This window comes from Mesorhizobium sp. CNPSo 4688, from assembly GCF_057784295.1.
This window is the reverse complement of the sequence record NZ_JBWLUY010000015.1, coordinates 56,106-161,972: the sequence shown is the minus strand read 5'-3', so window position 1 is coordinate 161,972 and position 105,867 is coordinate 56,106. Positions and strand designations below refer to the sequence as shown.

Annotated in this window: 76 protein-coding genes and 9 pseudogenes (1 of these 85 cut by a window edge); 53 read left to right on the top strand and 32 right to left on the bottom strand. The window is 59.4% G+C overall.

What is annotated here, in order from left to right; translation table 11 throughout:
* Nucleotides 1–134 (top strand): transposase domain-containing protein (locus AC04SH_RS26450; protein ID WP_488480748.1); only part of this gene is annotated, 134 nt, incomplete at its 5' end.
* On the opposite strand, the gene AC04SH_RS26445 is transcribed toward AC04SH_RS26450, so the two are convergent.
* The 8 genes from AC04SH_RS26445 to AC04SH_RS26410 form a co-directional block, all read right to left on the bottom strand.
* Nucleotides 101–430, bottom strand: coding sequence for a transposase family protein (locus tag AC04SH_RS26445; protein WP_488480747.1), 330 nt, complete (start codon nt 428–430; stop codon nt 101–103). The two genes, AC04SH_RS26450 and AC04SH_RS26445, sit on opposite strands and share 34 nt — an antisense overlap.
* Nucleotides 431–673: 243 nt before the next feature.
* Nucleotides 674–1,741, bottom strand: a complete 1,068-nt coding sequence (locus AC04SH_RS26440; protein WP_488480732.1) for an ABC transporter ATP-binding protein — start codon at nt 1,739–1,741, stop codon at nt 674–676.
* Nucleotides 1,738–2,754, bottom strand: a complete 1,017-nt coding sequence (locus AC04SH_RS26435) for an ABC transporter ATP-binding protein (protein WP_488480731.1) — start codon at nt 2,752–2,754, stop codon at nt 1,738–1,740. Before AC04SH_RS26435 ends, AC04SH_RS26440 begins: the two co-directional genes overlap by 4 nt.
* Nucleotides 2,751–3,644, bottom strand: a complete 894-nt coding sequence (locus tag AC04SH_RS26430) for an ABC transporter permease (protein WP_488480730.1) — start codon at nt 3,642–3,644, stop codon at nt 2,751–2,753. Before AC04SH_RS26430 ends, AC04SH_RS26435 begins: the two co-directional genes overlap by 4 nt.
* Nucleotides 3,645–3,646: 2 nt before the next feature.
* Nucleotides 3,647–4,585, bottom strand: coding sequence for an ABC transporter permease (locus tag AC04SH_RS26425; protein ID WP_488480729.1), 939 nt, complete (start codon nt 4,583–4,585; stop codon nt 3,647–3,649).
* 21 nt (nt 4,586–4,606) lie between these two features.
* Nucleotides 4,607–6,187 carry an ABC transporter substrate-binding protein gene (locus AC04SH_RS26420; protein ID WP_488480728.1) on the bottom strand — a complete coding sequence of 527 codons (1,581 nt, stop codon included), beginning with the start codon at nt 6,185–6,187 and terminating at the stop codon, nt 4,607–4,609.
* 245 nt (nt 6,188–6,432) lie between these two features.
* Nucleotides 6,433–7,809: a CapA family protein gene (locus AC04SH_RS26415; RefSeq protein ID WP_488480727.1), complete on the bottom strand. Its 1,377-nt coding sequence runs from the start codon at nt 7,807–7,809 to the stop codon at nt 6,433–6,435.
* A gap of 64 nt (nt 7,810–7,873) precedes the next feature.
* Nucleotides 7,874–9,082 carry a dipeptidase gene (locus tag AC04SH_RS26410; RefSeq protein ID WP_488480726.1) on the bottom strand — a complete coding sequence of 403 codons (1,209 nt, stop codon included), beginning with the start codon at nt 9,080–9,082 and terminating at the stop codon, nt 7,874–7,876.
* A 503-nt stretch (nt 9,083–9,585) separates the two neighbouring features.
* Here AC04SH_RS26410 and AC04SH_RS26405 point away from each other — a divergent pair.
* Nucleotides 9,586–9,802 (top strand): annotated as a pseudogene (locus AC04SH_RS26405) (IS110 family transposase); the annotation flags it as partial.
* A 179-nt stretch (nt 9,803–9,981) separates the two neighbouring features.
* Here AC04SH_RS26405 and lpdA read toward each other — a convergent pair.
* The 3 genes from lpdA to mdeB are packed head-to-tail and all read right to left on the bottom strand — an operon-like array spanning nt 9,982 to nt 15,747.
* Nucleotides 9,982–11,730, bottom strand: coding sequence for a dihydrolipoyl dehydrogenase (gene lpdA, locus AC04SH_RS26400; RefSeq protein ID WP_488480725.1), 1,749 nt, complete (start codon nt 11,728–11,730; stop codon nt 9,982–9,984).
* 7 nt (nt 11,731–11,737) lie between these two features.
* Nucleotides 11,738–13,036, bottom strand: coding sequence for a 2-oxo acid dehydrogenase subunit E2 (locus AC04SH_RS26395; protein WP_488480724.1), 1,299 nt, complete (start codon nt 13,034–13,036; stop codon nt 11,738–11,740).
* Between the two features lie 32 nt (nt 13,037–13,068).
* Entirely contained in the window at nt 13,069–15,747 is a 2,679-nt protein-coding gene (mdeB, locus tag AC04SH_RS26390; protein ID WP_488480723.1) for an alpha-ketoglutarate dehydrogenase, read from the bottom strand.
* Nucleotides 15,748–16,272: 525 nt separating this feature from the next.
* Here mdeB and AC04SH_RS26385 point away from each other — a divergent pair.
* A pseudogene (locus tag AC04SH_RS26385) lies at nt 16,273–16,652 on the top strand (IS110 family transposase); the annotation flags it as partial.
* A gap of 442 nt (nt 16,653–17,094) precedes the next feature.
* Here the strand turns inward: AC04SH_RS26385 and AC04SH_RS26380 are convergent.
* Nucleotides 17,095–17,583, bottom strand: coding sequence for an Lrp/AsnC family transcriptional regulator (locus AC04SH_RS26380; protein WP_488480722.1), 489 nt, complete (start codon nt 17,581–17,583; stop codon nt 17,095–17,097).
* A 969-nt stretch (nt 17,584–18,552) separates the two neighbouring features.
* Here AC04SH_RS26380 and AC04SH_RS26375 point away from each other — a divergent pair.
* From AC04SH_RS26375 to AC04SH_RS26335, 9 genes and pseudogenes are all read left to right on the top strand, one after another.
* Nucleotides 18,553–19,376, top strand: a protein-coding gene (locus AC04SH_RS26375; protein WP_488480721.1) for an IS5 family transposase whose coding sequence is annotated in 2 segments (ribosomal slippage) — nt 18,553–19,327 and nt 19,327–19,376 — 825 coding nt in all. Because the reading frame shifts where the segments join, the coding sequence is not laid out codon by codon here.
* A gap of 484 nt (nt 19,377–19,860) precedes the next feature.
* Nucleotides 19,861–20,643 (top strand): methyltransferase domain-containing protein, encoded by a 783-nt coding sequence (locus tag AC04SH_RS26370; RefSeq protein WP_488480720.1) that lies wholly within the window; start codon nt 19,861–19,863, stop codon nt 20,641–20,643.
* 266 nt (nt 20,644–20,909) lie between these two features.
* Nucleotides 20,910–21,016, top strand: a pseudogene (locus AC04SH_RS26365) (IS630 family transposase); the annotation flags it as partial.
* Nucleotides 21,017–21,811: 795 nt separating this feature from the next.
* Nucleotides 21,812–22,177 carry a hypothetical protein gene (locus AC04SH_RS26360; RefSeq protein ID WP_488480719.1) on the top strand — a complete coding sequence of 122 codons (366 nt, stop codon included), beginning with the start codon at nt 21,812–21,814 and terminating at the stop codon, nt 22,175–22,177.
* A gap of 222 nt (nt 22,178–22,399) precedes the next feature.
* The gene (locus AC04SH_RS26355; RefSeq protein ID WP_488480718.1) at nt 22,400–23,008 is read left to right on the top strand and encodes a hypothetical protein; all 609 of its coding nucleotides are present in this window, start codon (nt 22,400–22,402) and stop codon (nt 23,006–23,008) included.
* A gap of 18 nt (nt 23,009–23,026) precedes the next feature.
* On the top strand, nt 23,027–24,445 hold the full coding sequence (locus AC04SH_RS26350; RefSeq protein ID WP_488480717.1) for a CapA family protein: 1,419 nt from the start codon (nt 23,027–23,029) through the stop codon (nt 24,443–24,445).
* A 236-nt stretch (nt 24,446–24,681) separates the two neighbouring features.
* Nucleotides 24,682–25,187: pseudogene (locus AC04SH_RS26345) on the top strand (transposase); the annotation flags it as partial.
* Nucleotides 25,188–25,859: 672 nt separating this feature from the next.
* Nucleotides 25,860–26,112 (top strand): annotated as a pseudogene (locus AC04SH_RS26340) (IS21 family transposase); the annotation flags it as partial.
* A 15-nt stretch (nt 26,113–26,127) separates the two neighbouring features.
* A pseudogene (locus AC04SH_RS26335) lies at nt 26,128–26,719 on the top strand (ATP-binding protein).
* Nucleotides 26,720–26,778: 59 nt separating this feature from the next.
* Here AC04SH_RS26335 and AC04SH_RS26330 read toward each other — a convergent pair.
* The 3 genes and pseudogenes from AC04SH_RS26330 to AC04SH_RS26320 all read right to left on the bottom strand — a co-directional run bounded on the left by AC04SH_RS26330 (nt 26,779) and on the right by AC04SH_RS26320 (nt 31,006).
* Nucleotides 26,779–28,869, bottom strand: a complete 2,091-nt coding sequence (locus AC04SH_RS26330) for a prolyl oligopeptidase family serine peptidase (RefSeq protein WP_488480716.1) — start codon at nt 28,867–28,869, stop codon at nt 26,779–26,781.
* A gap of 608 nt (nt 28,870–29,477) precedes the next feature.
* A pseudogene (locus tag AC04SH_RS26325) lies at nt 29,478–29,739 on the bottom strand (transposase); the annotation flags it as partial.
* A 241-nt stretch (nt 29,740–29,980) separates the two neighbouring features.
* Nucleotides 29,981–31,006, bottom strand: coding sequence for an IS110 family RNA-guided transposase (locus AC04SH_RS26320; protein WP_488480715.1), 1,026 nt, complete (start codon nt 31,004–31,006; stop codon nt 29,981–29,983).
* Between the two features lie 114 nt (nt 31,007–31,120).
* Here AC04SH_RS26320 and AC04SH_RS26315 point away from each other — a divergent pair, with 114 nt between their 5' ends.
* Complete coding sequence (locus AC04SH_RS26315) at nt 31,121–32,137, top strand: IS110 family RNA-guided transposase (protein ID WP_488480746.1); 1,017 nt, start codon at nt 31,121–31,123, stop codon at nt 32,135–32,137.
* Nucleotides 32,138–32,388: 251 nt separating this feature from the next.
* Here the strand turns inward: AC04SH_RS26315 and AC04SH_RS26310 are convergent.
* Nucleotides 32,389–33,085, bottom strand: a pseudogene (locus AC04SH_RS26310) (IS630 family transposase); the annotation flags it as partial.
* A 288-nt stretch (nt 33,086–33,373) separates the two neighbouring features.
* Here AC04SH_RS26310 and AC04SH_RS26305 point away from each other — a divergent pair.
* Both AC04SH_RS26305 and AC04SH_RS26300 read left to right on the top strand, forming a co-directional pair.
* A complete protein-coding gene (locus tag AC04SH_RS26305; protein ID WP_488480714.1) occupies nt 33,374–34,066 on the top strand; it encodes an NAD(P)-binding domain-containing protein in 693 nt (230 codons plus the stop codon).
* Entirely contained in the window at nt 34,063–34,770 is a 708-nt protein-coding gene (locus AC04SH_RS26300) for a class I SAM-dependent DNA methyltransferase (protein WP_488480713.1), read from the top strand. Before AC04SH_RS26305 ends, AC04SH_RS26300 begins: the two co-directional genes overlap by 4 nt.
* A gap of 261 nt (nt 34,771–35,031) precedes the next feature.
* On the opposite strand, the gene AC04SH_RS26295 is transcribed toward AC04SH_RS26300, so the two are convergent.
* Nucleotides 35,032–36,444: a helix-turn-helix domain-containing protein gene (locus tag AC04SH_RS26295; protein ID WP_488480712.1), complete on the bottom strand. Its 1,413-nt coding sequence runs from the start codon at nt 36,442–36,444 to the stop codon at nt 35,032–35,034.
* Nucleotides 36,445–36,662: 218 nt separating this feature from the next.
* Here AC04SH_RS26295 and AC04SH_RS26290 point away from each other — a divergent pair, with 218 nt between their 5' ends.
* The 3 genes from AC04SH_RS26290 to scpA are packed head-to-tail and all read left to right on the top strand — an operon-like array spanning nt 36,663 to nt 42,348.
* Nucleotides 36,663–38,195 (top strand): acyl-CoA carboxylase subunit beta, encoded by a 1,533-nt coding sequence (locus AC04SH_RS26290; protein WP_488480711.1) that lies wholly within the window; start codon nt 36,663–36,665, stop codon nt 38,193–38,195.
* 11 nt (nt 38,196–38,206) lie between these two features.
* Entirely contained in the window at nt 38,207–40,210 is a 2,004-nt protein-coding gene (locus AC04SH_RS26285; protein WP_488480710.1) for an acetyl-CoA carboxylase biotin carboxylase subunit, read from the top strand.
* Nucleotides 40,210–42,348, top strand: a complete 2,139-nt coding sequence (gene scpA, locus AC04SH_RS26280; RefSeq protein WP_488480745.1) for a methylmalonyl-CoA mutase — start codon at nt 40,210–40,212, stop codon at nt 42,346–42,348. Before AC04SH_RS26285 ends, scpA begins: the two co-directional genes overlap by 1 nt.
* A 2,075-nt stretch (nt 42,349–44,423) precedes the next feature.
* Here the strand turns inward: scpA and AC04SH_RS26275 are convergent.
* Nucleotides 44,424–44,666 carry a hypothetical protein gene (locus AC04SH_RS26275; protein WP_488480709.1) on the bottom strand — a complete coding sequence of 81 codons (243 nt, stop codon included), beginning with the start codon at nt 44,664–44,666 and terminating at the stop codon, nt 44,424–44,426.
* Nucleotides 44,667–44,719: 53 nt separating this feature from the next.
* On the opposite strand from AC04SH_RS26275, the gene AC04SH_RS26270 reads away from it, so the two are divergent.
* The 4 genes from AC04SH_RS26270 (at nt 44,720) to AC04SH_RS26255 (ending at nt 50,130) form a co-directional block, all read left to right on the top strand.
* Complete coding sequence (locus AC04SH_RS26270) at nt 44,720–45,997, top strand: SIR2 family protein (protein ID WP_488480708.1); 1,278 nt, start codon at nt 44,720–44,722, stop codon at nt 45,995–45,997.
* A 2-nt stretch (nt 45,998–45,999) separates the two neighbouring features.
* Nucleotides 46,000–47,721 (top strand): ATP-binding protein, encoded by a 1,722-nt coding sequence (locus tag AC04SH_RS26265; protein WP_488480707.1) that lies wholly within the window; start codon nt 46,000–46,002, stop codon nt 47,719–47,721.
* Between the two features lie 65 nt (nt 47,722–47,786).
* Nucleotides 47,787–49,004 carry a DUF6035 family protein gene (locus tag AC04SH_RS26260; protein WP_488480706.1) on the top strand — a complete coding sequence of 406 codons (1,218 nt, stop codon included), beginning with the start codon at nt 47,787–47,789 and terminating at the stop codon, nt 49,002–49,004.
* 418 nt (nt 49,005–49,422) lie between these two features.
* Nucleotides 49,423–50,130 (top strand): hypothetical protein, encoded by a 708-nt coding sequence (locus tag AC04SH_RS26255; protein ID WP_488480705.1) that lies wholly within the window; start codon nt 49,423–49,425, stop codon nt 50,128–50,130.
* A 27-nt stretch (nt 50,131–50,157) separates the two neighbouring features.
* Here AC04SH_RS26255 and AC04SH_RS26250 read toward each other — a convergent pair whose 3' ends face one another.
* Nucleotides 50,158–50,823, bottom strand: a complete 666-nt coding sequence (locus AC04SH_RS26250; protein WP_488480704.1) for a hypothetical protein — start codon at nt 50,821–50,823, stop codon at nt 50,158–50,160.
* 487 nt (nt 50,824–51,310) lie between these two features.
* On the opposite strand from AC04SH_RS26250, the gene AC04SH_RS26245 reads away from it, so the two are divergent.
* From AC04SH_RS26245 to AC04SH_RS26220, 6 genes are all read left to right on the top strand, one after another.
* Nucleotides 51,311–52,420, top strand: a complete 1,110-nt coding sequence (locus AC04SH_RS26245; RefSeq protein WP_488480703.1) for a radical SAM protein — start codon at nt 51,311–51,313, stop codon at nt 52,418–52,420.
* Entirely contained in the window at nt 52,411–53,001 is a 591-nt protein-coding gene (locus AC04SH_RS26240; protein ID WP_488577188.1) for a 3'-5' exonuclease, read from the top strand. The genes AC04SH_RS26245 and AC04SH_RS26240 overlap by 10 nt, the downstream gene beginning before the upstream one ends.
* Nucleotides 52,998–53,591, top strand: coding sequence for an AAA family ATPase (locus AC04SH_RS26235; protein WP_488480701.1), 594 nt, complete (start codon nt 52,998–53,000; stop codon nt 53,589–53,591). The genes AC04SH_RS26240 and AC04SH_RS26235 overlap by 4 nt, the downstream gene beginning before the upstream one ends.
* A complete protein-coding gene (locus AC04SH_RS26230; RefSeq protein WP_488480700.1) occupies nt 53,591–54,085 on the top strand; it encodes a hypothetical protein in 495 nt (164 codons plus the stop codon). Before AC04SH_RS26235 ends, AC04SH_RS26230 begins: the two co-directional genes overlap by 1 nt.
* A gap of 283 nt (nt 54,086–54,368) precedes the next feature.
* On the top strand, nt 54,369–56,021 hold the full coding sequence (locus tag AC04SH_RS26225; protein ID WP_488480699.1) for an anti-phage dCTP deaminase: 1,653 nt from the start codon (nt 54,369–54,371) through the stop codon (nt 56,019–56,021).
* Nucleotide 56,022: 1 nt separating this feature from the next.
* On the top strand, nt 56,023–56,583 hold the full coding sequence (locus tag AC04SH_RS26220; RefSeq protein ID WP_488480698.1) for a hypothetical protein: 561 nt from the start codon (nt 56,023–56,025) through the stop codon (nt 56,581–56,583).
* Nucleotides 56,584–56,686: 103 nt separating this feature from the next.
* Here the strand turns inward: AC04SH_RS26220 and AC04SH_RS26215 are convergent, their stop codons facing one another.
* Both AC04SH_RS26215 and AC04SH_RS26210 read right to left on the bottom strand, forming a co-directional pair.
* Nucleotides 56,687–57,826: an ImmA/IrrE family metallo-endopeptidase gene (locus AC04SH_RS26215; RefSeq protein WP_488480744.1), complete on the bottom strand. Its 1,140-nt coding sequence runs from the start codon at nt 57,824–57,826 to the stop codon at nt 56,687–56,689.
* A gap of 8 nt (nt 57,827–57,834) precedes the next feature.
* Nucleotides 57,835–58,452, bottom strand: a complete 618-nt coding sequence (locus tag AC04SH_RS26210; protein WP_488480697.1) for a hypothetical protein — start codon at nt 58,450–58,452, stop codon at nt 57,835–57,837.
* A 240-nt stretch (nt 58,453–58,692) separates the two neighbouring features.
* On the opposite strand from AC04SH_RS26210, the gene AC04SH_RS26205 reads away from it, so the two are divergent.
* Together AC04SH_RS26205 and AC04SH_RS26200 are read left to right on the top strand one after the other, a co-directional pair.
* Complete coding sequence (locus AC04SH_RS26205; RefSeq protein ID WP_488480696.1) at nt 58,693–59,079, top strand: hypothetical protein; 387 nt, start codon at nt 58,693–58,695, stop codon at nt 59,077–59,079.
* Nucleotides 59,076–59,600 carry an RES family NAD+ phosphorylase gene (locus tag AC04SH_RS26200; RefSeq protein WP_488480695.1) on the top strand — a complete coding sequence of 175 codons (525 nt, stop codon included), beginning with the start codon at nt 59,076–59,078 and terminating at the stop codon, nt 59,598–59,600. The genes AC04SH_RS26205 and AC04SH_RS26200 overlap by 4 nt, the downstream gene beginning before the upstream one ends.
* Before the next feature lie 54 nt (nt 59,601–59,654).
* Here AC04SH_RS26200 and scpB (AC04SH_RS26195) read toward each other — a convergent pair whose 3' ends face one another.
* The 4 genes from scpB (AC04SH_RS26195) to AC04SH_RS26180 all read right to left on the bottom strand — a co-directional run bounded on the left by scpB (AC04SH_RS26195) (nt 59,655) and on the right by AC04SH_RS26180 (nt 62,066).
* Nucleotides 59,655–60,341 carry an SMC-Scp complex subunit ScpB gene (gene scpB, locus AC04SH_RS26195; RefSeq protein WP_488577187.1) on the bottom strand — a complete coding sequence of 229 codons (687 nt, stop codon included), beginning with the start codon at nt 60,339–60,341 and terminating at the stop codon, nt 59,655–59,657.
* 2 nt (nt 60,342–60,343) lie between these two features.
* Nucleotides 60,344–61,297 carry a DUF1403 family protein gene (locus AC04SH_RS26190; RefSeq protein ID WP_488577186.1) on the bottom strand — a complete coding sequence of 318 codons (954 nt, stop codon included), beginning with the start codon at nt 61,295–61,297 and terminating at the stop codon, nt 60,344–60,346.
* A 122-nt stretch (nt 61,298–61,419) separates the two neighbouring features.
* A complete protein-coding gene (locus AC04SH_RS26185) occupies nt 61,420–61,791 on the bottom strand; it encodes an N-acetyltransferase (protein WP_488480692.1) in 372 nt (123 codons plus the stop codon).
* Nucleotides 61,788–62,066: a type II toxin-antitoxin system TacA family antitoxin gene (locus tag AC04SH_RS26180; protein WP_488480691.1), complete on the bottom strand. Its 279-nt coding sequence runs from the start codon at nt 62,064–62,066 to the stop codon at nt 61,788–61,790. The genes AC04SH_RS26185 and AC04SH_RS26180 overlap by 4 nt, the downstream gene beginning before the upstream one ends.
* Nucleotides 62,067–62,227: 161 nt before the next feature.
* Between AC04SH_RS26180 and AC04SH_RS26175 the strand changes: the two genes are divergently transcribed.
* The 9 genes and pseudogenes from AC04SH_RS26175 (at nt 62,228) to scpB (AC04SH_RS26135) (ending at nt 70,835) form a co-directional block, all read left to right on the top strand.
* Nucleotides 62,228–63,316 carry a site-specific integrase gene (locus AC04SH_RS26175; RefSeq protein WP_488480743.1) on the top strand — a complete coding sequence of 363 codons (1,089 nt, stop codon included), beginning with the start codon at nt 62,228–62,230 and terminating at the stop codon, nt 63,314–63,316.
* A 188-nt stretch (nt 63,317–63,504) separates the two neighbouring features.
* A complete protein-coding gene (locus tag AC04SH_RS26170) occupies nt 63,505–63,717 on the top strand; it encodes an AAA family ATPase (RefSeq protein ID WP_488480690.1) in 213 nt (70 codons plus the stop codon).
* Nucleotides 63,671–64,209 (top strand): annotated as a pseudogene (locus AC04SH_RS26165) (ATP-binding protein); the annotation flags it as partial. The gene AC04SH_RS26170 and the pseudogene AC04SH_RS26165, both read left to right, overlap by 47 nt.
* A gap of 127 nt (nt 64,210–64,336) precedes the next feature.
* Nucleotides 64,337–64,621 (top strand): DUF4143 domain-containing protein, encoded by a 285-nt coding sequence (locus AC04SH_RS26160; RefSeq protein WP_488480689.1) that lies wholly within the window; start codon nt 64,337–64,339, stop codon nt 64,619–64,621.
* A 592-nt stretch (nt 64,622–65,213) separates the two neighbouring features.
* On the top strand, nt 65,214–66,422 hold the full coding sequence (gene repA / locus AC04SH_RS26155) for a plasmid partitioning protein RepA (protein WP_488480742.1): 1,209 nt from the start codon (nt 65,214–65,216) through the stop codon (nt 66,420–66,422).
* Nucleotides 66,423–66,495: 73 nt separating this feature from the next.
* Nucleotides 66,496–67,482 carry a plasmid partitioning protein RepB gene (repB, locus tag AC04SH_RS26150; protein WP_488480688.1) on the top strand — a complete coding sequence of 329 codons (987 nt, stop codon included), beginning with the start codon at nt 66,496–66,498 and terminating at the stop codon, nt 67,480–67,482.
* 155 nt (nt 67,483–67,637) lie between these two features.
* Nucleotides 67,638–68,843: a plasmid replication protein RepC gene (gene repC, locus AC04SH_RS26145; RefSeq protein ID WP_488480687.1), complete on the top strand. Its 1,206-nt coding sequence runs from the start codon at nt 67,638–67,640 to the stop codon at nt 68,841–68,843.
* A gap of 319 nt (nt 68,844–69,162) precedes the next feature.
* Nucleotides 69,163–70,116, top strand: coding sequence for a DUF1403 family protein (locus AC04SH_RS26140; RefSeq protein WP_488480741.1), 954 nt, complete (start codon nt 69,163–69,165; stop codon nt 70,114–70,116).
* 2 nt (nt 70,117–70,118) lie between these two features.
* Nucleotides 70,119–70,835, top strand: a complete 717-nt coding sequence (gene scpB, locus AC04SH_RS26135) for an SMC-Scp complex subunit ScpB (RefSeq protein ID WP_488480686.1) — start codon at nt 70,119–70,121, stop codon at nt 70,833–70,835.
* 340 nt (nt 70,836–71,175) lie between these two features.
* Here the strand turns inward: scpB (AC04SH_RS26135) and AC04SH_RS26130 are convergent, their stop codons facing one another.
* The 5 genes from AC04SH_RS26130 to proA all read right to left on the bottom strand — a co-directional run bounded on the left by AC04SH_RS26130 (nt 71,176) and on the right by proA (nt 82,287).
* On the bottom strand, nt 71,176–71,724 hold the full coding sequence (locus AC04SH_RS26130) for a hypothetical protein (RefSeq protein WP_488480685.1): 549 nt from the start codon (nt 71,722–71,724) through the stop codon (nt 71,176–71,178).
* A gap of 141 nt (nt 71,725–71,865) precedes the next feature.
* The gene (locus tag AC04SH_RS26125) at nt 71,866–72,567 is read right to left on the bottom strand and encodes a hypothetical protein (protein WP_488498534.1); all 702 of its coding nucleotides are present in this window, start codon (nt 72,565–72,567) and stop codon (nt 71,866–71,868) included.
* Nucleotides 72,564–73,133: a hypothetical protein gene (locus AC04SH_RS26120; RefSeq protein WP_488480683.1), complete on the bottom strand. Its 570-nt coding sequence runs from the start codon at nt 73,131–73,133 to the stop codon at nt 72,564–72,566. The genes AC04SH_RS26125 and AC04SH_RS26120 overlap by 4 nt, the downstream gene beginning before the upstream one ends.
* A 235-nt stretch (nt 73,134–73,368) precedes the next feature.
* Entirely contained in the window at nt 73,369–76,182 is a 2,814-nt protein-coding gene (locus AC04SH_RS26115; RefSeq protein WP_488480682.1) for a TrlF family AAA-like ATPase, read from the bottom strand.
* Nucleotides 76,183–76,299: 117 nt separating this feature from the next.
* Nucleotides 76,300–82,287, bottom strand: coding sequence for an anti-phage protein ProA (gene proA, locus AC04SH_RS26110; RefSeq protein ID WP_488480681.1), 5,988 nt, complete (start codon nt 82,285–82,287; stop codon nt 76,300–76,302).
* A gap of 317 nt (nt 82,288–82,604) precedes the next feature.
* Here proA and AC04SH_RS26105 point away from each other — a divergent pair, with 317 nt between their 5' ends.
* From AC04SH_RS26105 to AC04SH_RS26085, 5 genes are all read left to right on the top strand, one after another.
* Nucleotides 82,605–83,864: a metallophosphoesterase family protein gene (locus tag AC04SH_RS26105; protein ID WP_488480740.1), complete on the top strand. Its 1,260-nt coding sequence runs from the start codon at nt 82,605–82,607 to the stop codon at nt 83,862–83,864.
* Nucleotides 83,861–87,331, top strand: coding sequence for an ATP-binding protein (locus tag AC04SH_RS26100; RefSeq protein WP_488480680.1), 3,471 nt, complete (start codon nt 83,861–83,863; stop codon nt 87,329–87,331). Before AC04SH_RS26105 ends, AC04SH_RS26100 begins: the two co-directional genes overlap by 4 nt.
* A 313-nt stretch (nt 87,332–87,644) precedes the next feature.
* A complete protein-coding gene (locus AC04SH_RS26095; RefSeq protein ID WP_488480679.1) occupies nt 87,645–91,214 on the top strand; it encodes an AAA domain-containing protein in 3,570 nt (1,189 codons plus the stop codon).
* Complete coding sequence (locus AC04SH_RS26090) at nt 91,211–92,983, top strand: phospholipase D-like domain-containing protein (protein ID WP_488480678.1); 1,773 nt, start codon at nt 91,211–91,213, stop codon at nt 92,981–92,983. Before AC04SH_RS26095 ends, AC04SH_RS26090 begins: the two co-directional genes overlap by 4 nt.
* Nucleotides 92,984–93,653: 670 nt before the next feature.
* Nucleotides 93,654–93,974, top strand: coding sequence for a hypothetical protein (locus AC04SH_RS26085; RefSeq protein ID WP_488480677.1), 321 nt, complete (start codon nt 93,654–93,656; stop codon nt 93,972–93,974).
* A 369-nt stretch (nt 93,975–94,343) separates the two neighbouring features.
* Here AC04SH_RS26085 and AC04SH_RS26080 read toward each other — a convergent pair whose 3' ends face one another.
* On the bottom strand, nt 94,344–95,045 hold the full coding sequence (locus AC04SH_RS26080; protein ID WP_488480676.1) for a FadR/GntR family transcriptional regulator: 702 nt from the start codon (nt 95,043–95,045) through the stop codon (nt 94,344–94,346).
* A gap of 74 nt (nt 95,046–95,119) precedes the next feature.
* On the bottom strand, nt 95,120–95,938 hold the full coding sequence (locus AC04SH_RS26075) for an SDR family NAD(P)-dependent oxidoreductase (protein WP_488480675.1): 819 nt from the start codon (nt 95,936–95,938) through the stop codon (nt 95,120–95,122).
* A gap of 147 nt (nt 95,939–96,085) precedes the next feature.
* Between AC04SH_RS26075 and AC04SH_RS26070 the strand changes: the two genes are divergently transcribed.
* The 9 genes from AC04SH_RS26070 to AC04SH_RS26030 all read left to right on the top strand — a co-directional run.
* Nucleotides 96,086–97,432 carry a four-carbon acid sugar kinase family protein gene (locus tag AC04SH_RS26070; protein WP_488480674.1) on the top strand — a complete coding sequence of 449 codons (1,347 nt, stop codon included), beginning with the start codon at nt 96,086–96,088 and terminating at the stop codon, nt 97,430–97,432.
* 9 nt (nt 97,433–97,441) lie between these two features.
* Nucleotides 97,442–98,329, top strand: coding sequence for a beta-keto acid cleavage family enzyme (locus AC04SH_RS26065; RefSeq protein ID WP_488480673.1), 888 nt, complete (start codon nt 97,442–97,444; stop codon nt 98,327–98,329).
* 67 nt (nt 98,330–98,396) lie between these two features.
* The gene (locus AC04SH_RS26060) at nt 98,397–99,929 is read left to right on the top strand and encodes a sugar ABC transporter ATP-binding protein (protein ID WP_488480672.1); all 1,533 of its coding nucleotides are present in this window, start codon (nt 98,397–98,399) and stop codon (nt 99,927–99,929) included.
* Between the two features lie 38 nt (nt 99,930–99,967).
* Nucleotides 99,968–100,930 (top strand): ABC transporter permease, encoded by a 963-nt coding sequence (locus AC04SH_RS26055; protein WP_488480671.1) that lies wholly within the window; start codon nt 99,968–99,970, stop codon nt 100,928–100,930.
* Nucleotides 100,931–101,023: 93 nt separating this feature from the next.
* Entirely contained in the window at nt 101,024–102,022 is a 999-nt protein-coding gene (locus AC04SH_RS26050) for a substrate-binding domain-containing protein (RefSeq protein WP_488480670.1), read from the top strand.
* A 72-nt stretch (nt 102,023–102,094) separates the two neighbouring features.
* Nucleotides 102,095–103,129, top strand: a complete 1,035-nt coding sequence (locus AC04SH_RS26045) for an aldo/keto reductase (protein ID WP_488480669.1) — start codon at nt 102,095–102,097, stop codon at nt 103,127–103,129.
* A gap of 5 nt (nt 103,130–103,134) precedes the next feature.
* Nucleotides 103,135–104,427: a 3-oxo-isoapionate-4-phosphate decarboxylase OiaX gene (oiaX, locus tag AC04SH_RS26040; protein WP_488480668.1), complete on the top strand. Its 1,293-nt coding sequence runs from the start codon at nt 103,135–103,137 to the stop codon at nt 104,425–104,427.
* Between the two features lie 4 nt (nt 104,428–104,431).
* Nucleotides 104,432–105,412 (top strand): aldo/keto reductase, encoded by a 981-nt coding sequence (locus AC04SH_RS26035; protein WP_488480667.1) that lies wholly within the window; start codon nt 104,432–104,434, stop codon nt 105,410–105,412.
* A protein-coding gene (locus AC04SH_RS26030; protein WP_488480666.1) for an L-threonylcarbamoyladenylate synthase crosses the window boundary here: on the top strand, nt 105,412–105,867 show its 5' portion. It continues 501 nt past the right edge of the window; only the first 456 of its 957 coding nucleotides appear in the window; the start codon lies at nt 105,412–105,414; the stop codon falls past the right edge of the window. Before AC04SH_RS26035 ends, AC04SH_RS26030 begins: the two co-directional genes overlap by 1 nt.

Genomic DNA, 105,867 nt, shown 5'->3' with positions numbered 1-105,867 from the left:
AACTCAACGGCGTCGACCCGTACGCCTACCTCACCGACGTCATCACCCGCATCGTCGCCGGCCATCCGCAAAGCCAACTCGACGACCTGCTGCCCTGGGCCTACGCCCCCGCACCACTCAAGGCCGTGGCCTGAGAACAGCGGTTACGCGCGAAGCCTGCGGCAAAGGCGGCGAACGCACGCCCGAACGCCTCCGGGTCAAGCAATCGCAAGAGCCGTGAGAAGGTGTCGTGACTGGGTGCCTCTTCATATTCGATCAAGCGCGACAACGCTTGCTTGCGCTCTTGCGCGAACAACGAGAACTCCGTGGCGTTGGTCGCGCCACACAGGCTCGCCGCGATCATCATCACGATCAAATCACCAAGCCGATGCGTGGCGTTGCCAGCGCGCGGATCAGGTAGCGCGCCGAAATAGCTCTCTAGGCTGGAAATGGCAGTCTCTCCTCATTTCGACTGCCTCTCCAAAGAATCCCTTCTCACCACAAATTCAAGCCCCAAAAAGCCATATGCGATTCCCCTGCCCGGGGCGGGGAGCGACGACGCTAAAGTCGAACCCCGCATTAGCGGCAACTAAAGGCGGATTGGGCCGACTAAATTGACCTTTTCCATCATGGAACATATTCTGAAGTTCTTTAAGGTCCCTTCCTGAAATAATTGTCGCGTAAGCTATTTCACTTAGATCTTTTTGCTGGATACCCGGCTCAGGCCTGTGTTAATGAAATCTCCGAAAGCGGTCGCGTCTAACGCCACCTCGGTTTTGCGACTGAGCGGAAAGTGACATCTGTAGCTATGCCCGGCGTCATCGGGGTTTGCTGAAGGCTTGGGGAAGGCCCGGCAGCATATGTCTTGCGCGTACTGGCACCGGGTGTGGAACTCGCAACCGGTTGGCCGTCTCAGAATGCTCGGCACCTCGCCCTTGATTTCGATGCGGTTGAGAACGGCATCCGGGTCGGGCACGGGATTGGCCGAGAGCAAGGCCTGCGTATAAGGATGGCAGGGATGATCGAAGATGTCTTGAGTTGACCCAGTCTCGACAATGCGACCGAGATACATGATCGCCATACGATCGGCCATGTGGCGCACCACGTTGAGGTTGTGCGTGATGATCACGATGGCGATCCCGAGTTCATCCTGGAGGCGAGCAAGCAGATTAAGCACCTCACCCTGGACCGACACGTCGAGCCCAGCTGTGGGTTCGTCGGCGATGATCACGTCCGGGTTAAGTGCGAGCGCACGAGCGACGCCGACACGTCGGGCCTGTCCGCCAGAGAGCTGGTGGGGATAGCGGCGCCCAAAGTCAGCCGGTAAACCTACCGTGCGCAATAGTCGCTCAGTCTCGGCTCCGGGATCGCGATTGCCCACGCCGTGTATGCGGAATGGCTCGGTGAGGAGCGACTGCACGGTCATCCGCGGCGAGAGTGAGCCCACGGGATCCTGGAACATCATCGTCATGCGGCGAAGGTAGAACTTTCGTTCGGCCGCTTTGAGACCGATAAGTTCCTGCCCGTTGAAACGAATGCTGCCGCTAATAGGCGCCTGAAGGCCTATGATCGTGCGCGCGATGGTGGATTTGCCAGATCCGCTTTCGCCGACGAGGGCAAGCGTCTCGCCCTTTCGGATTTCAAATGAGACGCCGCATACAGCGTCAATGAAAGGGTCCGGCGTGCCCGTGGCGAGCGCCTTCAGTGACCCCATGCTGCGGAAGCGGACACGAAGGTCCTGGATGCTCAGCAGCGCACTCATGCCGCAACCATCCCAGCTTGATCGAGCAAATGGCATCGCGCGACTTGGTCGGTTCCGATACGGTATTCCCGAGGGGTGTCGTTCTCGCAGCGCTCAAACGCGTGAGGACAGCGCTGTCGGAAGATACAGCCGTTCTTAATTCCAAGTAGACTCGGTACGTCTCCGGGAATAGTCGGCAAAGTGCGGGTTGGTGTTTTGATCCGTCCTGGGTCGCATTCAAGCAGAGCCCTTGTGTAAGGGTGCCCGGGATTGTGGAAGATGTCGCGAACGGCACCCTGCTCCACCAACTCGCCCGCATACATGACGGCAACGCGGTCGCATAGTTCGGCCACCACACCGAGATGATGAGAGACAAACAGGATAGAGCAACCGATCTCCCTTTGCAGCTCCTTGAGCAAATGTATGATTTGAACCTCCAACGTTGCATCAAGCGCCGTCGTCGGCTCGTCGGCGATAAGCAGCGCCGGTCTCACCAGAAGTGCCATGGCAATGCAGATGCGCTGGCGCATGCCACCAGAGAATTGATGCGGATAATTCCCGATGCGGCTTTGCGGATCGGGAATCCCGACGCGCTTGAGCATATCGATCGCACGAGTGCGCTTTTCACCACGCGCTCGTTGTTCGTGGTGTTGGATATCGATCATCTGGCTTTCGATTGTCCGCACCGGATTGAGTGCAGTCATCGGATCCTGGAAGATCATGGAGAGGCGATCGCCCATCAGACTACGTCGCGCCTGGGCAGTCAGTGTGAGCAGGTCGCGTCGCTCAAAGACAATGCTGCCGGCAGTAACCTGAGCGTTTTCTGGAAGTAGACCCATCACAGTATAGGCAAGCGTGGACTTGCCGGATCCACTCTCCCCTACGATGCCGACAACCTGTCCGGCCGGCACGTCCAATGAAACGTTGCGCAGAGCGTGGACGCGTCCGCGTGGCGAGCCGAAGTCAAGGCTGAGGTTCCTAACCTCGAGAAGCGTCTCGTTGGATATTGGAGGTACCGAGTTCCAAAAAGTCATAAGTCTTTCCGCAGCTTAGGATCGAATATGTCACGCAATGCCTCGCCTAGAAATGTAAATCCCAGTGTCGCGATCACAATTGGAATACCGCCCGCAAAAACCAGCCAAGGGGTCTGATTAATATAGCTGTAGCCATCATTAAGGATAGCTCCCCAATCGGGCGTAGGAGGCGGCACGCCCATGCCAAGAAAGCTCAGACCCGCTTGTACGGCGATGACCGCAGGCACATCCATGCTCACAAGGATAAGAAGCGGGCCGATCACGTTTGGCAGCATGTGAACTGCCAGGATGCGCGTTGTACCGGCGCCCATGCTCCGCTCCGCGTCGATGTAATCGGAGTTGCGCAAGGCTTGCGTTTGGGTGCGCACGACTCGCGCGTAGATCGGCATCGAAGTTATTGCGATGACCAGGATCACACTGAACATGCTGGGGCCAAGAAGTGCGATGACCGCCAACGCAAAGATTATTCCAGGGAAGGAGCGGATCGTGTCGAAAAATAGTAGCAGAACGTTGTCGAGCCAGCGCGGCCCGAACCCTGCTATCAGACCGAGCACGAGGCCCACCATAATCGAGCTACCCAACGACGCAAAAGCGACGAGAAGCGGGATGCGGCCGCCCATGATGGTGCGCGAAAAGGTGTCGCGACCGAGTTGATCCGTGCCAAGAAGAAAATTTGCTGAAGGTCCTGACAAACGCGGCCCTATCAATATGCCTATGGGGTCATGGGTGATGATCAGCGGACCAAAAATCGCGGTCGCCACTACCAGCAATACAAGCACTGCCCCAAACATTCCCAGACGGTTGCTACGCATCTGCCGTAGAAAGGAACTCAAGGCACCCGGGTTGTATCTTATGGGGTTTTCTTCAGCAATCGTGTCAACGCTCGTCATAGTCAGAGCTTCTCCCGGGCTCGAGGGTCAAGTATTGCGTTGACCAAATCGGAGGCCGTTGTTGAAATGACGATAAGGAAGGTGGTGACCACGACCACACCCATAACAATTGGATAATTGCGTGTATTCACCGCTTGCACGATTAGCGCGCCAATCCCCGGTCTTGCGAACACGACCTCGACAAACACCGAAGCCGACAGCAGCCATGCGATCCCTACGCCCAAGATTGTTACCGTTGGCAAGATCGCAAGCGGCAGAGCGTAGCGGAAGACAATGCGCCATTCCGAAATCCCGAAAGAGCGAGCCATTCGGATATGGTTCTCGCCCAGCGTTTCGAGCATGGATGCCCTCACCAGTCGAGAGATGTAGCCCACCCAACCGATCCCCATTGCAAAGCTTGGAAGGACCAGATGGACAAGTCCATCTACCAAGCCTTGGCCTGGCCCGATCGCAGGCAGCCAGCGGAGGGCTACGGCGAATATTAGCAGTGCGTAGACTGCCATGACAAAGGAAGGGATAGCGATTGTTGCCACGGCGATTACCCCAACCGCTTGGTCGAGGAAGGAATTGCGCCGCATGGCAGAATAGCACCCTAGCGGCACGGCAATAGCGGCAGCCCAAAAGATGGAGACGAGGATTAGCTCAATCGTGTAGGGCAGTTGCTCAAACACGATATCGGCGACAGGTCTCTGGCTGAACACATCATACCCTAGATCGCCATGGAGCAGTCCGTTGAAGAACTTAACGATCTGCACGAGGAGCGGCTTGTCGAGCCCCATCTGTTGATGCAGGAGCGCTTTTGCCTCAGGTGTCGCCCGGGGGCCGAGCAGAGTTGCTGCGGGGTCCCCAGGTACGGCATGGATCATCAGAAAGAGAAGCGTCGCCGCGATCACGATAATCGTGACCGCGAGGACCAACCTCTTACAAAAGTAAAATAACATTCTTCAGTCCGCCGCCGCCACTCAAGCCGGGGTGAAGCCGAGATACAATGGGACACCATCCGGGCGAGTGGCAGCTTTCACTTTAGTCGTCCGGTAGATAATTGGAGTAGCTCCATGCGTTATGAAACGGTAAGCGCCCGAATCTTCCATCAGATCCTGCATCTCTTGGTAGAGCTTTGACCGTTCGGTCGGGTCTTCAACCGCTTCTGCCTTGCCATTAAGTTCGTCAAACCGATCACTGCGGAAGCGCTCCCAATTCCAGACCCCAACTTGCGCTTTAGTGAACCAGGCGGTGTAATAAAGCGGATCAGGTTGGCTGCTGAAGCTATTGATAATTAGTTGCACGTCCTTCCAGCGCTGGCCGTCTGATTCCATGCCGATCGTCCAGAACGAACCTGAGTCTTGAACATTGACCTGGACGGTAATCCCGATCTGCGCCAACTGCGCCTGAATAGTCTGGGCAATTGTTGTGTCCGGGTTTGAGTTTAGACAGACGAGAGTTAGATTCAGATCAGCACCACTGGCCTTGTCCAAGAATTCCTTGGCCTTTGCCAGATCGCCTTCTGGGGGGACGAGCGCTTTGTCGCGGTGCCCAACAATGCCTGGAGGAATGAGGCCTGTCGCGACCTCGCCCTGCCCCGCATAGGCAGTGCCCAAAATCTGCGGCACATTTATTGCCCATTGGATTGCTTTGCGGACATTGATATCTTGCAGTTTCGGATTGTCGACGTTCATGCCAACCCAAGTGTAACCGAGAGAAGGATGCTCCTCAACCTTCGTATCTGCCGGCGGATTGCTCTTAAACGTCGCCAGTGAATCAAGACTGATCGTAGTGAAATCGACATCACCGGCCTGATATGCTCGTTCCGCAGTCTTGATATCAGTGATCGGCACGATGCGGATCTCATCGAATCCGGGCTTTGGGCCAGTCCAATCGGGATTACGGGTCAACAGCGTGTATTGATTTTGCTTCCACTCTGCGAGCACGTACGGTCCGGAAAAGGCCGGAGGCTTCATGCCGAAGTTTCCACCGTCTTTGGTCGCTTTCATCACGGCTTCTTCAGAAACGATATGACCGCCCCAAGGGAACGTGATGTTCCATACCGGCACAAAGGGCGACTTGAACACGATAACGCCCGTATGATCGTCCTCGACCTCGATATGGTCGAATGAGCCCATGTTCGGTTTCACGGGTGAATCGTGCTTGATGATCCGCTCAAAGGAGAATTTCACATCCTTGGCAGTGAGTTCGCCGAAGCCGCCAGTAAACTTGATGCCTTTCTTGAGGATGAAGCGGATATGCGTCGGATCGATCTGCTCGATCTTATCCGCCGCTTCCAGTTCCCAGCCCCATTCGGAGCCTGGTTTGAAGTGCGTGAGTTTTGAATAAATGCAGCTGTTGACAGTACTCTCGGAATTATTGCCATAAAAACCGGGATCGAGGGTGGCAAGCTCGTAAGGAGCGGCAACCTTTAGTACCCGGCCTTCGGCCGCCCAGATGACCTGTGAGAGTGGCAGGCCAGAAGCCAAGACGCCACCGCCGAGCATGGCGCCGGTCTTAAGTAAGGTGCGACGGCTCACATTTGTTACGATACCAGTCATACTTTTCCCCTTTCGTTTTAGACGTCGCCCGCTAGCTGCGGGAACGATCGCCACTTTGGTTGTTCAGTTAGGGCAGGCGCGTACAACGCCGCTTTGCCGGACTAGTCCTGCTCGGTTCCTCTTCCTGAGGGCATTTGCAAGCCACTGCTAGTCATGCTTAATAAAGCGCCGCGCCAATACCTGTATTACCCGTATTCTCGATGGCAGAGCGCCGCTATTGTGACGGTTCCGAGTGCCTATCTGGCTCAAAATCGGATCCACCCGATGCCATCTTTAATGTCTATTACAGTCTGAAAAGGCGTCGAGAGCTCTTGTAAGCGTTTTAGAATGGAGTGCGCTTGCTGTGGAGCAGCTAGCCGAGGCACTCCTCGGTTGGCGAATCTTTCCGAGCGACGATGCTCGATCGGAACCAGCTGTATTTCGGCAAGCTCGTTCTGCTCAAAGCGGCTTACCGTGATGACGCTCTCGTAGTACACCGCATCGGAATACGAGCCTACGGGTCCTTCTGCCATCGGAAAGCCGTGTGACATCTCATAAGCAGTCACCTCAGCGTTTGTATCGATCCGCGGATCTTTGCCGTACACCTCATAAATGTCCGCCCCTACCGGCGCCCTGAGATCTTCACAAAGGAAATTACCCAAGCTGTAAAAAATGGGGCGCCGTTTGTAGATCTCGATGCCTCGCAGCAAATGCGGCCCGTGTACAAGGTATGCGTCCGCACCCGCATCAATCACGCTGTGAGCAAATGATTGTTCGTAATCAGGAGGCTCTTGACACCAGTTCCCCGGTTCATGACCGTGGTGGGTGGCAATGCAGAAGTCCGAGTACTGCTTGCCCTCACGAATATTCCGGAGAATATTGGCTACATCGTGCGAATTGGCTTCGAAGCTGTAGCTGGCCTTGTCGCCGGGTTTGTACAGCGTATCCCCAATTAATACGCGGCTTGAATCCCGGTCTGTTGGTTTGTCGCCTGGCAGTTCCTCACGTAACGCCGTAAGTAGTTCGAACTTCTCCCGAGGCACTATGATACTTTTAGTTAGGCGAAGGGCGTTTAGCCCTGGTCGTCCCGGAGCCCGGCCCGCGGGATCACACGCACGGGCCATTGGTGGGAATGTCGAGGCCGACGAAACCAGCGCCACGCGTCCACGACGCGTCTCTAAGAAGCGGGCAGCTCCCGCTTCTGCAAGGTTCTCGCCAGCGCCTGAGTGGACGATCCCAATGTTATCAAGTGCGCGGGTCGTCTCACGCATTCCTTCAACGCCCCAGTCGAGCGTTTGATTGTTCGCCCGGCTAACCATATTAAAGCCCATGGCTTTCAGGTCAGGGCCGACTTCGGGGTCACTGATGCAATAGGATCCGCCGTGCTCAGCCTGAGGACAACCTTTAGACGGTCTGTCTAAGATAATGGTCTCCAAATTTCCAAAAGTGACGTCGGCGCCCTCAAAGAGGCTCAGAACATCAGCCAACCCGGGGTGGTAGCCGTGAGCTACCGGACGCGCATACAGAATGTCGCCAACTGCTACCATCGTGAAGCCATCTTGAACATTCGTAGCAATCGAGCCGACTGCATCATAGTCATTTTCCCGAAGAGGATGATCACTCGGCGGCACATTTATTTCCATGCTCAGATTTCACCTATCACTCACAGGCATGCTCATTGATTAGAGTTTGCGCTTCAAAGCGAAGCTAACCTGCCCAAATTTCGGTGAATACACGCTGAAAATTCTGGCCCAGTACCTTTTCGATAACCCGGTCTGAATAACCCGCCTCCGACAGGTCCCAAGCGGCAACTTCCAACCGTCGGGGCGTATTCAGCCCCGGCACGGTGTATGGGCCAATACCGTCCAAGGGTGCGGAGACGCCGCGGTCATCGCGGCCAGCGATAAAGGCCTCTAGCGCTTTCCGATGCCCGTCATTGTACTGTATAGGCGTTATCGAATTATCGCTGCCGATACCAACGTGGTCCTCGCCGCAGACATTCAGAGCGTGCACCAGATGGCGATTGAAGAGCCTTCTAGACGCGTAAACCGGATCCTGCCCGAGATAGGGCATCATAAAAATGCCGAATACGCCACCTCCGTTGGCAACCGCCCGAAGAACTTCGTCAGGCTGGTTGCGAGGGTGGTCATATATCTCACGGCAGGCGCTGTGGGAAACGATGATGGGCGCGCTTGATGCACGCGCTGCTTCGAGGGCGGTCTGCGGATGCGAGTGGGAAAGATCGACTACTAGACGGCGGCGATTGATATGAGTGACCGCTTGACTTCCAACGGGCTTAAGGCCGGCGTCGGAGTTGGTGACTAGACAACCAGATCCTATCTTACTATCGCCATTGTAGGTCAGTTGCATGATCATGACTGACTCATCGGCAAAGAGATCAATCGACGGTAGATCGTCCTGCATGAATTCAAGTCCTTGGAAGCCAAAGATGATGCCGAGAAGCCCCTTCTCCTTCGCACGGTTGATGTCCTCGGGCCGCTGGATCAAAATGAGCGTATCGGGGTTGGCCGCAATGTCGTCCTTGACATCCTTGATCCAGCTCAGCATCTCCGCTACGCTTGTGCCGCCGGCTGCTCCACCAATGGTCAGGTTTAGTGCAGTAATACCCGAGCGCCGCACATTCTGGAGCTGTTCCACTGTGTATTGACGGCCGGCGGGAGGATAGTTGACGTTGAAAGTATTCGGCGAGGCAAGAGCATCGATGACGATGGCTTTGTCGTAAAGCTTCCTAAGCGCCACGGGCGGCCGCTCAGTTTCGGAGGTCCAGAGGTCTGCCGCTCCTAGAATGCCTTCAGCGGCGCATGTCGCGCATGATCCCGAACCGATATGCGCGGGATGATGCGCTGCAACCGCCTTGATGCCAATCGCGCTGCTATACCCATTGCTTTCAGACATAATCTACCTTTCAAAATTACTTGTGGGTTAGCAACTACATCCCAGCCCGCCGACAGGACCGCTATGAAAACTGCAGCGCGTTTTCGGCCACATCCGGGAAGGCATTGATCACTTCACGCTCCCGCCGCGATGATCGATATTGTTAGCAAGGATGATGGTCATTCGGCTAGGTCCCCACTTTCTGGCATGAACCGAAACTACCAGTTCTTGAAAGGTCAATCATGCCGAATTTGTAATTGAGGAGTCGCATTTGCGGCAGAAAGAACTTCGAAACGGAGCCCGAACAGAATAATATGTTGCCGAAATCGCTGGGCCAGCGTTAGCCTCTCCGACTGATCGTGGTCCCCAGCGTGGTGTAGCGGGCCGATCAGCGCGCAACGGCTGGGCAGGCTGAGCAGGGATCATCCTTCCAGATGGGTGGGGGTGGATGCCAGCCTTCTCCGACGGCATCGCAATGTGCCAAGTTTGTGGCGCTTAACGCCACAAAATGGAACGAGGCATCCATGGGAAAGGTTACCAAAATTGGGGTCGATCTGGCAAAGAACGTCTTTCAACTGCGTGGAGCAGACGGAACTGTCGTATCTCGCAAGACCCTGTCGCGCCTGCAGTTTTACAAGCCAGCCGGCATGTGTCGCCGCGATGGAGGCATGCGCCAGCTCCCATTATTGGGCTCGCGAGATGGTCCAGCTTGGCCATCTGCCGAAGCTGATTGCACACGCCGCCTGCGCCCACCGAGCTGCATACGACGCACTTTGAAGCTGAAGTCCGTCACCTCTCGCAGCAACACTGTTGGGGATAAGGTCCTTTCAGCCCCGCATGCGTGTTTGCGACAGATCCTCGCACCATACCCAGATAGTCGCCGTCTCAGCCGAAAATTGCGCAATGGAGCGGCCTCTCTCCTATCGACGCCTCCGAGTTGGCGGTAGGTCAGTGCATAGGCCCTCGGCCGCCTCCGCTGCCATGCCGACTGTCTCACCTAGTGTCGGGTGCGGATGGATGGTCTTGCCGATGTCGACCGCATCAGCCCCCATCTCGATCGCCAGGCAAATCTCGCCGATCATGTCGCCCGCAGCCGGGCCGACGATGGCGCCGCCGATGATGCGACGCGTTTCCTTGTCGAACACCAGCTTGGTCAAGCCGTAGTCGGCGCCGTTGGCGATGGCCCGTCCAGACGCTGCCCACGGGAACGTGCCGACCTCAACAGCACGGCCGGCCGCCTTGGCGGCATCCTCGCTGACGCCAACCCACGCAATTTCCGGATCGGTATAGGCAACCGATGGCACCACCTTGGCGTCCATGAAGCTCTTGAGCCCCGTTGCCGCTTCGGCCGCGACATGGCCCTGATGTACGGCCTTGTGCGCCAGCATCGGATTGCCAGTGACGTCGCCGACGGCGAAGATGTTCGCCGCACGCGTGCGCATCTGCGCGTCGACTTCGATGAAGCCGCGCGCATCAATTGTTACGGCAGCGGAAGACAATTGGAGCGCTTCGGCTGTGGGGCGCCGCCCGGCCGATTGCAGGATCAGGTCGTAGCGCCTGACGCCGGCGCCCTCGCCGCTGGTCGTCACGACAAGTGCATCTTCCTCGGCAACGACACTTTCGACGCGCGCGCCCAGAAGGATCGCGTCGAAGCGGTGGGCATTGCGCTTGCGCCAGACCTCGACCACGTCGCGGTCCACATCGGGCAGCAGCCTGTCGAGTTGCTCCACCACTTCGACTCGCGCGCCGAGCCCGCTGTAGACGGTGGCCATCTCAAGTCCGATGATGCCGCCGCCGATGACCAGCATACGCCGGGGAATAAAGGGCAGTTCGAGCGCGCCCGTGGAATCGACGATGCGCGGATCGTCAGGCAGGAACGGCAACTTGACCGGTACCGAGCCGGCGGCGACGATGGCCATGGCGAAAACGATGCCGCGCTTGCCGCCCTCAAATAGCTCGATGTCTACCGAGCCGCCATCAGCGAACTTTGCCGTGCCTCTGACAATCTCGACCTTCCGTAGGCGCGCCATGCCCTTTAGCCCGTCCGTGAGCTTGCTGACGACGCCGGCCTTGAAGCTCCGCAGCTTGTCGAGATCGACGGTCGCGGTGTCGAAGACAATACCGTGATCGCGAAGACGCTCGGCTTCTTCCTTGACGGCGGCGACATGCAGCAGCGCCTTGGACGGAATGCAGCCGACGTTAAGGCACACGCCGCCAAGGGTGGCGTCTCGCTCGACCAGGATCACGCGCTGGCCAAGATCGGCGGCACGAAAGGCCGCGGAATAGCCGCCAGGTCCGCCGCCGATCACCAGCACGTCGCAATCGGGCGCCGCACTCGACGCGGGAGATCGCGCTGTTGTCGCTGCCTGAGCCTCGGATGTCGCCACCGACGCTGCGGGCTTGATCGCTAGCTTGGCTTCTTTGGCGGCTGCTACCGCTTCCACGGTGGCGATCAGCGCCCCCTTTGAAACGCGCTGACCGATTGTGAGATCGACAGAAGCGATGCGCCCGGCAAATGGCGACGGCACGTCGATCGACGCCTTGTCGGATTCGAGCACGACAAGCGTCTGGTCGAGGACAACGTAGTCACCCGGCTTGATATGCAGCTCGATGACGGCGACTTCCTTGAAGTCGCCCATTTCGGACACCCTGATTTCGGTGGTGCTCATCTCGGCCTCAAACGATCGCGCGGCGGAAATCGCCCAGTAGAGCTGATATGTGGCCCAGGAACCTGGCTGCGGCGACGCCGTCGATGACGCGATGATCCCAGGACAATGAGACCGGCATGATCAGCCTCGGCTGGAAGGCCTTGCCGTCCCAGATGGCTTCCATCGCCGAGCGGCCTGCGCCGAGGATTGCCACCTCGGGCGCATTAATGATCGGCGTGAAGCCTGCTCCGCCAATGCCGCCGAGCGACGAAACCGAGAAGCAACCGCCTTGCATGTCGGCGGCCGACAGCCCACTCCCGCGCGCCTTGTCGGCGAGCGCGCGCATTTCGGTGGCGATTTCGATCACGCCCTTGCGGTCGCAATCTCGGATCACCGGCACCATCAGCCCCTTGGCCGTGTCGGCGGCAACACCGATATGGACGTAGTTCTTGAGCACCAGCTCTTCGCCGTCGAGCGAGGCGTTGAAGCGCGGATATGCCTTGAGAGCCAATGCCGACGCCTTGATCAGGAAGGCGACCATCGTCACCTTGGCGTCCTTGTTGGCCGCATTGAGCTCCTTGCGGAAATCCTCAAGGCTGGTGACGTCGGCGTTGTCGAAGTTGGTGACATGCGGAATGGTCAGCCAGTTGCGGGTGAGATTGCCTCCCGAGATCTTCTGGATGCGCGACAACGGCTGGCGTTCGACGGGTCCGAACTTCTCGTAGTCGACGGCAGGCCAGGCCGGCAGGCCGGCCCCGATGCCCGTACCCGACATCTGCACTGACGAGCCTCCTGCTAGACGCTCCTTGATATGCGCCAAAATGTCCTCGCGCAGTATCCTGCCCTTCGCGCCGGAAGGTTTCACAGTGGCGAGGGCGACGCCAAGCTCACGGGCAAAGGCACGTACCGATGGCGTGGCATGGGCGCCGGCTGACGTCTCTGACCTGACCGACGGCGTGTTGCTTGCCACCGGTGCTGCCGGTGCCACCTTCGCTGCCGGCGGTTCTGCCTCGACGGGCGCGGCCGCGGGAACGGCTTCGGCCTTTGCAGTTTCCGGCAAGGTTGCCGGCGCAGCTGCCTGGGCAGCAGTGGCATCGATCGTTAGCAACAGCGCGCCCTGGGACACACGCGTGCCGATCGACACCGCGAACTCCCTGACGGTTCCGGCGAAAGGTGCCGGGATCTCCATCGTCGCCTTGTCGGATTCCACCGTCATCAACGGGTCATCGACGGCAACGACGTCGCCTGGCTTCACCAGGAACTCGACGACCGGCACATCCTTGTAGTCGCCGATATCCGGCAACCTGACTTCCATTAGCTGGCTCATATCAACTCTTTCGGAACTGGAACTCAACCGGATCAACGCAACCAGGGCGCATCGATCGCATTGTCGAGGCCGTAGCGGGCGATGGCGTCCGCGACCGTCTGGCGCGGAACCGCTCCTTCGGCGGCGAGGGCCGCAAGGGCTGCCACCGTGACATGACGATTATCGACTTCGAAGAAATCGCGCAGCGCAGCGCGCGTATCGCTGCGGCCGAAGCCGTCGGTGCCGAGTGCCGTGAACGAAGCGTCGACATAAGACGCGACCAGTTGCGGATAGGCGCGCACATAGTCGGTGGCCGCAATGATCGGCGCCTTGCCGGGCAAGCAACTCTTGATATGGCTAACCATCGGCTCGGACAGCGGATTGAAGCGGTTGTGACGTTCCATTTCCCGCGCATCGCGCGACAGCTCGGAGAAGCTGGTCGCACTCCACACCTCCGAGGCAATACCCCAGTCGGCGGCAAGCATCTGTGCTGCCTCGATCACCTGCGGCAGGATAGTGCCGGAGCCGAGCAGGCGGACAAGGCCAGCACTCTTTTTGGGCTTATGGCTGGCGACACGGTAGAGCCCCTTGATGATATCGGCCTCGACACCCGCCGGCATCGACGGCTGGGCATAGTTCTCGTTCATCGCGGTGACGTAGTAGAACTCGTCCTTGCACTGTTCCATCATGGCGCGTGCGCCATGATCGAGAATGACCGCAAGCTCATAGGCGAATGCCGGGTCGTAGGCTCGGCAGTTCGGAACGGTCGAGGCAACGAGCAGGCTCGATCCATCCTGGTGCTGCAAGCCCTCGCCTGCTAGCGTCGTGCGCCCGGCGGTCGCCCCGATCAGGAACCCGCGCGAACGTTGGTCGGCAGCGGCCCAGATCAAGTCTCCCACACGCTGGAAGCCGAACATCGAGTAGTAGATGTAGAACGGCAGCATGGCGAGGTTGTGGACGCTGTAGGACGTCGCCGCCGCCACCCAGGACGAAATCGCACCGGCCTCGGTGATGCCCTCTTCGAGCAGCTGCCCGTTCTTGATTTCCTTGTAGTAGAGCATCGAGCCGGCATCCTCCGGCTCGTAGAGCTGGCCAATCGGAGAATAGATGCCGACCTGGCGGAACAGATTCGCCATGCCGAATGTGCGGGCTTCATCGGCCACGATTGGCACAATGCGCGGTCCCAGCTCCTTTTCCTTGATCAGGTTGCCGAGCAACCTGACCGCAGCCATGGTCGTCGACATCTCCTTGCCTTCGGCGTTAAGCGCGAAATCGGCATAGCTCTGAAGCGGTGGGATCGTAACTGGAGCGGCCGTGCGCCGGCGCGCCGGTAGATAGCCGCCCAGCGCCTCCCGGCGCGAACGGAGATAATTGAGCTCGGCGCTGTCTTGGGCGGGCCTATACAACTCGATCTTCTCGACCTGCTCGTTGCTTATTGGCAGCGAGAAACGGTCTCGGAAGGTCAGCAGGCCCTCGACATCGAGCTTCTTGGACTGGTGTGCCGTCATGCGGGATTCGCCGGCGCCGCCCATGCCAAAGCCCTTTTTGGTCTTAGCGAGGATTACCGTCGGTCGCCCTTTGGCGGCCTTGGCTGCCTCGAAAGCAGCGTATAGCTTGCGGAAGTCGTGGCCACCGCGCTTCAGCGCGTCAATATCGCGGTCCGACATGTGGGCGACCAACGCCTTGAGCTCAGGATCTTCCTCGAAGAAATGCGCCAGATTGTAAGCGCCGTCTTTAGCGCCAAGTGTTTGGTATTTGCCATCGACGGTGGCGGCGAAGCGGCGGAGCAAGGCGTGCTGGGTGTCACGGGCAAACAATGCATCCCATTCCGATCCCCACAGCACCTTGATGACGTTCCAGCCGGCACCGCGGAAGATGCTTTCCAGTTCCTGGATAATTTGGCCATTGCCGCGCACAGGACCGTCGAGGCGCTGTAGATTGCAATTGATGATGAAGGTAAGGTTGTCGAGGTTTTCGCGTGCCGCGATCGACAGGCCGGCGATCGATTCCGGCTCGTCCATCTCGCCGTCTCCGAACACGCCCCAGACGTGGCGGCCCTCGGTGTTGGTGAGCCCACGGTCGCTGAGATAGCGCATGAAGCGCGCCTGGTAGACGGCGGTGATGGGGCCTATGCCCATCGAACCCGTCGGCACCTGCCAGAAATCGGGCATCAGCCAGGGATGCGGATAAGAGCACAATCCGTTACCGCCAATCTCCTGGCGGTAATGCTTGAGATGCTCCTCCGAAAGTCGGCCCTCGAGATAGGCGCGGGCGTACACGCCCGGAGCCGAGTGCGGCTGGAAGAAGACCACGTCGCCGTCGCCCTCACCGGTGTCGGCGCGGAAGAAATGGTTGAACCCGATCTCGAAGATCTCCGCTGCCGAGGCGTAGCTCGCAATGTGGCCGCCAAGTTCGCCATAGGCCGTGTTGGCCCGAACCACCATGGCCAGCGCATTCCAGCGAATGATTGCAGTGATGCGCTCTTCCATGGCGAGATCGCCGGGAAAGGGCGCCTGCTTTTCGAGCGAAATGGTGTTGCGGTAGGGCGAGAACGGTAGCGCCTCGTGGACGATGCCGAGCTCCTTGGCCTTGCGGTCCAGCTCGCCAAGTATGAACTCAGCTCGCGTGCCCCCGGAGGCGAAGAACAGGGATTCCAGCGAGGCCAGCCAGTCGGCCGTTTCGTTTGGATCGGCGTCGTCACCGATAGGGGCGGAGGGGGTTTTAGTGAGCATGATGGCGCCTAGGCTCTAAGTTTCCACTTGCGCGATTTTATCGGCAACGCTCCGGCATTTCCTGCCGAAGATATCGCTAATTTTCCTTGTTACAGCAGATACCACCACGTTAACTTACTAATGAAGCAGGTGGTGCGGAAAATGAACCTTGATGCGATAGACAGAAATTCCTAACCAGCTCAAGGTGGCCTCGAGCCTAACCAATGTCGAATTGGCCTCCCCTTGCCTCGCCCCAGTGCGGGCGCTCGCCGAGGCCGGCGTGATCACTCGTTGCGTGACGTTTCCGAGCTCAGCGATGCTCGGCGCGTAGCTGAGTGTGTTCATCCAGGCCACGTTGGAAGCCAATCGAAACGTTCTTGAGGTATTCGAAACAGCTATGGCCCGTTTTCCCCAGGAGTGGTTTTCTGCGGGTCGTAGGACGCGACGGTTGCACTCCAGCACTTTATCGGACGACCTATCTAGGCCATGCCCACATCCCCAACATCTATTGGTACCTGACGGCAACGCCGGAGCTTTTGCAGCAAGGGTGAGATCGCTTCATTGCCGGATTGCTTTGCGCAGTTGCAGGAGAAGGTCAAATCCCGAACAGGGCAGAAGTTATCGTGGCAATCCAGGAAGCCGGGCTCGATGGCTTTTGGATTGACCGTGCGCTGAATACTGACGGGATAGAAAGCCGTCTTGTCGATCCCGCTTCGATTGCAACCTCACGTCGCCGGCGACGCGCAAACTTGAACAAACCGGATGGAAAGGCACTGGCCAGAGCGTTGCTTGCCTTAAAGCGTGGTAAACCACGTGTTTGTGCGATCGTCAACGTAACATCTCCCAACGGGCGGTGGCATCCCTTGCCATTGCACCTCAAGGCTCAGATCAACCGCGAGCTTGACCGGATTGAATTGCTGCTCGAGCTGCCTTAGCGTGCTCGGCGGCACCCTTATCGGCAAGTAATGCAGCGCATCGCCATCAGGAATTCATCCGCTTTCTCAACGCCATCGACGCCGAGGTACTGACCGGCCTCGCAACAACCCTCGAAGCGACGTCTCAAACGAGGCGTCTTTCACTCTATCATCGGCCTCTAGGCGGCAATAACCGGCCTCCTTCAAGAACACAACCAACGATCCAGACCCTTTTTGTGGGCCACCGACCCGACAAAATCATCGACGCTGTCGACACTGGCACCAAGTGTTACATCCCGTTCTATTAGGATCCGAAACGGGACTTACTGTTAATTACGAGGCTTGCGAAATCAGTTCTCGCCGACGATAGAATCGCAACTTAATTTAGCTTATGTATGCTAGCCTTGACCATTAAAAAATTTCAAGTTATAGTCGTTCTGACTAGTTATGTAATTCACAAACGGTTCCATTTTGCAATCTCGCGGATCGGATAAGCCGTCTTGTACTTAACTTGCTTCAGGGCGAAGCTTGAGCGAATGTTGGCAACTCCCTCAATCCGTGATAGACGCTCAACGATGAGTTCTTGCAGAACACCCAGATTCGGGACGATGACTCGTATCATGTAGTCCGCCTCGCCGGTCATGAGATAGCACTCCATGACCTCAGGTAAATTGGCCATTGCCGCCTCGAATAGTCCCAGTTCTCGCATCGCTTGGCGTTCCAAACGGACTTGGATAAATACGCTCATTAGTCCGCCGAGGGCGTCGGGGTCGAGAAGGGCAACGTAGTGCGATATCAATCTGCTTTCCTCAAGCGCACGAACGCGGGCGAGACACGGAGAGGGAGACAACCCGACGATCTTGGCAAGCTCGACGTTGGTAAGCTTGCCGTTGTTTTGCAGCGTGTCGAGAATTCGCAAATCAAGTGCATCAAGTTTCGGCACGTGTCGGATCCTCGGTGATAAAACGGGTGAATGTAATAGTGGCTTGGTCGACCAGCTTCTTTGGTGGTGCGTCCGTGACCATAAAGTCATGCTTGAGCGGCCATGCATAGCCCCTCAGCATAAGTTGTGGCACGGCGATTTGGGAGAGACGTGCGCGGTATATGTGGAACGTATACGGACCTCCCCCGATTGCAACGGGTCGGCTAGATCAAGATCGTCGGTCACAACTGCTGACGTATATCCGGGTTCTTGATGCGGCTCAACAACGTTGTCGGCACGCCGGGGTGAGACCTCCTTCTGTTGTTCCTTCGTTTGCCGCTTCGCCTGAAGCTGCTTTGTCCGACGGTACGCGCTCGTAGAATGTGCCGCCCGATAGCATGAGCCAATACCCTCGCATTCTGCAGGCGATCGCGACGGCCGTGACATTGGGATGCCGCCAGTGCCGCAGCTTACCTGGCCAGAGGCTTTGAGGATCCTGCTTACCGGCTGCTTTGCCGACCGCAGCGCGAGCGCCATGGACCATCAATGTGTGCAGATAGCGATCGCCGCGTTTGCTGATACCGAATAGCCGCCATGAATGGGCGCACCATCGAACCGATCGGGATCGGGAAACCAACTGTTGCCTCGCTGCTTTCAAGCACGCACATGAGATTTGATGCGCAGACCACCATAGCGGCCAGCGTCTTCGACAAGTGCCCCCTTCAAAAGACCTGACAGAAGACCGCACTCGATCAAATGTTCGGAAAGTCAGAAACTCCTTGCACAACGGACGTCAACCACAGAAGTCAACACGACAGTTGAACCTCAGGAACTTCCGCTCCTTCGGCCGCGCACGCTGCCCAGTCCCGTGAGGGCGAAGGCCGAATGGCTGAGCCACTCGACATGATCTCAGTGTCTGCTCCAAAAAGAAGTGAGTGATTTCAGCGGGTTGTGATTCTGTCGGATTGCTGAGATTCGACGGAGATCATGATGCCCTGGACCGAAACCACTCGCCCCCACTATGAACGGCGCTGCCCGCGCTACGCAAGCGACCTGACGGACGCGGAGTGGGCGCTGATCGAGCCTCTGATGCCATCGCCGAACCGCATTGGCCGGCCGCGCCAGACGAGCTTGCGCGAGGTTGTGAACGCGCTTTTGTATCTGGCTTCGGCCGGCTGCGCGTGGCGGCTTTTGCCGAAGGATTTCCCGCCGTTCTCGACGGTGCAGAAGTATTTCTGGCGCTGGCGCGACGAGGGTGTGCTGCGTGCGATCAGCAACGAACTCGTCATGGCCGCGCGCGAAGGGGAAGGCCGGGAGGCCAGCCCGACGGCCGGCGTCATCGACAGCCAGTCGGTCAAGACTACCGAGAGCGGCGGAATACGAGGCTTCGATGCTGGGAAGAAGATCATGGGCCGCAAGCGCCACATCGTCGTCGACACGTTGAGCCTGCTGGTCGGCGTGGTGGTCCACCCCGCCCACATCCAGGATCGCGACGGTGCGCCGGCCGTTCTGAAATCCATACTGAAGCGCTGGCCGTGGCTGCGCCATGTCTTCGCCGACGGCGGCTACGCAGGGCCGAAACTGCGAGGCGCCCTGCAAAGGATCGGCACGTTCACGATGGAGATCATCAAGCGGTCGGACAGCGCCAAAGGCTTCGACGTCCTGCCGCGCCGATGGGTCGTCGAGAGAACCTTCGCCTGGCTGGGCAGGTGCCGGAGGCTGGCAAAGGACTTCGAGCGATCCATCGAATCCGCACAGGCCTGGTGCTTATCGCAAACATCCGAATGCTCACCCGAAGGCTCGCAAGCGCATGAAAGCACGGCGGTCATTCCGATTCAGACACTCAGACGCAAAACTTTTCGCAGCCGTTGCCCAATCGTTGGAAGCCCGACAAAGTTGTGACAAAGCAAACAGGCAGAAACGGACGCGAAAGGCCGACGAATTGGATTGACACCGTTTTTTGAGCTGGCACACCTCTTGCGCTTTGAACTGCGACGTTCGCCCCCGGCAACGGAGCCGTTCGATGTCAGTATCGACGATTCCGCTGGAGAGTTATCCCTCGCCAGTTGCCTGCGACGGAACGGCACTATGCAGGGACACTATCGACGCGTTGCACGGTGAGGCGTAGCAGCACGTTCGCGAGCACATCTTTCGAGTTGCTATGATTGCACGGAACACGTTTCACGGTCGACGGGAGACTAAACGCGCTTGGTAGCAGCCACGCAAAATCATTTTCGAATATTACAGCGTCAAGATAAGTTGAGATAATCGCTGGACCACGTGGCAGGAGAATATAACATGTCTGATGAATTCAGTTATGGTGAGATCTACGCCCCCATCTACGAAGAATACACCACCGTGCAGGGTAAAATTGCTGAGGTAGACGAGACGGTCGCCTTTCTTGAGCGATATTGCAACGGAGGCAGTGCCCTCGAACTAGGTATAGGCGACGGGCGCGTGGCAGTGCCGTTGAGCGGGCGTGGCGTTAAGGTCGAAGGTATCGATAATTCTTGCAGTATGTTAAAACTTCTCGCCAAGCGTACTGATCTAGTTAAGGCGTGGCAGGGAGACATTGCCCATTTCAGCTCAGACCAACGCTACAATCTGGTGTATTGCATTTATTTCACGTTCCCACTGCTTTTCACGCGCGAAGCGCAAATAGCTTGTCTCCGATCTGCTGCGGAGGCGCTAGATGATGAGGGGGTTTTGGTGATAGAACTGTGGGTGCCAGGCTTGAATCCTCTCGTTGGCGGCCAGCAAACTACAAAGGCGCGGCTAGTGGATCATGAGAATACGATCGTCAACGTGTCTGTCCACGATCCGCTAAACCAGAGCCTGATTTCAACCCTCCTCTGGTTTTCTGGTACGTCGGTCAAACGTTTACCGCAACGCGTTCGTTACGTTTATCATCAGGAACTCGATACCATGGCCGAATGCGCGGGGCTTGAGTTGACGGAGCGGTGGGGAGATTGGTCGAGAGGCGCGTTCACCAAACGATCCGAACGTCATATCTCAGTCTACCGGCGGCGACGGTGTGGGTATCGTGGAGATGATGCAGCAAAGCGGCAAATCCAAACCTGAAGTATGGCGTTAGTAGGAGCGCTTCGCCACGGGAGGCTTCGAAGCCTGAAGTAGCCGACCGTGTGATGGCGCTGACGTTGCTGGACCCGCATCGCGAGACGATGCCCTGGAGCGCCGTCATGATGGCGGCTGCGGCCAGTATTTGCCCTAATGCGGTCCGTCGCATAAGGCGCGCGGGCTGTAGCCAACCGCTGGCGCCAGTTGAAACTCTCCGACGATCCGCAGTTGGTCGACAAGTAGGCTTCTATGTCGATCCGCCTGCTCACGCCATTGTCGACCGCTTCCTCCAAGAGCACAACCAGCAGCCCAAACCCTTCTAGTGGACCGGCGACCCCGCAAGATCATCGCCGCCGTTAAACGCGGACACCAAGTGCGTCCGCTCTCCGCTATTTTGTCAATATCCAAGCCAACAAATCGGTATCTTCCACGAGCCCCGTCTCCGATGCTTGAGGCCCTGTACCGGTCACCCCGCTTGCCCTTCTTCCGTTGCATAACGGATGACGGGCCGCCCTCAGGCCCACCAGTCATTGGGACTTCTATAGCTGGGCTTAATCCCTCGCCGAGTGCTAGCTTCTGTCCGCAGTCAGCACTTGAGCCCCTGCTTTGTGGGGTCTGCTGAGAATCGGCTGGCCGATCCAGCAACGCAGTTACCTGAGTGCTGCTTGCCCTATGGCGGCCTAACCCATCCATCGTCCCGGCGAAGGGACCTTGCTTCCAGGGGAGATGATGGGATTGCCCGTCCGAAACTTGTATTGTTGTCTTCTTCCGGATTAGGCGGCCATGGTTGGCATTGGCTTATGGGCAACGTCGGATGGCTTGCAATCAGCTCGCGGATCGGTGCCGCATCGGTGCGCCGCGTAGTCGGCCCTACCCTTTGAGGCCAAGCCGCGCACTAGCCCGCATGCTCATCTAGATGTCGTGAAGCGTTCCCTGTGAGCTTGCAGGCGGTCAGCAGCACGCGCACGTCCTGGGGCGAGAAGAGATTTGCAATGGACCGGCCCGAACCAGCCAAGCCGCATCAACTGCCGATGCCCCGCGCGTGTCTGTCTTCACCGGCATCGCCTTGAAGGCTGCGCGCACGTGGCGCGTGTCGATCAGTTCGACCGCCAGACCCGCCTTCGTCATCCACATGTAGCCATAGCGATAAGGGACCGGCCTCCAGACCAATGTGTTCCATGGCCACGCCAAGCTCGCCAAACCAGGCTATCAGCTGATCAGGGTCGCTGGGGACCTTTGCTTCCCGTACGATGCGGCCATCCGCATCTACCACGCGCACACTCGAGTATCCCAATATTACGTCAATCCCTGCATTTTGTTCATGGTCGTCTCCCTGATGCTATGGAGCACGCACTCCCGCGACACCATCATTGTGAGTGACGACCACCAGCCTTTCAACCTAGCTTGGCTGGGCTCCGCCCGTTACACTATCGAGCCGGCTTTCAACAAATTTGCTGACCTCTCGCTTGGAATGCAGCCCACCGAAATTTCTTCGCGGACCGCGGGCGTGCTGGCGGCAATTGTCTGGGGCACTTGACGCGCTTGGCCCGGTGCCGTCGGCGGCGAAGAACGGCACGAACCCGAGGAAGGCCTGGGTCTCTTCCTCAAATCCACCAGCCCTTCAAAGCTCTCCCATTCGCGATCGGGCCTTCATCTGTTGCTGAAGACTGCATTTCGCCATGGCTCTCGCCTGCTCGCCTGCTCGCCTGCTCGCCTACCAGCCACGACCGCGCTTGACGTCACCATGTAGGCACAGATCTTGCGGCTCATAGTCGATCTGAAAGAGCACGCTTGGAACGGCTGTCATGTTCATCACGCAAGATCTGAGTGTTGCGACCGAGACCTGCCAACGCGTGACTTTCTGTACGCAGACCGGGTCGTTGAGGAGGCGACCGCAATCGGTCTGTTCGCGCGCCCCAAGCATTCCTACACTCAGGACCTCACGCGATCGGTGCCGGATCCGCTGCGCGGCCTCCCAGCGCCGCCTTCCAGCAATTCGCGGCATCGTGCCAAACCTGCGCGAGTCGATCGTCGGGAGCAGCTTTGCGCCTCGCTGCCGTTCGCGATCGATATTTGCCGCGAGAAGACGCCCATACGTGAAGACACGGCGAGCCACGGCGTGCTGGCCCGCCGAAGAGGTTATGTGCGCGTGAACTGTCCTTTGCTTCAAGAAACAACCACTTCACGCTTGGCGCCCGATGCAGATGGTTTTTCGGATCCTTATTCATCGCTGAAACCGCGCCTCACTGTAGGGCGAATTATCAGTGAACCGGTCGAGAGCTTTGAACGTTTCAGTCCGAAGCGGCAGGTCCTTTTTCGACTGGTTTGGCATCAGAAGCACAGACGCTGTCACGGTAAACTATATTAACCGAAACGAGGAAATTATATGGAAAGACACTCGCACGAGAGCGATCGCGATCCAATCGAGCAGGATGGCTGCTTTGATACGGTTGGCTCGATTGCCACGAACGTTGCAAACGGCTTCACAATGGCGGCGGTTGGCGACCTTCTTTACGCGCGTCCCGTAACAAAAGGCTATCATCCAGGCCTCGCCGATGTTCTCAGGATCTTCAACGGGGCTGACGTGACGTTCGGCAACTTGGAAACCAACATCTTGGACTTTCAGTCAAAGGGATGCCCGCAGGCTGAGTACGGCGGTGCGTATTGCATAAGTGCCCCGGAGCTGGGAGCTGACTTGAAGACGATGGGCTTCAATATGGTGAGTCGCGCGAATAATCACACACTTGACTGGGGCGTCGAAGGTATGCGTGAGACCACCCGGGCCCTCGACGCGAACGGGATCGTACACGCGGGAGCTGGGGAAACTCTCGGCCAGGCCGGTGCAGCCCGCTTTCTCGAGACCCCCCGCGGCCGCGTGGGGATGATCTCGTTTGCGACGACGTTCAGCCCGATGGCTCGTGCGTGCGATCCTGCTGGAGAGGCGCCCGGAAGACCCGGACTCAACGCCCTGCGCTTGACGAAAAGCACTCTGCTTCCTGGAGAAATGCTTGAAGGATTGAAGCGTGTCCGCGAAGTGCTTCCGGGCTGCAATCTCCCCGACAAAGATCCCGACAAGGTCGTACTTGGCGGGACAATTTACAAGGCTAGCGAGAGGCCCGGCTATAGCTTCGAAGCTGACAGGCGCGACGTCGCAGATATTTTGCGGAACATTCGTCGGGGTAAGCAATTCTCCGACTTTTGCATTGTGACGAACCACGGGCATGAACCCGGGGAATGGAGTCAAGATCCACCTGATTACGAGCAGTCGTTTGCCCGGCAGGTCATCGATGCTGGTGCAGACGCATACATCGTACATGGACCTCATATCCTGCGAGGAATAGAAATCTATAAAGGACGCGCCATCTTTTATAGCCTGGGAAATTTTCTCTGCCAGGATATCCGAACGCCAGTCGGCGCGGATATGTTCGAAGCATACGGCAAGGACCCACGGTTCGATACAGACGCCGAAGTGACGGTCGATGAGATAGCAAAAGGATACCCGACGGTCGAAGGGTTAGTGGGCCCCCAGTCTGGCGTAGAATTCTATGAGAGCATTGTTGCCGTCAGCCGATTTGATGACAATCAGCTCACCCTTTTGTCGCTCTATCCAATCGAGCTGCGAAGGTCCGAGAGGTTTGCGAACCGGGGCGTGCCGCGTCTCGCCTCCGCCCCGCAAGCAACAGCCATTCTGGAACGGCTCCGGAAGCTCTCGGAGCCCTATGGCACCAAAATCGGGATCGAGAACGGCGTGGGATTGATCCAACTGCATACCCGGTATTTCCAGAGGCGGTTGGTGCGGGAATGAGTTGCGAACTGCCTGACGCGGCGGTGGCTAGATTGCCGTCGTTTTGTCTGATGCTGGTTGCCGATTTCCGCATCACCGCGACGTTTTCCCCCGCTCTCGCCGTCATGCGAACGCAGTTCGCCCCTGGTGCCAGCGAAGGAGATGGTAGGGCATCGTGCAGACAAACGGGCCCTCACCGCCAAGAATCCGCCCCAGCCGATCGTGTTCCAGGATCAGGTCGACGTCATCACCGATGACAGGCTCGGCTGGAGCGATTGGATGCCCAGCTAGCCGAGCTAGTGCCAAGCTGGTCGATGGCGCGGGTGGTGATGGCCTATCAGGCGCTGCATGGTGTGTCCTTCATCGTCGCCGTCACTTTTGTCAGCGAAGTCGGCGATGTCCGCCGCTTCTACAATCCGCGAGCTGATGGCCTTTCTCGGCCTGGTGCCCTCGGAGCGCTCGACCGGCGAGACGGTCAGCGCGGCGGCCGGACGTTGGCCGGCAATCGCCGTGTGCGCCGCGTGCTGATGAAGGCGCCTGGAGCTACCGCTATCCGGCCCGGGTGACGGAGCCCATTCGCGTCCTCGAGGTCTGCCGAAGGCGGTGCGCGAGATCGCCTGGAAGGCGCAGACCCGGCTTGCACCCGCTCCCGCAGCATGACGGCGGCCGGCAAGAACAAACCCATCGTCGTTGCGGCAATCGCGCACGGGATGGCGGCGTTCCTGTAGAGGCCATCGGCCTCCAGGTCGAACCGGTGCGTTGAGATGTAGTGCGCTTCTTCATCGAAGATCAGGATACCGAGAAGCGCGCCCCCTGGAAGAAAAACCGGGCAGCACGGTGACGGGATATAGCGGGTAGGGAACTCCCGTCGTAACTATGTGGCTGGGCATCAGCCCAACGCCCGATTAGATAGCCCAGGATGGATTACGGAAGTGCGGTAAGCAACCCGGGGATAAGAGCTGGATCAACCGTCGTCTCAAGGCCCTATCCCGTCGCCGTGCTGTCCTCATCAATTGCAAGCAAAACGTGACGTGTGGCAAAAGGCATAGGGCGAAGAAGGTCATCCATCATTTCTTGACCACGGAGTTATGTGGCCGAGCCGATGCGCCGACGCCCGCCTCGCGACCGAGGACAGCCCCCAAGCGAAGGATGAGTCTCTGATCAACCGTCGTCTCTGAGCTCCACCCAGTCCCTGTGCAGCTTCAGCCGATCCGACTGCTTGTCAAACCAGCCAAGCAGCCGAGCCTTCTTGCCTAATCTTCACAGGGAACATGGGAGACTAGCCTCCTACGGAACGTTGCCATTGCCGCCGGAGTGGTGCGCAGATCAATTTGCCGCCGCTGCGCGCAGGGTCGCGACATACTTCGGACGCCACCCCTCGCTCTTTATTTGAACGTGCTCTTATTGCGTATTTCAGACGATCGTGAGCAGCACCCAAGCTGTCATCGCTGACCGGCCGCACCCCGAACAGGGCTTTCGCACCTGTCTCGGCATTCTTTCTCTGACCAAGAGCTACGGCAGCGCGTGCGTCGACGCAGCCTGCCAACGCGGCATCCTCATCAAAGCACTCTCCGTCGCCTCGATCCGTTCGATCCTTGGGAACGGCCTTGATCGCTTTCCTCGACGAGACGCCTGACCATCAACCCTGCGCCACCGGCAGCATCCGCGGTCAGGGCTATTTCCACTGAACCATGGAGATCGCAATGCTCACCTATCCCAACCCTGAACGAGTGATCGCACTCGGCTTGACCGGAATGGCCAAAGCCTTCGAGGAGCAGCGATGATCACCGGATCTCGATGCCCGGTCGTTCGAGGGGCGCGTTGGGCTTCTTGTCGATCGCGAAGCCGCCGAGCGCGACACCAAACGGCTCACCACAGGCCTCAAATTCGCCGCGCGGCGCCGGAGCGTCTGTGTGGAAGATGTCGATTTGCGTACCCCGCGCGGGATCGACCGCGCCGTCTTCGCCAGGGCCGTCTGCGGTGACTGGATCGACCGCCAGGAGACGTGCTGGTCACCGTCGCAACCGACCTGGGGAAGAGTTGGATCGCCTGCGCCCTCGGCCACAACGCCGCGACATCCTGGAAATCCTCGATGATCGCCACGGCCGCGCGCCCACAATCGTCACCAGCCAAATCCCCGTGGAACACTGGCACCATGTTGTCGGCGATCCCACGCTGGGCGATGCGATTTTGGATCGCCTCGTTCACGACGCTCGCCGCCTTCAACTCATCGGAGAAAGCATGCGAAAACATAAAGCCCGCGCCCACGCTCTTGAAGCAGCCGCAAACACCTGAATCAATCAACAGGTCGGTCGAAGCGGCCGCTCATGATCGCGTGAAATGGCTGCTCACGATCAATCGCGATCGGCTTGCCAGCCGATCGCGATGCGAAGGAAATTGGTACCCAAGGCAATCAATGCGGCCCGCTGCCGATTGCCGGGCCCGTGAGCGCCTGCGGTGGGCTCGTAGAAATAAGCCGGGTAGCCAAGAGCTTGCAGCTTTGCAGCCATTTTGCGCGCGTGGCCTGGGTGAACGCCGTCGTTCCGCTGCGTCGTGGCAAGCAGGATCGGCGGATAGGGCTGTCCCGGCGTCGCGGCGCGATAGGCGGAGATTTCCTTCAGGAACGCCCAATCCTCCGGCTGGTCGGGGTCGCCATATTCGTCAATCCAGTTCGCGCCTGCCAAAGGTTTGGTGTAGCGGCGCATATCGATAAGCGGAATTGTGCAGAACAGAGCGCCGAAACGCTCAGGATAGCGCGTCAGCATATTGGCAACCAGGAGGCCGCCATTTGATCCGCTCTCGGCAGCAATCCGCCCCGGTCGCGTAATGCCCCTTCGCACGAGGTCGGTGGCAACTGCGGCGAAATCGTCATGAGCGAGACGCTTGCTCTCCATGCCCCAGCCTTCGTGCCAGCGGGTGTCGAATTCGACGCCTGAACCGCCCTCTCGCATGTTCGCCATCACACACGTGCCGCCGCGTTCGAGCCATAGCTTGCCGATAAGGGAGTTGTAGCATGGCAGGAGCGATATGCCGAACCCGCCATAGCCGGTAAGGTGAACCGGAGCATCCCCGTTGCTGCTCGCCGGGCCGACCTGCGTATAGGGGATCATCTTACCATCGGTCGAGACTGCCTCGTGGCGCGTGACCACCAGCCCGGATGCATCGAAATTCTCCGGGTTGCGCTTGAGGATCACTGGAGCGACGAGAGGCGGCGCGCCATTGAGTTCGAATAGGAGAAGCTGCGGCGGCGTGATCGGGTCCTGAGCCGACACGAGGACCTGTCCATTGGACTCGTGCCGTTCCGCATCGAGCGGCCAGAGATGAACAGTCCCTTCGGTAGGCATGGTCTCCAGGGCTTGGCGCGTCCATTCCTGACGGCCGGGTATCCACATCTCGAAAAGCGGAACGAGGTTGGCGAGATAGGAGATGATGAGCTTCCCGTCATTCCAGAAGAATGACTGTAGTGTGCGCCTGTCGACTGGTGCAAAGAGGGTGCTAAAATCGCGCTCGCCGGCGATAAAGGAGGAGAGTGAGATGCCGATCAGCGCGTCTGCGGCATAGGTCGTCCCGCCAGTCGTCCAGAGCTTGCGCGGCTTTACCGCCAGCCAATCGCTGAAAGCATCCCACCAGGCGTCCCGAGGAAGGCCGATCTGCGTTTTCGGCCCGCTCCTATTGCCGATACGGCAGATTTTTTCAAAGAAGGCCGGCCGCTCGATGAACCAAAGCCGCTCGCGCTCGGCGGTGCGATCCAGGTGGCCGGACACGCCGAGGGATTCGGAACCGGTTTCGAAGATTACCGGCGCGGTGAGCGGATCGGTGCCACGCTCCCATAGCCGCACGGTGCGCGCGGAGCCGCAGCGGGTAGCCATGCCCGCACCAAGTGCACTGGACAGCAGAAGCGTGTTAGGGTCGAGCCAATTAGTGCCGCCCTTGGCCTCCGGCAGATTGAAACCGTCGGCGACGAAGCTCAGAGTTGCCAGATCGAATTCGCGATGCAAGACAGCGTCACCGCCGCCGCGCGACAGGCGTACAACGGCTCTTTCCCCCTTCTCCGGCTCAAGCGATGCACCGCCCCAGATCCAGTCCTCTCCATCGCCGGCGGCGAGGACGTCCAGATCGAGCAATAGCTCCCAATGCGTGTCCACCTCCATGTAGGAGGCAAGGGTAGTCCGGCGCCACAGTCCGCGCGGATTTCCGGCATCTTGCCATAAATTATAGAGGTACTGGCCCCGGCGCGTGATCAGGGGGATTTTGTCGGGATGGTCGAAAATCGCTGTCACGGCGTCGTAGTCGCGCTCGAACTGGGTTCCATTGAAGTGCTCAAGGGTCCTGGCCGACTGACTGGCCGCCCAGGCAGGTGCCCGTTCGCCTTCTACATTTTCAAGCCAAAGATAGGGATCATCGTCGGGAGCATTCAGAGTTGGCAGCAAATCGAATGCGGTCATTTCCGGGCAACCTGAACACTGTTGGCTCGGGAACGCTCAGTGTCCGCGGCGCCGGCCGCAAGTTCGAAAAGCATTATCATGGGGTGAGTTCTTCTCAGTCGGCGCGGCGCGGCAGTGTGTTTGCGGGTGGCACTGCATGTGCCGTGCCAACCAGGAAAATCGTTTCAGAACAATGAAATCCTTTGATGGCGCTGTGTCGCATGTCCGACATAGTCGAAGATTCGACAATAACTAAAACCGTATCCTTGCGAGTGGCCAATTGGCATGAGCGGGGCGCTACTATTCATCCGCAGCCGGTGGGCGATTCCGCGCATCTTCCTGGTCGCGACCGGGCAGCCACAGGCCCGGCATGCAACGGTGCGACGCCTTCCGCAAGATCGTTCTAGTCACCTCCACGTTGCGCCAACGGCTTAGTGTTCAAGGGTGTTCCTCTCATGGTGTTTGGAACAGATTGCTCGGACTCCGTTTCCACACCACCACCTGAGGGACAGCGACACAACTTGGCTTTGCTCGCGAAAGCCGGTCAATTCCGGCATCTAGCCGGCCTGCGCGATTAGACGGCTGCGCGAATGGCTTTCGCCCAGCGCGTTTTCTCCATTTAGAGCCTTTCACGTTTTGACGGAAGCGTATCCGGCATTTACGAAGTAGTTCTTGCATTCGGCTGCCTCGATGGTTTCGACGAGGTGGCCGATGTGGCGCCAGGTGTCCTCGACGGTACGTTTCTGCGCTTGGCGCATCCAGTGTTTGATCTTGGCGAAGGCCTGCTCGATCGGATTGAGATCCGGGGGAGTAGGGCGGCAGGTACCAAAGCCTGGCGCCAGCAGCCTTGATCATCTGCCTGATGGCCGCCGACTTATGACTTCCTAGATTGATGGGGTTGTCTAATCGCAGCTTGGGCGTCAAGCATCTATCGCGTTGATACGGCGCTGCCGGGTGCATGGTTGTCTTCGCGGTCGACATCGGCCGCCGCATGATGGAGCTTCGCGGGACGAGCCTTCAATGTGGACGACGCACTTTGCTGAGACAGCGGTGCAACCCCATCAGCGGAATGGCTCGGCTCACGTCCCGGCAGGGACGCCTCAGGCGCTCAGATTCTGAACGCTATCTGGATTTACGCCGTGGCTCCTGCACTCGGATTGAAGAGCTCGCCGGTCTTGAGCATCGTGTGCATGATCACCGCCAATTTGCGCGCGACGGCCACGGCGGCTCGTTTGAAGCCGATCCTCTCCCGGAGCTTTAGACCCCATGCACGTAGGCTGCTTTCGGTCGAACAGCGTGTCAGGATGACCGCGGCGGCTTCGTAGAGAAGCCCTCGCAGATGTCGATCCCCGCGCCGGGATATATGGCCGTCATAATCGACTTCTCCCGATTGGTATCGGCGGGTTGTCAGGCCGATCCAAGCAGCGACAGAGCGGGACTTCTTGAAGTTGTTTGGATCCTCAATGGCGGTGACGAAAGAGGTCGCGGTGATCACGCCGATGCCGGGAATCGACATGAGGGTGCGGCAGGCTTGGCTTTGACGAGCATCCGTAACCAGTTGCCGCCCGAGCTCGGCGGCGCGAATGCGAATGCCGCGCCAGGCCTCCAACATTGGTATCACGATCGGAGCAAGCTCGCTCTGATCGATAAGGAGGCTCCGGACATTCTTTTCGAATGCAGTTCCCTTACCTGCTGGGACGAGCAGGCCGAACGTTTTCATGATCCCGCGGATCTGGTTGGAAAGCTCGACGGTGATCCGGACCAATCGGGTGCGTGCTGCCACGAGCGTGCGGGTCAACATACTGTCGAAGCCTTTTACTCGCACCTCGCGAAAGAACCCCGCTTCAGCAAGATGCGCCAAACCATCGGCGTCATTCGCATCCGTCTTGTTCGCCGCCATATCGAGAGCGGCTTTGGCATGGCGCGCATCGATGCAGATGGCTGGCAATCCCTCGGCGCGCAGCGCATGATAGAACCACACCGACAGCGGGCCGGTTTCGAACACGACACGCTTTGCGGCCGGCGCCCGCTTGCGGACAAGCTCGGCAATGATGTTGGGATCAGATGCGCACTTTCCGCGCCAGATCCGCTCGCCTCCACGGCGGATCGACACCGCCGTCTCTTTCATCGACACGTCGAGACCGATATATTCTGTCATGGCTGTTCTCCGTTGATGCTGGGCCCGGCATCCAGTCGTGAGCCCGTTTCCATCTTATCGGGGAACAGCCACCCTCCAACGCTATGATCGGCTCCAGGGCACGTCGCTCCCGCGATTACCCCATGTGGACGCCCCCTGGCGAAGAACCTGTTCCAGGCGCACGGCTCAGATGCGTTGGGAGCCGTCCTGTTTAGAAAGAAGCTTCGCCGCGATCACGTTCTTGAGTTCCTCGCTTCTCAGCCGGTCTGCACGGTTGCCATGGAAGCGTGCGCCGGCAGCCATTATTGGGCGCGGGAGATCGCGAAGCTGGGTCATGGCGTCCGGCTGATCGCTCCGGGCTACGTCAAGCCTTTCGTCAAGCGGCAAAAGAATGATGCAGCCGACGCGGAAGCGATCTGCGAAGCGGCCCAGAGGCCGACCATGCGTTTCGTGGCGGTGAAGAGCGAAGAGCAACAGGCCGCGGCCATTGTGTTCCGCGTCCGCGATCTTGTGGTTCGCCAGCGGACCCAGACGATCAATGCAATACGCGGTCATCTTGCGGAATTTGGACTTGTGGCTGCGCAAGGCCTCTTCCACGTCACTAAACTTGTTACGGCGATTGAGCAGATGGACCCCACTGTCCCCGAAGCCGCCCGCCCGATCCTGTCTTTACTCGTTGAGCAGTTGCGGTCGCTGGATGCGAGAGTGGCCGAGCTCGACCGAGAGATTGGCCGGCGCGCCAGAGAGGATGCGGAAGCCAAGCGCTTGATGACGATTCCCGGTATAGGACCGATCACCGCGACGGCGCTTGCCGCGTTGGCCCCGTCCGCTCAGACCTTCAAGAGAGGCCGGGACTTCGCGGCATGGCTCGGACTAACGCCGCTGCAACGTTCTTCGGGCGGCAAGCAAAAGCTCGGCGAGACATCCCGCATGGGCGAGCGAACCCTGCGACGGCTGCTGATCATTGGGGCCAGCGCCGCTGTGCGCTGGGCCATGCGGAAGGGGTCGACCGGGGATCCGTGGCTTTCGCGGATGCTTGAGCGCAAGCCACCCATGCTGGTCATCGTCGCCTTGGCCAACAAGACGGCGCGCATCGTGTGGGCATTAATGGCCAAAGGCGGAACCTATCGAACGCCGGCCATAGCAGGATAGTCCGCTCCTCGAGCGGGCTGCCATGGTGTGAGAAGGTCGAACGGAGAGTATGGCGCAACGGTCAACGAGACGGGATCGGGAAAACCAGATCATGGATACGCGCCTTGAGCGCGCCAGGTTGAATTGGACCCGATCCGCGAACTCCCATACGGGCCCGCGGCATGTGACAGCCGCAACAGAGGCCGGACACATGTCAGCACCCGGCCACGCTCCGCGCTCTTCGAAAAATTCTTCTTGCACCAACGGGGGCGTCCACACATATCCATGACGACGATGTCGCCGGGCTTCAGAACTGTGACGAGCTGCTGCTCGACATAGGCGCGGAAACATTGGCCGTTGATCGGGCCGTCGAAGACGCAAGGTGCCGCGAGCCGATCCCAGCGCAGCGCGCCGAGGAAGGTCAGCGTGCGCCAGTGGCCATGTGGAGCCAGGCCGCGCAGCCGCTTGCCTTTCGGCCCCCAGCCTCGCAGCGGAGCCATGTTGGTCTTGATCCAGGTCTCATCGATGAAGACCAGGCACCGCGGATCGAGACCGGTCTGCCAGGATCGCCATCGCTGGCGCCTGCGGGCAATATCAGCGCGCGCCTGCTCAAGGGCGAACAGCGTTTTTTTTGAAGCTCAGGCCCTCGCGGCGCAAGAACAGCCACACTGCGTTGTGCGAGACTTTAACCCCGCGCGCGGCCAACTCATCCTTCAGACCGTGCAGCGTCAAATGAGGTGTCTCACGCATACGCGCCTCGATGAAGGCACGGTGCGGCTCCAGTACTCTCTTGCGATGTCCACCCATCTTGCCCGGCGCCACCGCGCCGGTCGTCCCATGGCGCTGCAACAGCTTCACCGCGGCCGAAATCGAAATGCCAAACCGCTTGGCGGCCGATCGGCGGCTTTCACCACCCAAAACCGCCGCTACAACCCGCTCGCGAAGATCATTGGAAAGAGGTCGGGTCATCAGATGCTGGCCTCCATTCCCAGCCAGCATCTTGAATCACAAAACCGACAAATCGGGAATCCCCTTCGATTCCATCAAGCCGTGAACCGCTCTAGTCCGAGATTCAGATTGATAAAAAGAGTCTACCAGAAATGTTAGATGATATCATGATCAGTAATATAAACACAATATAATTGTAATATAAAATGACTTGATTTTAACAATAATTGGGTGTTGATTAAATTTAACTGTGACCGTGTCATTGCGCTTACGAAAAATCAATCGAGACAGAGCTATGCAGGAGGGTCAGTGTCTACTGTAGTGGCTGAAGGAAGCGTGGTGCGCGCCGCCCATTTTCGCGGCCGCCAACAAATCGCATTCATTGGTACTGGCAGCATGGGGCGACTGATGATTGCCAAGCTCCTGCAAGGCATCTATCAGGTGGACGTCTTCGGCTTCGATCCTGCGGCGAAATACGTGCCGGAAAAGGGAGCCCGGTGGCATCACGCACCGCGCCACACGGCTCGCAGTCTGCTCATGCCACGAGACGTGGTTGACGACATGGCTGGCGAGCAACGCGCTTTGGCTGGAATGCCAGCGGGCGGCGTTTTGATCCACACATCCACGACAAATTACCACAATACGATCAAGATCGCCCGTCCGGCGGCAGCAATTGGCGTATATTCGCTAGAACGAGGCGGTGTTGCAACCCAAGAGAGCCGTCTCCTTTCATGGAGTAGACATCGGTCGGGGCAAAGCAGTCAAATTACTGGCGGACCTGCCCTCTTATCCAGCCGTTGCGAGCGGCCACGCGCTCTGCCGAAGCGTGCGCGAGGGTATTGCAGCGCAGCAGGCTCCCTGATCTACGACCTGATCACTTGGACCTCGGCGCCTCCGCTTGGGCAGTACCATAACGAACAGTTTGTAGGTCTAGCCGCGGCTGCTGCGCCGCCGACGGCTATACCGCATCTCACCTGCCGCCGTACGGAGAAACTGTCATGAACACCACCGATCAGCAGACGAAACTGGAGCAAGCTTCGCGAAAGCGTCTCAAGGATTTGCACGCCCTTGACAGCGACGCCCATCGCTTGGCCCACTACTATCGCGGATGGGCCGGTTCATACGAGTTGGATGTCGGGCGCGGCGGGTATTGCGGGCCGATGATCGTGGCGGAACTCGCGGGTGCCGTGCAAACAGCCTATTTGGACAGGCAGCGAGCAACCATAGCAACCCTGGATGCTGGCTGCGGAACGGGCCTCGTCGGCGTGGAACTGGAACGGCTCGGGTTCCGATTGATCGACGGGATCGACCTCTCCGAGGAGATGGCCGAACAGGCCAGGCAAACCCGCGTCTACCGCCATGTGAGAGGCGCGGTCGATCTTAACGGTCCGCTCTCTGACTACTCCAGCGCGAGCTATGACCTCACGGTCTGCTGTGGCGTCTTTACGCTCGGGCATGTCCGACCGACCGCGCTGGGCGAACTGGCTCGCGTCACGCGGCCAAATGGGTTCATTGTTGCAAGCACCCGCAAAAGCTACGTGGAGACCACATGCTTCGAAGACGAGGCGCGGCGTCTCCAGGATGCGGGCTTACTTGTAACGGCGCAGTGTCTAAACGACGCCAAATACATCAAGGAAGACGTCGCACACTATTGGGTTTTCCAGGTCACCCACAAAGCCAACGCCCCAACGGAGACGCGACTATAACTACGCCACCGCAAATGTCGCTGGTGAAACTGTCAGCCGATGCCACGCGGGCTAACCGATTTTGCATTATTGACCAACAACACGACGTCCCATAGAGCGCCGTCCGGCCACCGTTGTGACTTCGTGTAAGTAGGTAAACCGTTAACGCACGGCGGAAAAAGCAATTGCACTTACGCGGCACGCATTCCCGCCCGAGACAAGATCGGGCGGCTCGAAAACGCCCGTCAGAACTGGCATCAGACAACTTGCGGTCACTCTCAATCAGCAGATCGTGTACGGTAGTTCGCTGCGTCGGTCGTGGTCGATCGCAATCGTCCTATTGAGCGGCGGAACGGCGCGTTGGATGCAATCCGTACGCTCGCAAATGCGGCATGAAACGCCGATGGGCTCGAAGGCTGAACTGTTCGCAAAATCCAGCCGGTCCGCGTAGACGAAATCGCCCGCATCGGAGATCTCGCATCCGAGCGCGATCGCATAGCGTCGATGAGGAGAACCGAATCCACCGTCTGCCTTGGTGATTTCCGTCGCGATACTGAGATAGCGCACGCCGTCCGGTGTCTCGGCCAACTGGCAATCCATGCGGCCTGGGGTTTCGAATGCCTGATGAGCGTTCCACAACGGGCAAGCTGCACCGTAGCGCGCGAACTGCAACTTCGCGGCGCTGTGGCGCTTGGTGATGTTGCCAGCCCGGTCGATGCGCGCGAAGAAGACCGGCACGCCCTTCATCCGAGGCCTTTGCAAGGTCGAAAGGCGATGCGCCACCTGCTCAAGGCTGGCGCCGAAGCGCATTGCGAGCAGCTGGAGGTCGTGACGGAGGTCTTTTGCGGCGGCCAGGAAGGGACGGTATGGCAACATAAGCGCCCCGGCAAAATAATTCTGCAGGCCGATCCTGCATATCTCTGCCGCTTCGGAGGTCCGGAAGCGCGCTCGCTCGATGATGGCATCGAGTTCCGCCCGGTGCTCCAGGGCCCCGATCTGGAGTGCCATTTGAAAACTGCGCGTCGGCGCAGGTGAGTATGAGTTCAAGTACAGCACGCGCGCCGAAGCGTCGAAGCGCCTGATCACCCGCTCGCCGTTGCCAGCACGTGCAAGGCGAATGTGATGCTGCTGCTCCAGGTGATCTGCCAACGCCGTACCGACATCTCGATCCGGCACGCCCAGGGCTGTCGCCACATGCTCGGCCGCCCGGTCGAGCTCATCGATGTAGTTGTCAACAAAATGAAAGAAGTCCCGCACTTCCTCATAAGGTGTCGGCTCGGCAAAAGCATTGGTTCGGATCAGCTGGTCGTCGAAGCTCGCAAGCTGCTCGCTATTTCTGCGATACGCCTGATGACAAGTGATCAATGCATGAGCGAAAGCCGGTGCGTTTTGGGCAACGAGCTTGAGTTCCTGAAATCCGGCTGAAACACCGCCGAATACGGGGTCGGCAAGTGCCTCGCTCAGTGCCGAGAGCAATCGGTCGGCCTCGCTGCCGCCGATCGAAGCGATATCAACATGGAATTTTTCGGCGAGCGCCAGAAGCACCGCTGCTGACACCGGGCGCTGGTTGTTTTCAATCTGGTTCAGATAGCTGGTCGAGATCCCCAGCCGCTCGGCGAAAACCGCCTGGGTGGCCTTGCTGGCTCCCCGCAGTTCGCGCACGCGGCGTCCAATGAAGAGCTTACCGTTAGCCATTTGCAAATTCGCATATTGCTGTTTGCGATTTCATACAGTTCGCAATCGCACACGGTCAAGCCTTTCCCGAGCATTGCCGGCGAACTAATGCGGAGCGTTATTCCAGTGGAGGCGCTCATGCGATTGTCCAGCCAAGCTAACCCAAGTTCGAGGCAAAGCCGGCTCCCCGCGACGCCGTTGCCGATGGCTTTGAACTTTGAAGCAAAGGCTGGCCGCTGATGCGAGCCGTTCTCGAACAACTCGAGATCCGTCGTGCGCAGGCTCGTATGGGCGGAGGGCAGAAGCGTGTCGACGCCCAGCATGCCAAAGGCAAGCTGACGGCCCGAGAGCGCCTCGTGGTGCTTCTCGATGAAGGCTCCTTCGAAGAATACGATATGTATGTCACGCATCGTGCGACGGACTTCGGCATGGCTGAACAGAAGGTCGCGGGGGACGGAGTGGTCACAGGCTGGGGTACGATCAACGGCAGGCTGGTCTACGTCTTCTCACAGGACTTCACCGTGCTCGGCGGATCGCTGTCAGAGACACACGCCCAGAAGATCTGCAAGATCATGGACATGGCGGTGCGCAACGGGGCGCCGGTCATTGGCCTCAACGATTCCGGCGGCGCACGCATCCAGGAGGGTGTCGCCTCGCTTGCCGGCTACGCCGACGTCTTCAAGCGCAATGTCGATGCTTCCGGCGTCATTCCGCAGATTTCTGTGATCATGGGCCCGTGCGCCGGTGGCGCGGTCTATTCTCCAGCCATGACCGACTTCATCTTCATGGTTCGAGATTCCTCGTACATGTTCGTGACCGGTCCCGACGTGGTCAAGACGGTCACAAACGAGATCGTGACCGCGGAGGAACTGGGCGGTGCGGCAACGCACACGCAAAAATCCTCTGTTGCGGACGGGGCTTTCGAAAACGATATCGAGGCTTTGGAAGAGGTCCGGCGCCTGTTTGATTTCCTGCCGCTGAACAATCGGGAAAAGCCGCCCGTGCGCCCATTTTATGACGATCCCGAGCGGATCGAGTTGCGCCTCGACACGCTGGCGCCGGAGAGCGCCAACAAGCCCTACGACATGAAGGAACTGATCCTCGCGATCGCCGATGAAGGCGACTTCTTCGAGCTTCAGGCCGCCTTCGCCCGCAACATCATCACCGGATTGGTTCGCATCGAGGGCAGGACCGTCGGCGTTGTGGCCAACCAGCCCATGGTGCTGGCTGGATGCCTCGACATCGATTCCGCCCGCAAGGCGGCGCGTTTCGTTCGCTTCTGCGACGCCTTCGACATCCCGATCCTGACGCTCGTCGACGTGCCCGGTTTCCTGCCGGGCACCGCCCAGGAATATGGCGGCGTCATCAAGCACGGCGCCAAGCTGTTGTTTGCCTATTCCCAGGCGACCGTGCCGATGGTCACGTTGATCACCCGCAAGGCTTATGGCGGCGCCTACGACGTGATGGCTTCCAAACATATCGGCGCCGACATCAACTACGCCTGGCCAACCGCCGAAATCGCGGTGATGGGCGCAAAGGGCGCGGCCGAAATCCTCTATCGGTCCGAACTTGGCGATCCCGAGAGGCTGGCGGCTCGCACCAAAGAATACGAGCAGCGCTTCGCCAACCCATTTATTGCCGCCGAGCGGGGCTTCATCGACGAGGTGATCATGCCGCATTCCTCACGCAGGCGGATCGCGCGTGCCTTTGCCGCTCTGCGGGGAAAAAGCATCGAAACGCGTTGGAAGAAGCACGATACGATCCCGCTTTGAGTGCGCAAAAAATGTTCAAGAAGATCCTGATTGCCAATCGTGGCGAGATCGCGTGCCGGGTGATCAAGACGGCACAGAGGTTGGGCATAGCCACCGTCGCCGTCTACTCCGACGCTGACCGCGACGCCTTGCACGTCCGGCAAGCGGATGAAGCGGTGCATATCGGCCCCGCTGCCTCGGCCCAGTCCTATCTTCGCATTGCCAACATTCTCGATGCCGTCACCGCCACTGGCGCTGATGCGGTCCATCCGGGCTATGGGTTCCTGTCCGAGAACTCGAATTTTGCCGAGGCGCTCAAGGCCATTGGAGTGGCCTTCATCGGCCCCTCGCCCGTCGCCATCGAGGCGATGGGCGACAAGATCACCTCGAAGAAGATCGCGGCATCTGCCGGTGTCTCCACCGTGCCCGGCCATATGGGCCTGATCGAGGACGCAGAGGAAGCGGTGCGTATCGCCGGCGAGATTGGCTTTCCTGTCATGATCAAGGCATCCGCTGGCGGCGGCGGCAAGGGCATGCGCATTGCCTGGAACGACGTCAAGGCGCGCGAAGGATTTCAGTCCTCACGAAACGAAGCCAAGAACGCCTTTGGCGACGACCGCATCTTCATCGAGAAATTCATCACCGAACCACGTCATATCGAAATCCAGGTGCTCGGCGATCAGTACGGCAACATCGTCTACCTCGGCGAGCGGGAATGCTCGATCCAGCGCCGCAATCAGAAGATCATCGAGGAGGCCCCCTCCCCGTTCCTTGACGAAGCAACCCGGAAGGCGATGGGCAGGCAGGCCATCGCTCTTGCCAGGGCGGTCGGCTACCACTCGGCAGGTACGGTTGAATTCATCGTCGACCGCGACCGCAACTTCTACTTCCTCGAGATGAACACGCGGCTTCAGGTCGAGCATCCGGTCACCGAACTGGTAACCGGCATCGATCTGGTGGAGGAAATGATCCGCATCGCCGCCGGCCAAAAGCTGCGCTTTGCCCAAGAAGATGTGAAGCTGAACGGCTGGGCGATCGAAAGCCGACTCTACGCCGAAGACCCGTATCGCAATTTCCTGCCCTCGATCGGTCGTCTGACACGCTACCGGCCGCCCGCTGAGGGTGCACGTGCAGATGGTTCACTGATCCGCAACGATACTGGGGTGATCGAAGGCTCGGACATCTCGATGCACTATGATCCTATGATAGCGAAGCTCTGCACCTGGGCGCCCGATCGGCTGGGCGCAATCAACGCCATGGCTGCTGCACTGGATGATTTCGAAGTGGAAGGCATTGGCAACAACCTGCCGTTTCTCGCCGCTGTCATGGACCATCCTCGGTTTCGCGAGGGGCGGCTAAGCACGGCCTTCATCGCCGAGGAGTTTCCGGACGGATTCGCAGGTGTATCCCCAACCGATGCGGATGAGCGCAAGCTCGCGGCCGTTGCGGCGCACATCAACTGGAAGCTCCAGCACCGCAATGTCCAAATATCCGGAGCGATGGACAATCATCGTCGCAAAGTCCCCATTGACTGGATCGTGACGCTTGGCAGCCATGCCTTCGCAATCGCGGTGAGCGATGAGGAAGTCGCAACCGCGGTGTCATTCGATGACGGCCCGGTTCTGAGCGTGGTAAGCGACTGGCTGCCGGGACGGCATATAGCGCACTTCCAGATTGGCACCGAGACTACATCGATCAAAACATCGCGGTCAGGAACCGGCCACCGACTGCGCTGGCGCGGAATGGATGTTGTCGCCCATGTGCGCAGCCCGGCTATCGCCGAGCTCGCGCGATTGATGCCGAAGAAGCAGCCGCTGGACACCTCCAAGCTGCTGCTTTGCCCGATGCCCGGGGTGGTCACCTCGATTGCCGTGTCCGAAGGAGAGTCGGTTGAGACTGGCCAGATTCTTGCAACGGTGGAAGCGATGAAAATGGAGAACGTCCTGCGCGCCGAACGGCGCGCGGTCGTCAAACGGATCGCCGCCAAGGCTGGCGCAAGCCTCGCGGTCGACGAACCCATTCTGGAGTTCGAATGATGGTGGACGCCAAACTCGCCGACTGGCGCACTCTTGCCGAACGGGAGCTGAAGGCCTCCCCAGACGCCCTGGTCTGGCGCACGCCCGAAGGCATCGACGTCAAGCCGCTCTACACGGCAGATGATCTGGATGGGACCGTCCATCTCGCCACCCTGCCCGGCCTGAAGCCATTCGTGCGCGGACCACGAGCGACGATGTACGCCGGCAGGCCGTGGACGATCCGCCAATATGCCGGCTTCTCGACCGCGGAGGAATCGAACGCCTTCTACCGCAAGGCACTCGCCGCCGGCCAGCAGGGCGTGTCGGTTGCCTTCGATCTCGCCACGCATCGCGGCTATGACAGCGACCATCCGCGCGTCGTCGGCGATGTCGGCAAGGCCGGTGTCGCTATCGATTCCGTCGAGGACATGAAGATCCTGTTCGACGGCATCCCGCTGAAGGACGTTTCCGTCTCCATGACCATGAACGGTGCGGTCATCCCGATCCTTGCCTGCTTCATCGTTGCCGGCGAGGAGCAGGGTTGCCCGACCGCCCAGCTCTCCGGGACCATACAGAACGACATCCTCAAGGAGTTCATGGTCCGCAACACCTACATCTACCCGCCCGAACCCTCGATGCGGATCGTCGCCGACATCATCGAGTACACGGCAAAGGAGATGCCGAAGTTCAACTCGATCTCCATCTCCGGCTATCACATGCAGGAGGCCGGTGCGACGCTGGTGCAGGAACTCGCCTTCACGCTGGCCGATGGACGCGAATATGTCCGCGCGGCGTTGAAGAAGGGCCTCGACGTCGACGACTTTGCCGGGCGGCTGTCGTTTTTCTTTGCGATTGGAATGAATTTCTTCATGGAGGCCGCCAAGTTGCGGGCAGCGCGACTTCTGTGGTCGCGTATCATGGAAGAGTTCGAACCGAAGAAGCCTGCATCGCTGATGCTGCGCACGCATTGCCAGACATCGGGCGTCTCGCTGCAGGAGCAGGACCCCTACAACAACATCGTGCGCACGGCCTATGAGGCGCTCGCCGCGGTGCTTGGCGGCACGCAGTCACTCCACACCAACTCCTTCGATGAGGCGATCGCCCTGCCGACGGAGTTTTCGGCGCGCATCGCGCGAAACACCCAGCTCATCCTCCAGCACGAGACCGGTGTGACCAAGGTCGTCGACCCGCTGGCCGGCTCCTATTATGTCGAAAGCCTGACCAAGGAAATCGCCGACGCGGCGTGGGCGCTGATCGAGGAGGTCGAGGCAAGAGGCGGCATGACCAAGGCCGTCATTGAGGGGCTGCCAAAACGCCTGATCGAGACGGCGGCGACCCGCCGCCAGGCCGCGATCGACCTCGGTGACGAAGTGATCGTCGGGGTCAACAAGTACCGGCTGGAAAATGAGGCCCCGATCGAAAGTCTTGAGATCGACAATGCGGCGGTCCGGGAGGCGCAGATCCGTCGTCTCGAACAGACAAAGCGTCAGCGCGACCCCAAGCGCGTCGACGCAGCCCTTGCCGTGCTTGGCAAGACCGCGGCCAGCGGCAAGGGCAACATTCTTCAAGCAGCAGTTGAAGCGGTGCGCGCTCGCGCGACGGTGGGGGAGATTTCCGATGCTCTGCGCCGCGCCTTCGGCGATCACGTGGCCGTTCCCGAGGTGACTTCGGAGGTTTACGGCGCCGCCTTCCAGAATGAGCCGGAATACCAGACCCTGACGTCCCGCATCAGGGACGTTTCCGTGTCGCTTGGCGGCCGGCCGAAGCTGATGGTGGCCAAGCTCGGCCAGGATGGCCATGACCGTGGCGCCAAAGTGATCGCATCGGCGTTCGGCGATCTCGGCTTCGACGTGGTCGCGGGTCCACTCTTCCAAACCCCGCAAGAGGCAGCAAGCATGGCGGTTGCGTCTGCAGTTCATGTCATCGGAGCGTCTTCGCTCGCGGCCGGACACAAGACTCTGTTGCCGCAGCTCGTCGCGGCGTTGAAAGCAAAGGGTGCCGAAAACATCATCGTTGTGTGCGGTGGCGTCGTGCCGCGTCAGGATTATCAGTTCCTGATGGACCATGGGGTGGCCGCTGTATTCGGCCCTGGAACCCACATCTTGGATGCCGCGCGCGCGGTCGTCGATCTCATTGAAGGTAGGCGTCGCAATCAATGAAGACGCTTGTGGTCAAGCCTTCGGCAAGCCATTGAGATGACCCTCTGCAGGTATAGCAGCGGTGTAGTCGCAAGGGTTGTCGAATTTGCCTCAGGGACCAGGCTCTCAGTCTGGCTGCCGAACACGGGCCAGTGCAGGCTGGTCCTTTGATTCCACAATCAAGTAATCTTGAGAGTCGAACAAATCGCTCCAATACACTGCGCCCTGCCGCGTCGATGCGTGGAACAGCTGCATGCTTGCCAGCGCGGTCGCGGCGCATCTGGGCTGACGGGCGACCTCCCTTTCCACGAAAGCGAATTCATCGCAAGCAACGGAAGAACGCGCGTTTCGTGCGCCTGTCGTATTTCTCGCGCGCGGCAGGCAGAATGTTATGCCGGGCACGGCAAAGACGGCGCAGATCGTCACGCTCTCAAGAAGACGTTACTTCCAGAGGGAACCTTCATCAGGGTCCGGCAATCGGGAGCTTCGGCCGGGTGAATGGACGACGGCATGACGCGCTCAGGAAATACATCGCACGATCCGGGCCACGCACCGGCACGCATCGCGTCCCAAAAATGGCGGGCCGGTCCTGGTATCGAGGCGCCATCGCGAGATTTTCGAGGTGGCGGTGGCTTTGGTATCTATTGTCCGCAGGGCGAAGTGCGTAGCAGATGAGTGCGCCTCTGCCCGCAAGGCGTCGTAAGAAGAAAAAGCGCAATGGAGCGTATTTCGCGATGACCACCGTCCTGTCCTTCAGCGTGATTTTTCGGAACGCCCCCACTTACCGCTCGTCCCGCGCCTCAGACTGCGTGTCGGTATGTCCAGAGCTGTGCCGGCGGGATGTTGCGGACGACGAAATCATAGTGAGGTGCGCCAGGCCAAGGTGGCGTGTTCCAGCCGGTGCGAGTCCGGCCCGGGTAAGGGGTTGCGCCCGCCCGGTAGCGAGTGTTGCGGCGTGGGAGGTGACGACCACGGCGAAGCGTACACAGCAATCATGCGGGGTGTGGGAGTGAGCCACGATAATGATAATATTGCAGGGGCCGAGACGTTCTCACTTGTCGAAGGCAACATGTGCGGAGCCGATAAGCGAGGCACCGTCGCCCTGCCGGGGTCTAGGGCCACATCAAGCATGAAAGGAACACGTCCGAACCTGGGGAGATCTCTTGCCCGGCCGGGCGGCTCCAACCGCACCGGTCCGCATCGGGAAGGCGAGGAGCCGTAGCCGATGATGAACGGACAAGAGAAGTCTGACTGCGCCATAGTAGCTGTGAAGTCGCCGAACAAAGCCGGATCTCCGGTGAGTCCAGAACTATCTGTCGTGGCTTCGGAGAGGCCCATCATGAAACGATCACTGACCAATGTGGCGGGTCGCCACCGGGGTCTCGAAAAATTACCTGTCGCTGTCCGAAATTAACTCACGACGACGCAGCCGTTGCGCACGTGCCCACGTTGAGATGATGACGCCATCTATCAGTGTTGATTATACGATTGAAAACGACGGTCATTTTTAAATTGGAATTAAGTGATTGATTCCGCTTACTATCACCCACCAAAAATCCAAAAAAGGTAGAGCTTGTAAACACGGTGAAATGCAAAATATTTTCCGACATTCCACCATTTTCCATATTGCCCTTTATGCGACTTTTAAAGCACAAAAGGCGAACGTCGATGGTGAGCTGATATCTATGTTATATCCACGGCTCTGTTTCGTGCTGTGACCCCGATCCTACGAGCGAGCGGCGCGATGGCCGAAGCTGTTCTTATCGGATCTTGGCCGACGCATTAAATCAACGTTTAGCTCCGGGTTTACCGTGCACTTGAGCCAAACCCAATTTTCATATGAGGTCCAGCTGCTGCTCCGTGGCGACGCCCGCCGCCGGGATGGCATACAGCGCAGAAAGACCGACCGGCCGACCGGCTTAGCTCGGATGCCGGACGCCACCGCCTCGAATTCGAGGTCCGCCAGTGCAGTCCGGGCGTCGCGACCGATGGCACCAGTTGGCAGCCCGATAGTCGGCAACCAGTCGCTCGCTTGGTTAACGGCAGCAGAATAATTCTCGGCGTTCGACGGGTGTCCATTGAACGCGGTAGACCCTTCAGTAAAGCGTCCATAAGCCAGGATCGACGGCACGAGCCCAGAAAATCAGGCCCAGCACGTGATTGTTCGTGGCGGCAAAGAATTGAAGGGCGGCCTCGATACGACCGCCGTTCGCTTTTAAGGGATCATAACCGGGCAGGAAAAGAGCCCTCCTCTTGCCTAAGTAAACGCTAATGTATTCGGTAGATCCGGCAATGGATACCAGCCTAGGCGAGATCTTCCAGAAAAAATACGCCGGCAAACCGGTTCTCCTGTGGCGCCGATGCTTGTATGGTTTGGGTTGCGGGAGGGACTATGAGCTATTGGAACACAAAGCCGGCGGCAGCCGGCAGTATCCGTCTTTATGTCCGCGGCGAAGGCTGGCGTTCGCATGACGATGTGAAGAACGACAAGGGCGAGGTTGTGGAGCGCGGTAGCGCTCGCGCTGTAGAGGACTTGTTGACCTCCGCCCTAAACGCATCAAACCTTCTGCTGCTCACCGGCGCGGGATCGTCTTTTTGCGCAAAGAACGCAGGCCAAGGCACGAAACAGGCCCCCAGTATGCTAAAGCTTTGGGATTCGGTGGTCGCGGCTGCGACGCAAGAAACGATCAATAAGATTGCCGCTCTTATGCCGAATTCCAAGACGGTTATCGACGCGAAGAATATCGAGAAGTTTCTGACCCATTGTAAAATCTATCTGGAGCTCTTTGGACCTGAAAAAACGAAAGACGTCGCTGAATTCATCGATCTTGCTGAAAAAACGATCGCCCGAAGCGTGGACTTCGTCGACGAAACCACGGACTTAAGCGCCCATCAGGCGATCATCCGAAAGATCGCCAGGCGAGGCGCACGCAAGCCGCGCACCCGGCTATTCACAACCAATTACGATCTCGCCTTCGAATATGCCGCTCGAGCGCTCCGCTTTACGATGATCGACGGCTTTTCTCATTCACTGCCGCAGATCTATGATCGCGGTCATTTCGCGCACGACATCGTCAGGCGCGATGGAGGCAGGGATGGTCCTGATTACATCGAAAACGTCTTTCATCTCCACAAGCTGCACGGTTCCGTAGACTGGCGCCGCAAAGGGGCAGAGCTTATCCGTTCCAGGGCCGAAAAAGACGGGCCGGCGGCCCTGATCTACCCGCGCGACAGCAAATACCAGGAGGCGTTCGAAACGCCCTACCTTGACATGATGGCCGCCCTGCAGGGCGCTTTGCGGGAGCCCGACACCGCCGTCATCATCTCTGGTTTCGGCTTCAATGACGATCACATAACCAAGCCGATACTCGCCGCAATCGAAGCAAATATGAGCTTACGCGTCATCATCTGCGACCTCGCTTACATCACCGACGCTGAACTCGAAACAAATGCCCACATTCTCTCCCCCGATACCCCGACCCGCGCCGGGGCGAGCGCGTTTTTTGGAACATTCAAACGGCTCATTGATATCGGCGACCAGAGACTTTCCCTCCTAAGCGGGCGCTTTGACGATCTTGCGCAGGCGCTCCCCGATCTCGTCGCTCAGACCGAGCGGGAACGGCATGTGGAACGCCTCAAGATTCTGAATGAGCTGCCCTCGGGATCGTGACCATGCAAAGCCTTGTCGATCCCGACCGCTATGTCGGAACCATTACCGTTGTCAGTGCCTCGATCGCACAGGCAAACCTGCCGCAGGCAACAGCCCGTCCCGAGCGTCGTTCGCTCGCACGGGGCGCGGTCGGCGACTTCGTTTTCATCGACTGCGAAAGCGTCAAGCTTCTAGGGCGCATCATCGAGGTTAAGCTCCCCGACAACGAGCGGCTGAGTGTGGAACCCGCGATGGGCCGCCCGCCAGAACCTCATCCGGTTGGCCGAATTCAGCTGCTCGCATCCGTCGACCAGAAAAACCAAAAGCTTGTCCGCGGTTTGCGGGCGCACCCGCGCATCGGCGACGCGGTTTATCTCGCGCAGCCGGAACTTTTCGGTGACCTCGCCGCGAACTCGCTTTCCGGGAGTGATCAACTGTCGATCGATCTTGGCCTCTTAAGCGCGGGCGACGGCATCCATCTGAAATTGCCGCCCGAGAAACTGTTCGGACGGCATTGCGGTGTGTTCGGCGCCACGGGCGGCGGCAAGAGCTGGACTATTGCCGCCATCCTCAATCAGATCAAGGCGAACGGTGGAAAGTGCATTCTTTTCGATCCGACTGGTGAATTCGCAAATCTTCCATCGGTTACGAAGCACTATGCTTTCAACGACGAGGAAGGGGCCGAGCAGGTTCATTTTCCCTACACACAGACAACGGAAGAGGATTTGTTCGCCCTCTTTCGCCCGTCTGGACAATCACAAGGACCAAAACTAAGGGAGGCGATGCGAAGCCTGAAGCTGATACGCGCCTGCCAAGGCCAAGCCCCGGCAGGCGTGGTTTTCACGTTACGCGGAACTGTTGAGAAGACCAATCGGCCCCGTGCTCCATTTTTCAACGCGCTGGACGCGCACAGGGACGCGATAAACTCGCCGCTCTGCAATTTTCGGATCGAAAGTCTTGCCGAGCAGGTGACGGCGGAATGCGTCTGGTCGACGGGGAACAACACCGACAATTGGGGCGGCCCCGACAGTTCGGTTGCGCATTGCGAGACGCTTGTCGCCCGCATCAGAACGCTGGTCACCACGCACCAGCTCTTTTGCCTCTTTGGCACGGCGGGCCAGTCGCTGGTGCAGGTTCTGACAGATTTTTTCGCCAATGACGCGGATGACATCATCCGCATTTCCTTTCGTTCGGTGCATTTCGAGCACAACACCCGCGAAATCCTTCTGAACGTCATCGGCCGCTATCTTCTTGGCGAAGCGAGGAAGGGATCGTTCCGGGCGCGACCCGTCATCGTTGCGCTCGACGAAGCGCACCAGTTCCTCGGGCGCACCGTCGGCGACGAGTATGCGAGTGTGCGGCTTGAGTCTTTTGGCATTATCGCCAAGGAGGGCCGCAAATACGGGCTGACATCCATCATGGCGACGCAGCGCCCAAGGGACATCCCGCACGATGTTTTGAGCCAGCTCGGAACGCTGATCGTGCACCGCTTGACGAACGATGAAGATCGGCAGGCGGTCGAACGGTCCTGCGGCGATCTCGACAAGAACGCCGCCATGTTTATCCCGACGCTCGCCCCCGGCGAAGCCATCATTGTCGGACCTGACCTGCCGGCGCCCATGCCGATCCAGATTCACGAGCCTCTTATTCCGCCGGATTCAAAAGGACCCGATTACAATAAGTTCTGGAGAGAGCGGAAGGCGAAACCCACCGATCCCGCGAGTGAGGACGAGCTTTTGGTATGAACGCTCACGGGAAGCTTGACGGGCGCTATCGGCGGACGCTGAAGCGAGCCGTCGACCTTCGCAGCATGCAGACGATCAGCTCTGACGAGTTGATAGCAGCGGGCCCCGACCGCTATCACGAGATCCGCAGGACCGCGACCCGCGCCCGCAACGAGAAGACGAATGTCTTCGTCTGCGAGAATTGCGGCTATGCCGTCTACGCTCCGCGCGAGCCGCGGACACGTCTGCCCTATTGGCGGCACCGTAAAGGTGCGCCCAGGGATTGCCCATGGTGGACAGGCGATCCCTCCTCCATCGATGAGGTCAATGCCAGCCAGTTTAAAGGAGCGCAGGAAAGCCCGCTCCATCTGAAAATCAAGAACACGATCGCGGAATTGTTAAACGCCGATCCGCTAACGGAACCGGGTTCAGTTGTGATCGACAAATACCTCGTCACGGCAGAGGGACGCCGCCGTCCCGACGTTCGCGCGGTATATGCAGAAAAGCCCATCGCCGTCGAAGTGCAGCTGGCGACGACGCAGATACCGATTATCGACGCGCGCGAGACATTCTACGAGCGCGAAGGCCGGCACCTAATCTGGCTGACATGGAATTTTGTGCCGGTGGATCGGTCCCGCATGCTCACGGCCTTTGAGGATATCTTCTACTCCCACAACAAGAACATCTTCTCGTTTGACGAGGAGGTTTTGGCCGTCTCAACGGCGGACGGCAGCGCGCGCGTACGGGCCTTCTGGGAAGGCGAGACCGGATGGGAGTCGAAGGTCATCCGTCTTACCGAATTGACGTGGCCGAAAACGGGCCTGCCGTTTGCCGTCGCGCAGCGTTCGCCCTGGCACGAAGATTTCCGGGCACGATGGCTGGATGCCACGTCCGAGAACGGCACGCGTTACCCGGACCGTATCCACCTGCTCAATGAATTGGCCGGCAAACTGAACATGGAGGCCGTCGATGGTGCCGCGTTGAGCGAGGCGGATTTCGAATCCCTCCTCAACTGCTTGCATTCGTTCGTCTTGAAACGGCCTATCGGTTCGAGGCAGCGCAACCTGACGGAGGTGATCAACACATTCTTGGCTGGCTCGCGACGGCACGGTTTTGCGAGGCTCATGCGAAAAGTTATCGTCTCTGCAGGTTCGGGAGAACTACTCGATCGGGCGAGCGTTCGGGAGAAGTTTGCCATTGCTGAGCAGGAGGTGCAGAACGGGCCGGAAACGGTCACAGGCCGCGTTGCATTGACGCTATTTCCCGAGCTCTTCCTGAAAAGCCCGGTCGCTCCGAAGAAATAGCGAGTCCGGTGCGATGGATGCGACGACGGCGGTAATCTTCAGGCGCACCGGTGAAGCGGCAAGAGCCTGGTCATGGCGGTGTCAGGAAGCTTGAAGTCTCCATGAACGGCCATCTCATTCGTCTAAGATTCGGTGACCACCTCGTCGATCACAGTTCGACTGCCGTTGCCCCGAACGCCTGCTTTCGGGCCCTGAGCGCCTGGCTCATTCGTCGGCAACCGTTCCAAGCTTCGGTAATATACTTGACGTTTTTTGTGGCTGAAGGCAATTTGGTGATGGCCTCCCGCACAGGCCAGTGTGCCCACCATGCAAAGCCTCGCAGTGCGCTGTCGCTGAGATTAAACCAACCATTCCCTCCTGGGACGGGTCTGTCAGCAGTGGGCACATGTTGGATCCGTTACCACGATAGGAATGGATCATGAGCAATAGCGATCAACTGAAGGAACTGAAAACCGCTGCGCGAAACATTGCCCGCGCCAGGCGAATAAAACACATAGGCGCGTTGGAATTGATTGCACAGGCATTGGGCTACCCGCATTGGAACGCCCTGACCAATGCAGAAAAGCACGGATGGCATCCGTCCGAGGCGGATCTGGCTATCGCTCGGGCGCTGGTGCTTGCTGAAAATCCGCTGATTTCCATAGAAACTGATCCCTGGAGCGCGCTCGGCCCTGACAAGTTCGAGGGCGAACTGCAGCGGCATAGCTATCGGGTGAGCACGCAGTCGGACGATGTCCGCATGTGGGGACGAGGTTGGGAGGTGACCTTACCCGAGGCTCCCTTAGCTCCTGCTCGTTTTCGAGTAACAGATCGCAGGCTCAAAGCGAACCCGATTGACGACACAAACTTCCGAAATGCCGCGCTCGAAATAGCTTCGGGTTGGCGCAAGCTGGTTCACGCGCGAATCGCCTCAGACTGGCCTCGTCGCTCGACTGTGCCGGACAGCGCCGGCCGTGCCGAGCACCCCCTAGGTCATGAGGTAAGCGACATCTGGTTTTGCTTGCATTGCGACCAGTCGTCTACCGGGGTTGAGGTTGCCGCGAACCTTTTTCACTGCCCGCGCTGCTTGGCATCGCCCCTTGACATTCACGCATCTCGTTGGTGGCAAGCTGATGTGGCGAAGTAAGCGCCGGGGCTAAAACTATCCTACTTTTCACAGTTCTTGCTGCGCCATGACTTCGCGCAGCAAGACTGTCGTGGCATATGCCTCTATCGGTGATACAACGCACAACCATCGGTAACCGATCAGGATTCGATCAACGCGAATCTCATAGGTCAAACCGTTCGGCTCACCGTCAAGGTAGGAACGAATCAAATCAGTTTGGCTGCTCCGGGCCGTCATGATCGAGTGCTCTGCCATTTTATGATCAACGAGCGCTTGCCGACCAGCCATCCGCATTTTCTGCAGCTGAAGCAGCCCGGCCGTCGTCATCTCGCGATGGTAGGAATACTTGTGTCCACGCTTAACCACCCGATCGAGGATTATGAGTTCCCCTGCGGGAGAGACATCGGGATGTGCTGTCACGGCGAGACTAACATCAGTCTTCTTACCGTCATACTCCAGCCAAGCGTGGGAAATCATTATGTCGTCGGTTCCGTCATTGACGTAACCGACGACCGGAATCGTAACAATTCCATACCTGTCTTTTAAAAATTCATGCAGAAAAAATACTGAGTGATAGCACATGCCTGTGACATGCCTCGGCTTGATGAATTTGTCGAACAAAGCTTGAGCAGCGGCGTTAACGATTCTCGCTTCATCAGGAAGACTATCGAGCCATTGTGAAATCGCGGCGGCCTTTTGCTTTGCTTCACCCATGTTCGTCCCGAATCCTCTCACCCGAACTGACATCGCAGCTACTGCCGCCAGCCTCGATCAATGTCAATTACAAGGTTCGAACGGGGCACCAGCGTGATGCCGGCCTGTCTAGTAAAGTGGTTGGGCGCTACCCGAGAACCCCTGTCATAGAGCACCCGTACGAGCTGCCTCGATTGGTAGGGGGCAAGCATGTCAGTGCGGACCACTGCAACTGTTACCGCTGCGGCCAGCGTTGATCCGATCTCGGGAGCTGGCTTACCCATCGCGCCCCGACCCTGGATATCGGCCTGCACGTCTCCGACGGTTCTCCTTGCAGCTGGAATTTTCACTGACGGATGGCACGAAAAAGACGGAAGAGGCCGTATGTACTCACTCCATTCTAGACATTGCTGCTTCTTAGTGTGGGCGGAATGTTGCTTTCCGGTGACAGACCAAGCTACGCTCTCTCTATTCGGCGGATTCGTCGATCTTTCGGGGGGAGGGCTGATTGGTTGAACTTCGTATGGCCGGCAGGAATTTACCGGCAGTCTTGAGGGATGTCGTCGACTACAGAAAATCAGGCTTGAGCTTGAATCACGTCGTAGGGTGCCCTCTCGACTGCGGCTATTGCGTGCGCCATCTATTCGACAATTATGACATGAAAAAACCACACCTGGTCATGTCGGACGACAGTGCCGTCGAAACCTTGGTGACCCACTGGGCCTTTCGAGCCAACACCACGCCGCTTCAGATCTTCAACAGAGCGACCGACCCCTTTCTGCCCGGCGTCAAAGACCACCTCTTCGCCTGCCTCGAAGCGTTGGATGCCAAGGGGCTGTCGAACCCAATGCTGGTAATCACGCGTTGGCATATCGTACCAGACGATGTCACCCGACTTGAACGTCTATCCAACCTGCGCGTTACCGTGCTGATCACTTGGTCCGGCATTGATGACCAGCGCATAGAACCCGTTGACAGCGCCATCGCAGAGCGATCATTGTCTACTCTTGCCAACCATAAAAGACGGACTAAGTCGGTACTCTATTGGAGACCGTTGATAGCGGGACTAAACGACACCGATCGGCATCTGCGCCGCGCAAGTGAGCTAGCCGAAATGGCAGATGCCACCGCCTTTACCGGCCTTTTCTATAGAGAGCAGATAAAGGCCCACTTTGAGGCCGCAGGCGTGCCCGAAATGTATGACACCATTGCACGCCGCAAGATCTTACCGCGAGAACTGGAGCTGAAAGTAATTGCCGCGTTCGGGATGCGGCCCTTGTTCCGAAAGACCTCCTGTGCAGTCGCGTTCGCCCACGGTATCGCGGACTATAATGGCCATTTCGGGATACGCGAAGTTTGCGACATTTGTCCGGCCCGACAATTGGCGATATGCGCGCGGCATCACGTGAGGCCAGATCCCGAAACTGTTGCAGCCCTTGCGGCCTCTGTCGGTTTGGACACCTCCGACGTCCGCATCAGCGAACGGAACATCGAAGTTCTCGGTAGCCAGGAGCAGCAGCGGTACTTTATGCAGCATGCACTGAATTATCAGGTCCATGATCGAGCGCAGCCGCATCACCACGGCAGACACGGCAGAGCGGAAGTCGGATGGGAATAGAGCACGAGACTTTTTTCGTAATGGATGTCGAAGGGAGCGGAACCACTCCACCTGAAATCGTTGAACTTGCCATCACGCCTATCAACGATCTCAAAATCGGAGCGCGGCGGTGGGAATGGCGCGTGCAACCGAATGGACCAATAGCAACCGCTGCAACGCGGATCCACGGCATTACCCAAGACGACGTTGCTGAGGCGCCTTCGATTGACGATATCGCCGGCGAGATAATGACTTGGACGGATGGACAGAGAATCATTGGCCACAACGTCCGAGTGGAGCTCGAAACCATTTCTAGAGCGATTCCCGGTTGGAAGCCTTCAATGGCAATCGACACGCTTCGGTTGGCGAAGGCCACTCGTCCAGGGATGGCATCCTATGGGCTCGAGAGTCTCAGTCAGGCTCTGAACATTTCGGAAGAAGCGGCGCGACTAACCGGAGGACGCCATCACTCAGCAGCCTTCGACACCGTGGTCACCGCGCTTCTGTTCATCGAACTCATCTCAAGCATGCCAGCCAACTCAAGAATGACGGCTTTGATGGACGCCGATATCCTCAACAATCGCCAAGGGGTGCTTCTGTGAAAAAGCCTCCCTTCATGATCGGAATCGCTGGAACACATTCAACCGGCAAATCTACCTTTGTCTCCAGCGTGGCCGAAAAATTTGAAGGTCGCGGTTTGAGCGTGGGCCAGATCGGTGATCTCGCCACCAAGGCACGCGATGCAGGCTTTCCTATCCTGACCGATCACACGTATGAAAGCACGTTGTGGATCATCGCCGAAGGCATGCGGCAGGAGGCGGAGGCGCTGCGTACGAGCGACATTGTTCTTGTCGATCGTCCGGTCCCGGATGCCCTGGGCTACCTCACGGCAGCTTTGGAGGTTTCATCCCGCACGATCAGTCGGGAACGACTTTCAGAATTGCAGACTGTGGTCGCTGCCCATGCCACACGGTACGATCTGCTAATCATCACTGAGTTGGATCACGCAATTCCGCTCGGTCCAGAGCGCGACACGAACGAGGCGTTCCGCGTAGCTGCAGGCGAGCATGTAGCGGCTGTGATCGACCAGGTCCGGCCCCAAGCCATTCGCATGACATCAAAGAATGCCGACGAAGTCGTGGCTGGTGCCGTCGAACAGGCTCTTGGCTATTTCAGCAAACGGGGTTCTTGATGTCCTTGTTGGAAGTTCGAACCGCCATAGACATGATGATCAATTCCGCCGCCAATGGTCGCGATATCAGCACAAAGGCTTTGATCGACGCTTTGCGAAAAGGTCATGCCGAGATCATCTCGGCCGCGCGGTCAGAACTCGAAACCATCGCGTTGATCAAGATTGTCAACGAAGTCGCCCGCCGGCGCGTCCGCGAGGTGCCAGGTCAGGGCGAGCTTTTTGCAGACTATTCCGGCATCTGGCAAACTATTGCTGTCAAAAGCCGCGGATCGGACGGCAAACTGCGCTACAACCGTAAGGCGATAAATGATGCTACGCCCGAGGAGGTTGAAGCCTGGCTGCAAGAACACACACAGACGCGCCGCAGTCAGCCAGAGAAATTTGTTGGTATGCGCCGCATGCTAGAGGATGCAAGGAAGGTTGATGGGGCCAACGGCGCCACCATTGGCAGCCTCCTGGCCGAGAAGCGCCGCCGAGAGCTGGCCGCGGAGTAGCTCACAACCTTAAGCTCTATGAGCCTTGCAGTGCATCACGATTGTAGGCCTCCTCGGCTAGCGTTGCGATCCCCATCCGAATGGTCTCAGTTTTCTCAGTTCCCATCCTTACAGTCCGCTAAATCATCCGGCACTCTCCCTCACGTGCCGGGCTTCTGTAAGTAGTGCAACATCGGAGGTTCTTCTGGATTTCGTGATTATACAAGTGCTATAGGCGCTTGCACTTTGCGAGTTCTTCGATATGGAAAAAGAATAAGCCAAATGGGGATGGGGAAGCGCTGGCATGGCGAGATCGACGGCCGTTAGGAAGATTGAACAGAAAGCTGGTCAAAAGCCGGATAGCAAGGCCGTTTTGGCTGGGAATCACTCGAAAGAGCTTTTCTTTGCCGTTGTCGGTCCGGTAGGGGCAGGTGCGTCCCAGGCTATCAAGGCACTGCAACGCGTCTGCAAGTCCGGGGACTATGAAGTTCACCTGATCAAGGCAAGCGACTTGATCCGAACCTGGGCAAATGAGAACGGCCTGGCCTTCCCCGGTGTCGGGACCAAGACCTTGGAAGTGGTTACCGAGTTGCAGAACTTCGGTGACTCGATGCGCGAGCATGACATGGCCGAAGTCGCCAAAACAGCAATGCGCGAAATCGCCCAGCGACGTGCCAATCGCACGGGTCAGACTTATGTCAAGGGGGAGAAGGTTATTCCCGACAGCGCCAAGCGCGTCTATCTTATCGATTCGATAAGGCACCCGGCCGAAATTCACCTGTTACGCAGAACGTACGGCAACGCATTCGGGCTGATCGGAGTTGTATGCGAGGAGGGCGTGCGTCGCGCACGAATTCTCGAGAAATACTTCCGCGGTCCGGAGAAAGGGCTGCCCGAAACACAGAACGCCGTCGACCGATTCATGGATCGTGACTCGGACGACTCCAGTCGCAAGCATGGCCAGCATGTGACCGAGGCGTTCTACGAGGCCGATTTCTTTATTGACAATACCCGTGACGACCCGAACGGCACCAAGAACCTGCTCGACACCGATTTGAGCAGGTTTGTTAGCATCATCTCGCATGACCGTGTGGAGCGGCCTACCATAGAAGAGACCGCGATGCACCATGCCCACTCCGCGCGCGTGCGCAGCGCCTGTCTATCCCGACAGGTGGGCGCGGCATTGGTCGACGCCGATGGAACTGTGGTTGCGACCGGAACGAACGAAGTGCCGGCAGCCGGAGGTGGTGTTTATGGTGAGCGCTTCGCGACGTCAAGCAGAGGCGTTGACGATCATCGTTGCGCGTTCCGCACCGAGGCGTACTGCAGCAGCAATCGTGAGCAAAACGACATCATCGACAACTTGATCGAGGTCATTCCGGAACTGAAACAGGTTTCGGACAAAATCGACCTGGCTGCGCGCATCCGGAAGACTCGGCTGGGGGGTCTTATAGAGTTCAGTCGTGCGGTCCATGCCGAAATGGATGCGCTGCTGTCGGCCGGGCGCGAAGGTGTCTCGACCGTCGGTACCCGCCTATTCGTCACGACATATCCGTGCCACTATTGCGCCAGACACATCGTCAGTGCCGGCGTGTACGAAGTTCAGTTCATCGAGCCATACCCCAAGAGCCTGGCCAGAAAGTTGCATAGCGATTCCATCGAAGTGACCCCGTCCGAGTGGGTACCGCCGGTCCCAAAGAGCATCGGTGCCGCGCGGGCACAGCTGCGTACCGCTTCGGACGTCGATAAGGACGACGTTAAGCTCAATGAGCCTAAGGTGCTTTTCAGACCGTTCGTAGGGGTAGCACCCCGGATGTACGTCCGTGCATTCGAGAAGACGTGGCAACTCAAGAATAAGACAAGCGGTGAATTTGAGATGCGGGCACCAGAATGGGGTAGCGAATGGACCACCTTGACGGTAGGCTATCCCGAACTCGAAGCAGCCTTGGCGAAATAGCGTGGCGAAACCGCAACTCACACTCGTCGAGAATACCGGAAGCTGGCATAGCAGCGTCGATGGTCGCGTTGTCGCGCAGACGCATGAGATCGCCACCCGTGGTACTGTGCAGAACTCACCACGCGCTGATCAGCTCGATTTGTTCGACGAGCTTGCTCTTCCCGATTTGCGCGTTTTCGTCGTTGCCATGGATACCGTGCACGGCCGGACGCTTCAAAAGGCAGTGCTGTCTAGCAAACCTAGGTCGGTGATCGATCTGCGATACGCAGCTCGTTTTGACCAATACGGATCTGACAGGGATACGTTGTTTGCCTATTTCAAGTCGGTCGGCTCTTACTATGCCTTGGACTCAATGCCTTGGCATGACCTTTCCATCCGCGACTTCATGACAGAAGGAGGTGTTCAAGTCCCCAGAGTTCATCATGAGCTGGTCGAGCTGGACAGAGGGGCAGTGATGCTCTTCGTTCCAAAGCCTCAGCACGCCAGCATGCTCATTGCGTACCTGAACCGGACGCTCTCGGCCAAAGCCAAGACCAGTTGGCGGATCGAGCAGATCGGCTGATTTTAGAGGGAGCCGCCGGTTCCCGACTCCGTACCTCGCCGTATCTTCTTAGCTTCTTTCCCTACCGAATCTCATAACGTGAGGTCAAACGCGGAAACAGCACCTACAAGAGCTTATTTGTACCCAACGGTACAACATTGTCGGGTAACGTCGGCATGCGTTCCCCGGTAAGTCGCGCAAATAGCTCGGGGGCCATGCCAAGATTGGCAAGCAGGTGGTAAAGGACAATCGGGTCACGGTTGGAAATCCAGCTGATGGCCGCGCGCAGCAGCTCTGGCTCCTCGATCGCAACCCGTTCGTCGTAGCGCTCCGCCTTAGCTTGCCCGGTCTTTACCAGTTGGATGTTGGCGGTGCGATATTGCGCAGCGTCGATTAGGCCCAGATCAAAAGCGCGCCGGGCGATGGCGCGTACCGAAACCTTCCAACGAAGCTTCATTGCAAAAAGTGCATTCCAATCGAGAGTCCGACGACTTCGAGGAAATTCACGCGCGAACGCGGTGCGGGGGATCAAAAATGCCCCGGCGAACCGATGCGCCTCCCCTTCAGTGACACTGTCGCCGGTCAGTATGCCTTGATGCATGATCAGGTGAGCGGCTTCATGTGCGAGGTCGAAGCGTAGGCGGGCGCCCGCAACTTTGGCCGTTGAGCGAACGATTATGGGCCGGCGCCGAGCCATAGACAACGCATCGATGCGCTCGGTGAGATCATCGAAGTGGACCACCACCGCACCAGCATTCTCCACGACACGCATCATACTTGTGATTGGACCATCGAGGCCCAGGCCCCAATGCTGTCGAGCATTCTCGGCAATGCGCTCTATCGCGTCTGGCGAAGCGGGACGCGGCTCTTCTGGAAAGTCGACCATCGGCATGCGTACCTGACCCTCGAGCGCGTCAACTAGCGCTTCCAGAGCTGTTCCTCGGGCCACAGCCTGCGCAGTCAGCGCTCGTGGGGCGCTCGCCAGCCGGCGGAAGTGGCAGTCTTCTTCACGGACGGGGTTTGTCGCCGGCGTTGCAAAGAAAGCAGGCGTCACCGCGAGTGCAGCTGCTAAAGCGTCACGCATCTCGTCGGTTGGTTCCTTGGCGCCTGTTTCAAGCTGATGAACAAACTGCCGGCTGGCCGCTACAAGCCCGCCTAGCTCATCGAGCGACAGCCCTGCGAGCAGTCGCGCCAATCGGAGCTTGTCGCCGTAAAAGAAACACGCCCGATCCTCCCGGACTGGGCCCGGCGGACTTCCTTTCATTGCCACGCTTACACCTCGTAGGAAGAGGAGGCGATATCGTTGCCATGCTCGTCCTCATCGTACCGGCGATCGCCGACAGACGGCGATGAAAGTTCAATACCCTCAGGCCGCGCTTCGTCCAGGAGAACGATCAAAGGCTCCGCTTCAGCAAGTGGCAAAGGCCACACGAGTTCGGCCTGGTCGTAGCGTAACGCGACGAAGCTTGCTCCAAGGAGCGCGCCATCCATGTCGGTCGTTACACCGATTCGAAACAGCATGCCGGCGGTCGGAATGCCTGGCTCCAGGTCAAGCAGCAGTTGCTCGAAGGGAGTGGCAATCGAAATCTTTGCGGTAGGCTCTGTAGGATCTCCGCGCCAGAAGCGCATTGGAATACCGCCGATGCTGAACTGGAAATGCTTGCCGGGATCAATGACCCTCAGCCATTCGAAACCCGGTGTGCCGGCAGCCTTTGCGATCTGAAAGCAGCCGTAGTTGTAGGCGCAGACTCCCAAGGTCCAATTGTCGTCTCCGATTGTGGGGTCGAAACGATCGACTGCACTGCCGCGGCCCAGGGCGAGCAGCTGTGCAACTTTAACCAGCCGTTCAACGGTCAACTCGGGGTGATAGTCCCAAGGCAGCATCTTCACACTCTCTTTCCGAATTGGGCATTTTTTAGAGTCTGTCAACCATAAGCGCTATTGTCAACCAATATGCGCCGAACGGTCGAGTTGGGCGTGGTGATCACAATTTTGAACCGCGGACATGGCCACCACTGCTGACGCTGCTATCGCTGCAGCCTTCCTCGTTCGCGTAGTGACAGAACTCTGTTCACTTGCTATGCGCTGAAATGTGCATATATTGTGCGTATGAGAGGTCGGAGTTTTGCCATGACCCACGCACAGATCGCACAATCGAAAGTGGTCTCAGGGTTTGTCGATAGCCTGCAGGAGCCGCGTACGCCTTATATCTCGCCGAAGCGCCTGTCACAGGCGCTTGGCGTGAAGGTGGCCAATCTGGCCCAGTTGACCGGCGTCCACCGCAACACGCTCCGCAACCCGTCATCGGAGCGCCTGCAGGGCCGGATGCGCGAAATGGTGAAAGTGATCTCGGCGGCAACGGAGCTCTCCGGCGACGTGGACAAGGCAATCTACTGGTATCGCAACGAGCCCATCGCGGACTATGGCCATCGCACGGCGGCCGAACTCGTCGCGGACGGCCAGGTCGAAGCAGTCCTGGCCTTCATCCGGGATCTCGAGAACGGGGCCCGCGGGTGAAGGTCACCCGCGTCGGGCCGGACGAGATCTTCCATCGCTATCTGACACCCAAATGGGCTTTCCTGCCCACCAGCGGTGCAGGCGCGGCGATCGACGGCGGTCGTTTCAACCGGCCAGGCGTCGAAGCACTCTATCTGTCCCGTTCGACGCAGACGGCTCTTGACGAATACAAGCAGGGCGCCAGCATCGTCCCGCCGGCAACGCTTGCCGCCTACAAGATCACGCTCGGCCAGGTGGCCGACCTTTCGCAGGGATTCGACCCGGACATCTGGGACGGCGCTTGGCAGGAATGGGATTGTGCCTGGCGCCAGGTCGCTCGCATTGACAAGAAGATCCCGCCATCGTGGAAGCTTGCGGACCTGATCATCACGGCCGGGCTTCGCGGCATCCTGTTCCCGTCGCTGCGTCACGCCGGCGGCACCAATCTGGTGATCTTTCCGGCCAATCTTGTCGACGGCGATCATGTCGCGGTTCACGATCCCGATGACCGGCTCCCGCACGACCAATCGTCCTGGTCCTGAGTCATTGACCGTCTCTGTGGTCGCAACGCGACAACGCCCGCTCACAACACCTGCTCAGACGATATCGTCCTCGCCCTCCCTATTAGCCAACCCGGCCGGAATATCCCCGGCCAGCAGCTTCTCCTTCGACAGCAGCCCTGCGTCCTCAAGCGCCTCGAAATCCGGCAGCTGGCGCAGCGTGTCGAGCCCGAACTGCGACAGAAAATTTTTGGTCGTCACATAGGTGTAGGGGGCCCCCGGCTGCGGGCTGCGCGGCCCCGAGGCAATCAGCTCCTGTCCCCGCAGCACGCCGATCAGATCGCGCGACACCTCCTTGCCAAAGAAGCTGGACAGTTCGCCACGCGTGATCGGCTGGAAATAGGCAATGCACATCAAGACCAGCGCCTCCGACTGCGTCAGCACTTTTGTCCCCTCGCCCGCTGCCGTGCCGAAGGCGGCGTGAATGGTGTCGCCGAAAACCTTTTTGGTCCGGTGCTGCCAGCCGCCGGCGACCGCAACCAGCTCGTAGGGGCGGCCGGCGAGCTCGGCACGGATGTCGTCGATGATCAGCTCAATATTGCAGTGTCTTCCCACCACCCGCGCGAGGACACTGCGTGTTACCGGTTCGCTGGCGGAAAAAATGACCGCTTCGACGCGGCCCATCCATTCGCGCCAGCGCAGCTCTGGCGGCAGGTGCTCGAGCTCGGTGTCCAGCAGCGCCGGCTGATCGTTCGGTTTGCGGCGGGCCGACGCTTCGCTCATCCCTATAGCCCAAACAGCCGGAAGCTGGTGCGACCCGACAGCTCGCGCACGGCCTCAAGTTGTTGCAGCCGCTCGAACAGCCGTCGAACCGCAAACCGCGACAGGTTTTTGGTGGTCACGGAGCCGGGCACGGCATCCTCATTCAGGAGCAAAAAAATCACGTCGCCAGCGCCTTTCGCGCGCAGCTTCGGCGCGATGGCGATGAGCTTTTCGGCACGGCGCGACAGCTCGGCGGCCAGCCGGCAGGCATCGGTCGCCGCGTGGACCAGCGCCACGCAGACCGCGCGCTCAAAACCTTTTTGGCCCGGCCGGATTCTTTTGCCGCCATTTTCGGCGCGGAAGGCCGGCAAAAAAACCTGGGTCATCAGCAGCGGCAGCGGCAGCGGCCAGCGCAGGCTTTGCGCCAGCACAAGGTCGGCCAGCCACCAGGCCAAAAGCTCGGCATCAGGCCGCATGGCGGCGACACGGGCGGCGATTGCTGCCGCGGCGAACGGCCCCGGCTGCTGCGACCCCGCTACTTCCTCGATCTCCGTGCAGAGGTCAGCGAGAGCCGCGCCGTCCCAATGGAGCCCAAGCTGATCAACGATCTTCTCGAGCCGGTCAGTGCTGGCGGCAACCGGCTGCAGGGCCAACTGGCGCCAGGCACCGAGGATGGAGCCGGCGGGGCCAGGATCGGCGCCAGCCGGGCAAAGCTGCCAGGCATCGCGAAGGGCGGCCTCGTCTTCGGCTCGGCCGGCGAGCCGCATGCTGGCCGCCGCGCAGCGAAGCGCCAGCCGCTGCCGCCACGCCCCGGTCCAGCAGGCCTGTGCGCGCACTAGAGTGTCAAGCGCGCCCAAGGCGGCGCCGGCCTGGAAGGCAGCATCGGCTTCGCTCGGCGCGCCCCCGGCGGCAATCGCCCAGGCCGGAACGACCGGCGGGGCGGCGGAGCTGGCGGTCGCGAGATCGAGGCGAATCATGATTTGCGAGGGTAAAGCTCTCGTGCGCTTTGTACCATCATTTTCATGCCAAAACGCACAGCCTGTCGACGCTACAGAACGAGCGATAATCTTGCATTATCGTTCGTTGTTGAGAAACATGCTCAGAGATGGCCCGCAGCCCGCAAATCCGCCGCGAATGTCGCCAGATGGATCGCCAGCCGAAGCGGCTGACCTTGCGGCTGGCCTTGTATGCGCTCGGCGCCGAAAGAGGCGTACCAATCGGCCGCGCGTTCGCTCTTGGCGTCGATGATCAAAAGGATACGGCCGCCCTCCATCACCAGCCGCAGACACCGCCTGGCCGCGGCCGCCAGCAGCTGACCGCCCAGCCCCTGCCCCGCTACCGACCTGTCGGTGGCGATGCGGGTAAGCAGAAAACCCGGCATGTCGTGACGCATGTCCGCGTCGCCGCAATCGAAGCCGCCGCGATCGTGCGCCTTCGAAATCGGCTCCTCGTGCCAGGCCGGAAGGCTCATCGATCACGCGGCAAGGCGGCGATCGCGGCGCGCAGCTTTTCGTTCGGCGGAGGCGGGTTGTCCAGCAGCTCCAGAATGCGCAGGAAATCCCGCTCCGAAACCTCTATCTTCTCGGCGTTCCTGATCACCGCTTCGGCCTCGCGCAACGCCGCGCGGGTAACGAACTCCGTCAAATCGGCATGCACGAGCGCGGCCGCCCGCATCAGCGTCGCCTTCTGCTGCGCCGCTACCCGCAGGTTCATCCGCTCATTCGCTTCAATCGCTGCCCGAGGCATGAATCCCTCTTCACTCCCTGGCTATTCAACGACCAAGGCATATTCGGGGCTGACATTCCAGCCAATCGTCCCCGACATGATATGTTGCGAATCATAGTTGAGGATCCGCGAGATTGCCCGGACAAGATGACCTGCCTGATATCGTGGAGATCGTCCACGCCATGGGGCGAGATGCCGCTGAAGAGTCAAATGCGCGGTTGACGGCCGCCAGGAATGGTCCCTCCCCTGCCCTGCCGCAGCGAAATCCTGTCGACCGGCGCTTGCCCGGCCACCTCGAGCACCTCGCCGATCGCGCCCGGGACTATGTCGAGGCAGCGAGTTCCGCCAATACCCGCCGCGCCTATAGCTCGGACTGGAAGCACTTTGCCGGCTGGTGCCGGCGCCAGGTCGTCGAGATGTTTCCGCCCGATCCGCAGGTCGTCGGCCTCTACATCACCGCTTGCGCCTCCGGCAAGGCTACCGGCGACAAGAAACCTAACGCGGTGGCGACGATCGAACGCCGGCTTTCCTCCCTGACCTGGAACTATGCGCAGCGCGGCCAGCCGCTCGACCGCAAGGACCGGCATATCGCCACCGTAATGGCCGGTATCCGCAACACCCACGCGTCCCCTCTCCGGCAGAAGGAAGCGATCCAGCCCAAGGATTTGATTGCCATGCTGGAGACGCTTCCCCGCGGCACCCTACGCGGTTTGCGCGACCGTGCCATGCTGCTGCTCGGCTTCGCGGGCGGCCTGCGCCGCTCGGAAATCGTCGGCCTCGACGTGGCCAGGGATCAAACCGAGGATAGTCGTGGCTGGGTCGAGATCCTTGAAAAAGGGCTGCTCGTCACCCTGCGCGGCAAGACCGGCTGGCGTGAGGTCGAGATCGGTCGCGGCTCGTCCGACGCCACCTGCCCAGTGGTGGCGCTGGAGACTTGGCTGAAGCTTGCCCGCGTCGCCCACGGCCCGCTGTTTCGACGCGTGACCGGCCAAGGCAAGACAGTGGGAACAGATCGGTTGAACGATCAGGAAGTCGCCCGTCTCGTCAAGCGTGCGGCACTCGCCGCCGGCGTACGCGGCGACCTGTCGGAAGGCGAGCGTGGCCAAAAGTTTTCCGGCCATTCGCTGCGCGCAGGCCTCGCTTCCTCCGCCGAAGTTGATGAACGCTATGTGCAGAAGCAGCTTGGCCACGCCTCGGCGGAGATGACACGCCGTTACCAACGCCGGCGAGACCGTTTTCGCGTCAATCTCACCAAGGCGTCGGGACTGTAGAGGACGGAGCCCCTCCCCTGAAATCTGGCGGACCTCTTCCAGATTCGGGCGTGCGTGCGAATAGCTTAGGCTGCCCGCGATCTCGCGGGTCCGTCCTTGCAAATCAGGAATTGCACTCCATAATTGCCAGGATGATTAAGTGCCGGATCGGAACGCAACTCGCCTAGCTTATAAACACCCTCCCAGCGGTGGCGCTAATTGGGACGCGCCAGGTCGGCAAGACTACGCTTGCGCTCGAAACAGCCGAGATACGGCCGTCGATCTATCTCGATCTCGAGTCCGATGCGGACAGAGCCAAGCTCGCGGAACCGGAGCTCTACCTTGCCGAGCATGAAGACGAGTTGGTGATCCTCGATGAGGTCCATCGCTTCCAAACCTTTTCCAAAATCTTCGTGGCTTGATCGACCGCGGTCGCCGCAGCGGGAAGAAGACCGGGCGCTTTCTGCTGCTGGGGTCCGCTTCCTCGATCTCCTCAGGCAGAGTGGCGAGACGCTCGCCGGCCGTATCGCCTATCTTGAAATGCATCCGATTTATGGACAGGAGGTGCCGGCCGAACAGCTGAACCCTTTGAGGGTGTGCGGAGGCTTTCCCGACAGCTTTCTGGCGGCAAGCGACCGCGCCAGTCAGCGGTGGCGGCAGGACTTCATCTGCACCTACCTCGAACGCGATATCCCGCTGCTCGGGCTCGGGCCTCGCATTCCGGCCGAAATGCTGCGCCGCTTCTGGACCATGCTGGCACATCATCAATCCGGCCTCCTCAACGCTGCCGACTTCGCCAGGGCCCTCGGAGTCGATCGCAAGACAATTGCCTCGTACTTCAACTGCTGCTCGATCTGCTGCTGGTGCGAAGGCTCGAGCCGCGGCATGCCAATGTCGGAAAACGTCTGGTCAAGTCGCCGCGGGTTCACGTGCGCGACAGCGGCATTTCACATACGCTGCTTGGACTGACAACCCTTGAGGACATCCTCGCTCACCCCGTTGCCGGCGCCAGCTGGGAAGGTTTTGTCATCGAGACATTGATTGCGGTCGCACCGTCCGGCACAGAAGCCAACTTCTATCGCACATCCGCCGGGGGCCGAGATCGACCTCCTCTTGACCCCTCCAGGCAGCCGCCCTTGGGCGATCGAAATCAAGCGCAGCCCGACGCCAAAAGTGGAGAAGGGCTTTCATCTGGCGTGCGAAGACGTAAATCCGAGCCGTCGCCTCGTGGTCTATCCGGAAGCAGAGCGCTTTCCGTTGAAACATGACGTCGAGGCGGTGCTGCTTCATATCCTTGCGAAAACACTGGCCGACCTTGGCGAATAGGCTTTTCGCCCGGCCCTCTGTCTTTTGCCGCCGGCTCCACCGGCACACAGGCACGGCGTATCACTCTTTCGCTGGCCCGCTGAGCCCTTCTCAAAGCAAGTCGCAGTCTGGACTGCGCGATGCTCGCTGGAAACAGAGCGAGACTGGCCAGCCCAAAAATTGGTCGTTTCAGGCCAGTGCTGTGTGAGAGCCGCCATTGCCGCTAATTGCCCCAGTGTGAGATAGCCAGCGCCGGTACTTGAATCTTGTCGGTCCCGTGATCTCGATGACTTGACATAGATCGCCCCCACATCGCCCCAGCTTTGGAGGGGTTATCGCTAGGCGATACCAAGCACGGGCGAATTGGAGGCTCCTGCTGCTGCCGAACGAGAACCTCAAAACGAGTTTTCTTGTCCGCTGACAAAATCAGCAAATTGGGTAGCGTATTCAATCCCTTGACGCGGTTTATACTGGTCTTGCCGCGCAGTATGCGATTGGAGGGCGTTTAACCTGTTGTTAACTTAAAACTTCTTGCCGGCACGAGCGAATCGGACATAATGACGGTTGCTTGGCCGCATTCCGCCAAAAATCGTTTTTAGAGAGTCTTGATCGAATGAACGTGAGTTCGCCCGTTCCCGCGAAAAGTCCTTTGCTGTTCGAGAAACGCATCCTCGAACAAGGGGAGCAGATATCAAAAAAGTTGCACCTTCTCTCGATGCAGCGGTTTCCTCCCCATGCCAAGAAGAATCTGCGTCCTTTTTCGTTGGCGGAGGTAGCGACGTATCTCGGTGTTTCTCAGAGCCATCTAAAAAAACTACATCTAGAAGGCAAAGGGCCGGTACCTGAAACCTCGTCTTCTGGGAGACGATCCTACGCGGCCGGGCAGATGATCGAGCTACGCCAATACCTTGACCAACACGGGCGATCCGATGCCCGCATGTATGTTCCCCATCGTCGATCCGGCGAGAAACTTCAAATACTAGCTGTGGTTAATTTCAAAGGAGGTAGCGGCAAAACAACGACAGCAGCTCATCTCGCCCAGTATCTCGCTCTGACGGGACACCGTGTATTGGCTGTCGACCTCGATCCCCAGGCGTCGCTGTCTTCACTGCACGGGTTCCAGCCAGAACTCGACCAGACGAAATCGCTCTACGATGCGATCCGCTACGACGACGAGAAGGTCTCTCTCTCGGAAATTATCAGGCCAACAAATTTCCCAGGACTGGATATCGTCCCGGCGAACCTTGAGCTGCAGGAATTCGAATACGATACGCCTTTGGCAATGACGGACAGGACGTCTAACGTGGGAAGGGCCTTCTTCACGCGCATCTCGACGGCATTGGAGGAGGTCGACGCCCTGTATGATGTCGTTGTTATCGATTGCCCACCGCAACTGGGGTATTTGACAATTACGGCGTTGACCGCGGCAACGTCGGTCTTGATAACCATTCATCCGCAGATGCTCGACGTCATGTCGATGGGCCAATTCCTGTTGATGCTCGGGAATATTCTGGAGCCGATCCGGGCAGCGGGCGCCGAGGTGAACTTGGAGTGGTATCGCTATCTTATAACGCGATACGAGCCGACGGATCAGCCCCAGGCGCAGATGGTAGCGTTCCTCCACACGCTTTTTGGTGAGTTCATCCTGAAGAACCAGATGCTGAAATCCACGGCGATTTCTGATGCGGGGATTACCAAGCAGAGCCTCTACGAAGTCGAAAAAAACGTGATGACGCGTTCCACATACGAGCGAGCAATGGATGCACTCGATCTCGTAAACGGAGAAATCGCCACGTTGATACATAAAGCATGGGGGCGCTGACTTGTCCGCTGACAAAAGGGGACTTTTGCGCTGTGCTTTCAACAGACTAGGTTGTATCCGGAGGTAGACTAAGATGGCGCGTAAGAATCTTCTTTCCGGCCTCGCAGAGACGGAGACAGACGAGCAACAGACATCTAGCTCAACCGCGGCCTATCCGATTCGCGGTGCCTCGAAATCCATGATCCGCTCCGTTAACGAATTGGCAAAGCAGGCGGATGCGTACCTTGAAGGTGAGCATGTAGTCGAACTCGACCCGAACGCTATTGACGGCTCGTTCGTTTCCGATCGCATGGATGACGACAGAGAACAATATCAGGAACTATTGGAAGCGATTCAGGAGAGGGGTCAGGATTCCCCCATTCTTGTGCGCCCCCATCCGAGCATCGAAGGCCGCTTCATGATCGTCTTTGGGCATCGGAGGGTCCGGGTGGCCCGAGATCTCCGACGGAAGGTTAGGGCGGTCATCAAGGACATTGACGATAAGGCTCATGTCATTGCTCAGGGCCAGGAGAATTCTGCCCGAGCAAATCTTAGTTTTATCGAGAAGGCGACGTTCGCAAAGCGTCTCGAGGAGTTGAATTACGACAGAGATGTCATCTCGTCGGCATTGGCAGCGAACGCCGCCGCCGTCTCAAAGATGGTGTCGGTTGCTACCCGGATCCCGCCATCTGTCATAAACAAAATTGGATCAGCTCCATCTATAGGCCGCGAGCGCTGGGTTGAGCTATCTCTGCTCGTCGGCAAGAGATCGGACATAGTCGATGAAATCCTCTCAGAACCCGAGTTCATTGGGCTGGAGAGTAACCGACGCTTTGAACAGTTGTTCATGGCGCTCAACGCAAAGGAAAAGCGCGTCCGTAAGGCCGGTGTGAAGCCCGTTGCACAATCGTGGGCACCGGATGACAGGTCAGTTAGCGTCAGCGTCCAAAGAGCAGGGAAGGCCGTCACGATCGCCGTAAAGGAGACGGACGGCAGCCGCTTTGGAACTTGGATCTCTGACAATCTGCAAGGTCTCTATGAGGCTTTCAGAAAGTCGGGGAAAACAGCAACAGGAGACTAAAACCGCAAAAGAAAAAGGCCCCCGAACGTCGCCGTCGCGGAAGCCCTTCTCGTAGATCGCACTTCGAGAATCTCATTTCCGCGAATCACTGTCAAGAGACATAGCGTCGGTTTTCGGCGAGCGGATTTCTTTTGCCTTATTGAAAGGTGAGGGAAATGGAGAGTGGATACGCGACGACGCCCTTTGGGCGGCGGCCGATGACGCTTGCCTTGGTGAAGGCGAACACGGCAGCACGAGAGATTCCTGAAGGAGCTCTTGTCGAAAAATGGCAGGTCTATCGCTGGCTGTGCGAAGGCAAGACTGTCGTGGGTGTGGGAGACCGCGCCCTGGCCGTGCTGAGCGGGCTCTTGTCTTTCTATCCGGACGACCAAATCAGCGAGGAAAATGGCCTGATGGTCTTTCCCTCAAATGCGCAGCTGTCGCTTCGCACACACGGCATGCCCAGTTCCACATTGCGGCGACACTTGGCCGAGCTGGTGAGTTGCGGCCTGGTTATCCGCCGTGACAGTCCAAACGGGAAAAGGTTCGCCCGGAAGGGAAGGGGTGGTGCGATCGAGGAAGCCTTCGGGTTCTCGCTGGCGCCGCTGCTGGCGCGGGCAGTTGAGTTTCAGCATGCTGCCGAAAAGGTACGGGCCGACAGCAAGGCGCTCAGGTTAATGAGGGAGCGGATTACGCTCCATCGTCGCGATATCTACAAACTGGTCGAGGCTGCGATCGAGGAGGGTGTTCCTGGCGACTGGGGAGCCGTCTGGAGGCGCTTTAGAGCCGTTGTGGATGCAATCCCGCGCAGGGCAGGGCTCCCCGAGCTGGAGGCAATTGTTGCGGACCTGACAACGCTTCATGATGAAGTGGATATCATGCTGGAAAACTTCACAAATTCCACGAATCCTAGCGCCAATGAGTCCCAAAATGAGCGGCAGCAATCTGATTCAAACACAGAATCCATTTTTGTATTTGAACCAGCTTTCGAAAAAAGCAGGGCGGCGGTCGAGCCAAGGCAGGGAACCGATGAGAAGCTGAAAAGCTATCCGATAGGGCTGGTGCTGAAAGCGTGCCCCGAAATTTCAGACTATGCGGTGCAGGGGATCGGAAACTGGCGCGATTTGATGATTACCGCGGCCCAGGTGAGAGGCTACCTTGGTATTTCGCCCTCGGCATACGAGGAAGCTTGCCATGAAATGGGCCAGGAGGTCGCCGCCATTGTGATTGCCTGCATCTTGCAGCGCGCCCAGCATATCAACTCGGCTGGCGGTTATCTGCGGGTTTTGACCGAAAAGGCGAGGGCAGGGCAGTTTTCCGTCGGACCGATGCTGATGGCGGCGCTGAAGGCGAATGGCTTGACGGCGAGGATGGCCGGATGAGAAATGTGGGCGCCCTGTTCTTGACGACCATGTTAGGCGGTAGTTTTGACGCGCCTACGATGATAGATACGCACAGAGCGTCCATCACATCGGCCGAGGGTTTTCCTGCCCAGAGAGGGGAGGGGGGCCGGGGCGTATCCTCTTCGGTCAATTCCTTAGCCCGCGTAGGTTTTCGGGCTGCAGGATTCAGCGATCCATGGTCTGGGAGACTCTATCCAAGATTCGAAAGGATTATCATTCGTTTTGGCGTGCCGACGGGCTGTGCGTTTTGGCGCGAAAAGCATGGCACAAAGCGCACGTTGGCTTTACCCTCGAAATCATGATTCGCCTCGATCCCGCGACCGCCAGCTCCGCCGCACCGCCGGCCGTTCCGGCCTGGGCGCTAGCGCACGCGCGCGACGCCAGCGACGCCGACGCCGCCTTCCATGCCGGCGCGGCCTTGGCCACCCTCGACACGCTCGCCCGCGCGCAGCCGGCCTGGGCCGGCGTTTGGCGGCAACGATTGGCGCTCAATTGCGCCGCCGCCGGCATGCGGCTCGCCGGCCGCGCCGAGGACGCGGCCGCCTTGCGCGACGCCTGGTACCTGCGCCAGGCCGGGGCCGACCCCGGACCCGCCGGCTCCATCTTCGGCGCCTGGCGGCAGTTGGCCGGACAGCCGCCCGTCGCTACCCCTGACCGGCTCGAAAAGATACTCGACCAACTTGGCCTCCATTGGGAGGTCAAGACGCTGGCCGCGCTTTGTGAACACATCGACGACATGGCGCGCTCGGGGCGGCCGGCGCCGTTCGCCGCCGCTGCGATCGCCGCTCACGTCGTCGCCATCCGTCCCGATGCGGAGCTTTTGGCCTGGTGGCTCGCCGACCTGGTACTAGCGCAAAGCCTGCGCTGGCCGCGACCGCTGCCGCTCCTGATGGCGCAAACCTTTGGTCCGGCTTTTCGTGCCGAGGCCGGCGGCAAGCGCATCCGGCCGGCGGAGAGAGATTTTGAGCGCGCGGTCTGCGTGGCGTTTGTTCAGGCGGCGGCGCAGGCCTGCCGGCTGGCCACCGAGCTGTCGCGCCGCGCCGCAAAACTCCTGGCGGTGGCGCCGAAATTGCGCGCCAAGGGTGCCGGCGAGGTGGTCTTCCTGCTGCTCAACGAAGACGCCGTCTCTGGATCGCTGACGACGAAGAATCTGTCGCGCTTTGCATCCCGGCGGCTGTTCGAGCGGCTGCAGCACCTGGAGGCCGTGCGCGAGCTCTCCGACCGTCCCACCTTCCGGCTGTTTGGACTCTAGCGATGAGCGAAGCCTCTGCCCGGCACAAGACGAACGATCAGCCGGCGCTGCTTGACACCGAGCTCGATCACCTGCCGCCAGAGCTGCGCTGGCGCGAATGGATGGGCCGCGTCGAAGCGGTCATTTTTTCCGCCAGCGAACCGGTAACACGTAGTGTCCTCGCGCGGGTGGTGGGAAGAAACTGCAATATTGAGCTGATCATCGATGACATCCGTGCCGAGCTCGCAGGGCGCCCCTACGAGCTGGTGTCCGTCGCCGGCGGCTGGCAGCACCGGACTAAAAAGGCCTTTGGAGACATCATTCACGCCGCATTTGGCACAGCCGGGAAGGGGACAAAAGAACTGTCGCAGTCGGAGGCGCTCGTGCTGATGTGCATTGCCTATTTCCAACCGATCACGCGTGGCGAACTGTCGTCCTTTTTCGGCAAGGAGGTGTCGCGCGATCTGATCGGTGTGCTACGCGTACAGGACCTCATCGCCTCGGGGCCGCGCAGCCCGCAGCCGGGCGCGCCTTACACCTATGTGACGACCAAGAATTTTCTGTCGCAGTTCGGGCTCGACACGCTGCGCCAGCTGCCAGATTTCGAGGCGCTCGAGGATGCCGGACTGCTATCAAAGGAAAAGCTGTTGGCGGGCGATATTCCAACCGGCCTGGCGGGCGGAGAGGGCGACTACGACAAAGAGGCAGAGGACGAGGTGGTTGACGACCCTCTGTCTTGAATGGTCGTTGCGCGTCGCACCCTTGACCGCAGCCGGCAAGTCATGGCCACGAAGACCGGTTTTCTGCGGCAGCCGATGATCGGGTTCATGGTCCGCAACATGATTACCTTTCGACAAGGTTGTGCTGTCGTGAACACTCCTGTCGGCTGGCACGGTGCGGAAGGCGCTGAAAGCGTCGAGGCAGGGCGCGCGCGAACTGGTCGGCGCGCGCCAGCCTGCTAGTTTACGGGCCGGGGGAGTTCCCGGGCGTGGGGGCTCATTTAGGGCCACAAAAAAGAAGAGGGCAATCGTACGCTAGAGGCGAAAAGGGTTGGGGTTGCCGCTGCCGCTCCGTCGCGAGCTATCGGCGTAAATTTGGCTTGTCCGCCCTAACATAAAGGTTCGGCGCCGCCCCAACATCAATGAGCTCGATCCCAGATCCAGACCTGCCGCGCACAATCGAGAGAGCACCGCAATCGTCGCGGTCCTGTTCGACCGCCCCAACAAGCCCTTCGATGAAGGCGACCTGCTGGTGCGCTTCAAGTTCCGCCCAGAAGCCGTCTGTCGCAACCAGCAGTGGCCGGTCGTCGAGTTGGATCGAATTCAGATCCGGAGCAATGAAGCGCTTCGAGCGGAAGCTACGCGTGAGCCTGTGCCGCGCGGGGTCCTTCGCGACACTCTCGATCGCTACGGGCAGCAGCGGGTTGGCGAGCGTATGCGGCTGCATCAGCCATGCGATCCGTCGATCCTCCTTTAGTCGGCCTACGAGGCAATCGCCTGCATGCAACACCAAGGCTGGGCCCGTCTCTTCAAGGTGCAGAAGGCAGTAGCTGGCGGAATCGGTGCGAAAGTCTGTCGCGAGCGTCGCATGGGTCATGCGAAGCTGGGCGATCGCGATGTTGGCGGTCACCTCTTCAGTCCCAGCTACGAACCAGTCGACCATACGACGTTGGCCGAACCTGACGTCGATCCATCGAGAACGGTGGCCAGGACGGCGTCGCCGCGGATGCCTATGCCTGCATGGTCTCGGTTGTCGGCCGTCCGCGTCATGTCAGCGCGCTTCGAGGGTGCTGATCGCGACCAGCCGCTGGTAAACGATGTCGACACGGCCCGCCGGTCCGCGAATGTTTCCCTCAAGGAAATGGTCGAAGTTCGGATCGTCGAGTAGCGCCGCAATCTGTTTGGCGATGTAGACCCGGATTTCCGGCTCTGCTCTCGCGATCTCCTCGACGAGCTCTTCCCGCCCGTCGACCAGAAGGAGAATGTCCTCGGCGTCTCGGCTGCCGATGAGGTCGCCTTCGCCTCGTCCGCGGTAAGCCTCCAACTTGGTCGCGACAAACAGCTCCGGAGTAAGGCGCCGGATCTTCAGCGCCTCCTCCAGCTCTTCTGGTACGGCCGTCTCGATCCCTTTTGCGTACCAGCGATTGCTGAAGCCCAGGATCGCCTTGTCGTCCGGCATGAAGTCTACCTTGAGCTCGCCAAGCTTCATGCGGCAGATGACGGTGTCATCAACCGCTTCGGTGAAGCCGCGTGCGCGCAAGCGCTCCGTCAGCTCGACCCATTCTGCAAAGCCAGCGAGATCGACGATCAGGTCGACATCGTCGGTCGCTCTCACCCCTTCGAGAACGATGGGGTCGGTGATGTAGAGCGCGGTCGTGCAGCCGCCGACGAAGACCAGACGCGCGCGTAACTCCTCGCCAAGCGCCTCGGCGACGGTCTTCAGCATCGCTTTCAACTGACCCTGGACTGTCATTCCAGCCTCTGTGCGAGCAGGTCGGCGGCGTGCTTGCTTTCGCGCTGATTACCGATGCGGATCGCGTCGATGAGGGCGAGATAGGCATAGAGCCGCTTATCTTTCTCGCAGGCCTCCGGCACGCTTTTGAAGAGCGGATCGACCGATTGACCCATGTCTTTTGCGTGCGCGTACGGCCAGACGCAGATGAGATTGCCGGCGCTGTGCAGGGATTCCCGCAGCACAGGGGCGGCGAACGCCGTCGGCAACCCGCGCTGCATGGCGCCAGGTCTCGCCGGAAAGACGAATTTCAGACCGTGGACGATGAACTCGCGCAGATGGCGCCGGCTCGGTTTGGTCCGACCTGTCTTCCTATCCTTGATCGCGAGGCCCGACACGATGCTGCGCTTGAGCGAAGCGCTGATCTCGGTCTTGCTGATTCCGAGTGCTGCTTCGAGAGCGCGCACGGAATAGGGATCCTCGCCCGCGGCTAGCCCGGCCGGTGGAGATTCATGACCGATATCCTTTGCGTCGTCCTCCAAGCTCGCCAGCTTGAACAGGACGACAACATCCTGGCTCTTCATCATGAGCGACGTCCTCTGTCCTCGGACAGAGGACACTAAGCACAGCGCAGCCCGCTGTCAACGACCACGCCTGTGAAGCGGGTTGAGCGGGCGGTACAGCAGCGCAACCGTAGTCCTTAAGCTTTGTCCTCAGTCCCGGGACGGTGGACAAGCATGGGATTGGCGGAGCACACCAGCATAGCGGCTCATGCTCCGTTCCGAGACTGCGCCGATTACCAAGAACGGCGGTCCTGTCGCCTCACACGACGGCGTACTTCCTTCCCCGCAATTCGAAAGCTCGCATTCCGCCTTCCATTGTTTCGGTTATGGCTTCCCTGACTGCGGGAGTTTCAATCGCCCCATCCTCTTCAATCGCAATTTGAGCTGCTCTTACAGCCTCCGTGGCGTTCGGCTCGACACTCGGCACCAGAGCCACAACCTTGTCGGCGTCGCCATTTACGACGAAATTCGGGTTGTGGGTGGCGAAGATTAGTTGACGCTTGCGTTTGGTGGTCTGCAGCAGCTTGGCGATTGCCATGATCACTCGGTTATCGAGGTCATCTTCTGGCTGGTCGATTATGAGCGTTCCTGCTTCCTGGTGCAGGAGCAGCGTGAGCAGCGCCGAGGCCTGCTGTCCCGGCGATGCACGTTCAAACGGCATGTAGCTCCCTCGGTCTCTGTAGTCGAAGCGAATGAAAGGCGACGCCCACGCTGACAAGAATTTGCCGAGGCGATCATCGTCCAACCGCCCCAGCACGAGGCGCGCCTGGTTGTCGGTCAGCCAAGTGAGCACTGCCTTCAGCTCAGTGATATCATTTGGATCGACTTCATTCCCGTGACCACGCAGGACCTGTCCATGCCTGATTCGTTGCAAGCGGTGGACAAGCTCCTCCCATCCTTGACGCCCGTTACGGGCTGCGGTTTCGACGAGCTCCCGGCAGCGGACCTCTACTTCGCGGATGCCACAACGTTCGCAAAGCTCCATCAGAGCGTCCACGAAGCGACGCGGGATTGTCTCCTCCTCCACATGGGCGCGAAGCACTCCGGTGGACATCTCGATTACGTGATCCGATGCCTCGTTGAGGATTTCTCGCATCGTTGTCAGCCTCGTTCCGAGCAGCGTCCTCGCCTCTGCAAGCCTGACCTCGACCCCGACCAGTTTGGACATGGCCGTTTTGGCGTCCTGCAGGCTTCTCTCAGCGACCTGCTGTTCTTCTCCGAGCTGACGGAACTCTGCAAGCAGCGTTGTCAGATGTGATTGCGCCAAGCTCGCGACAGCGTATTGCTCGTTGAATTTGGCTTGGTCGGTGCCGAATTCGCCCTGATGCCGCGCGAGCTCCTCAAGCGCCATCGCAAGCGCTTCCGTGATTTCGTCAATGGCGCCGCGAATCCGGTCGTTCAACCGCATGATGACTTGCCGTGCGTTATTGACGGACGAGGTCTCGACATGGCTTTCCCACCCTTCCATTGGAATCTCCTTCAGAAGGTTTGCCTGGTCGAGCGTTGCCTGGACCAGTTTCACGGCGGTCTGGAACGAGGCCAAGGTTCGATTATAGATCGGCTGCTGGTCGAGAACGGCCTGCTGCTCGGCACTCAGACCGCCCTGTTCAAGACGGCTCCGGATCGACTCAAGTCGCCTCGCCAAGTCGGCAGAAGCAGATTCGGCGCGGTTGAACGCAGCTTGCGCCGCCCAACTTTGGACGACCTGCTGGAAGGCCGCCCGGATCGCGCGTTCCGCCTCGTCGATATCCTGTTCTGCCTTGCGCCGGCGATCGACACTTTCTGCCGCCGCTATGCCAGTTATCTGTTCATCGGCGGTCTCTGGCCGCCTCACCATCGTCGACAGCTGTTTTTGAGAAAATGCGCGGGCGCGAAATCGTTCCTGCGCTACACTGATGGGGAGGTCGCGGGCCTGTCCGTCCAAACACACGGTTATCATGGTCTGCTTGTCGAGCGTCCGCCGCCACGTCTCGACGACGCCATTGCGGTCGAGGTCGACCTCGACGAACCCCCCTATCAACGTCGAGGTGATCATGTCGCGTTCGCGACTGGTTGCCACGTCGTCGGCAGCGTCCAGGGTGCTGCGACCAAGCGCGAACCGCAGATATTCCAGGATTGCTGATTTCCCGGAGCCTCGGCCGCCGATCAGAGTGTTGAAGCCATCGTTGAATGTTATGGTGAAATTGTCTCCCGTCAGCGTCGAGCTTACCCGCAATTCCAAAACGCGCTGGCTGGGGATGGACGGCTCCGCATAAGTAATGCGCGCCTCATCCGCCAACACCGCTTGGCGGACGGCTTCCGCCGTAGCCTCGCCGAGCCGCATCCAACATGCATTGATGCCGAGGTCGGCATAGTTGGAAGCGCGATTGTCGCCGGTGGTGATGATGCCGTGCCGGCGATCACCCCAATCTGATATCTCCCCGTAGATCTTCTTTCGCGTCGTCTCGTCGAGGCTTGCAAACGGCTTCTCGTTATAGACCCCGTCGACTTCGAGGTCGGCGAAACGCTGATGAAAGCCCTGCCTCAATATGTCCTTGTGACCGCCCCTGCTAGCATGCGGAAGAGTGATGTTCCTGCCCTTGAGCATTTCGTCCTGGAAGATCGCCCCCAACAGATCCTCAATGTCTTTTCCGCAGAGGCTGGCTTGCGGGGCTCGAGCGGCAAGTTGATCTGGTGCAGGCACTTTGGGCATCATGCCAAACAGGCGACCTATGACACTGGTTGACGTATCCTGGTCGAAAAGGATCAAGCACTGGACAGAGTCGTTGCACGTCACCTCCATGCCCGGGAGCAACCATAGCGTCGACTTGGCTGCCGGTGATCTCTCGATTGCCCGAGCCACATAGGGGTACATGACTATATCGTGATGATCGGTAATCGCGATCGCTCCGATCTCCCTCTTGAGACATGCCGCCACGAATTCATCCGCCCACGCTTCGCGCGCCAGCTCCTTCTCCTCGGATCCGCCTGGCAAGCCACCGCCGCCTGTCCATCCGGCGTCGCGCGGCGTATGGATCTGGAAGTCGGTCTTTCGCCACACCGCCCCCGGGTGACGTCCCTTCGCATGTTTCATTCCACCCCCAACTCGCGGATGCCGTGGTTAGATTCTAGACGCGTGACCCGCACAGAGTTCCGACCGTGTCAAGCCGGTTCAAGTTGCAAAGAAGCGATAGAGATCGGGCGCCGTGTCCTATTGCTGCCCGTGAGAGGGGATTGCCATGTGCTGCTTTGCTTTGGCGATTGCCTCATCCAGGCGCGCCCGTGAGATTGCGGCGAGGCGTTCCACCCCCAGAAGATGGGCCAGGTCGCGTGCGGGGTCGGGCATGTCGAGAAGTCCGGGATTGTCGAAAACCACCGAGGCAAGCTCCGCCAAAGGTATGTCGGCAATGGAGCGTCGGGCCTCTTCATTGAGCGGCCGGCGATAGGACAAGAATTCCGAGACCGCTCCCTTCTTCCAGATGAATTCGCCGCTCGATTCCTGTGTACGATCCACATCGCGCAGATGAAGGTCGATCCGTTCACGGATGCGTCCGCCCGTGCGCAGCCACCCGTGTGCACGGGCAATGCGTTGGGCAAGAACATCAGCGCGCAGCGGGCTTTCCACCTCAACGACTGCTTCTATCATTCCCCGTAACGTGGTTCCGTAAGCAAACTCGAAGAATTGCTCCGCGTTTGGCCGGAAGGCGGCGAAGTCCGTTATCCGGTAACGGCTTTCCTCCAGATTGCCCTGGTCCGCCATTGTTGCGAGCGCCGAAACGCCCAAAGCCTCAGGATTTGTCGTAGCATTTGCCGAAACGAGATCGACCTCCAATGTGGCCGGCAGGGGTGGGAGCTCTTCGGTCGCCGTTGACGGAGGCTCGGCAGTCTCGATTGTCGGTTCGACCGCTTGGCCCATTTGCCAGCGGACCGTCGCCTCTTGCGTCTGTTCGCTCGAGTGGCGCGCCCGGTTCTGCTCGAGCAGACTCATCAGACTTGTATGAAGACGCTCGGCACAGCCCCCGGCATCGAACCACCAATCCGTTGACCAGACGCGAAGGATTGTCCAGCCGAGGCCAGTCAAGACCTGTTCGCGAACCTTGTCCCTGTCTCTCGCCGTTGCGGACCGATGGTAAGTCGCTCCATCGCACTCGACGCCTGCCAGATACGCACCTGCGAGATCCGGATGCCGGATGCCGAGGTCTATCCGGAAGTCGGAAATTCCGACTTGCGGAACGACTGTCCAGCCGCGCTGCTCAAGATGATCGGCGACTGCTTCCTCGAACGGAGAATCGAAATCACCGACGGATCCAAAATTCTCGCTGGGCAAGGCGATTGGGCCTCTTTCGGCGTAGTCCAGGAATGTCTTGAGATGCTGAACCGCAATCGCCTTGCTTCGCGACGGATCTATCTGGTCGGCGGTGAAGCCGGAAAAGACGATGAGCTCCTGGCGGGCTCGTGTCACCGCGACATTGAGGCGGCGCTCGCCGCCCTCACGGTTCAGCGCCCCAAAATCCATCGCAGGCGGCTTTCCGGATGGATCCTTGTAGAACGTTATCGAGAACAGGATCACGTCCCTCTCATCGCCTTGGACGTTTTCAAGGTTCTTGACGATCGTGGGTTCAGTCCGGTCTTCGGCAAAGAACCATTCGAGTTCCGGATGATCCCGGCGCGCGGCATCCAGGAGGTCGAGGATCAGCGATTGCTGTTGTGCGTTGAAGGTGATCACACCGAGCGTTGGACGCCCATTCTCGGGCAGTGCCAGCCATTGCTTCATCCGCCCGACGGCCTCGCGCACGACCGCCATTGCCTCGACCTTGTTCGTCCGGCTCTTGCCGCGGTCATAGATGCCATCGGGTATTTTGCGCAGGCTCACCGCGCGATCGTCGACCGCCGGGGACGGGAACGTCACAAGCCGGTTGTTGTAATAATGGTGATTGGAGAAGGCGATCAACGACTCGCTTCGGCTTCGATAGTGCCATCTGAGATTGCGCACCGGAATCCCCGACGCCCTTGCTTCGTCAAGGATGCTCTCAAGGTCTTTCTCGTGGTCGGCGATATCTTCCTCTTCCTCGTTGCGGCCGAAGAAATTGGTCGGCGGCAGCTGTTTTGGATCGCCAACGATGATAGTCTGTCGCGCCCTGGCAATGGCGCCGACGGCGTCCCACGTGGTTATCTGCGAGGCTTCGTCGAAGATCACCACGTCGAACAGCGCCTGGTTGGGCGGCAGGTACTGCGCGATCGAGAGCGGTGACATCAGCATGCAAGGGGCGAGCTTGCCAAAGCTCTGTGGTATCTTGCCAATGACGTCGCGGATCGACTGGCTGGGTCGCTGGAGTTCCATCTGATAGCGCAGCAACCCAAGCTCGGAGTTGCGCGAGACGCTCTGTACCGAAGGCAGCCCATGTGCAAGCGCGCTGACGACGCGCTGCGTGGCATGCGTGCGCACCAGATCGTCGATCTCACGAAACTCGCTGATCGCATTCTCATGCTGGAATCTGCGGAAGTTGCGCAACACCGCGTCATTGTCGAGAACCGTGGGCAGCCACCATCTGGCATAGCCGATCTGAAAAGCCTCACGCGCCTGGTCGGGCGCAATGGCGCCGGTCTCGATCTGCTCGACGAGGGGTGCCAGATGATGTTGGACCGCTTGGGCCTTCACGCCGCACCAGGCTGCCCAATTGCGAAGCAGGTTCCGGGAGTCTGCCAGCGCGATCAGCTTTGCGCGCAGAGCCTCGAGGCCGGGACCATCGGCGGCATCCGGAATGTCGTGTCCCGCGGTATCGCTGAATGCCAGGCGCGAGGCATGGAAATCCTTGATGGCGGCCAGCAGCCGGTCGCCCGCTCCGCGCAAGCGATCGTTTTCAAGGGTGCCGCGCAGACTCGGCGCCACGGCCCGCACGACGGTGCGGAACTCGTCCGGGCTTCGTCCGGGAATCCGCAGTGACAGGCGAAGGCGGCGAGCGAGATCAAGGATATTGGCAACGTCTTTTACGTCCGTTGTCAGCCCGTCGACAGGCAATGGCTTGCCCGCCAAGTGGCTTTGGTCGATGGCCGACAGGGCTGCCTTCATCCGGCGCAATAGGTCAAGATCCTTGCCGGGTTCCGCGGTCCCGCGTAGCGCGCGATCCTGGAGCTGCTTCTGGACCTTGCGCGTGCCAAGCACTGACTTTGGCCAGAACGAAGCCTGCGCATCGCGCCATTGTCGGTCGAGGGAATCTATGTCGATGTCGCGGACGACCGCGATGTCATAGGCGGCGGAAAGGCCACGCTCTGCCTCGCGATAGTCCCCGATCGAGCGCTCCAGCCTGGCGAGCGCTTCGCCGAAGGTAGGGAAATCCCGGTCGTAGGCAATCGAGACATCGCGGTTACGCGACTGAGCCAGCAGCTGCGCCAACTCGGTCAGCGACTGCAACTCTGCTTTAGGCAGTTCGCCGGCCGCGAGGCCGAGACAGGACTGATAATCCCGTATCGATGCCGTCAATTGGCCGATTGCCGAATGAAGCGATTTCGCTGCGCCAAGCAGCCTCATTTGCCAGTCGCCGCTCCACTCTTTGACATCGACCAGGTCCAGCGCTGGCTGGCGTTCGACCGCGGTAAAGATCAGGCCGACCTGCGCCGCCAACTCCTCCAGTTTGAGGAGGGATTGCGCGTCGTGTCCGTCAGGCGCCGACCAGGTGAATGCCGGTGCGGCAGCATCATGCGACCTGAGCGCAATGCCCAAGGCCAGGTAGGGCGTCCAACCGTTTGGGTAGCGCTTGTGCAGTGCCTCGACATAGGCGTTGAGCTCATCGCGGCGAAGGCGAAGCCGCTCGTTCGTGGCGACCCATTGCGAGGCGTCTGCTCGTCCTCCTTGTTCCCATGAGGCTTTCAGTTGGGCGAGGAAATGCTTGCGGTCGGCCTTGTTGGAATGCAACTCGATGCAGTGATTACCAAGCCCATGCTCGCGCAGTCGTCGATAGACGACATCGAGCGCCGCGGTCTTTTCGGCAACGAACAGGACCGTCTTGCCCACGGCCAGGCAGTTGGCGATCATGTTCGCGATGGTCTGGCTCTTTCCCGTCCCTGGCGGTCCGACGATGACGAAATCGCGCCCCTCGGCGGCCGCCATGCTTGCTGCCGTTTGCGAGGAATCCAGCGGGAGAAGGCCAATTATGTTCGAAGGCTCATAAACCCGATCGAGTTCTGCCTCGTCGCGAAAGGCGGGTTGATTGCCCGAACCATCGAAGGCCTGCTCGGGTGTATCGATGAGGTGGCGAACGACCCTGTTCTGACGAAGCGCGTCGGTTCTTTCGGCAAGGTCCTTCCACATCAGGAACTTGGCGAAGGAGAAGGTTGACAGCGCGGTCTCGTCGATCACCTCCATGCCGGGAACATCGCGCACCGCGTGTCGCATCGAAGACAGGACCCGCGGCACGTCGATGCCGCTGTCGTCGAGCGGCAGGTCGCCGGCGAACTGGGGCAGGCGAAGTTCGAAATCGCGTTCCAGGAATAGCAGAAGCGTGGCGTTGAAGCGAGGCTCGTCCTCGTGGAAGCGGATGGTAAAACGTGAGCTCGCGCTGCGCCGTTCGAGCCGGACCGGCACCAGCAGCAGCGGCGCCCGATAGCTGCGCTCGTCCTCGGGCTTCTTCTTCCAGCGAAGGAAACCCACAGCAAGGAAAAGCGTGTTTGCCCCGCCTTCGGCGAAGTCGTTGCGCACTTGCCGGTAGAGGTCGATCAGCCTCGCCTCCAGCTGACGGGCATCCAGCGTCGAAGCGAGTTCATCCCGCAGCAGCGCGTCGGCCGCGTAACCGCGTAGCAGATCGCGACCGTGCACATCGCGGTAGAGTTCCGCGTCGCGCTCCCCCAATGGGTTCTGCTCGGGCAAGGAGATGATGCGGACTGCCGCACCATTTGCCAGCCTGTCCTCCAGATAGGCCACGTCGGTGCACAAGAACGGGATCGTCTTCTTCGAATCTGGGAAGTTGAGAAGGCGGTTCCTGAGTGTCAGGTCGAGCAGCTTCTTTTGCCAACGTTGGATGCGACCCACCGCAGTGGTGGGCTTGATCTCAACGGCTTCTGCCGGCATCTCGCCGACTGCTGGCGCCGCGGGGAGGGGCAAAGCCACCCCGGCCGCCGCCTCTTCATCGACCGCATTGCGTCTGACCGGCTCGTGCGAGGCAAGCGGCGTGATGCCGCCACTGCGCGATCGACGCACGTCTATGGCCGCGACGAAGGCATGCGCTTGCTCCTCCGCAAGGCGAATGCCGAGCGCGTTCTGGGCGGCCTCGAGCGTTAGCGCGGGCCGGTGCGTGACGCCTGTGGTTTCGAAAGCGATGAACTCGCGCGAGGCCAGCGCCTTGCGGACCTCCATCTGATCCGTTTCAACCGCGTTGGAGAAGGTGCGCTTGGTGAGCCAGACCCCCACAGCGGCATGTCCATCAAACATCAGGACAGCAGGGTGGAGGCCGGCTCCCTCGAGGGCGGCGGCAAAAAGAAGTGAGCTGTCCAGGCAGGTAGCCAGCCGCTCCTCCGCTATAGTGGAAGGACGCCTGACTTTCTGGCCACGGCTCTCGAAGCTCGCAGGAGGCTCGGCATAGTGCGGCCCTATGCCGGCGACCGCCGAATAGATGGCAGCCGTCAGCATGAATGCCCGTTGCGGGCTTTGCGACTGGTAGCCGTCAAGGCCACTCGGATGCCCGTGCGCGGCGAGTCGTTCCGCGGCTGCCCTGAGGATCGGTGCAACACCGGGATCATTCGGCATCACGAAGGCCGGGAGCAGCTGCGCCATGTCGGCAACGCCACCCCACTCGTCGCGAGCAAGCAACCTGACTGTCAGACGCAGTTCGTCGAAGACCTCGCCCGCCGCCGACAGCCGCAAGGTGATCTCACCCCGTTCGGCCTCGTTGAGGCCTGCCAGATAACCGGCGTCGAGCTCGACCTTCCGATCGCTCACCTGAAGGCGGTCGCCGGGAACGAGGCGGTCAATTGTCCAGGTTTTCGGCCGCAGGAACGACGGCGATGACGTCAGTTCGAGCCGGCAATTGTCCAAACTGCGCGCGGTGTCGTTATCGAGCCGGATGGATCGAACAACCGGAATTGCATTCTGATAGGATGCATATGTGAAGCTAGACGCTACGTCCGCGACTATGCGCGGGATAGTCGGGTTTTCCGCTGCGACACTATCATTTGTTACTAACTCTGAACTATCGGCAGATTGCATTGACCCCAGTCCCCCGAGTTCAGATTAACAGTATTTTCGGGAGATAAAAGGCTCGATGTGGGCGGCACGAATACAAAGGGTTCGTTTGTCCACTCGATAATTGGGCCAAGCAAGATCGACCGGTTCTGAACGTAACGCATGGCCGGAAGTGCGACGAAGGTCGCCGTTGGCGCCGTGACTCCAATTTGCCGCGACTGTTGCGGAACGCTACCGGTCTTTGCTACCGAAACCGACACGTTTTCGCTGCACGCCCTGATGGTCTGGGCGGATCTTTGACTGTGTTTGGCCTGAGCAGTTTGGTGCTGGAGAGCATTCCGTTGGCATTTCGATTTATTCATACGGCCGATATTCACCTCGACTCACCGCTGCGTTCGCTCGCTTTGCGCAATGCCGACCTCGCCGATCTCATCGGAGATGCTAGCCGACAGGCATTTACCGCAATCGTGGATCTTTGCCTTGCGGAACGTGTCGACGCGCTTGTGATCGCCGGCGACCTCTATGACGGCGACCAGACTTCGATGAAGACGGCGCGCTTTCTGGCATCCCAGATGAGGCGTCTCCAGGAGGCCAGTGTCAGGGTCTATATGATCCGCGGCAATCATGACGCCATGTCGCGGATTACGAAGCAGCTCGTGTTGCCCGACACAGTGACCACTTTTGGCGGTCGCTGCCAATCCGTGATCCAGTCTGGCGTGGGAGTGGACGTTGCGTTCCATGGGCTGAGCTTCGCCAGTCCGAAGGCGCCCGAAAGCCTGCTGCCTAAATACGCAGGTCCACAGGAGGGAGTTGCCAACATCGGCATCATGCACACGAGCCTGTCCGGCTCCCTAAGCCACGATGTTTATGCACCTTGCAGTGTCGCGGACCTGCACGGTCACGGTTTTGACTATTGGGCGCTTGGCCATATCCACGTTCGCCAGGTCTATTCCGGCGTGAGCACGCTGGTAATGCCCGGGATCCCTCAGGGTAGGGACATTAACGAGGCGGGCGAGAAGTCGGTCACGCTGGTCACCATTCGCGACGATCGCTCCGTCGAGATCGAGGAGCGGCCCACCAGTGTCGCGCAGTTCGAGCGGGTGAGCGTCGATCTGACCGGGACGTCCGAATGGAGCGAGGCCATCGTCCGCATCCGAGCAGGACTGGAGCGATCCCGCGAGGCGGCCGGGTCGCGCTACCTTGTTGCCCGCCTTGGGCTGGTCGGCACGTCTGCCCTTTCATGGTCGCTGATGCGCGATCGGGACCTGGCAGTCGCAGAAGCCGAACAGGCAGCGGAACAGGTGGGGGACACCTGGGTGGAGAAGCTGGAGCTTGATCTTTCGACGCCCGCTGCCAGAGATCCGGGAAATATTGTGGATCCAACTTTGGAACTCGCGCAGTCCATGCGCGCCAATGCAAGCTCAGAAGCATTTCGATCCGAAGCGCGCGAATTCGTATTGAAGACCATCGCGGACCTGCCGCCCGATGCTCGGGGCTTCGCCGGCAAGGACGAAGCAGGGCTCGAACAGTTTCTCGACGATGTGCTTGCCGGAAGCGTTGACCTGGTCACGGCCCGGCTCAAGGCAGGTGCGACGCGATGAGATTGCGGCGCCTTGACCTGACCCGCTACGGCAAATTTACCGATAAGGCGATCGACTTCGGAGAGAAACCGGTTTCAGGCCCCGATCTCCACATTGTCTTCGGGCTGAACGAGGCTGGCAAGTCGACCGCGCTTTCCGCCTACCTTGATCTGCTCTTCGGCATCGAGGAGCGCAGCCGCTACAATTTCCTGCACGAATATAGCTCCATGCGCATCGGCGGGCTGCTCGAATTCGAGGCGCAGACGCTTGCCGTTTCACGCACCAAGAGTCGCAGCAACTCACTGCACGACGCCGAAGGCAGGCCGCTGAGCGAAATTGCCATTTTGGCGCACCTCGCGGGCTTGTCCCGCGAGGCCTACAGCAGCATGTTCTCGCTCGATGACGAGACGCTAGAAGCGGGCGGCAAGGCGATCCTCGAATCGCGCGGCGATCTCGGCAAGCTCCTTTTCACCGCCAGTGCTGGGCTTGGCCATGCCAGCGATGTCCTGGCCGCACTGGAGACCGAGGCCGACAGTCTTCATCGAAAACAGGCCCAGAGCACCGAAATCGCGTTGCTGAAGAAGCGGTTCGCGGAGCTCAAGTCCCGCAAGGAGGCGATCGACACGCTGGCTTCGACGTTCGAGGCGCTCGAGGCGGAACGGGTGGAAGCCCAAGAAAAGTATGACCGCAGCCTGGCTGAACGCGCGGTGTTGTCAGCGCGGCTGGCTACAATCGACCGATATGTGCGCGCCGCGCCGCTCCTGGCCGAGATAAAACGCAAGGCAAGCAGGCTGGCTGAGCTGCCTGACATGCCGTCTCCCCCCAGGACCTGGAGTGGCAGCGTCGCGGAATTGATCGATCAGGACGCGCAGCTTAGGACCCGTCTCCAGGCGAATGCCGATGAGATCGACCGGGCGAAGGCAAAGATAGAAGCAATCGCTGTCGACGACGCTGTGCTGGCGATTTCCGAGAAGGTGCGAGGACTAGCCGACCGCAAGGCGCGCTATGCGTCCGCGGGGATGGATCTGCCGACCCGCAGGATGGAAGTCCAGATGCTTGACCAGGTGGTGGTGAACTGTCTCGCCGCGCTCGGAAGATCGGCCGAACAGGATCCATCCCGGCTCATCCTGCCGGCCGTTGTGGTCGGCACGCTCCGCACTATGGTCGAACAACGCTCCGGCATCACGACCAGCCTGCGGATGGCCCGCGACGAAGCCGCTGCCGCGCTCCACGGGCTTAACGCTGCGCGAGGTCGCGTTGGCGAGGAGAGAGCGGTGCCCGAGCCCGCAAGAGCCAGGCTGATGGCAGCCGTGTCGGAGGCGAAGGCCAGTAGTCACGCACGCGAGATCAGAGAGGCTCGCGCGTTGGAGGACGAGCGGCAAACAAGGTTGGCCGACGCGATGCGGCGCCTTCGGCCTTGGTCGGGAGATGCGGACGCACTTTCGAAGATGCCGATCCCGCCATCCATGCAGATGGCTGGGTGGAAGACACTGGCCGCGGACCTTCAAAGGGAGAAGGCGGTTTTTTCGGAGCGCCTGGCTGAGCATGAACAAAGTCGGATCGTGACGTTGTCACGTCTAGCTGCTGCTCGCGCCTCGGTCGACATCGCCGACGATGACACAGCCGAAGCCATTCGCCGAGGGAGGGACGAGGCCTGGCGAAATCACCGGGCCGACCTCAAGGCCGAAACAGCAGCTATCTTTGCCGCAGCACTCGCAAAGGACGATCATGTCGGCGCGGCTCGATTGGCCCATGCGGGCGAGCTCGCGGATCTGCGCGCAATCAGGCAAAAGGTTGCCGAGGCCGAATCGGCAATTGAGCGCGTAAGCAGCCAAATCGCGGGAGTGGCCAGGCGCGCAGAAACGGCATCCGCCGAAATCAGGCGAATGTCTGGCGCCTTGCTTGAGGATTGCGAGGCCCAGTCGCTCGACCTCCTGATCGGACTTCTCGAGGATCGCCTCTCCGCGCGCGCCGACGCCCTTGCCGCCTGGGACGACATCCTGCTCGCACGCGCAAGGATTGAACGGGCAAAGGCCGAAGGAGAGCGGATCCGTCTCGGATTGGCCTCGGCCCTTCGAAGCGTTGGAATTCAGCCGGAAGCTGTGGAGGCCTTGGAGGCAATGGTGGTCACCGCCGACCGATTTCTGGAGAGGCAGGCAAAGGTCGACGCGGAACGAGCGGAAGCGTTGAGGAGCGTCGCGGCGAAGGAAGAGGAGCTCGCCGCTAGGCAGCTCGCGGTTGAAATTGCAGAGCGGCGAGAGAGTGCATGGCAGGCCGAGGTCAAGGAAACGCTTAAGGGGAGCTGGCTCGAAGAAGGCATCGCCGGGACTGGAATTGGCAGCGTGCTCGATCAGTTGTCGGAGCTGTCAAAGGCCCTACAGGATCGTGAGGCCATGCGTATCCGCATAAGCAAGATGGAGACGGACAGGACTGCATTTGCTGAAGAGGTGGCCTGCCTTGGTGCGCAAGTCGGCGAGCGTGCAATGGACGACGCGCCAGAACAGGTGAGCGTCGGGCTGACTGAGCGTCTGGAGCAAGCCGAGCGTGCCCGTGAGGCGAAGGCAAATCTCCTCCTTGACGTTCAAAAGTTGCACGAGCTTCGAGAGGCACTGAACGCTGAGGTCGCGGCAAATGACACCACAAAGCAGGAGGTGCTCGGTGCCTTTGGGGTAGGAACTCTGCCGGAGGTCGCAGAGCGCGATCAACAGCTTCGCGAGCGAGACGGTCTGCACAGTGCCGTGGTCGAGCTTGAGGAAAGACTGACGAGCGAGCTCGCTCTCGACGATTTCGCCCAGGCGCGATTCTTGCTGGAAGGCCTCGATCTCGATGGGCTCACTATTGAAAAGGCCGAAGTCAAGCGTCGCCTCGCCGACGTCGATGAATCACTGCAACAGCAGCTCGTCCGGCGTACCCGCGCGACTGACAAGATCGATGCGATCGGCGGCGACAGCGCAGTTGCCCGGATCGATGCCGAGCGCCGCACCGTCCTTCTCGACATCGAGGAGAAGGCTGCCCGGTACATCGAATTGAAACTTGGGGTGATGTCGGCCGCGAGCGCGCTTCGGGTCTACCGCGAACGTCACCGCTCTGGAATGATGAACGAGGCCTCCGACGCCTTCGCACTGATCACGAGAGGCCAGTACACGGGGTTGACGACCCAGCCGGTAAAGGGCGGCGAGGTCCTCATCGCGACACAGCGGGATGGCCAGTCGAAGGTCGCAGATGCTTTGTCAAAAGGCGCGCGTTTTCAGCTCTATCTGGCTCTACGCCTCGCCGGATATTACGAGTTTGCCAACCTCAGGCCGTCTGTTCCGTTCATCGCAGACGACATCATGGAAACGTTCGATCATCTCAGGTCGGAGGAAGTTTTCCGCCTGTTCGGCAAGATGGCCACTGTGGGCCAGGTAATCTACCTCACGCATCATCAGCACCTGTGCGAGATCGCCAAGACGGTGGTCCCCGACGCAATGATCCACGAGCTCGGGTAATTCCCGCTGGTTTCATTGTTGCCCCGTCTCGCGAGGCAAGTCGCATTGTCAACAACCGCTTTGCGCCTCATGTCTGCCGCACAAATCAGCTTTGCTGCTGCCTGAAACCCGACATAGGCCGGTGACCACGCTGAAGGTCGCGTCGACACCATCGACGGACTGTCCCCGAGCAGCTGCTCCCAAGAAGCAGGTGTCGCGAGAAACTTGATCCTACTAGTCGGCAATTTTAGACTTCATCGATTCCCATTGTCGTCGACAACTATACACAACGCTGCTTATATGGTGAGAAAAATGCTTTGATAGTGGGGGGCAAATGGCACGTCGCAAGGGGCAGACTGGATTTCTTTCGACCTACACCGTTGACGATAGTTATTTGCTGAAACCCGATCGTACGCGCGGTAGGCCAGGAATGTTACGCGGGCGAAGTCCTTCCGCGATCGACGTACTCATAAAATTCTGGCCTCGCCAGAAAGGCCAGGATGACCAGGATCTAGAGTTGATCTGGCGAAGCGAGATCCGCCAACTTCAGCGTCTAGCGGCGTTGCCGCGCGCTGACGACTTATTTGTACGTATGGTTGGCAGTGGCAAGGATAACGACGGCTTCTACCTTGTTCTCGATCCTGGTTTGGCAAGTCCGTTGGAGATATTTCTTGCGGCCACGCGAAAGCATGAACTCCTGGCACAAGTTCGTCAGGCCCGCGCCCGACGTATTATGTGGGGCAACATCAGGCGGTTAGTCGAGGCGCTTGAACTACTGCATTCTCAGGGCGCTATACACCGCAATCTCGACCCTTGGGCCGTCATCACTTCCCTTGGCGACGAGCCAGATTTTCGGATAACGGGGTTTGAGTGGTCGATGCGCATTGCGGCAGTCGACGCCAACGAAACCAAAAGAATTAAAGCTCCTCGTGTCGACGATTCCTATTCGTTCGCACGCGACTGGAGAGACTTGGCCCATCTGGCCGGACTTGTACTGGACATTCCGAATGCGCCATTGGCCGATCTGAGGATCGTACCCTCGCGCGTCGCGGAACACGCATCGGCCACGGAAATCAGACTTCTCCGATCAATGCTTGGTCTCGAGCCGGTCGAGCGGCTCGACGGCGAGTTCATACTGAAGCGCATAGACGAGATCATTGACAGCATTTCGGCTGAGGCCGCAGGCAGGGATGCTCGGCTGTGCTTGGCTGTTCGTGTTGGGACGGGCAGTCCCCTTTCGGCGGGGATCCGCAGCGCATCCGGGAACGAAATCGAGATCACCGACGAGATACAGCAAATTCGCTTTATGCTTGATGATTTAGGACGCCACGGACAATTGGTGGCCGTTCGAGACAACAGCGCCCCAGAAGCGAGGTTCGTCCTCGTGGGCAACCGGCTGACCTACAGACTGGCTCCCTATCGTCGGCCCGGATCTGCGGAAAGCGGCAATTGGGAATTCGCGTACTGCGAGCGCGCCGATGTCGATCCACCCCATCCGGCAACGATTGTCGGCGATACCGCAATCGATAGTGACGCCCTCGACATTGTGCGCAACGTCGACGCCACTCAATCTTTCCCTCGTCGTCGCGGCAAAGTCCAACGTTGGGACGACTACACACGAAGAACGATTGCCGCGCTTGCGCGCAAGTCCGACCTTGAGCGGATGCACCAGTCCTTTGCGCTACTGCTGATCCTCGAGATGGCATATGCTGCAGCTGATTTCTTTCCCGTGGAAATTTTCTCCAGGAGCAACGCGGGGCGGTCTGATCAGCAGGCCATTCGGCTCGTCTCCCGCCACGATGCCGATCGGGCGAAGTTGTCAACCTCACTTGGATTAGAAGCTCCGGCCGTCCGTTTGACGAAGATGCTCAACAATGAGGAAATGCGTGAAGATGGTGCATGGACGCTAACGGAACCCGGTATGTTGGGCGAGCGCTCGACGCCGACAACAAGCTGGCGCTTTGTGGAGCTCGAAGATGTCAACGACATCGAGTGTATGAAATTCGAAGGGACCGCGCTTCCTCAGCACCGATCTACGGCCTACCTGGCGCCTAGCGAAATGATCGGAAGGATCGCGCAATTCAAGCGCCGTTTGAAGGCGCTTGGAGCCCTGGGTGAGCACGGAGAACTCCTCCGGATGCTCGCAGATCAACGGCACCGTATCGAGGACAGTCAGGACCCTCTGGACGAGACATCGTCTGCATTCCAAGACCTGGACAGTTCAAAGCAGCAGGCGCTTCGTGAAATCCTTTCCGTCATTCCGCTCTTCCTTCTCCAGGGTCCTCCGGGTGTGGGCAAGACATATCTGGTTGGCGATCTCGTGAGGCGACGGTTTGACGATGAGCCGATCACCAGAATTTTACTGTCGGCTCAAAGTAATTCCGCGATCGACCATCTCATGAGCGAGGTTCAGACGACGTTTGCCGACGTCAGTTCCGATGAGCGCCCTCTAATGGTCCGCGCGAGATCGGCCGATGATGACGAGGCGTCAGGAGAACTCGAAATAGATGTCCAGGCTGGCAAACTCCTGCAGGACTTGGCAGGCAGCGAGCTTGTCGAGGAGGCAGCGCCGAACCTAACTGCACGCGTCCGGTCCCTGGCCGAAATGCGTACGAGCGGAGGCGCCCGCCGCATAAGTTCAACAGGCGGCCGTCGCATGTCGGCTGAATTGCGCGCTTTCGAAGGCATGATCCTGCGTGCCGCGAACCTTGTATTCGCGACGACGAATTCCGCGGCGGTCGAGCGTCTCATCGAGGAACGAAGTTTGTTCGACTGGACGATCATTGAGGAAGCGGGAAAGGCAACCGGAGGAGAACTGCTTTCTCCTTTGCTTCTGTCTCACCGCCGTCTCATGATCGGCGACCACAAGCAGCTTCCACCCTTCGACCTCGACACGATCACGAAGCTGCTATCATCCACGGAGAACGTTAAAAATGCTGTTTCGCTGGTTGATGATCTGGTCTCCCGGTACCTGAAGGACCCTGGCATTGACGAGATCTTTCGCGAAATAGAAAAGGCCGATGACGATTTTGGGCGGTCATGCGCGGATGCGTTGGCTGTCCTTACGCTGTTCGAGACCTTCGTGGAGAGAGAGTTCGCCCGTCAAAAGAAACGTGACCAGGGTCCTCGCATCGCACGGCGGCTGAACGAACAGTATCGGATGCACCCCGCTATCGCTCAGATAGTCTCGCGTTGCTTCTATGACGGCGAACTGAAGACAAATCCAAAGCAGGAAAGGAAATTCTTAAGCTCGACGGCACCCATTCTATCGGCGGACGCAACACGGCTACCTGACGCTCCTGTGGTCTTCATCGATATGCCCTACGTCCGCGAGGAGCGTCCAGGCGGGCGCGGCGGAGAAAAGCTTCCTCCATGGTCGAATCCCGACGAGGTGCACGCCGCGATGTTAGCGCTGGAACTGCTGCAGTCGAGATCTGACACCCACAAACCCTCGCTTGCGGTGCTTTCTCCATATTGGCAGCAGGTCAATCGAATCGCAGCGCAGATCGCGAAGAGGCGGGATGGGACGCTCGCACATCTACAGCATTTTGTGCCAGCGATCGGCGATCAGGAATTCTGCGGAACAGTTGACTCATTCCAAGGTGGAGAAGCCGATGCGGTAATCGTTTCGTTGGTTCGCAACAACCACCACTCGACCGCTGCCAGAGCGCTGGGCTTTCTTCGGGACAACCGGAGGATGAACGTCCTCCTGAGCCGAGCGAAGTGGCGTCTAGTCTTGATCGGCAGTTTGTCGTTCTACAGGAACATAGCAAAACTCTCTGAGAAGCTACCCGACCAGGACATCGGCTTCCTAAGCGAATTTCTCCGGGTGCTGGAAGAACAAGCCGTCTCAAAACAGGCCGAAATCGTGCCTTGGACTACACTTCGTGGAGGCGCAGTATGAGAGCGGTCCAAGTCGTTTTCCCGGTACTTCGCGGGACGCGTCGCTTCATCATCGAAAAGGGCCGAAGGTGGAGCGTCATCGAGCATCTTCTTTTGGATGCGCTCTGCCGTGAACAGGCGTCTGCGGCTGATCTTGCAGCAAAGTCGAAATTGCCACGACGCGTTGTTGTCGAAGCTTTTATTCGCTTGATGCGTGCGGGCTGGGCGGAAATTGTCACGACACCGAAGGGGCCAAAGTTCCGAGCGACACACGCGGGCCTCGCACGCGCCAAGCATGACCAGCTGCCCGCCGCAACTTTAACAGAGCCGAGATGGCGCGGGTTCGCCATCGAACAAGTGACGGGGGGCGTGTTCCGAAGCCGAGAGTTGGACCTACGTCACCATAGTCGGCTTCCCGTTACGACTGACGATCAGCTTGTCGTGCAACTATCTGGCTCGCCATTGCACTCAATGGGAGAGTTGGGCGAAGTATTCAGCGCGATCGAGGGGGAGGACGAGCTAATTGTCGGTGTCGACAGAGGGGCCGAACGATTGATTGAGCGCCATGCCGTCGTCACCGTTCGAGACTCTGCAGTCGAAGGCTTGCCATCGCGAGCATCAGCCGCGCTGCGGTTCCTGATCCTACAGAAGGCAAAGGAGGCCTTAGATGCAGCGGGGGCAGAAATTGCGGATTCTGGTGTGGTCGCTCCGTCGCCAATTTCCGTCGACCCAAATGATACGTCAGAGCCGTCGAACCGATACGACGGACTCTATGAATCGGGCGATCTGATCATCGACGCGGAAGCGCACGCGCAAGCGTTGGAGCGGGTGATCAAAGGCGCTTCGCAACGGCTGATTATTCATTCGACGTTTGTCACGGACGCTCGCGCTCAGGCAATCATGCCGAGCCTCCTACAGGCTGCCGGCAGGGGAGTGAAGGTCGATGTCTTATGGGGTCAGGATGACATCGGGAGTTCCACGAACTCGTCGCGGCTCGCCGCGGGAAAGCTTCAGGCGGCCGTAGCCGAAGCAGGGCGAACCGATCTCATCTCGGTCCATCCGTTTTCGACCAACTCACATGCCAAGATCGTTGTTGCTGACAACCAAAGGGGCAACTGGTTAGCCCTGCTGGGTTCTTGCAATTGGCTCGCCTCGGACTTCAAGAGTTTCGAGGCGTCGATGCGGCTGCGTGACCCGCTGATGGTCGGCGACTTGGTTCGCAAAATTGCAAGCCTATCCCTGGGCCGACCTGGCGTCTGGAACGATCTTGCGATCGAACTCACGGTGTTGGGCCGTCGGATACGAGAGCTGCCGCGCTCGAATGGGCGGCGGGTACCGATGCGTTTGCTATTCGGCTCAGACCATGCCGGTCTCGTGCTAGAGGCCCGTGACCGAGCGCGACAACGAATTTTTGCTTTAAGTCATCGCATTGGTATTGCGGCGCAACCTGTGGCTCTGCTTCCGACGCTCGCAGCTGTAAAAGCGAACGGTTTAGATGCGACCTTCTACTACGGTCGAACGACCGGGCCTCTAAGCGGTATTGGCGGTGCAGACCTTGCGCGCGAATTTGCCAAGGAGGGCTTGTCGATACTTCCGGTTCATCGGCCCCGCCTTCATGCTAAGGTGCTCGGGTGGGACGACGACGCGCTTGCGATAAGCAGTCTGAATTGGCTTTCCGCCGATCCTGCGGACTCGACACCTTATCGCGAAATCGGTGTTCTTGTTGAGGCACCGAGGATTGCCGACAATTTCTTTCGCCAGTTTGAACTCACCAAGGCGGGCCAAGAATAGCAGTTTGCCTCGGTTCCGAGGACCCCTGCGCTACTTTGTTCAGTGCCGCATTAGCTAAGAGTGGATCGGGCGAGGGAGCCCAATTTCTGAGTAACGTCACGACGATTCTTGGGCTCACCCAAGGTCCACTTCTTGAGATCCCATTCCCCAAGCTGCCAGTCTGCTGGCGGCCCCGTTCCAGCCATTGCCAATGATCACCGGAACTGCGGAATGGGGCAGGCCTATTGAAATCAAAAACACACGATGGCCTCTCAACGTTCGCGTTTTGTGCTTCTAAAGTCGCATAATTGGCAAACTGATATGGCGTTGAGAATTATCTGTCGTCGGCGTCCAGACTTATTTATCGTCAGCCGGACCGCTAAATGGCTCATATCCCACCGCTTTCGCCCGATTAGGTTAGCAATCCCTGGGGTAACAGGGTTACCAATATGCCCCGACCACAGTTAATTTCTAACTGGCGCTAAGGCGCTGTATTCTTTGAGCTAATTGCGATCTCGATTGGTAACCCAAGGCCATCCGTTACGCGGATTGGTAACCCATCAGCGACAGGTTTGGTAACCCTCATCGGGTGAGTGCCACGCGCCTCTCGGCGGATTCTTTTCAGTTCTGCTGCGGTTCGTTCCCGTCGCGGTGCGCATGGCTAGCCGGCACGAGGCGTGATACCCACGCTATGGATCAGATCGAAAGCCGTATCGGCATGCGTTTCGAGATCGGGCAGCCGACGCGCGAGGACTGCGTGAGGATAGGGGCCGAACACAACGTTGAGGGAGCCGATGCCTTTCAGGCAGTCGCCACCTACGGTCAGAACACCTCCCTCCGCGCGCTTTGCCACCTGCTTCAGAACTGCGCTGCCGCTGCCAGCGGCGACAGCAGCATTCGTCTTCCGCGGATCGAGACCACGCTTCGCGGCATGTCATGCGGCAGCGACGCGCTCAAGCTTCTGCACGAGCGCCGAAACGACTTCGCACAAGAGGTCGGCATCCCCGCTTAATTCCAGACAGATAATTCTCAACGCCACAGTGGAACGCGCCTTATCCGATCCGTGATCTCTGATCCCATTCGGGTCCCGACGCAGTCGGGGGCTGAGCTGTTTCGGCGTGATTCGCCACCGCTGTGATGGGCGCCATTTCGGCTGTCGCCTGTTCTGCGGCTTTTCATGCGATCTCGCAGCCACCGAAGCCGAACGACCAGCGCGCGCACCCAGCGCCAGGTAGTTTCGCGGAGACGCTAGGGCCACTACTATCGTCCATTCCGCGAGGACCCCGCTTACGCAGGGAGTCTCAAGTAGCGCCGGGGATCGACGCCTCTGCGGTCGCGCGGAATGCGGCGTGTGTAGTTTGAGTACCTCGAGTTCAGGCCGTCATTTCAGCAACGACGTGCGGAAGTGCTCCATGTTCTCTTCGACGCTTTCGCGGCTGAGGTCGCCTGTCTTCCTGTCGCGGATCATTTCGTACATGCGCTCATGCAGTCCGACCGCGCGCCACTTACCACTGACCTCCAAAGACTTCTGTACCCACGGCGCGACCATTTTCAGAACGAAGTCGGCGATCACCACGATCAGCGGGTTGCCGGCTGCCTTGTAGATGGCGCGATGGAAATCGAGGTCGGCCTTGAGGAGTTCCTCGATTGGCGAGTTCTCGTCGTCCGACAGTCTCTTCAAGCGGTCGATGCACTCCCTCATGACAGCGAGGTCAACGTCCGTGCGCCTCATCGAAGCGAGCTCCGAGCAGTTGCGGTCGAAAATGTATCGCAATTCCATCAGCATTTCGGGGGTCGAACTCTGGAGGTAAAGCTTGAACATGGCCAGCGGCATTGCCGGGAGGCCTTCGTCCTTGCGGATGTAATTGCCGAATCCGTGCCTGGTATCCACGATCCCCGATACCGCGAGCGTCTTGATCGCCTCCCTGATTGGTGTCCGGCTTATTCCAAGCTTCTGGGCCAGCTCCTTTTCGTTCGGAAGTTTGTCGCCGGGACTGAGGTTTCCATTGGCGATCTCGCCTGTGATGTAGTCGAGCGCAATATCCAATCTGCTGGGGATTTTCTTTGGATCAACGGACAGCATTCCTAGTCGCTCCGGTCCTAATTGAGGATGGTACGAGGTCATACCGCGTTTCGCCTTTTGCGACAAACACCCGACTACGGGCGGCCAGGGCATGCAGAATTTTCGCTGATTTGTCCCAGCCGCGTGGATGCCTTCGAATCGAACGGGAACATCAACCCCGCAGCAAGGAAGCCGCCGTCGACATTGAGCGTGTGCCCGGTGATGTAGGCTGCCTCATCGCTCGCCAGGAACACTGCCGCGTCCGCGATTTCTGAAGGCTCGCCGTAGCGGCGCTGCGGGACGAGCCGATGATACGCCTCCCGGGTTTCGACCGTGTGCATGACCTTTGACACCTCTGTGAGGATGGGGCCGGGCGCAATGTTGTTGACGTTGATCCCGGATTCAGCAAGCTCGACCGCCATCACCTTGGTGAGGAGTTCGACGCCGGCTTTCGATGCGCCATATGCCGAGCGCCCGACGCCTCCCTTCTGACCGGACAGGGAGGCGATATTGATGATCCTTCCGTATCCCTTCGCCGCCATGATCCGGGCAAACGCCTGCGCTACCAGGAATGTCCCGGTCAGGTTGATGCGAACGACGCGTTCGAATTCTTCTCTCGTGCTTTCGAGGAACAACGTGGTTGCACCAACGCCCGCGTTGTTGACCAGGATGTCGACGGTGCCGAACCGTTCGATAGTTTTCTCCACGATAGCTGCGACGTCCTCGTCGACAGAAATGTCGGCACGAACCGCCAACGCCTTTTCGCCCAGGCGCGCCGCAGCCTCGTCTGCCACGTTAACATCACGATCGACGATGACCACATTCGCCCCTTCGCGAACGTAAGCTTCCGCTACCGCGAGCCCGATCCCCCGTCCTGCGCCAGTCACCACTGCGGTCCGGTCCGAAAGTCTCATTTGCAGTCCTCCCTGGAAGAATAAGGTATAAGGTATGAGGTATGACCTTGACAGGGTTATGGGCTCCTTCTATGAGTCTTGTCAAGAGTGGAGCTTCGGTCGGGGTGAGGAGGTAGGTTTCCTCGACCGGGAGTGTGGGAGATTAGCGTGCCTTCAACTGCGAAGTTAAAAGCCGTGTTTTACGGCGATGATTTCACAGGTTCGTCAGAGAATCTGGCGCAGTTCCATCGGAACGGCGTCAAGGGCAAGCTATACTTGGCGCGTCCCGCGACGGAGAAGGTTGCCGCTGATGCCCAACGTTACGATGTACTCGGTTTCGCCGGCACCGCCCGGGCGCTGTCGGGAGTCGAGCTTGACGCCGAACTCGACAGCGCCTTCTCGATCATAGCCCGGCTGAACAACGCCTTCATTCAATACAAAATCTGTTCGACCTTCGACTCGTCGCCGACGGTCGGGAGTTATGGTCCCGTGCTCGACCGCGCCGCGATCCACTTTGGAAAACGTGACGTCCCCGTGCTCGCGGCCACACCCGACTTCGGACGCTACACCTGCTTCGGAAATCATTTCGCGCGCTTCGCAGACAGGATTGAGCGGCTAGACCGTCATCCCAGTATGTGCCGCCATCCTAAAACGCCGATGCACGAGGCCGATCTTCGCATGCATCTGGCCGGGCAGACGGACAAGGAGTTCGTCAACGTCACACTGCCCATGATCCACAACCGCGCCAAGATGGACGAATGGGTCTTCGAGTCTTTCCGGGGCGGAGCGGGAGTTATTTTCGATGGCGTCGAAAATGACGACCTGGCGGCGGTCGCGGATTTGTTGTGGGCGAGGGCTTCGACGCAGCCGATTTTCGCGCTTGCGGCTCAAGGCCTTGCCCAGCAGCTTGGCGCGCTCTGGGCTCGGTTGGGACTCCTGTCCAGATCCAAGCCCGTCAATACCGAGATCCCCGGGGTCGAGAAGCTGCTCGTATTGTCCGGCAGCTGCGCCCTTCAGACTGGACGCCAGATCGCTGCTGCGGAAGCTGCCGACTGGAAGATGGTTCATCTCGACGTCTCAAAGATCGCTTCAGGCGAGCAAGGTGCCGCGGCTGCGCGCGAAGCAGCTTTGAAGGCTGTTGAAGCTCTCCACCGCGGTCGCCCTACCGTCATCTACACCGCCCGTGGAGAGTCCGGCCGGGTGGTCGAGGTTCCAGCGGAGCGCCTTGGAGCGATCTACTGCGACATTGCCCGGACGGTGCGGCGCGCCGTGTCGCTGCCGCGGATCGTCTTTTCCGGCGGGGACAGCTCAAGCTACGCCGTCAGAACGGTCGGTGCGGAAGCTCTTGAGATCGCGGTTTTCGACGAAGTACAGAACTGCCACGTTTGCCGCCTTGACGCGCCCGGTGACGCCGAAATCGACGGCCTCGAAGTCATGCTCAAGGGAGGACAGATCGGTGCCGACGACTTCTTCATGCGCGCCCTGAGGGGCACCGTCGGTTCGGTCGCGGCGTAGGGAAGAGAAATGCATCAGAAGATCATTTTCGAAGCGCGGGTCAACGAGTACGCGCCGCGTACATCCAACCCCAACATCCCGTACACCGCCGATGAGATCGCGGAAGCCGCGGTCGCGGCCCGCAAGGCAGGTGCGGCGATCCTGCATTATCACGCGAGAACTCCGGATGGGGGGGCGACGAACACCGTCGAAGCCAATGCCGAAATCATCCGCAAAGTCAGATCGGCCACCGATCTGCTCATCCTCCCAACCCTTGGCTTCATCTCCAATGATTCGGACGCCAAGAAGCGTATTGATACGGTGGCCACTCTGGCGCTGGATCCGGCAACGAAGCCCGACATTGCTCCGATCGATACAGGATCGGCGAACCTGGAGCTTTGGGACCCGGAGCGGGCCGCGTTCGAAAACCCGGACCGGCTCTATCTCAACACGACTGAAAGTCTGATGCATTATGCCCGGAGGTTGGCAGAAACTGGCGTCAAGCCAAAGCTAGTCACGTGGTCGGTCGGATTCACGCGGCGGGCGATCGCCCTAATGAATGCAGGCCTGGTCGCGGGGCCGGCCTACTTCCTGCTCCATCTGACCGGAGGACGCTACATCACCGGGCATCCGCCGACAGAGGCCGGATTGCTGGCGCACCTTGCGTTTCTGCCCGACGACAGGCCTATCGAATGGACGGTGAACTGCCTGGGGGGAAACCTGCTGGACATAGCGCCAGCGATTTGCCGACTGGGTGGCCACATGGCCATCGGCATCGGGGACTACCCGTATCGCGAGCTTGGAACGCCCACGAACGCGGATGTCATATCCCGTGCGGTCGAGATCGCCCAAAGAGTCGGACGCGAGCCCGCCACGCCTGCAGAGGCGCGGACGATCCTGGGATTGGACAGTAAGTAAACGATCCGATATGGCGCCGCTCGGCCAGTGGCGTATTTGTAGTCTTTCAAAGGTATGACGTCATATCATGGTTGAGGTGAACGCACAGCAGGAGCTCTTTGAAGGCGGGCAGATGCCGGCGGCTCGCATTCTTCTCCAGGCCGAAGGAGTCCAGAAGTCGTTCAACGGTGTACCCGCGCTGGTGGACGGAAGACTGACACTCAAAGCTGGCACGGTACACGCCCTCTGCGGCGGCAACGGTGCGGGCAAGAGTACGTTTCTGAACATAACGATGGGTCTGCTACGCCGCGACGGCGGTACGGTGCAAATCGACGGCGAACCGGTCGACTTCAAGAGCGCGGCGGACGCGCTGCGCCATGGCATCGCGATCATCACGCAGGAGCTTTCTCCGGTTCCGGAGATGACGGTCGCCGAGAACCTTTATCTTGGTCGTGAACCTAAGCGACTTGGGGTCTTCGTGAACTTCGCTCAAATGCGACGGGACGCCCAGGCATTCCTCGACGAACTGGGTTTCGAAGTCAACGCGCGCGCAAAGATGGGGGAACTGAGCCTCGCGCAGATTCAGCTCGTCGAGATCGCGAAGGCCCTGAGCTACCGCGCGCACATCGTCATCATGGACGAGCCCACTTCGGCAATCGGCGAACATGAAGTCCATGTTCTGTTCAACGCGCTCCGCAAGATTACCGCGCGCGGTTCCGCAATCATCTACGTCTCCCACAAGCTCACCGAAATCTTCGAGATCGCGGACGAATACACCGTTTTCCGCGACGGCCGCTTCATCGAGACGGGAAACATCAAGGACATCGATCGTCGCCACCTCGTGACACAGATCGTTGGTCGCGAAGTGAAACTGGTGGAGAAGGGTAAACCCCTTGAAGACGCACCGATCCTCCTTTCGGTGTCGAACTTGGCACGTGGATCACACTTCCGCGGCATTTCCCTGGAAGTCGCGTCTGGCGAGGTGGTGGGCATCTATGGGTTGCTTGGCTCCGGACGGACCGAGTTCTTAGAAACGATTTTTGGACTTCACTCTCCCACGAGCGGAGAGGTCATATTCAACGGCGACAAGGTGAGACCCGGCCGCCCCAAGGAAGCGATCAGGCGTGGGATGGCCATGGTGACGGAGGACCGCAAAGACAGCGGCCTCGTCCTCTCGGCGTCGATCGCCCACAATATCACGCTCTCGTCGCTCGCCCTGATGGCAGTCAGCGGCTTCATCCGCGGCGACAAGGAACGAAGCGCCGTGCGCGACATGATCGACTCACAGCGCATCAAGTCGGCGTCGCCCGACGTCACCGTCGAGACCTTGTCTGGTGGAAATCAACAGAAAGTCGTTCTGGCACGCTGTCTGCTGACCGACCCGCGGCTCTTGATCTGCGATGAGCCTACGCGCGGCATCGACGAAGGCTCGAAGCAGGAGATCTACGCGTTCCTGCGGGATTTCGCCGCAAAGGGCAATGGCGTTCTGGTGGTCTCCTCGGAGGCCCCCGAGATCATCCAGCTCAGCGACCGGATCGCAATCTTCAAACAGGGACAGCTCGTCAACATCATCGACGGTGCCGACGCAACACAACAGACGCTCATGGACCTGGCGAGCTGACCGATGCCTGCTGGTTCCTCAAAGGGAGGATTTGAGCAATGAATACAATCGCTGCGGCGAAGCCCGGAAGCATGCGGGCAGGAGAACTGATCAGGCAGTTCAGCATCGTCCTGGTGTTCTTCCTGATCGTGGCGTTCTTCTCATTCGCCAGCCAATATTTCCTGACGTGGCCGAACTGGCTCAATCTTGTCCGGCAGTCGTCCATTAATGGCATTCTGGCTATCGGCGTCACCTTCGTGATCCTCACCAAGGGCATAGACCTGTCGGTGGGATCCGTCATGGCGCTGGCAGGAATGATCGCCGCCAGCCTGGTCACCGACACGAACGAGCACTTCGTGCTTTGGGGCATCCTGGCGGGGCTTGCCGTCGGCGCCGTCCTCGGGCTGGTCAACGGAGTGCTCGTCGCTGCGATCAAGGTTCCGCCGTTCGTTGTAACCCTCGGCATGCTTAGTGCCGCGCGCGGATTAACCCTGATCTTCTCGGACGGCCGACCGATTCCGAACCTGTCGGACGCCTTCACATGGATCGGCGGGGGCCAGATCATGTACGTGCCTGTTCCGATCCTGGTCCTGCTGCTCGTCTTTCTGATTGGATGGACCGTCCTGAACTACACGACCTTCGGACGTTATGTCTATGCAGTCGGTGGCAACGAGAAGGCGGCACGCACGAGCGGCGTCTCGACGAAGATCGTGGTCGGCTCGACCTACGTCATCTCCGGGCTTCTGGCGGGCCTGGCTGGGATCGTTCTCTCAGCCAGGACAACCGCAGCCCTGCCGCAGGCCGGTATGGGCTACGAGCTCGACGCGATCGCGGCTGTCGTTATTGGAGGGACCAGCCTTGCCGGCGGCCGCGGTTCGCTGCTCGGCACGCTCATCGGAGCGCTGATTATCGGCACCATCAACAACGGCATGGACCTGATGGGAGTGTCTTCCTACTACCAGCAAGTGCTCAAGGGCACCATCATCGTAGTCGCGGTCATCGCCGATCAAATCCGGAAGTGACGCAATTTCAGGAATTGCCGCCGACAGGTCGGCGACAATGCCCGATCACGCAAGCAACGCGCTCGGGCGGCTTCAACCAGAGGAGAGTGTGAAATGCAGATGTCTCGGAGGAACCTGCTCAAGGCAGGCGTGGGAATGGCAATCGGCGTGGCCATGCTGGCCGGAACACGGATGGCGTTGGCGGAGGACAAAATTCGGATCGCTGCGTTATCGTTCGGCGAGTCCGGTGAATACATGAAGGCTTGGTCGACGGAAATCCAGAACCATCCGGCCGTCAAGTCGGGCATGGTCGAGATCACGGTTTTCGACGGCAAATATGACCCGCTGACCCAGGCTAACCAGATCGATACCGCGATCACCCAGCAGTTCAACGCCATCATCATGGCACCGTTCGACCTCCAGGCGTCGGCTCCGCCGATCGACAAGGCAGCGCAGGCCAAAATCCCGCTGATTGTCTCGGCGCTCAAGACGAAGTCAATGAATTACACCGCGTCCATCATCGTCAACGACACCGAGGGCGGCCGCATCATCGCCGAGGAACTCGGCAAGCGGCTCCCGAAGGGCGGCAACGTCGTTCTCATGGAAGGTCCGATCGGCCAGTCCGCTCAGATCGAGCGCCGCGCTGGTGTCGACGCCGGACTCGCGAAGTTCCCGAATTTGAAGCTTATCGAGGCCAAGACCGGCAACTGGAGCCGTGCCGAAGGCCAGGCCCTTATGGAGAACTGGCTGCTGGCTCATCCCGGCCAGATCAACGGCGTGCTTGCCGAAAACGACGAGATGGCGCTGGGTGCCATAGTGGCGATGAAGAGCGCCGGCATCGATCTCAAGACCGTACCCGTTTTGTCGATCGACGGCATCCCCGACGCCAAGCGCGCGGTGAAGAAGGGCGAACTGGCGGTCTCGCTCTACAAGTATGCGCGTGCCGAGGGCCAGGGTGCCGTCGATCTCGCTCTGCATGCGATCAAGGGCGACAGCTACAAGCCGCAGGCAGAAATCTGGGGCTCTCTGATGGAATGGAAGGACGGCAAAGAGAAGGATTACGTGGTTCCGTGGCTGATCCTCGATTCCAGCAATGTCGAGAAGTACATGTAATCACAAATGCTTGACTGCGGACGGCCCTTGGGCCGTCCGCATGACCTGCTCCGAAATCGAGGATTGAGTACCATGCAAGAAAGAAAACTCGGAAAGACCGAGGTGACGCTGACCTCCCTTGGGCTGGGGACTTCACCGCTCGGTGGCTGCAACGTCGACGTGACCTTTCAGACTTTCGAAGCAGTCGTCCTCAAGGCCTATGAACTCGGGGTCCGCTACTTCGACACCGCGCCGCTCTACGGTCTCGGTAAGTCCGAGCACTCGCTCGGACATGTGCTCCGGAACAACGATCTTGTCGGTAAGGTGGTGGTCAGCACAAAGGCGGGGCGTATCCTCAAGCCTGAGAGCCGAGCCAAGCGCGCCGAAAGTCTTTATGGCATCGATTGGGTGAAGTCGCTGCCGTTTGTCGACGAGTACGACTATTCGTACGACGGCATCATGCGCGCCTTTGAAGACAGCCAGCAACGCCTGGGCATGGACCACATCGACATCCTGTATCTCCATGACGTGAGCGGTGAATGGCATCGCGAGTCATATGACACGCATCTGTCTGCGTTGAGGGCCAGCGGCTACAAAGCTTGCGACGAGCTGCGCCACTCGGGGTCTATCAAAGCCATCGGCCTCGGCGTCAACGAAACGGCGTCGGTCCTGCAGGTAGCCGAGGAGTTCGATCTGGATTGCTCGATGGTCGCTGGACGGTACACCCTCCTGAACCATGGCGCCCTCGACCATTTCTACCCGGAAATGCAGCGCCGAGGTATCGGCATCGTCGCCGCCGGCATTTACAATTCAGGGATCCTGGCCGAGGGCAGCAAGTCAAGGACGACGACCCGGACCTACGACTGCCAGCCCGCACCCGAGGCGATTGTTCGCAAGGTCGAGGCACTTGAGGCCGTGTGCGAACGGCACGGCGTATCCCTTCCGACCGCGGCGACGCAATTCGTCTACGCGCATCCCGCAGTGACCGCGGTCGTCCAGGGCGCTTTGACGCCGGAACATGTGGCGGCGAACGTCGCCGCGATTTCCACGCCGATCCCAACGGCATTTTGGGATGACCTCAAATCGTCGGGTCTCATTCCCGCGGCCGCCCCAGTGCCTGCAGCGTAAAGGCGATGACGGTGGAGCTGACTCGGCCAAGACCCTCGGATGTCCTTGTCACCTACCGTGTCGAAACGGCTGGAAGTCCCGAGACGTTGGCGGCCAAGATCGCAAGCGATCAATCCACCGGAACGTTCGTGGACCTGCCGGGAGAGACGGCTGAACTCAAAGCCCGAGCGGCCGCGCGAATTGTCGCTTTCGAGCAGCTGGACACCACCGAAATCCCTTCTCTTCCCGCCAAGGGAGCGGCCTTCAATCGGGCGCAGGTGACGATTGCGTATCCGCTCGAAGCTGTCGGAACCGACCTGTCGGCCCTGGCGACGGTGGCGCTCGGCGGTGTCTGGTCGATCAAGGAGTTCACGGGACTTAGGGTCATCGGCCTTCAGTTGCCGTCCGAGTTCGACGGGATTTATCCCGGACCCCAATTCGGGATCGAAGGCTCGCGGCGGCTTACAGGGGTTTACGACAGACCGATTATAGGAACCATCATCAAGCCTGCGCTGGGTCTTACCCCTGATGAAACGGCAAAAGTCGTCGGCGAGTTGATCACATCCGGCGTTGATTTCATCAAGGACGACGAGAAGCTGATGTCGCCGCCTTACTCCCCATTGGAAGCGCGCGTGAAGGCCATCATGCCGCTCATTCGGGACCACGAGCAGCGAACCGGGAAGAAGGTCATGTACGCCTTCGGCATTTCCGACGTCGATCCCGACGAGATGGTGCGGAAGCACGACATGGTGGTTCGCGAAGGCGGTAACGCCGCGGTCATCAGCATCAACTCAATCGGCATGGGCGCATTCCTGTTCCTGCGCCGGCGTTCATCGCTCGTGCTGCACGCCCACCGTAACGGTTGGGACCTCATCACCCGACATCCGGGCCTCGGTTTCGACTTCTCGGTCTATCAGCAGCTTTGGCGCCTGTTGGGCGTCGACCAGTTCCAGATCAACGGCATCGCTGCGAAGTACTGGGAGCCGGACGACTCTTTCGTTCAGTCTTTCCACGACCTACAGAAGCCGATCTTCCATGACGCCGATCGCCCGTTGCCTGTCGTTTGCTCGGGCCAATGGGGCGGCCAGGCACCCGAGACCTATCGGCGGACCGGACAGACAGTCGACCACCTCTATTTGTGTGGTGGCGGTGTGGTTAGTCATCCTGGCGGACCTGCAGCCGGGGTGAAGGCTGTTCGGGCCGCATGGGACGCTGCCGTCGCCGGGATCGATCTCCAGGAACACGCGAAGTCTCATCCGGAGCTGGCGCAGGCGCTCGCCAAGTTTGGCCCGAAATCACCGATATCAGAAGGGAAGTGACGCCATGGAGTACCGTCAACTTGGTCGGTCTGGCCTGAAAATTTCGCAATTGGTCCTGGGCTGCATGAGCTTCGGCGTCGCGGAACGCGGCAACCATGCATGGACGTTGTCTGAAGAGGATAGCAGGCCTTTCATCAGGCAAGCCCTCGAACTTGGCATCAACTGCTTCGATACCGCCAACGTATATTCTGACGGTACCAGCGAGGAGATTGTCGGAAAACTTCTCAAAGAGATGGCACCGCGCGACGAGGTCGTCATTGCGAGCAAGGTCTACGGCAAGATGCGGAATGGTGCCAACGCCGTCGGCCTGTCACGCAAGGCGATCATTGCCGAGGCAGAGGCTAGCCTGAGGCGACTTGGGACCGACTACATTGACCTCTACCAGATCCATTTCTGGGACAACTCGACACCGATCGAGGAGACTTTGGAGGCGCTGACCGACCTCGTGCGAAGCGGCAAGGTACGATACATTGGCGCAAGCAACTGCTACGCTTGGCAGTTCGCGCGCGCGCTCTACAAATCGAACGCCTCCGGATGGTCGCGCTTCATCTCCATGCAGGCGCAAATGAACCTCCTTTACCGTGAGGAGGAACGCGAGATGCTGCCGCTCTGCAGGAGCGAAGGCGTCGGCATAATTGCCTTCAGCCCCCTGGCGCGCGGACGTCTTAGCCGACCGTGGGAGGAAAGCAGCCTGAGGTCTGAGACCGACAATGTGACAGCACGATTCTACGGACATGCCGACGAGGCGGATCGGCGCGTGGTGGATGTCGTCGCCAAGATCGCCGCCGCGAAGAACGTCTCTCGGTCGCTTGTCGCTATGGCGTGGCTCAACTCCAAGCCGGGCGTCATCGCTCCGATTGTCGGCGCGACCAAACTATCGCACTTGAAGGATGCGGCCGCGTCCCTTGACGTGAAGCTGACTGCAGAGGAAATCAAGGAACTCGAAGCCCCCTATGTGCCTCATCAGGTCGTGGGCCTGAATTAGTGCGGATTACCCGCCGGTTCAGCAACGAAGACCACGACATAGAAATAGCGGCCGAAATGCTCCGCAACGGTGAAGTTGTGGCCTTTCCCACGGAGACAGTTTACGGGCTTGGAGCCGACGCCAGCAATTCCGCCGGAATTGAAAACATCTATGAGGCGAAGGGACGCCCACGGCACAATCCGCTGATTGTCCACGTTGCCGACATGGATATGGCCCGCAGGATTGCCCAGTTCAACCAGAATGCCGAGTTAGTCGCTGCCCGGTTTTGGCCAGGCCCCCTGACGATACTGCTGCCCAAGAAGGATGATTGCGGATTGGCCCCTGCGGTGACCGCGGGCCTGGCGAACGTTGCGATCCGGTTTCCGTCTTCACAGGTTGCCCAACGCCTTATCCGAGCAGTTGGATTCCCGGTGGCCGCGCCGTCAGCCAACCTTTCCGGGAAGATATCCACGACG

Coding starts and splice junctions, on each gene's coding strand:
- AC04SH_RS26115 (WP_488480682.1), bottom strand. CDS start 76,182: ATGAAACATGCGAAGGGACGTCACCCGGGGGCGGTGTGGCGAAAGACC.
- AC04SH_RS26185 (WP_488480692.1), bottom strand. CDS start 61,791: ATGAGCCTTCCGGCCTGGCACGAGGAGCCGATTTCGAAGGCGCACGAT.
- AC04SH_RS26300 (WP_488480713.1), top strand. CDS start 34,063: ATGAACACCACCGATCAGCAGACGAAACTGGAGCAAGCTTCGCGAAAG.
- AC04SH_RS26065 (WP_488480673.1), top strand. CDS start 97,442: ATGCATCAGAAGATCATTTTCGAAGCGCGGGTCAACGAGTACGCGCCG.
- AC04SH_RS26035 (WP_488480667.1), top strand. CDS start 104,432: ATGGAGTACCGTCAACTTGGTCGGTCTGGCCTGAAAATTTCGCAATTG.
- AC04SH_RS26350 (WP_488480717.1), top strand. CDS start 23,027: ATGGAAAGACACTCGCACGAGAGCGATCGCGATCCAATCGAGCAGGAT.
- AC04SH_RS26420 (WP_488480728.1), bottom strand. CDS start 6,187: ATGACTGGTATCGTAACAAATGTGAGCCGTCGCACCTTACTTAAGACC.
- scpB (WP_488577187.1), bottom strand. CDS start 60,341: ATGAGCGAAGCGTCGGCCCGCCGCAAACCGAACGATCAGCCGGCGCTG.
- AC04SH_RS26055 (WP_488480671.1), top strand. CDS start 99,968: ATGAATACAATCGCTGCGGCGAAGCCCGGAAGCATGCGGGCAGGAGAA.
- AC04SH_RS26090 (WP_488480678.1), top strand. CDS start 91,211: ATGAGAGCGGTCCAAGTCGTTTTCCCGGTACTTCGCGGGACGCGTCGC.
- AC04SH_RS26215 (WP_488480744.1), bottom strand. CDS start 57,826: ATGAAAGGAAGTCCGCCGGGCCCAGTCCGGGAGGATCGGGCGTGTTTC.
- AC04SH_RS26060 (WP_488480672.1), top strand. CDS start 98,397: ATGGTTGAGGTGAACGCACAGCAGGAGCTCTTTGAAGGCGGGCAGATG.
- AC04SH_RS26120 (WP_488480683.1), bottom strand. CDS start 73,133: ATGATGAAGAGCCAGGATGTTGTCGTCCTGTTCAAGCTGGCGAGCTTG.
- AC04SH_RS26435 (WP_488480731.1), bottom strand. CDS start 2,754: ATGACTTTTTGGAACTCGGTACCTCCAATATCCAACGAGACGCTTCTC.
- AC04SH_RS26410 (WP_488480726.1), bottom strand. CDS start 9,082: ATGTCTGAAAGCAATGGGTATAGCAGCGCGATTGGCATCAAGGCGGTT.
- proA (WP_488480681.1), bottom strand. CDS start 82,287: ATGCAATCTGCCGATAGTTCAGAGTTAGTAACAAATGATAGTGTCGCA.
- AC04SH_RS26175 (WP_488480743.1), top strand. CDS start 62,228: ATGGGGCGAGATGCCGCTGAAGAGTCAAATGCGCGGTTGACGGCCGCC.
- AC04SH_RS26050 (WP_488480670.1), top strand. CDS start 101,024: ATGCAGATGTCTCGGAGGAACCTGCTCAAGGCAGGCGTGGGAATGGCA.
- AC04SH_RS26205 (WP_488480696.1), top strand. CDS start 58,693: ATGACCCACGCACAGATCGCACAATCGAAAGTGGTCTCAGGGTTTGTC.
- AC04SH_RS26265 (WP_488480707.1), top strand. CDS start 46,000: ATGCAAAGCCTTGTCGATCCCGACCGCTATGTCGGAACCATTACCGTT.
- scpA (WP_488480745.1), top strand. CDS start 40,210: ATGGTGGACGCCAAACTCGCCGACTGGCGCACTCTTGCCGAACGGGAG.
- AC04SH_RS26125 (WP_488498534.1), bottom strand. CDS start 72,567: ATGACAGTCCAGGGTCAGTTGAAAGCGATGCTGAAGACCGTCGCCGAG.
- mdeB (WP_488480723.1), bottom strand. CDS start 15,747: ATGCTCACTAAAACCCCCTCCGCCCCTATCGGTGACGACGCCGATCCA.
- AC04SH_RS26230 (WP_488480700.1), top strand. CDS start 53,591: ATGTCCTTGTTGGAAGTTCGAACCGCCATAGACATGATGATCAATTCC.
- AC04SH_RS26440 (WP_488480732.1), bottom strand. CDS start 1,741: ATGAGTGCGCTGCTGAGCATCCAGGACCTTCGTGTCCGCTTCCGCAGC.
- AC04SH_RS26085 (WP_488480677.1), top strand. CDS start 93,654: ATGGATCAGATCGAAAGCCGTATCGGCATGCGTTTCGAGATCGGGCAG.
- AC04SH_RS26190 (WP_488577186.1), bottom strand. CDS start 61,297: ATGATTCGCCTCGATCTCGCGACCGCCAGCTCCGCCGCCCCGCCGGTC.
- AC04SH_RS26425 (WP_488480729.1), bottom strand. CDS start 4,585: ATGTTATTTTACTTTTGTAAGAGGTTGGTCCTCGCGGTCACGATTATC.
- AC04SH_RS26270 (WP_488480708.1), top strand. CDS start 44,720: ATGAGCTATTGGAACACAAAGCCGGCGGCAGCCGGCAGTATCCGTCTT.
- AC04SH_RS26095 (WP_488480679.1), top strand. CDS start 87,645: ATGGCACGTCGCAAGGGGCAGACTGGATTTCTTTCGACCTACACCGTT.
- AC04SH_RS26180 (WP_488480691.1), bottom strand. CDS start 62,066: ATGCCTCGGGCAGCGATTGAAGCGAATGAGCGGATGAACCTGCGGGTA.
- AC04SH_RS26285 (WP_488480710.1), top strand. CDS start 38,207: ATGTTCAAGAAGATCCTGATTGCCAATCGTGGCGAGATCGCGTGCCGG.
- scpB (WP_488480686.1), top strand. CDS start 70,119: ATGAGCGAAGCCTCTGCCCGGCACAAGACGAACGATCAGCCGGCGCTG.
- AC04SH_RS26140 (WP_488480741.1), top strand. CDS start 69,163: ATGATTCGCCTCGATCCCGCGACCGCCAGCTCCGCCGCACCGCCGGCC.
- AC04SH_RS26415 (WP_488480727.1), bottom strand. CDS start 7,809: ATGGAAATAAATGTGCCGCCGAGTGATCATCCTCTTCGGGAAAATGAC.
- AC04SH_RS26250 (WP_488480704.1), bottom strand. CDS start 50,823: ATGGGTGAAGCAAAGCAAAAGGCCGCCGCGATTTCACAATGGCTCGAT.
- AC04SH_RS26240 (WP_488577188.1), top strand. CDS start 52,411: ATGGGAATAGAGCACGAGACTTTTTTCGTAATGGATGTCGAAGGGAGC.
- AC04SH_RS26290 (WP_488480711.1), top strand. CDS start 36,663: ATGCGAGCCGTTCTCGAACAACTCGAGATCCGTCGTGCGCAGGCTCGT.
- oiaX (WP_488480668.1), top strand. CDS start 103,135: ATGACGGTGGAGCTGACTCGGCCAAGACCCTCGGATGTCCTTGTCACC.
- AC04SH_RS26330 (WP_488480716.1), bottom strand. CDS start 28,869: ATGACCGCATTCGATTTGCTGCCAACTCTGAATGCTCCCGACGATGAT.
- repC (WP_488480687.1), top strand. CDS start 67,638: ATGGAGAGTGGATACGCGACGACGCCCTTTGGGCGGCGGCCGATGACG.
- AC04SH_RS26295 (WP_488480712.1), bottom strand. CDS start 36,444: ATGGCTAACGGTAAGCTCTTCATTGGACGCCGCGTGCGCGAACTGCGG.
- AC04SH_RS26255 (WP_488480705.1), top strand. CDS start 49,423: ATGAGCAATAGCGATCAACTGAAGGAACTGAAAACCGCTGCGCGAAAC.
- AC04SH_RS26320 (WP_488480715.1), bottom strand. CDS start 31,006: ATGACAGAATATATCGGTCTCGACGTGTCGATGAAAGAGACGGCGGTG.
- AC04SH_RS26045 (WP_488480669.1), top strand. CDS start 102,095: ATGCAAGAAAGAAAACTCGGAAAGACCGAGGTGACGCTGACCTCCCTT.
- AC04SH_RS26080 (WP_488480676.1), bottom strand. CDS start 95,045: ATGCTGTCCGTTGATCCAAAGAAAATCCCCAGCAGATTGGATATTGCG.
- AC04SH_RS26075 (WP_488480675.1), bottom strand. CDS start 95,938: ATGAGACTTTCGGACCGGACCGCAGTGGTGACTGGCGCAGGACGGGGG.
- AC04SH_RS26225 (WP_488480699.1), top strand. CDS start 54,369: ATGGCGAGATCGACGGCCGTTAGGAAGATTGAACAGAAAGCTGGTCAA.
- AC04SH_RS26260 (WP_488480706.1), top strand. CDS start 47,787: ATGCAGACGATCAGCTCTGACGAGTTGATAGCAGCGGGCCCCGACCGC.
- repA (WP_488480742.1), top strand. CDS start 65,214: ATGAACGTGAGTTCGCCCGTTCCCGCGAAAAGTCCTTTGCTGTTCGAG.
- AC04SH_RS26100 (WP_488480680.1), top strand. CDS start 83,861: ATGAGATTGCGGCGCCTTGACCTGACCCGCTACGGCAAATTTACCGAT.
- AC04SH_RS26395 (WP_488480724.1), bottom strand. CDS start 13,036: ATGAGCCAGCTAATGGAAGTCAGGTTGCCGGATATCGGCGACTACAAG.
- repB (WP_488480688.1), top strand. CDS start 66,496: ATGGCGCGTAAGAATCTTCTTTCCGGCCTCGCAGAGACGGAGACAGAC.
- lpdA (WP_488480725.1), bottom strand. CDS start 11,730: ATGAGCACCACCGAAATCAGGGTGTCCGAAATGGGCGACTTCAAGGAA.
- AC04SH_RS26430 (WP_488480730.1), bottom strand. CDS start 3,644: ATGACGAGCGTTGACACGATTGCTGAAGAAAACCCCATAAGATACAAC.
- AC04SH_RS26370 (WP_488480720.1), top strand. CDS start 19,861: ATGTCTGATGAATTCAGTTATGGTGAGATCTACGCCCCCATCTACGAA.